The organism is Paraburkholderia sp. BL25I1N1, from assembly GCF_003002025.1.
Taxonomy (GTDB): domain Bacteria; phylum Pseudomonadota; class Gammaproteobacteria; order Burkholderiales; family Burkholderiaceae; genus Paraburkholderia.
Map to the genome: position 1 here is coordinate 346030 of NZ_PVZB01000001.1, position 114569 is coordinate 460598.

The window sequence follows — 114569 nt, forward strand, 5'->3', positions numbered from 1 at the left end:
GGCCGACCACGCCGATCAACGGCGTTCCGGCCGATGCATAAGCGCCGAGCAAAAAATCGCCTGCGGCCGCATGCGAGCCCTTCAGCATCGCGTCGTGACGGACCTTTGGCGAGCGCTTCCTCGTAACTCAGGCCGAACGAATCCGGATGCGCCCTCAGTCCACGCAAGCGAAGCTGGAAATAGTCGTCGCGGTCGTCGGAACCGAGTTGGCGTACGAGTACGGCGTTGTCGTTCAAGTGCATCTCTCCGCGTCGTTCTCGCGAGTGAATGGATAGGGCTTAACGCCGCAGTGTGCCTCGTCTTCTACCGTCAGGCTATGGTTGACGGGTCGCCTCGGCGCGCTGGCTCTCGCCGAATTCGCGCAGTGCGGTCGCAGTTTGCTGATCGGCTGGAAAGAACGCTTCGATGGCGAGTTCCGAGAGCGTGACGTCGACCGGTGTGCCGAACACCGTGGTCGTGCTGAAAAACGACAGCACGCCGATCGGCGTGCGCAGCCGCAGCGGGACCGCGATCTGGTTGACGGCGGCATTGTCGTGCTCGGGCGCTTGCGCGTCCGGCGGCGCCGGATAGGCGGCCAGTTCGTCGCGCAGCGCGCTCAGCGTGCTGTCGCCGCTCACCTCGATTTGCCGCTGCAACCGCGCCAGAATGTGCTCGCGCCAGGCGTGCCAATTGACGATCGACGCCGCGATGCCCTCCGGATGCAAGCTCAGGCGCAGCGCATTGACCGGCGGCTTCAGCAGTTCCGGGCTGGCGCCGGTCAGTAGAGGCGCGAGCGCGTTGTTCGCGGCAATGATGGTCCAGTGCCGGTCGATGGCGAGCGCCGGGTAGGGTTCGTGTCCCTTCAGCACCAACTCGACGGCCTCGCGCGCGGCGGCCAACTGCGGATCCGATAGCGGACGCTCGCGGAACAGCGGCGCATAACCGGCCGCGACCAGCAGTGCATTGCGCGCGCGTAGCGGTACGTCGAGCCGTTCGGCAAGATGCATGACCATTTCCCGGCTCGGCACCGCGCGACCCGATTCGACGAAGCTCAAGTGCCGGGTGGAAATATCGGCTTCAGTTGCGAGCAGCAACTGGCTCATTCTTCGCCGCTGGCGCCATTCACGCAGCAGATCGCCGACCGTGCGGCTGGCAGCCGATGCAGCCGATGCAGGCGACGGGGCGGCGGTTTGCGCAAGAGAGAGTGTGTTCATGCCACCGATGATAGCCAAACCGCGCTCGCCATCCATTACCTGAGAGGTAATGGAATACCCCGGAAACCACCCGGCGACGCCCTACGAACGTCCGGAAACGCGCCTGCCAGCGCAGCCAGTCCAACGCACTGACCGACCCCGCGAACACGGTTGAAACGCTAAGCGCGACTCAGGCCGCCGCCACGCCTTCCGGCACCACGTTGAGTTTGACGCCGAGCGCGCGCAGCAGCTTGAGCACCGTGTCGATACGCGGTTTGGATCCGGGCGCGAGTGTTTTGTAGAGGCTTTCGCGCCCGAGTCCGGCGTCTGCCGCAACCTTGGCGATACCGCGCGCTTTAGCGATGTCGGCGATGGCGGCGAGCAGCACGTCGGCGTCGCCGTCTTCAAGCGCCGCGTTGAGATACTCGGCAATCGCTTCTTCGCTATCGAGGTAGTCCGACGCGTCGAATCGTGCGGTTTTGATTTTGCTCATGACAGTTCCTTTCTGATTGCTGCCCACATTGCTTTGGCATGCTTGATATCGGCCGGCTGGGTGGACTTGGTGCCGCCACAGAGAAGCAGATACACCATGCGCCCTTCACGCGCGAAATAGACCCGATAGCCCGGCCCGCAGTCGATGCGCATCTCGGCTACACCGTCTTCGAGCAATTTCACGTCGCCGAAATGCCCGCGTTCCGCACGCCGGATTCGCACGAGTATCTTTGCCCTCGCTCGTAAATCCGCGAGCTGTGCAAGCCATGCGTCGAATTCCTCGGTGCGGTTAACCTCGTACACAGGTGGTGAACCGATCTGCTGAGCATTGTATCCTTGTGGATACGGTCTTGCAAGTGTGAAAACCATATTGAAAAGGGCCCCCGTGTTCGTGTTCGTCGAATACATCACATGCCGCGCGTCTGTTCCGCGCGGCCCCATTCGCTACACGAGGTTAGCGGCTGCCGCCCAAGCTGACGACTCGGCCGGATGGCCAATCCGATGGACAACGAAGCGCGCGCGAATGCTTACCTCCCACGTAATCGACGCAGCGCGCCCGACCCGTCAATCTTCACTCCGAGCCCGCCGCCTACAACGTGTCTGCCGAGCGTAGTGCTCAGTCCTGCCAATCAAGGAGTCTGGAGATGAACGCGCATACCGATCTGATCGACCGTTATTTCGACGCATGGAACGAAACCGATGGCGCGCGCCGTCGCGAGTTGATCGCCGCGACATGGAGCACCGATGCCGACTATCGCGACCCGCTGCTGTCGGGCACCGGCCACGACGGTATCGACGCGATGATCCGCGCGGTGCAGGAGCGCTTTCCGCATCACACGTTTCGCCGTACGGGCCAGATCGACGGCTTTGCCGACCGGCTGCGTTTCTCGTGGGAACTGGCCACGCCCGCGGGCGACGCGATCGTGAAGGGATCCGACTTCGGCGTGATTGATCCGCATGGACGCTTGCAGGCCGTCACCGGCTTCCTCGACCAGGTGCCCGACGGCGTCTGACCACCATTTTGTTACGGAGACGATCATGCACGAGCCCGCTGCCGCTACGGCTCCCCAATCGGCCATCACGTTAGCGCGCCTGTCGGGCGCCCTCGACTCGCTGTCCAGCGCGGTCGCCGGTTTCGCACTGCTCGCCGGAGCGCGCGTGTTCATGTTCATCGCGCTGCTGGGGTGGCGCGAGCCGGTGTTGGGCGGCGCGGGTCTCGTGCTGCTGGCGGTGGTCGGCTGGCTGCGGTGGCAGTGCGGTGGCGCAGCGACTCTGCCGGCCATACAGCGCGTTCGGCTTACCGCCCGCTCCGGCAAGGCGAGGTGCAGCCGCCACGCGCCACCTTCGAACAATGCCCGCGACGTTGCTTGCTACAATCGTCCGCTGGAATGCGATGCGTCGCGCGGACACGCTTTCGCCGAGCCGGGCGCCGGCTGCTTCGGCCCGACTCGAACGCGGCTGTGAGCCGCCCGTTTCGCGCGACCGGCTCGCTCCGCGCGACCCGATAACCCACGTCCAAACCTCGGCGGTCAGCCGCCGACCGGACTACAAGGAGACACCGTGCTGAAGAATCTGGACCCGCTGCTGAACGCCGACATCCTGCATGCGCTGCGCGCGATGGGCCATGGCGACGAACTCGTCATCTGCGACGCCAATTTCCCCGGCGACTCGGTGGCGCGCGAAAGCGTGCTGGGCAAGGCGCTGCGCCTCGACGGCGTGAACGCGCCGCGCGCGATTCGCGCGGTGCTGTCGGTGATGCCGCTGGACACGTTCATCGAGCATCCCGCGTCGCGCATGGAAGTGGTGGGCGAGCTGCACACGATTCCGGCCGTGCAGCGCGAGGCGCAGGCCGAGATCAACGCCGCGGAAGGGCGCGACGTGCCGTTCGCGTCGATCGAACGGTTTGCATTTTATGAACGCGCGCGTAAAGCGTATTGCGTGATCGCGACCGGTGAAGAGCGCGGCTATGGTTGCTTCGTCTTCACGAAGGGCGTTCTGCTCGCGCCCGACGCGCCTCAGTCGTAACCTTCGCCAACTCCATTGCGGCGCAAAGCCATGAGCGCAACGCCTCGGCCGCCGCACGCGAACCTCGCGCACGTGCTAATTTTCATCTGGCCGCTGGCGGCGGGTCGAACTGATCCGTCACGGCGCATTGCCCTACATCACCGTGACGGAAACCATGAGCTTCTCGATAGACACTCTCGATCATCTCGTTCTGAACGTTGCCGATGTGGAAGTCAGCGCGGCGTGGTACGCACGTATGCTCGGCATGCGGCGCACCGAGTTCGAGTCGCGCACCGGTACGCGGGTGGCAATGTTCTACGGCAATCAGAAGATCAATCTGCGTCCCGTGACCGCCGACACCGTCGCGTGGTTCACTAGCCGCGAGCCGGTGCCCGGCAGCGCGGACCTGTGCTTCATCACCACCACGAGCCCGGCCGAGGTCAAGGCGCATTGGCTTGCGCAAGGCGTCGAAATCGAAGCGGGTCCGGTGGAGCGCGACGGCGCGCGCGGCAAGATGACCTCGGTGTATTGCCGCGATCCGGACGGCAATCTGATCGAAGTCGCAACCTATCCTCAAGCATAAATACGGCGGTGATTCCGCCGTCGGCACTTGCCGTGGCCGCTACCGGGCGGCCCGCACGGACGCTCTTCCCATTCCCGGCATGCCGCGGGTTGCGTGCTGCTCATCCTTGTCCGTGCTAGGAAAAGGCGGGCAAACTCCCTATTGTCCGGTGCAAAGTGGGGAACTGCGGGCTGCTGGCCGGGTCTGCTGCTTATTCATTACTGGAGTCCCTCATGTCGCGTCCCGTCGATTCCGGCGTTATCCTCATCGCTCGTATTGCGCTTGCAGTGCTGTTCCTGTGGGGCGGTGTGATGAAACTGCTGGGCTATGCGGGCTTTGTCGGCTACCTGCATTCGAAGGGCGTGCCGTTCGTGCAGATCGCCGCGCCGATCGCAACGGCGGTCGAGGCACTCGGCGGTCTGTTGCTGATCCTCGGCTTCAAGGTGCGTCCGCTCGCGCTGATCATGGCGGTGTACACCGTGGCGACGGCGGTACTGGGCCACGATTTCTGGAATGTCACCGACGCCGCCTTGCAACGCGACATGGTCATTCATTTCTGGAAGAACATCGGCATTGCCGGCGGCTTCCTGCTGCTGTTCGTGACGGGCGCGGGACGTCTTAGCATCGACGGTGCGCGAGCGCCGCGCGGCGGACTCGGCCTTTGACGCGGCAGCTAAGGTAGTCTGTGCGGATCGCTTTCGATTTCGGCTGTAACCAAGGGAGCAAATAATGATTCAGAGTTTTGAGCAAACCATCGGCGGCAAGGTCACGCAATTGTGCGCGAGTCTTGGTGAAGGGCCTACGCCGCATCGGGTGATTATCAGCCTGGCTGATTCGGCGAAGACGCTGGTGGTTCTGGACGCGTCCGGCTTCATCAGCACGATCAAGGCCGAGATCGAGGAGCCGGAGAAACTGATCGCCGACGCTATCGCCAAAGCGCAGAACGAAGGGCTGATCGAGCGCGCCATCGACACCGGCACGATTCAGGAAGCGTCGCTGTAGGCCGGAACGCGGCGTCGCGAACTAGCCAGCAGGCGTCGAACCGCCGGTAACGACCCCCGCCATGCGCGAGCATCGCGGGGGTCGTTTTTTGCACACGATCCTGACGGGCGACACCCTCAGCGCGAGTCGCCGACCCGTTCGCGTCCTGCATGGCGATGCGCGGCGTCCGACGAGTGCGGCTGCGGGTGCACAAAGCAACTTAGCGCGCCGCCGATCACCAGCAAGCCCACCGACACGGCGGTCGCCGCTCGCATGCCCGAGACGATCTGCGAGGCGGCCGCGCCGCTCGCCAACGCCCCGAAAGCCGCCACGCCGACCGCGCCCCCTGCCTGCCGCGCCGTATTCAATACGGCGGACGCCGTGCCGGCGCGTGGCGCGTCCGTGGAGGCGAGCACGGCGGTGGTCATCGCGGGAACCGCCAGGCCCATGCCCGACGGAATCAGCAGGAACGGCAGCAGCAGGCCGATGAGCGGCGTGCCGGCATCGACGAAATGCAGCAGGCCATAGCCGAGCCCGGCGGTGATCGCGCCCGCGATCATCGGCACCCGCACGCCGAAGCGGCCGACCACCCAGCCGCTCGCCACATTCGACAGCAAAAAACCGCCCGTCAACGGCAGGAACGCGAGGCCCGCCTGCAACGGCGTATAGCCGCGCACGCGCTGCAAATACAGGCTCAGCACGAACACCATGCCGTAGTAAGTGAGATTCACGCAGATGCCGAACAGCACCGCCGCACTGAAGGAGCGCTTGCTGAATAGCGAGAGCGGCAGCATCGGCGCCGCGACGCGCGATTCCACCACGACAAAGGCGCTCGCCGCGAGCAGCGCGAGCACGAAGCCGCCGGCCACGAGCGGGTGGCCGAAACCTAGCGGCCGCCATTCGATCACGGCGGCGACGAACGCGGTCAGCGCGACGATGGCAAGACACTGGCCGCCCAGGTCGATGCCGCGCGGCTTCGTGTCCGAGGCGGGCGCCGCCGATGGCTGCGGGCCGCGACGCGTCGCGACTTCGGATCGTGGCACCCACAGCAAGGTCGCCAGGAAGCCGGCGGCGCAAATCGGCAGATTGACAAGAAAGATGCTGCGCCAGCCGAACGCCGCGATCAGCAGGCCGCCGGCCACCGGCCCCGCCGCGATCGCAATCGCGCCCGCCGCCGTCCACAGACCGACCGCGCGCGCCCGCAGTTTGGGATCGTGTCCGTACGCTCGATTGAGCAGCGCCAGCGAGTTCGGCAGCATGGCGGCGGCGCCGACGCCTTGCACCGCGCGCGCCGCAATCAGCATGGTCGCGCCGAGCGCAAAGCCGCAGGCGAGCGACGCGAGCGCGAACAGCACGATGCCGGCCGCGTACAGGCGCCGCGCCCCGAAACGGTCGCCGAGCGCGCCGGCGGACAGCATCAGCACGGCGAACGCGAGCGTGTAGGCGTCGACGACCCATTGCAGGTCCGCGACATTTGCATGCAGATCCGCGCCGATTCGCGGCAGCGCGATGTTGACGATGGTCACGTCGAGTTGCGTGACGACGAAGCCGACGCTGACCGTCGCGAGGACACGGCCGAGTGCGGACGAGTGGGGGGAATTCGGTGAGTTCATGCGCTACATCGTAGGTCCGATGCAGCGCACCATGTTTCGGCGCGGCGTGAAGTGTGGATGTCACGCGCCAGCGCAGGGCGTCGAACCCGATGATGCAAACAAAAACGGCGCACCGTTTGCGGCACGCCGTCGCTGCAAAGCACCAGCAGCCGATCAGTGTTTCTGCGGCGCATCCTTGATGAACAGCGTGGTCAGTGCCCCGAGAACGCAGATCGCGCCGACGTACATCGGAGCGGCCATGGGGTTCGACTTCATCATCAGCGACACGGCGACCGGCGTGAGCCCACCGAATATGGCGTACGCCACGTTGTACGAGAACGAAATGCCCGAGAAACGCACCACCGGCGGAAACGCCTTGACCATCACGAAAGGAATCGCGCCGATCACGCCGACGAACAGGCCCGCCACCGCGTACAGCGGCACCAGCGTGGAGGTGTCGACCGCGAGTTGCTGGAACATTACGTAGTACGCCACCGCCAGCGCCAGGCCGCCGATGAAAATCGTGCGCCCCGCGCCGATACGGCCGGCAATCGAGCCCGCCATGACGCAACCGATCGTCAGGCACAGCGTGGCCACGCAGTTCGCCAGCAACGCCGTGGCCGGCGCGATGTGGAACTGCTTTTGCAGCAGCGTCGGCGTCATCAGGATCACGACGACGATCGCGGCCGACAGCATCCACGTAAGCAGCATCGAGACGATCACGGCGCGGCCGTGGTCGCGCAGCACGGCCTTGAGCGGCACTTCCGCCGCAATCGCCTTGCGCTGCTTGAGTTCGGCGAACACCGGCGTTTCATGCAGCCAGCGGCGCAGATATACCGAAAACATGCCAAACACGCCACCGACCAGGAACGGGATGCGCCACGCGTACGCGGAGATTTCCGCCGGCGCAAAGTTGCGGTTCACTGCCGAGGCAATCAGCGAGCCCAGCAGAATGCCCGCGGTCAGGCCGGCCGTGAGCGTGCCGCACGCATAGCCGATGTGCCGCTGCGGCACATGCTCCGAGACGAACACCCAGGCGCCCGGCACTTCGCCGCCGACCGCCGCGCCTTGCATCACGCGGAACAGGAGCAGCAGGACCGGCGCCAGCACGCCGATGCTGGTGTAGGTGGGCAGCAGGCCCATCATCAGTGTCGGCACCGACATGAGCAGCACGCTCAGCGTGAACATGCGCTTGCGGCCGAACAGGTCGCCGAAATGCGCCATGATGATGCCGCCCAGCGGCCGCGCCAGATAGCCCGCGGCGAAGATGCCGAAGGTTTGCACCTGACGCAGCCAGTCCGGCATTGCCGCCGGGAAGAATAGCTGGCCGATCGCCGGCGCGAAAAATACGAAGATGATGAAGTCGTAGAACTCCAGCGCCCCGCCGAGGGCGGCGAGGCCGAGCGTCTTGTAATCGCTGCGCCCAAGAGGGCGTGGGGTGACAGCCTGCGCTCCACCCAGATTTGTCGCTTGCATTGCTTGTGTCATGTTTTGAATTGGGAGCCACACGTAGCGCGTGGAAATACGGCGGTCGTCGGGCGAGAAGTGTGGCAAGCGCTGGGTAGAGCACGGAACACCGGCGCGCCGGCCCGGGTAGGGCAAGCGCGTTGACGACTGGGGCCAGGCGGGATTTTACAGGATGAAAGCCGATCGCTTCGGGAAGTGCTTAATTAGATTGGGAAAAGTTCCGTGGGACGTGCTTTCTGGTCGCAATTGCGACGACGCTGCGCTGAGGACTTGTCACTAGAGAATGTAGGAATACGGAGCGCGCGCTGTCCGGCCAGATCGATTCATATGTAAATTAGGATTGCTCCTATGGGATGGAATGGGCCCGCCTCTGAGAATCGCGTCCGAGCCATCTTACGAGTCATCCCATGCGTATTGCCATTCTCCAGCGTGACCTGGTCATGCGTCAGTCGATCGAAAAGGTCCTGACGAGCACCGGTCATTCCTGCACGACCTTTGACGACGGCCTGAGCATGTCGAGAACGCTCGCGCGTTCCACGGTCGATCTGCTGGTGCTCGACTGGCAGGGCCTGCGCCTGTCCGGCGCCGAGGTTTTGCGCGCGGCGCGCGCGGTGGGCGGCGACCGTCTGCCGGTCATATTCGCATCGGCGGACACGGCGGAGGAGAACATCGTGCGCGCGTTCGTCGCTGGCGCGGACGACTATGTCGCGTTGCCGCTGCGCGCAGCCGAGTTTCGCGAGCGGGTCACGGCGCTGCTGCGGCGGGCGTATCCGGACCGGTTCAGTTCCGCCAGTTTCGATGCCGGTCCATACCACTTCGACACGCATCGTCAACTCGTCATGCTGCGCGGCCAGCCGGTCCAATTGTCCGGCACGCAGTACCGGCTCGCGTCGCTGTTCTTCTCCAACATCGGTCGCGTGCTGTCTCGCGATCACATCTTCGCAATGGTGTGGGGGCGCGAGTTCCGCGAATTCACCCGCACCATCGACAGTCACGTTTCGCGGCTGCGCCTCCTGCTCGAGATCGAGCCGCAGAACGAATTCCGGCTGCAACCGGTTTATAAAAGCGGCTACCGGCTGCTGCATCTGCGCCAGGGTGCGGCCGCCGTGGTCGATGCGGATATCGACGTCGAGAAACAGGCGGCCTGACGCCAGCCAGCCGCGCCGGATCAAATCTGCGGCAGCGCGGGCCGCGTTTCGATTGACTTGCGAATCAAGGCTTCGACGGCCTTGCGTTCGTCGCCGGCGAGCGGCAGACGGGGCGGGCGCACCGGCTCCGTGCCGAGTCCGACGATCGTTTCGGCAAGCTTGATGTTCTGCACCAGCTTCGCCGACACGTCGAGCGCGAGCAGCGGTGCAAACCAGCGGTAGATTGCGCGCGCTTCCTCCAGGCGTCCCGCCTTCAGCAACTTGTAGATCACCACCGTCTCACGCGGAAACGCGCACACGAGACCGGCCACCCAACCGTGCGCGCCCATCAGGATCGCTTCCATAGCGAGATTGTCGACGCCGCACAGAATCGCGAAACGGTCGCCGACGGCGTTGATCAGGTCGGTCACGCGCCGCACGTCGCCACATGATTCCTTGATCGCGACGATCTTCTTCTCGTCGGCGATTTCCGCGAACATGTCGGGCGTCATGTCGACGCCGTAGGCGAGCGGATTGTTGTAGATCATCAGCGGCAGGGCGCTCGCGTCGGCGACGCTGCGGAAGTGATGCAGCGTCTCGCGGCGGTCCGACAGGTAACGCAGCCCCGGCAGCACCATGTAACCGGCCGCGCCATGACGGCTGCCCGCTTCGGCCTGACGGCAGGCGTCGAGCGTGCTGTTTTCGGCGATCGTCAGCAGGACGGGCACGCGGCCGCGCGAAGCATCGACGGCGATGTCGAGCACTTGCAGCTTTTCATCCAGCGAGAGCGTCGACGCTTCGCCCAGCGATCCGCACACGATGATGCCATCCACACCGGCGTCGATCTGCGCCTCGATATTCTTGCCGGTCCATACGCGGTCTATGCTGAAATCCGCGTTGAATTTGGTGGTGACTGCGGGCAATACACCTTCCCAGATATGCGCCACGACTGCTCTCCTGACTGTTGATGTGTTCAGCGCAGTGTAAGCAGGGAAAATCCTGCCGTCTTGCGTGAATCGCGCGTGACGAATGACGATTTCAGCATAGTCGATCTGCATGGAACGTCACCGGATCAAGACGCATGGCTGAATTCGGGATGCAAAGGCGAGGCGCGTTGAAAGCGCGTAGCCGGCGTGATGCTGGGTGCGCCGAGCCTCGCCCGTTGTACGTCCCGCACACGTGCTCAAGCGCCGATAGCGAGATAGAGCAATGTCGCCACGGCATCGCGTAGTTATGCCGAAATCGTCACAATCCACGCGTAAGCACACCAAGACTCGCCCGGCCGCGGTTTCTAACATGAGCATCATGAAAACCTTGGACATCATCGACTCGCACACCGGCGGTGAACCGACCCGCCTCGTGGTGTCGGGCGGCCCGGATCTCGGCGGCGGCACACTGGCGCAACGGCTCGACGTGTTCCGTACGCAGTTCGACGACTGGCGCGCGGGCATCGTGACCGAACCGCGCGGCTCGGACGTCGTAGTGGGCGCGCTGCTCTGCGAGCCGGACGACCCTTCGTGTGCGGCCGGCGTGATCTTTTTCAACAACGTCGGCTATCTCGGCATGTGCGGGCACGGCACGATCGGTCTCGTCGTCTCGCTGGCGCACCTGGGGCGGATCGGGCCGGGGCGCCATCGGATCGAGACGCCGGTCGGCATCGTCGAAGCGACGCTCAATGCGGACGGCAGCGTCGCCGTGCGCAATGTGCCGGCGTATCGCTATCGCGCGTCCGTGCAGGTGGACGTGCCGGGTCATGGCGTGTTGACCGGCGACATCGGCTGGGGCGGCAACTGGTTCTTTCTCGTCGCCGACCACGGGCGCGCGTTGGAGGCGTCGCGGATCGGTGAATTGACCGCGTTCAGCGGCGCGATTCGCGACGCGCTGATCGCGCAGCACATCACCGGCGCCGATGGCGCGTTGATCGATCACATCGAACTCTTCGGACCCGGTTCGCGCGATGGCATCGACAGCCGCAGCTTCGTGCTTTGTCCCGGCAGTGCGTACGACCGCTCGCCGTGCGGCACCGGCACGAGCGCCAAGGTGGCCTGCCTCGCGGCCGACGGCAAACTGGCTGAAGGTGCGGTGTGGCGGCAGGAGAGCATCATCGGCAGCGTGTTCGAGGCGAGCTATCGCCATGCCGGCGACGGCGTTCACGTGGTCCCCACCATCACCGGCCACGCGTACGTCACGGCAGAGGCGCGCTTGTGCTTCGACGAGCGCGATCCGTTCGCTTGGGGCATCCGCACGGCATGACGGCGGACGCGCTGATCGTCGGGGCGGGCATTGTCGGCGCGGCGTGCGCGGCCGAACTTGCGGCGCTCGGCATGCGGGTCGAGGTGCTCGACGCGCAGGGCGTCGGCGGCGGCGCGACGGCGGCGGGCATGGGCCACATCGTCGTGATGAACGACTCGCCGGCCGAATTCGCGTTGAGCCGCTATTCACGAGACTTGTGGCTGGAACTCGCGCCGCAACTGCGTACGCGCGACGCGTTCGCGCGCTGCGGCACGCTCTGGGTCGCCGCCGACGAAGAAGAGTGGCAGGCCGCCCGCGCGATGCATGCCGCGTTCGAGGCTCAAGGCATTGCCGCACAATTGCTCGACGCGCCCGCCTTGCGGATTTGCGAGCCGGCGCTGGCGGCGTCGATGGGGGGCGGTTTGCGAATCGAGCACGACAGCATCGTCTATGCGCCGACCGTCGCCGAATGGCTGCTGACACGGTCGCCGGGCGCGGCGAATATCCATGTGCGTTTGGGTGCCGCGGTGGCGTCGGTCAGCGCGAGCGGCGTCGCGCTTGCGGATGGCGAGCGCGTTGGCGCGGCCCACGTCATCGTGGCCAATGGTTTGGGGGCGCGGCAATTGGTGGCGTCGCTGCCGTTGCAGCCGAAGAAGGGCCACCTGCTGATCACCGACCGCTATCCCGGACTGATCCGGCATCAACTGCTCGAACTCGGGTACATCAAGAGCGCGCATCATGCGCTCGGCACCTCGGTGGCGTTCAACGCGCAGCCGCGGCCCACGGGTCAATTGCTGATCGGCTCGTCGCGCCAGTTCGACACCACCGATCCCGCCGTCGAGATGCCCGTGCTCGCGCAGATGCTGCAGCGCGCCGCCTGCTATCTCCCGGCACTGCCAACGCTCAACGGCATTCGCGCATGGACCGGGTTTCGCGCGGCCTCGCCGGACGGCCTGCCGCTGATCGGTCCAGCCGGCGAATTCGCTCCCGGCGTCTGGCTTGCCACCGGCCACGAGGGTTTGGGCGTGACGACCTCGCTTGCCACCGCGAAGCTGCTTGCCGCGCAGATCGCAGGGACCGTAGCGCCAATTCCTGTCGAGCCTTATCTGCCCGTTCGTTTTGTCGAGAAGGTCATTCATGAGTAGTGCGAGCGCGGAAGCACGTGTGAGCTTGACGATCGACGGCAACCGTATCGACGTCGCGGCCGGCACGACTGTGGCCGCGGCGCTCGCGTTGGCGGGCGTGCGCGGCACGCGGACCTCGGTGAGCGGCCAGCCTCGCGCCGCACTGTGCGGCATGGGCGTATGCCAGGAGTGTCGGGTGACGATCGACGGCCGGCCGCATGCGCTGGCGTGTCAGACACTGTGCCGTGAAGGCCAGATCGTTCTCACCCGAAACGCGGCGGGCGCGCGATGAGATACCACTATGACATTGTCATCGTCGGCGCCGGACCCGCTGGTTTGAACGCCGCGTCCGCCGCTGCGCGCGCGGGCGCTACGGTTGCGCTACTCGACGACAATCCACGCGCGGGCGGCCAGATCTGGCGTCAAGGTCCGGGCCACGCGCCGCAGGCGCCGCTGCGCGACCTCCTCACTGCGATCAGCGGGCAAAGCGCCATCACGCACTGGCCGTCGACTCGCGTGATCGCGCCGCTGGGGCCACGCGGCTTGCTGCTCGAATCGGCGGAATGCGGCGGTGCGTGTGTCAGCTATGAGCGCCTGATTCTCGCGACCGGCGCACGTGAACGGCTTCTGCCGTTCGCCGGCTGGACCTTGCCCGGCGTGACCGGCGCTGGCGCACTGCAGGCGCTCATCAAAGGCGGCGTGCCGGTGCGTGGCGAGCGGATCGTGATCGCCGGCAGCGGACCTTTGCTGATCGCGGCGCTCGCGACCGCGCGTGCGGCCGGGGCTCGGGTGGTGGCGGTGGTGGAACAGGCTTCGGCGTTCGACGTCGCGCGTTTCGGCATCTCGCTGCTGGCCACGCCCGGCAAGTTGCGGCAAGCCGTCGGCCTGACGCGCGGCTTCGCGGGCCTGCATTACTGGACCAGCAGCATCGTGGAAGAGGCGCGAGGCGATGGCCGCGTCGAGCAAGTCACTATCCGGCGCGGCGGCGAAGCGAGGCGCGTCGTGCTCGACTGCGACCGCGTCGCCAGCGGTTATGGACTCGTGCCGAACATCACGCTGGCTCAGGCGCTCGGTTGCGCGATCAGCGAAGCGGGCGAGATCGTCGTCGACGACGATCAGCGCACGTCTGTCGAAGGCGTGCTGGCGGCGGGCGAGTGCACCGGCGTCGGCGGCGCGGAACTGGCCGGCGTGGAGGGCGAGATTGCCGGCCTCGCCGCAAGTGGCGCTGCCGAAGGCCGCGCCGCGCTCGACGCGCAACGCGAGCGCTGGCGCCGGTTCGGCCGCCGCGTCGAAACCGCCTTCGCCCTGTGGGACGCCGCGCGCACGCCGCCCGCCGACGCCACGCTGCTTTGCCGCTGCGAGGACGTGAGTATCGGTGAGGTGCGCACCTTCGCCAGTTGGCGCGAGGCCAAGCTGCACACCCGCTGCGGCATGGGCACTTGCCAGGGACGAATCTGCGGCACGGCGGCGAACCTGTACTTCGGCTGGCAGTCCGGCGCGCCGCGTCCGCCCTTCAGTCCGGCGCAAATCGGCACGTTGATGGCGGCCGCCGCGGAGCCGCCGCCGCTTGAATGACCCATTTGCCGGCACGCCGGCGGATATTGTCGGCGGCGGCGCGGCCCTATAATCGACCGCACGTCGCCCGACTGCCCCCTCAACGCACGGACCAACGGAACCCGCACGATGAACACGCTGGCTGATCCGCTCGAACCGGACGACGCAACGCTGTCCGGCATGCTGTCGCACTTCAGGCTGCTCGAGCCGGTGTTCGACGCGATGCCGGACGTCGTGTTCTTCGTCAAGGACGCCGAGGCGCGCTACGCGCTGGTCAACCGCACGCTCGCGTCGCGCTGCGGCTTCAAGGAAAAGTCCGCGCTGCTCGGCCGGACCGCCGAGGACGTGTTCCCGCGCCGCTTCGGACGCATCTACACGGCACAAGACAAGGCGGTCATCAACGTCGGCAACCAGATGATCGATCAACTGGAACTGCATCTGTATCCCGGCCGCCAGCCGGGCTGGTGTCTGACCTGCAAACAGCCGCTGCGCGATCCCGCCGGCAAGGTGGTCGGCCTCGCGGGCATTTCCCGCGATCTGAAAGCGGACGAAAGCAGCCATCCGGCCTACAGCCGCCTTGCCGCGGTCGTGCAGTCCATCCAGGAAAATTACGTCCAGCCTTTGAATCTGAAGCAGCTCGCGGCGATGGCGGATATGTCGGTCGCGCAACTGGAACGCTATTTTCACAAGGTGTTTCATCTGACGCCGCGTCAGGTGCTGCTGAAAACCCGGCTGGACGCGGCCACGGCGCTGCTGGTCTCGCACGACAAGGTCACCGACGTCGCCGCGCTATGCGGCTACACCGACCACAGCGCATTCACGCGGCAGTTCAAGGCAACCGTCGGCATCACGCCGACCGAATACCGCATGCTGTTGCACGGTACTTCGCGGAGCTGAAGCGCTGCACATGGCTCGTCGCAGGCACCATTACTACGTCTACGTCGTCGCGCTGGACGACAAGGTCTGGAACGAGGCGCGGTTTCGCCGTGCGAATCCGGACTACCGGTTCGACAAGCCTTGCGTATATGTGGGAATGACGGGACTGGACCCGGATCTGCGCTTCGACCGGCATAAGGCCGGCATTCAGGCCAATCGCTATGTGCGCGATTACGGCTTGCGGCTCGTGCCCGAACTCTATGAGGTGTTCAATCCCATGCCTTACCGCGGCGCCCAGGACATGGAAGTGGAATTGGCGATTGGACTGCGTGAAGCGGGGTACGGCGTGTGGCAGGCATAAGCCGGGTGACGCGGCTATGGTGTTCGTCGGTAGCTCTGAGCGGCGTTCGGCTGGACGAAAGGGCGTGGCCCTTCGCTGTACGCGCGTGTCTTCGAACTCGACTATGAGCGCGCGTTACTTCACGCCGAGGCCACGCAGCACGGCGTTGCCTTCGGGCGTCAAGCGGATACGCGAGGCGCCGGCGTCGCCGGAAATCGTTTCGATCAGACCGGCTTCGTGAAGCTGCGGAATCTCGGGTTTCGCGGACGCGTCGATCGGCGCGTGCAGCAACAGCAGCAGCGTCGCCAGCTCGTGGTGGCTCAACAGGCGGCGCAGGATGGTGGGCCGCTTGGCCGGCGCCGGTGCGTCGTTCGTGTCGTGATCAGGCTGGTTCATGGGTAGCACCTGTGCGGGTAAGTGTCGGGTGGATAATGCGGACGAAGTCTTAAACGATTCTTAAGAGACCATTGTCCTGTAACACCGTGACATGATGATTGCACCGGCCCATGTTACCGATTGTGACACTTACGCCGACAACCCCTACGGGGCGCAGGTTTTGCCCGCTGATTCGATCCACAGGTTGCTCACATGGCGCTTGCCCGCATAGAAACGGTAAGTTGTGGCGCCGTTGTCGCTGCGCACCTTGACGATATTCGAATCGCCGAAGTCGAGCATCTGGCCTTGCGGGATCGCGGTGGACTTGAACGCGGCGTCGTGGCTGGTGGCCAGCTGCGTCAGGCACGCGACCACGTCGTTGACTGAGCGCTGCGTGGTGGTGTCCGTGACGGGCTCGCCGGCATCCGGATTCTTCTGGAAGTACGCGCAAGCGCTGAGGAGCAGGGGAACTGACAGGACTACGGCAAACTTCTTCATATCTCTCCTGACGTTACGTTCGGCCGACACAGGCGCACGTGGCGGCGCTTCTGGCGCAACCGCGCGGCATCGGCCGCGAAATCAGGCGCCATTATATCGGTGCGGCGCGGCTCCCCCGCCGAGGACGCACGCGCCGTGCCCGCCAGGCCGGAACCGCCGGGCCTGAATTCGCTGCCTGATGCGCTCAAAGCCTACTTGCGCCGCTGCGCCTGCGCGGCGAGCCGCACGGCGGCATTGGCCGCGCCGTAGCCGTCGTAACCGCCGCGCCGCTCGACGATCTCCATGAAGAAGCGCTGGTCGAGCTGCTCCGTGTAAGCATGGAAAAACTCGCCGCCGCGCTCGTCGCGGTCGTACAGGATGTTATTGGCGCGCAGTGCGTCCAGCGTCTCGTCCGGCAGCGCGTAACGAGCGGCCAGATCCTCGTAGTAATTGCGCGGGATGCGCAGCACCGGCAAGCCGTCGGCGACGAACTCGGGAATCGCGCTGAAAATGTCGCTAGTGCTGAAGGCGACATGGTTCAGCCCCGAGCCGTGATAGGTGTGCAATGCCTCGGCCACCGCCGTGTGATGATCCACGGAGGCATTCAGCACGATACGCACCGAACCGTCGTGGCTGCGCAGCGCGCGGCTGCGCACGAGGCCGTACGGATCGGGCACCAGTACGCCAGGCTCGGCCTGGAAGCCCAAAGCAGTGCGCAGAAACAGCACCCACGTATCCAGCGAATTGGCCGGCACCGACAGGCACACATGGTCGATGCGGCTTAGCGGCCCCACTTCGCTCGGGCCGTTGATATCGGTGAGGACGAAATCGGCCTCGAATAAGGTGGGCTGGTCCGGGGTTTCGTCGACGAAATAGTTCAGGCTGCTGTCCGGCGCCTGCACGGCGGGCAGCACGCGCTCGTGCGGGCCGATTTGCCCGGAGAACGGCGCATAGCCGAAGCCGGCGGCGCGTTCGAACGCCTGATTGGCGTCGTCCACGCGAAATGCCGACGCGCACAGCGACAAGCCGTGCTGCTGGAAGAACGCGTTGGCGAACGAATCGAGCTCGGCGTTCAGCACGATCGAGGCCGCGCCGTGCTGATACAGCGTGACTTCCTTCGAACGATGCCGGCCCGCTTCGCGAAAGCGCAGCTTGCCGAGCCAGTCGACGAGTTGCGCGCGCGTGCCGTGGTCCACCGCGAACTCCAGGAACTGATAGCCGACGTGCGCGGGCGCCGCGGGCGAGCGGTACAGGTCGCCGACCGGCTGTTGCGTGCTTTCGAGCAGCGCGCGCGTCTGTTCCTCCAGAAAGAGTAGCGAGCGATGACCGTCGGCGGCCGTGATGGTGGTCGGCGCGGCACGAAAGCCGTCGTTGAAAATTTCCAGCGAAAGCGGCCCGCTGTAGCCGGTTTTGACGACCTGTGCCGTGAAATTGGCCAGATCGAAATCGCCCTGGCCCGGGAAGCAGCGGTAGTGGCGGCTCCATTCGAGCACGTCCATGGCGAGCTTCGGCGCGTCGGCGATCTGCACGAAGGCGATGCGCTCGCCTGGAATGTCGGCGATCGCGTCTGGCGTGTCGTTCAACGACAGCGTATGGAAGCTGTCGAGCACGAGCCCGAGATTGGGATGATTGACGGCGTTCACCAGCTTCCACGCGTGCCGGTAAGTCTTGACGTGCTTGCCCCACGCAAGCGCTTCATAGCCCGCGATCACGCCGGCCGCCTCCGCCGCGCGGGCCAGCGCGCCGAGCTGATCGATCATCAGCGCGTCGTCGCCGATGGTGTCGGGCGAAACGTTGCTGCACACCAGAATGCGGTCCGTGCCCAGTTCATGCATGACGTCGAACTTGCGCTTCGCGCGGTCGAGATTGCGCTCGAGGCGCTCGGGGCTGACACCGTCGAAATCGCGGAAGGGCTGAAACAGCATGATTGTCAGCCCGAGATCTTCGGCGATGCGCCGCACGTCGGCAGGCGAGCCGTCGAAATACAGCAAATCGTTCTCGAAGATCTCGACGCCTTCGAAGCCCGCCGCCTGGATCGCGGTCAGCTTCTCGACAAGGGTTCCGCTGATCGACACGGTGGCAATCGAACGTTGCATGAACGGCTCCTGCTAAAACAATCGAACGGCTGTTGAATTGTCGCGCAACCGGGCGCGACGCTCGCATGTCCGGCGGCGGCCATGCTGCAATGCGGAAAATGGACCAGTTCGTTACACGGCTCAGCAAAACGCAAGCCACAAACTCCCACACTAACCGAAGTCATCGGCAGTTTATACAAACTAACTAGATGGTACAAATTCGTAGAAACCCCAAATGACGGCGCCGCCCAATGCGCGCACACTTCGCTCACGTTGAAAAACCACGGCGATTGCCGTGGCTGGCTTGTTTGCCTTACCTGGCGGGAGTGGTTGTCATGAGTTTTGCGTCAGTACCGGTCCTCAATGGACCGAATCTCAATCTGCTCGGCACGCGCGAGCCGGCTATCTATGGCTCGGAAACGCTCGACGACGTCGCGAAACTTTGCCGCGATGCGGCAGAGCGCCTGAATCTGTCGATCGACTTCTGTCAGTCGAACGCCGAACATCAACTGATCGACTGGCTGCACGCGGCGCGAACCAAGGTCGACGGCATCGTGATCAATCCGGCGGCTTACACGCATACGTCGGTGGCCATCGCCGACGCGCTCACAGCCATCGAAAAGCCGGTCATCGAAGTGCATATTTCAAACGTGCATCGCCGCGAGGCGTTCCGGCATCACTCGTACGTGTCGGCCGTGGCGGACGCGATCATCATCGGTTGCGGCACGCAAGGCTATGTACTGGCTTTGGAGCGGATGGCGACCATTCTTAAGAATAGGGCGGCAAAATGAACGCACAAGCGAACGCACAAACCAGCTCACAGGCAACACCGCATTCCTATCTGGTCGGCCTGATCGGCGCGGGCATCGGCGGATCGCTGTCGCCGGCCATGCACGAGGAAGAGGGCAGCAAGCTCGGTCTGCACTATGTGTACCGCCGTATCGACCTTGAAGCGCTGAAACTCGACGTCGCCGCGCTGCCCGATTTGCTGACGGCGGCCGAACGCATGGGTTTCAACGGTCTGAACATCACGTACCCGTGCAAGCAGGCCGTCATTCCGCTGCTCGACGAACTCTCCGACGACGCGCGCGCCCTCGGCGCGGTCAACACGGTGCTGTTCAAGGACGGCAAACGCACCGGCCACAACACGGACTGGTCCGGTTTCGCGCGGGCGTTCCAGCGCGGTTTGCCGGACGTGTCGCTGGAACGCGTCGTGCAACTCGGCGCGGGCGGCGCCGGCGCGGCAGTCGCGCACGCCGCGCTGAACATGGGCGCGAAGTCGCTCACGCTATTCGACGTGGACGCCACGCGCGCCGCGTCGCTCGCCGACGAATTACAGAAGCGTTTTCCGGCCGCCACCGTCAGCGCCGGCAGTTCGCTCGCCGAATCGCTCGCGGCCGCCAACGGCCTGATTCACGCCACGCCCACGGGCATGGCGAAATTGCCCGGCTTGCCGCTGCCGGTTGAATTGCTGCACCGCGATCTATGGGTCGCGGACATCGTCTATTTCCCGATTCGCACCGCGCTGTTGCAAGCCGCCGAAGCCCTTGGCTGCCGCACGCTGAGCGGCGGCGGCATGGCGGTGTATCAAGCGGTCGACGCCATGCGCATTTTCACCGGTCTCGAGCCGGATGCTGAACGCGTGTACACCCATTTTCAGTCGTTGTTGCAACGCTAACCGGCAGCGTGTCGACCGGTAACAAGCAGATCGAGGAGACGACCACCCCATGCAGCAACCGATTCAATCCAGTCCCGCCGACGCCGCCGCGCCGCAAGGCGCCACCGTCAGCACTGCGCGCCGCTCGAAAGCCCGCTTTCAGATTCTGGCGCTGCTCGCGGTCGGGACCATGATCAATTATCTCGACCGCACGGTGCTCGGCATCGCGGCGCCGCAGTTGACCAAAGAACTCGGCATCAACGCCGCGCTGATGGGACTGCTGTTCTCAGTGTTCTCGTGGAGCTATGTGGCCGCGCAGATTCCGGGCGGCCTGTTCCTCGACCGCTTCGGCAGCAAGGTGACGTATTTCCTGTCGATGACCTTCTGGTCGCTGTGCACGCTCGCGCAAGGGCTGGTGCACGGCATCGGCGCGCTGTTCGTATTCCGCCTCGGCCTCGGCGTCTCGGAAGCGCCGTGCTTTCCGACCAATAGCCGCGTCGTTGCCACGTGGTTTCCGCAGAGCGAACGCGCGATGGCGACCGGCACGTACACGGTCGGCGAATATATCGGCCTCGCTTTCTTCAGCCCCTTCCTGTTCATGCTGATGGGCACGTTCGGCTGGCGCTCGCTGTTCTACGTGGTGGGCGGCGTGGGTCTCGTGTTCGGCGTGATCTGGTGGATGTTCTACCGCGAGCCGCGCGATCATCCGTCGGCGAATCAGGCGGAACTCGACTATATCGAAGCGGGCGGCGGTCTGACGCATCGGAAGAAGAACGCCGATGCAGCGGCCACCACGGGCGCGGCGGCACCGGCGGCACCGGCACAAAGCGGCTTTGAATGGCGCACCATCGGACGCCTGCTCAAGCATCGTCAACTGACCGGTATCTGCCTCGGCCAGTTCGCCGGCAACTCGACGCTGGTGTTCTTCCTCACCTGGTTCCCGACATATCTCGCCACCGAACGCCATATGGCGTGGCTCAAGATCGGCTTCTTCGCGATCATGCCGTTCATTGCCGCGTCGATCGGCGTGATGTTCGGCGGTCTCTTCTCCGACTGGCTGTTGCGCCGCGGCAAGTCGCCGAACGTGGCGCGCAAGCTGCCGATCATCGCCGGCCTGCTGCTCGCGTCCACCATCATTCTCGCCAACTATGTGGACAGCAACGTGGCGGTGATCGCGATCCTGTCGGTGGCGTTTTTCGCGCAGGGCATGGCCGCGCTGGGCTGGACGCTGGTGTCGGACATCGCGCCGGACGGCCTGCTCGGCGTCACCGGCGGCATCTTCAACTTCGCGGCAAACCTGGCCGGCATCGTGACGCCGCTGGTGGTGGGGTTCATCGTCGCGGCGACCGGCTCGTTCGTTGGTGCGCTGGTGTTCATCGGCGCGATCGCGCTGGTTGGGGCGCTGTCGTACATCTTCATCGTCGGCGATATCAAGCGGATCGTGCTGGCGGATTGAGCGCTTCAGCGCTGGACAAAAAAACGGGACGTGGCGAAAGCCGCGTCCCGTTTTTTACTTGAGGCCCGATTGCCTCAATCGTCCTTGCGCACGAACCGCAGCACGGCATCCACGATCATCGCGCGATGCCGCGCACGCAAACGCGGATGCGACGGATCGCGGCCGAACGCCGTGCCGAACGTATGGCGATTGCCGACACGATGAAAGCACAGCGAACTGATCAGTAAATGCAGATCGATCGGATCGATGTCGCTGCGGAACTGACCGGCCGCGATACCGCGCGAGAGCAGATCTTCGATCGTATGAATCACGGTGACGTTGCGGCCTTTGAACGTCTTGACCTGCTCGACGTATTTGGCGCCGTGAATATTTTCGATCGTGACGAGCCGCACGAAATCGCGCTGGCGGTCGTGATAGTCGAACGTAAACTCGACGAGCGCGCGCATGCCTTCGACCGGATCGAGTTCGCTGACGTGCAGATCCTGTTCGAGCGCGCGAATGTCCCCATACACTTTTTCCAGCACCGCCTGGTACAACCCTTCCTTGCTGCCGAAGTAGTAATACAGCATGCGCTTGGTGGTGTTCGTGCGCTCCGCGATCGCGTCGACGCGTGCGCCCGTCAGTCCCATCGCGGAGAACTCCTGGGTCGCGACATCGAGAATGTTGCGCTTCGTCTGTTCGGGATCGTACTTGCGCCGGGCGTCGGTACGCGGAGTGTCGGACGGGATGCCGTTGGTATCAGGCTCGGCAGCCTTGCTTCCCTTTTTCATTGTGTATTCGAGCGGCGATGACGGCGCATTCTAGCACGGTCAAATCGGCCTCCGGAGCGGGTCTCGGGCATGTGCGGGCGCGTTTCGGTGGACATCAAACCGCAGGGCGGCGGCGCGCGGCGAGTGCATCGCGTGTCTGCATGGCGGTGTAGGTCAGTTGCGCGGCCGCGAGGCCGAGCGCGCCGTAAGCGGGTGTCAGGCCAAACGACGCAAATGCCTCGGGCACCGGACGCTCACCGGCAATCGCCGCCGCCAGCAACTCGCCGGATACGGTGGTCGGCGCCATGCCGTGTCCACCGAAGCCGACCGCGTACCAGACGCCATCCGGACTGCGGCCGATTTGCGGCATCTTGTGCCGCGCGTAGCTCATCAGGCCGCCCCACGCGTACTCGATGCGCACGTCGCGCAACTGCGGATAGACCTTGAGCAGATCGCGCTGCAGCAGCCGCGCGATCACTTCAGGTGCGCGGTCGCGCACCGAGATGCGGCCGCCCCACAGAATCCGGGTGTCGGGCAGCGGCCGGTAATAGTCGAAGGCGAAGCGCGTATCGTAGATGGCGGCGCGCGTGTCGATCGCGTCTTGCAGACGCGCGCCGAGCGGTTCGGTCGCCATCACGTAGGTGGCGATCGGCAGTACCGCGCGTTCGACCAACGGATAGACGCGGCGCGCGTAGCCGCCGCCCGCCATCACCACGTGTTGCGCGTCGAGCGCGCCGTGCTGCGTGTGCACCACGAAGCCGGCGCCGTCGCGCTCGAGACGCACGACCGCCGAACCCTCGTGGATCCGCACGCCGGCATGCGCCGCTGCGTTAGCCACGCCAAGGACGTACTTCAACGGATGAAAGTGGAATGCGTTGCGCTCGAACAGACCGCCGTGATAACGGCGCGTTTTCAGTCGCGAAGCGAGCTGCTGCGCCGCAACCGGTTCCCACTCGACGCCGAACGAATCGCGCATCAGGCGCCGCTGCGTTTCCAGTCGAGCCGGTTCGTCGAACCAGTTGGCGAGGATCACGCCGGCGTCGGTCGCGTCGCAGTCAATGTGATAGCGCGCGATCCGTTTGCGCATCAGATCGACGGCGTCGGTGGTCAGCGTATAGAGTTCGCGGGCGCGTGCGGCGCCGAGGGTTTTGAGCAGATCGGCGCAATCGAGGCTATAGCCGCCGAACACGAACCCGCCGTTGCGGCCGGACGCGCCGAAACCCACTTGCCGCGCTTCGAGCACGGTGACGTCGGCAACGCCTCGTTCAGCGAGTCCTAACGCCGTGGACAGTCCCGCCAGCCCGCCGCCGATGACGCAGACATTGGCGCTACGCCGGCCGGCCAGCGGCGCATAAGCGGACGTACGGATGACAGTGGCTTCGTAAAAGCTTTGCATAGCGGCTAGGGTAGCGGCAATCGCGCTTGCGTCCAGCCGGCGCGCTGCCGCCGAGTGGAATCGCGCATGAAACAAGGGCCGGCATTCGCGTCGAGCGAATAGCGGCCCTGGCCTGTTGCAGACGAAACGTCTAGGATACCGGCAGCAACTTGCCGGTGAACACGACTGGACCGCTCGGCGCGTTGTGATCTGGCGAGCCGCCCGGCGCTTCGATCGACACGGCCAGCGCCGCGTAATTCTCCGGCTTCTGCTGGCCGGCCGTGACCTTGCCGTTCGCGCTGTCCGGCAGCATGCCGAGCGAGACCGGATGGCCGCTCGCCGGTATGCCCCATAGTTCCATCGCCCGGCCGGCGGGCAGGTCGACCTTGCCGAGCGGCTGCACCGTCATGGTCGAATGCGTTTCGTCCCACGCGACCAGCATGACCGGATGCGCGTCCTTGTTGTTCAGCACGGCGACATGCGACACGGCTGCTTCGGGTTGCTGAGCAACGATCGGCGCCGTGACGGGCGGCGTGGCGGACGGCAGCAGCGAGCGCACGGCGATCACCACGGCCACCGCGGCGAGGCCCGTGACGCCGAGCGCCCAGCCGCGCCAGAACGCCAGGTTCTCGAAGATGCTGCGCGACGGCCGCGCGGGTGTTTCCACCACCCTGCGCGGACGTGCCGCGTCGCGCGTGGCCGCAAGGCCAAGGCGTCGTTCGATGGCGTCCCAGACGGCGGCCGGCGGCATGCGCGGCTCGGCGAGTTCCGCCATCGGCGAGATGCGCCGCTGCCATTCGTCGACGGCTTTGCGGATCGTCGCGTCGTGGTCCGCGTAGCGTTCGAAGCGGCGCCGCGCGCTGCCGCGCAGCGTGCCGAGCACATATTCGGCGGCCAGCAGATCGACGAGTTGAGGATAGCGATGGAGATTCATCACTCGCCTCCCAGGCAGGTCTTCAGCTTGGCGAGGCCGCGCCGGATCCATGACTTGATGGTGCCGAGCGGCACGCTCAGCACTTCGGCGATCTCGCTATGGCTTTGATCGCGCAGATACGCGAGGGCGACCGCCTGGCGCTGCGCGGGTTCCAGCTGCTGCATGCAGCCGGCCAGCAAACGCGCCTGCAGGCTGACCGCGGTCAGCGCTTCGGGATCCGGGTCGCCGGTCGCCACGAGATCGTCCAACGCATCGCTCCATTCCGTTTCCTGCGTATTGACCCGCCGCAGATGATCGAGAGCACGGTTGCGGACGATCGCCGACATCCACGTCATGGGGGCGGACAATGCGCGGCGATAGTCGCCGGCAAAGCGCCAGATATTGACGAAGCTGTCCTGCAAAACTTCTTCGGCCCACTCGTGCTTGCTCAATATACGGAGCGCGAGGCCGAACAGTTTCGGGGCGGCGAGATCATACAGCTCGCGCAACGCCGCGCCATCTTGTTTGGCGACACGTTCGAGCAGCTCGGCGAGCGTTTCCGGCGTCAGTTCTCGAGGATTGGCGGTCATGGAGGGAGTCAGGGTGAGCTTGCGCGCCTATGTTACTCAACTTCTCCGCTAGCTTGTACGTGGTTTTTTTTCGGCGGCCTGCATCCGTTGGGACGGGGTTTGCGTATGTGGCTGCGGAGCGCGGCGTTGTGTGTGCTCGCGCCATTGCGAAATGACGCGCCGCGCTGCGCTTTCAGGCAGTCGGGGCGCGCGGGATGCGTGTGAGTGGGAGCAGGGCCGCTGCGGCGCGCTTTAACGACCCCAGCGCAGCACCAGGGGATCGAGCCGTCGCGCGACCTTCAACAGTCCTTCGCGCGTGGCCGGATGCATCTGCGGCAGCGGATGGCGCACCGCATCCGAGCGGATCACGCCGCCTTCCTTCATCAGCGCCTTGCACGAGGCGAGGCCGCCCTGGCGGTTCTCGTAATTGATCAGCGGCAGCCATTGCTGATAGTGCGCGGCGGCCGCCTCGGTGTCGCCGGCCGCATAGGCGTCGACGATCAAACGGATGCCGTCGGCGTAGCCGCCGCCCGTCATCGAACCGGTTGCGCCCGCATCCAGATCGGCCATCAGCGTGATGGCCTCCTCGCCGTCCCACGGACCCACGATTGCGTCGCCGCCCAGTTCGATCAGCTCGCGCAGCTTGTTCGCGGCCTGCGGCACTTCGATCTTGAAGTACGACACGTTGTCGATCTCGCGCGCCATGCGGGCGAGAAACGGCGCGGACAACGGGGTGCCGCTGACCGGCGCGTCCTGAATCATGATCGGGATATCAATCGCGTCGGACACCGTGCGGTAGAACTCGTAGATGCCACGTTCGCCGATGCGGATGGTCGCGCCGTGATACGGCGGCATGACCATCACCATCGCGGCACCCGCGGCCTGCGCGCTGCGGCTGCGTTCGGCGCACTGATATGAACTGAAGTGCGTGGTCGTGACGATCACCGGCACGCGGCCCGCGACGTGTTCGAGCACGACGTGCATGAGCGTGTTGCGCTCATCGTCGGAGAGCGCGAACTGTTCGGAGAAGTTCGCCAGAATGCATAGCCCGTTCGAACCCGCATCGATCATGAAGTCGATGCAGCGTTTCTGGCCTTCGAGGTCGAGCCGGCCGGCGTCGTCGAAGATGGTCGGGGCGACGGGGAACACGCCGCGCAATGCAGCAGGATGAGATGACTGGTTCATGGTTGTGCGTTTTCGTGGGTGTGGGAATGTCTCCACTGGCGACTATACGGCGTTGGGGCAGCGCGGGTATATTGAATTGTTTCCATCTTGTGATCGCTTTTGCGACTCACCCATGCTTGAACGCGATCCTTCATGAAAAACACCCTCAACGTCCTGCTTTCGAAGCTGCGCATGAAGCAACTCCAGTTGCTGATCGCACTCGACGACCTGAAGTCCCTGCACAAAGCCGCCGGCGCGATGTCCATGACGCAATCGGCCGCCAGCAAGGCCTTGCAGGAACTGGAGTCGATGCTCGACGCACCGCTCTTCGAGCGCTCGAAGAGCGGCATGATCCCGAACCAGCTCGGCCACTGCGTGATCCGCTACGCGCGGCTCATGACGACCGATCTCACCGCGCTCTGCCAGGACGTTGCCGAGATACGTTCCGGGCGCGGCGGGCGGCTTGCGATCGGCGCGATCATGGGCGCGATTCCGGAGTGCGTCGTGCCGGCGCTGAATCAACTGCATGCGGCCCAGCCGGATCTTTCCGTCGAAGTGGTGGAAGACACGAGCGCGCGCATGCTGCAGCAACTCGACGACGGCCGGCTCGATCTGGTGATCGGCCGCGCGGCGGTGGCGGCCGATCCGTCGAAATATCACTATCGTCCGCTAGGCGACGAGCCGCTCTCGGTGGTGGTCGGCTACGGTCATCCGCCGTTGCCGAAGAAAGAGGTGAAACTGCGCGATCTGGCCGGCCACCGTTGGGTGATGTATCCGTCGCATATGCCGCTGCACGCGCTGCTCGAACGTGAGATGGATCTGGCCGGTCTGCGGATGCCGGATAACCCGGTTTCCACGGCCTCGACGTTCGTGACGGTGGCGCTCCTGCAGAGCAGTCACGATCTGGTTTCGCTGTTGCCCACGGCAATCGCCGGCTTGTTCGTTCGGCAAAAAATGCTGCGCCTCGTGCCGGTGAAGCTCAAGTCGCCTTCGCAGACTTTTGGCATCGTGACGCGCAAGGGCGGTGTGCTGTCGCCGCCGGCGGAACAGTTCATCGATCTGCTGTGCGCGCTGCCGGTCGAACAGGCGCAGGGACGGTCGCCGGAACGCCCGGCGAGAAAGCAAAAAACCGCCTGAAGCGGCGATTTTTTCATCACAGGAAAGACGCTCAATATCGCATGGCAATTCACGCCGCGCCATGCTTCGCAAACGGGTGTTGTAGCCGCGACACTCTCGGGTAAATCCGAACGGATCGCGGGTTCGCGTTCCGCGCTACACTGCTTCGAAGGTGTGCCGGCCCTGAAGAAACCGGTGCCCGCTCGGGGAGAGCACCATGAATCGGCCGCTGATTCGGTTACCGTTTCGCGCAACGGGCACGACGTCTGTGCGCAAGTGGATCAAATGGGCGCTGGTAGCGGCATTTTTGCTTGCGCTGGCATTGGCGGCACGCTTTTGCCAGATCGAGATCGAAACCTCGCGATTGCAGGCGCACTATCTCTCCGAATTGACTCGCGACGTCGGTTTTTCCGTCGCGGACGGTCCCAGTCATTCCATCCGTTTTCCCCAAACCGACAAAGGCCCTTACGACAGCCGCCTGGGCTACGCGTTGCTGCCGTCCATCCAGCAGCGTCTGTTGCAACGCGGCTTTGAAATCACCACTCAGGCGCGCGACTCCGAGCGGATGCTGTCGCTGGCGGACAACGGCCTCTTTCTCCCGTACGAAGAAAAGGATCAGGCGGGCCTGCAACTCTTCGACGGCACCGGCGCGCCGCTTTTCGCCGCGCAGTTTCCCGGCCGCGTATACGACAGCTTCGACGCGATTCCGCCGCTGGTCGTGAATTCGCTGCTGTTTATCGAAGACCGCTATCTGCTCGATCCGAACCAGCCAAACCGCAATCCGGCTATCGACTGGGGCCGCTTTAGCCGCGCATTGGCCGATCAGGGCGTGCGCGTGTTCGATCACCATCAGTCGCAGCCCGGCGGCAGCACGCTCGCCACGCAGATCGAAAAATTCCGCCACTCGGCGGGCGGCCGCACGGCGACGCCGCCGGAGAAACTGCGGCAGATCGCGTCGGCTTCGGTGCGCGCCTATCTGAACGGCCCGCAAACCATGCCGGCGCGCCGGCAGATCGTGGTCCACTATCTCAACTCGGTGCCGCTGGCCGCGCAGCCGGGCATTGGCGAAATCAACGGTATCGGCGACGGTCTCGCCGCCTGGTATGGCCGCGATTTCAACGACGTCAACCGCATCCTCGCAGCGCCTTCGACCGAACAGAATCTGCCGGAGCAAGGCGTTGCGTTCAGGCAGGTGCTTTCGTTGATGATCGCGCAACGTGCACCGTCGTATTTCCTGCATCACGGCTACAAGGAACTCGAACGGCTGACCGACAGTTACTTGCGGCTGCTGGCGAACGGCGGCATCGTGTCGATCCCGTTGCGCGACGCCGCGCTCTCCGCGGTGGTCGATTTGCACCGCGCGCCCGCCAAAACGGCCAGTGCGGATTCCTTCGTGTCGCGCAAGGCGGTGACGTCGATGCGTTCGCATCTGCTCGCCGCGCTCGGCATACCGAGTTTTTACGAACTCGACCGCCTCGATCTGCAGGCGAACGGCACACTCAACAACACCGTTCAGCAAGCCGTGAGCGACCGGCTCGCCGCTGCCGCCACGCGCGACGGCGCGAAAGCGGCGGGTCTGGTCGGTTTCGAAATGCTGCGCGCGTCGGACGATCCGTCGAGAATCGCCTACAGCTTCACACTGTTCGAGCGGCGCGACGGCGCCAACCTCGTGCGCGTGCAAACCGACAGCGTCAACCAGCCGTTCGACATCAATTCCGGCGCGCGCCTGAATCTCGGTTCGACGGCGAAACTGCGTACCGTGGTGACGTATTTGCAGATCGTCTCCGACCTGCACAAGCGCTATGCACCGTTGAGCACGGCGCAACTGAAAGCCGTGAAGTACGATCCGAACGATCAACTCACGCGCTGGTCGCTCGACTACCTTGCGCACACCTCGGACCGTTCGCTGCAAGCCATGCTCGACGCGGCCGTTGAGCGCAAATACTCGGCTAGTCCCGGTGAAACGTTCTACACGGGCGGCGGCGCGCAGACCTTCAACAATTTCGAATCCGACGACAACAGCCGCATCCTGACCGTGCACCGCGCGTTCCAGCATTCGGTGAATCTGGTGTTCGTGCGGCTGATGCGCGACATCGTCCACTACGAAATGGTGCAGACCACCGGTCCGTCGGCGCAATGGCTGGCCGATCCTGAGATGCGCAAGATGTATCTGACGCGCTTCGCCGATCAGGAAAGCCGCGTGTACATGAATCGTTTCTACACGAAGTATCACGGTAAGACGCGCGATCAGGCGCTCGCACTGCTGCTGCTCGGCGTGCGCAAATCGCCGCCCAAGGTGGCGACGGTGTTGCGCAGCGTCGCGCCGGACGAGTCGAATGCGTGGTTCAACGCGCAAATGCGTGCGGCGCTGAAGAACACGCCGGCCGCCTCCGTGCTCGACGATGAAGACCTCGCGAACCTGTACGCCAAATACGCAATCGACCGCTTCAATCTGAACGATCGTGGCTATATCTCGAGCGTGCATCCGCTGGAACTGTGGACGCTCAACTATCTGCGCGAACATCCCGACGCCACGCTCGAACAGATCCAGAGCGCGAGCCGTGACGTGCGTCTGTCGACTTATTCGTGGCTCTTCAAGACGCGCTATCACGCGACGCAGGACCGCCGCATCAAACGGATGGTCGAACTGCGCGCTTACGATGCGATCGGCAAATCATGGCAGGCGCTCGGCTATCCGTTCGCGACGCTCACGCCTTCGTATGCCGCGGCAATCGGCGCGTCGGGCGACCGGCCGGCCGCGCTTGCACAACTGATCGGCGTGATCGCCAACAACGGCAACAAGGTGCCGACGGAAAGTCTCACGCAACTCGACTTCGCGAAAGACACGCCTTACGAAACGCACTTCAAGCGCGCGGCGGTTGCGCCGGAGCAGCAGTTGTCGCCGGAAATCGCGAGCACGGTGAAAGTGTTGCTGCGCGATGTGGTGACGGGCGGCACGGCGAGGCGTCTTGCGCAAGGCATGACGTTCCCCGATGGACAAACGTTGGAGGTCTACGGCAAGACCGGCACCGGCGATCAGCGCTTCAATGTGTTCGCCAAAGGCGCGCGGCTGATCGAGTCGCGCAAGGTGAACCGTAGCGCGACTTTCGTGTTCGCGATGGGCGACCGGTTCTACGGCACGTTGACCGCGTGGGTGCATGAACCGTATGCCGCGCATTACGAGTTCACCAGTGCGCTGTCCGTGCAATTGCTGAAGTCGTTGGCGCCGGTGTTGCAGCCATTGCTGAATGAGACGCCTGTGAAGACGGTTTCGGTTTCGAAGGTTGCCGCGCAATGAGCATCGGGCGCAGCGTGCCGGTGTTGCAGCCGTTGTTGAACGATCGGCTTGTGAAGACGGCTACGGTTGCGAAAGGTCGGTGCGCAATGACCATCGAGCGCAGCCTGCTGGTGCTGATGTCGATGAGCCGCACCGGCAGCGCCTAAAAAACCGTCTCCGCCGCCGGCTTCAGGAACAACTCATGCACCGGCGCGAAATGCGCATAGAGCGGCAGAATCGCGCCGCCCATCGCACGCGCGTCGGCGCCGATCGCGCCTTCCAGCAATTGCGGACGCACCATGCCTTCCCATTCGAAGCGATCGAGCACGCGTTCGGTGCGGCGAATGATTTCGCGCAACAGTTGCCGGTCGAGTTCGCCGTCGATCACGATCGCATCGAGATCGAGCAGGGCGGCCGCATTGGTCAGCGCAGTGGCGATCGCTGGGCATGCGCTGTCGAGCCATTGCTCGGTGTGCCGCCACAGTTCCGGCGACAACGCCCGATGATCGTGCGCCGCCGCGGCCGACGCGCCCGCATCGGTCAACAGCTTTTCGAGCACGAAGCCCGACGCCGCGTGCAGCAGCTGGCGCGCGGGTTTGCGCGTGCCGCCTTCACGCAGCGGAATCGAGCCGACCGCGCCCGCGTTGTCGTGCGGGCCGCCATGCAGACGGCCGTCGATTACAAGGCCGCCGCCGATAAACGTGCCGACGAACAGATACAGGAAATTGTGAATGCCGCGCCCCTGGCCCATCACGAGTTCGGCGGCGCATGCGGCCGTGGTGTCTTTGGCGAACTCGACGGGCAAGCCCGTCATCGTGGCGATGCGCGAGCGCAGATCGATCTCGTTCCATGCTTCCAGCGCGTCGGGCGGCGCGCCGAGAAAGTCACGCCAGCCGCCGAGCCACAAAGGCGCTGCGACGCCCACGCCGACCACCTGGCTGGCTCTCGCGCCGAGCGTCTGGTTCACGCGCGCCAGTTTATTTTCGAGCGCGGGAAACAGCGTGCGTGGATCGGGATACGCGTAATCGAAGACATCGCGGTGCACCACGTGGCCGGCAAAATCCATTGCCAGCACGTCGAGACTGCGGCGTCCCACCTTGACGCCGATGGTGTACGCGCCTTGCGCGCGCAACGCGATCGGCACCGACGGCTGCCCGATCCTGCCGCGCACGCGAGCCTGCTTTTCAAGCAGCCCGTCGTCGATGAGACGCTCGACGATCATCGACACCGTCTGCATCGAAAGACGCGTGAGGCGGCCGACGTCGGCTTTCGGCAGCGGCCCATGCAAGCGGATCGCCTGCAACACGATGCGCTCGTTGAACTGCCGCATGCCGACCTGATTCGAGCCGACCGTGCGTTTGAGGGGCGAACGGGTGCCGGTGGTTTCCATGGTAGGCGCCCGCTCAGCAGGATGCGCGCATCATGCAATCGCCTTGACGTCTGCTTCCTTTGCGCCGGTCATGATTGCCACCGCCTCCGACATGTGGATGTCCGCCCGGTTCACGAGCGCCGCGCGCCGGCCGAGTCGCTGAATATGAATGCGGTCCGCGATCTCGAACACGTGCGGCATGTTGTGGCTGATAAGGATCACCGGCAGGCCGCGATCACGCACGCGGCGGATCAGTTCCAGCACCATGTTGCCTTCCTTCACGCCGAGCGCGGCGGTCGGTTCGTCGAGAATCACCACGTGCCGCGCGAACGCCGCGCTGCGTGCCACGGCCACGCCCTGGCGCTGGCCGCCCGAGAGCGTTTCCACGGCCTGGCGCATCGAACGGATACCAATCTGCAGGTCCTTCATATGCGCGGTCGCTTCGTCCAGCATGCGGCGCTTGTCGATCATCTTGAAGATCGAGCCGCGCCAGCCGGGTTTCAGCAATTCGCGCGCAAGGAACAGGTTTTCGGCGATGCTCATGGCCGGCGCCACGGCGAGTTCCTGATACACCGTCTCGATGCCTTGCGCGCGGGCATCCAGCGGGCTGCGGAATTTGACCGGCTTGCCGTCGAGCAGAATCTCGCCTTCATCCGGCACCGTGGCGCCGGAAAGGGCCTTGATCAACGACGATTTTCCCGCGCCGTTATCGCCGATCACGGCCATGATCTCGCCGGGCAGCACTTCGAAATCGCAACCGTCGAGTGCGGTCACATTGCCGTAGCGTTTGATGAGTCCGCGCGCCTGCAGAACGGGCATCGCGGAAGAAGCGGAAATGGGGGTAGACATGACGGATTCCTCTGGCTGTTCAACCGCGACGATGGGAAAGTTTGTCGGCGGCCACCGCGAGAATCACCAGCATGCCGGTGATCAACACCTGGTAGACCGAAGAAACGCCGATCAGGGTCAAGCCATTGCGAAACACGCCGACGATCAACGCGCCGAGCAGCGTGCCGACAATCGAGCCGCGTCCGCCGAACAGGCTCGTGCCGCCGAGCACGACCGCGGTAATACTGTCGAGATTCTCGGTTTGTCCCGCCTGCGGATCGCCCACGCCCGTACGCGACACGGACAACAGCGCGGCGATGCCGTAGATCGCGCCCGCCAGCGAGTACACGGTCAGCAAGATTTTTTGCGACGAGAGGCCCATCAGCCGCGCGGCCTCGGGGTTATTGCCGAGCGCGTACAGATGCCGGCCCGGCACGGTGTCGCGCAACACGAACCACGTGGCCAGATACATCAGCAAGGTGAGCACGGTGCCGTACGTGACATCCGCGGGGCCGAGCTTGAATGTGTTGCCGAAGAACATGATCGCGTCCGGCAGGTTCGACACGCTCTCCGCGTTCGAATAGATCTGCGTGAGCGCGAAAGCGATATTCAACGTACCTAAGGTGACGATGAAGGCAGGCAGTTTGATGCGCGTGATCAACACACCGTTGAGCGCGCCGAACAGCGTGCTCGCGCCAACGCCGCACAGAATCGCGACGACCGGCGGTACGCCGAGCGTGACCGCGAATTTGGTCATGATGATCGAGCCGAACGCCATCACCATGCCGCACGAGAGGTCGATGCCGCCCGTCAGCACGATCAGCGTCTGGCCGATGGCGATGACCGCGACCACCATGGTTTGCTGCAGAATCAGCGAGAGGTTCTGGAACGACAGGAAGCGGTTGCTTTGTGAAATGAAGAAGCCGCACGCCAGTACCAGTGCGATGAGTGGCCCGACTTCGGCAAGCGATGGCATGCGCTCGGCGAACGAACGCGAATGGCCGGCGGGCGCGGAAGGAGTCGACATGATGAATAACCTCGATGCAGGAGCGCGGCGCTTTGGCCACGCGGCAAATGCGATGGCGGCCCGGCGAAGCGGGCCGCTGTTCAGTGCGTGTTACTTGTTGCCCCAACAGTTGTCGAGGCCGAACTTCGTGTCCTTGCTGTCGATGCCGGACATCGGTTTGTCGGTGATCAGCGTCACGCCGGTGTCCTGATAGCCGGAGACCTTCTTGCCGGTCTTCGCGTACTCGACGCCGGCCGTCACGCCGAGCGAGGCCATCTTCAGCGGATACTGCTGCGAGGTCGCGGCGATCGCGCCGGCCTTGACGTTGCGCACGCCTTCACAGCCGCCGTCGATCGAGACGATCATCACGCTCTTGTCCTTGCCCGCCGCCTTGAGTGCGCGGTAAGCGCCCGCTGCCGCCGGTTCGTTGATCGTGTAGACCACGTTGATGTCGGGCGACTTCTGCAAACAGTTTTCCATCGCCGTTTGGCCCTTGGCCTGATCGCCGCGCGTGTCCTGGCTGCACACCACGGAAGGATCGCCTTCCTTCACGCCGAAGCCTTCCAGGAAGCCGTTATGACGCAGCACGCCGACCGAGACGCCGGGCGCGAGATCGAGCGTGGCGATCTTCGCGGGCTTGCCGTTGAGCGCGGCTTTCGCGTATTTGCCGATCAGCACGCCGGCCTTGAAGTTGTCGGTGGCGAAGAGGGCGTCGGTGGCGTCTTGCGGATCGGTCGGTGTGTCGAGCGCGACCACCATCACACCGGCGGCGCGCGCTTTCTTGATGCTCGGCACGATCGCCTTGGTGTCGCTCGGCGTGATCAGAATCGCTTTCGCGCCGGCCGTCATCATGTTTTCGATGGCGGTGACCTGACTCGCGTTGTCGCCGTCGAACTTGCCGGCCGCGGTGACGAGCTTCGCGCCGTCTTTCGAGGCGGCCGCTTCGGCGCCCTGTTTCATCTTGACGAAGAACGGGTTGGTGTCGGTCTTGGTGATCAGGCCGACGACCGGCTGGTCAGCCGCCTGGCTCGCACTCGCACACCATACCGCCGATGCCGCGACGCACATCGACACGATTTTCCTGGCGACAGGAAGCCTGCGGGAATTCAGATTCATGGGACGCTCCTCCGGTTTTTGGCAACGACGTTGTGGTACTGGCGGTTGCCTGCGCGAACGCTGCGCGCTGACAACCTGGTTTGCGATCTGCTGCGCGATGACGGCGGTCCGAATCGACTTCGACCTGGGTCGATTTGTGCCGCCTAAATCACTCCAGTTGATTTAGTACAGCAGGCGCGCCGACTTGCGTCAAGGAAATCATTGGCATGGAACGATTGCGCGCGACACGCAGCAAGCTGGCTGAATGCCTTATGTGGCGGGGCTTCGGCGGAATGGTGCGATGCGAGATCGAGCGTTCGGGCTTCGGGAAAGTCCTGGCTCGAATGAAGGCGAATTGAAAGCTGAATGCGGTCTTCCCGACGCCAAATCGTTGGCGTCGCGAGGGTATTCAGCGAACCCTGAGGTGCGCGAATATCGCGGTTATCACGATGTCCATGACGAATCGGCCTAACGGCGCGGTGCGAGTGCTTGCCGCCTCGTTTCGAGTTGCGTGACGACGCGTTGCAAGGTCCGCTCGGCAGGGCCTGGCGTCGCGACGAACTTGCAGCCGATCACAAAACGCTGGTCGCCCTTCGCCGTGGTCACCTGTCGTGGCGCGACGATTTCCAGATCGAGTCGCAGCATGCCGAAGCTGCCGAGTTGCAGTGCGACGCCGCGCAGTACCGTGCCGCGTTCGAGCGAACCGAAGCGTTCGTCGGCGGTCTTTACGGCGATGCCGCCCAGCGAGAGATCCTGCAACTCCAGCCGGAACGAGCCGCCATCCGCATATTGGCCGCTTGCGATGTACGGGTCGAGCACGGGCGTTTGCACGCGGAAGAATTCGCGGCGTTGAATGTAGTAGATCAACGCAGGGAAGGGCGCTTCGAAAGCCGGCAAACCGTCGAACTGAGTCGGCGTGGCATCGAACGTCGTGAACTCGGTGCGAATGCCGCTGGGCAGGCTGCGGAACGTGAGTTGCCGGGCCGCGGGTAAGGCCTCGTTGTCATCGGCCGCGCTGCCGGCATCGAAGACAAAGCGCGCATTGCGCGAGTCGACATCGAGTATCTGCGTGACGATTTGCCGGCCACCGAACTCGATCGTGACGAAGTCCTGTCGGGCCATGAGTTGACGCAGACACACGGCGATTTGCAAAGGGTGGCGCTGCGCGAAGTTCGAGTCGGCGTGGAGGGTGTGTTCGGCGACGTCAGCGTCCAGCGAGAGATCGGCAATCATTCGAATATCCATGCGTGTTATGGCCTTGGCCCGGCCGGTTGGCGAGCGCGGACGGCCTCTGGGTCGTCGCGGTGCTCGGCCTTTCCCTGTTTAATTGCAGGGACCGTGCCAACTGCATGGATCGGTGGATGAATGCGCTGCGCTTGCGGCGGCGCCGCTTCTGGCGGGCGTTTGCGGGTACCGCGTGAGGAACACGGCGGGTGCGTAGCGAGGGTTCGCTACGTAACGTCCGCGATGCTGTTACGGCCACATCAGCGCGAACGCGGTACGCCCGTGGATGCGCGCACAACCAGTTCGGGCGGCGAGGCGATGCGCATCGGCACGCCGGCCGTTGGGCGACCCGCCTGTCCATACGACGACTCGATCAACTCACGTAACAGCGATACCGCGAGCCCGGCGACTTCGACCGTCGGCACGGCGACCGTCGTCAACGCGGGACGCGACTCGCGCGCGAGTTGAATGTCGGTGATGCCGATCACGGACAGGTCCGCCGGCACGTTCAGGCCGAGGTCGGCGGCGGCGTGCATCGCGCCGAGCGCGGGCAGGTCGTTGGTCACGAAGATCGCGGTGAGCTTCGGATCGCTTTCGAGCAGCGCGCGTGCCGCTTCGTAACCGCCCTGGATCGTATCCGCCGCATGTTTGACGCGACCTTTCGGTGCGCCGGCGGCGCGCAGCGCATCGACGAAACCTTCGTAACGGGCCGCATGAATGCCCGAGGCCTTGCTGCCGACAATCGCGCCGATCCGCCGATGGCCGAGTTCCAGCAAATGCGCGCCCGCCAGTTCACCCGCACGCCGGAAATCGACGGCGACGCACGGCAGGCCCGGCGGCTCGTTAGGCCGTTCCCACATGCAAAGCACGACCGGTGTGCCGCGCGCTTCGGTCGTATGAAGATCGGCGAAATCGAGGTTCGCGTTCGTCACGAGCACGCCTTCGGAGAGCGTGCCGGCGATCTGGTCGAGATACGCGCGGCCGGTGTGCGGATCTTCGTTCGTATTGCAGATGATCACGAAGTGGCCGCTCGTGCGCGCCGCGCGTTCCACGGCGAGCGCGAACTCCGGATAGAACGGATTGGCGATGCTCGACACCATCAATGCGAGCGTCGGCGCGCGACCTTCGGCGAGGGCGCGAGCGGCGAGATGCGGGCGGTAGCCGAGCGCTTCGACGGCTTCGAGCACGCGCTGTCGGGTGGTCGCGCCGACCCGGCCGCGATTGCGCAGCACGTTGGACACGGTGGCCGGAGTGACACCGGCATGACGCGCGACTTCGCTGAGTGTGGGCATGATATTTTCATTATTTGGGATGGCTGCCCGACATTTGCATCACGCGCCGAGGCGCGGCACCATCTGTCGCACAGACAAAACGAACTCGGAGACAGGCAAGGCGCAAAACGATCCCAAGCGATCGATTTTTTTCGGCCTTGCTGATTAAGCGCTTAATCTCCGACTTCGAGCCGATTAAATCACGGAGTCGATGCAATGGCGAGCATTTCGTTAAGAGGCGTGCAGAAGGCGTATGGCGACGGCGCGCCGGTGATCCGCGACGTGGATCTCGAGATCGGCGAGAACGAGTTCTGCGTGTTTCTCGGTCCGTCCGGTTGCGGCAAGTCCACCTTGCTGCGCATGATCGCCGGACTCGAAGACCTCACGGACGGCGACCTCTCGATCGGCGGCAAACTCATGAACGACGTGCCGGCCGCGCAACGCGGCGTGGCGATGGTGTTCCAGAGCTACGCGCTGTTTCCGCACATGAGCGTGTTCGAGAACATGGCGTTCGGCCTGAAGCTCGCTAAAACCCCGAAGGATGAAATCGACCGCAAGGTGCGCGAAGCCGCGCGCATCCTGCAACTGGAAGCGCTGCTCGAACGCAAGCCGAAGGCGTTGTCGGGCGGCCAGCGGCAGCGGGTGGCGATTGGCCGCGCGATCGTGCGCGAGCCCGGCGTGTTTCTGTTCGACGAGCCGCTGTCCAATCTCGACGCCACGCTGCGTGGTCAGACTCGCATCGAAATCGCGCGTCTGCACAAGCAGTTTGCCAAAGCCAGCGTGGTCTACGTGACGCACGACCAGATCGAGGCGATGACGCTCGCCGACAAGATCGTGCTGCTGCATGCCGGCAAGGACACCGAGCGCTACGGCAGCATCGCGCAGATCGGCGCGCCGCTCGAGTTGTACCACCGTCCGAAGAGCCGCTTCGTCGCGGGTTTCATCGGCTCGCCGCGCATGAATTTTCTGCCGGGAAGAGTGGCCTCGGTCGATGCGCAAGGCGTCAGCGTCACGCTCGATCACACGCATGAAACCATGCGGGTGCCGGTGAGCGGCGCGGGGCTGCAAACCTCGCAAGCGGTCACGCTCGGCGTGCGCCCTGAACACCTGGAATTCGTCGATCCGTCTTCCGTCGCACCGGACGACGCGGTGCTGACACGCACCGTATCGCTCGTCGAACAACTCGGCGAACACAGCTATGTCCACCTCGATCAGCCCGGCGGCGCCGCGCTGATCGCCAAAGCGCCGGGCAATACACGCCTCGTGCCCGGCGAGCGCGCGAGCTTGCGCGTGCCCCGTTCCGCCTGCCACTTATTTACCGAAGACGGCTTTGCCGCCGCTTCGCTGGAATCCGTCGAACACTACGCATAGAGGACATTCGGATGCGCCTTGGAGTCTGTTATTACCCGGAACACTGGCCGGAGTCGATGTGGGAAGACGACGCTCGCCGGATGAAAGCCCTCGGCATCGAACAGGTGCGGATCGCCGAATTTGCCTGGAGCCGGATCGAACCGACGCCGGGCGAATACGATTGGGGCTGGCTCGACCGTTCGATCGACGTGCTCGGCGCGGCCGGCCTGCAAGTGGTGATGTGCACGCCGACCGCGACGCCGCCCAAGTGGTTGATCGACCGCCATCCGGACATTCTGCCGGTCGGCGCCGATGGGCGCCCGCGTGCGTTCGGCTCGCGACGCCATTACGACTTCTCGTCGCCGTCGTATTTCGCCGCGTCGCAGAAAATTTGCACGGCGGTGGCCGAGCGGTACGGCAAGCATCCGGCTGTCGCCTACTGGCAAACCGATAATGAGTTCGGCTGCCACCACACGGTGGTCAGTTATTCGCCGGCGGCAGTGGGTCGCTTTCGCGAGTGGCTCAAAGCGCGCTATCACACCATCGACGCGTTGAACCGCGCATGGGGCACGGTGTTCTGGAGCATGGAGTACCGCAGCTTCGACGAGATCGACGCGCCGGTGGCGACCGTGACGGAAGCGCATCCTTCGCATCGCCTCGACTACCGGCGTTTCGCCTCCGACGAAGTGGCGCGCTATAACCGCATGCAGGTCGAGATCATCCGCGCGCATTCGCCGGGGCGGCCGGTTGCGCACAACTTCATGCAACTCTTCACCGAGTTCGATCACTACAAGGTCGCCGCCGATCTCGACGTGGCGACGTGGGACAGTTACCCGCTCGGCGCGCTCGAAGAGCAATGGTTCGCGCCGGAGGTGAAAGCGCGTTGGCTGCGTAGCGGGCACCCGGACTTCGCGTCGTTCAATCACGATGTTTATCGTGGCATGTCGAAGCTGCCGTTCTGGGTGATGGAGCAGCAGCCGGGTCCGGTGAACTGGGCGCTGTGGAATCCCGCGCCGTTGCCGGGCATGGTAAGGCTGTGGAGCTGGGAGGCGTTTGCGCATGGCGCGGGCTGCGTGTCGTATTTCCGCTGGCGTCAGGCGCCGTTCGCGCAGGAACAGATGCATGCGGGACTGAATACGCCGGACAACCGCCTGGACGTGGGCGGCAACGAAGCGTCGCAAGTTGCCGGCGAGATTCGCACGGTGCTCGCGGCGAATGCCGACGCCAATGCTACGGTTCGTTCGAAAGTCGCGCTCGTCTACGATTACGAGGCGAAGTGGCTGTTCGAGATTCATCCGCAGGGCGCGGATTTTCACTATCCGCGCTTCGCCTTCGAGTATTACTCGGCGCTGCGCGCGCTCGGGCTCGACGTGGATATCGTGCCGGTGGATGCGCCGCTCGACGGCTACAGCCTGATCGTCGTGCCGCCGTTGCCGGTCGTGCCCGAGGCGTTTGCGGAGCGTCTGGCGAGTTCGGGTGCGCAGGTCGTGCTCGGTCCTCGCACGGGTTCGAAGACTGAAGATCTGCAGATTCCCGCGAATCTGCCGCCCGGCGCGCTGACTTCGGTGTTGCCGTTGCGCGTGTGGCGTGTCGAATCGATGCGGCCGAACGTGACCGAAGCAGTGCGGCTCGTCGACGGCGAAGGGGCTGGCGGAGAAGACGGTTTCGCCCGTCACTGGCGTGATTTCATCGACACCGATGCGGCGCAAGCGCTCGACGTGCGCGCCCGGTTCGCGGACGGCCATCCCGCGTATGTACACGGCGGCGCGTTCCACTACCTGGCGAGTCTGTTCGACGACGCGTTCACGGCACGTCTGTTCACGCGCATCGCGAAGGAAGCGGGACTCGAAACGACGCCGCTCGGCGAAGGCGTGCGAGTGAGCCGCCGCGGCGCGCTGACCTACGTGTTCAACTACGGCGACGAAACGCACACGCTCACCGGCGTAGCCGACGACGCCTTCGTGTTCGGTTCGCACGCGATCGAACCGCAGGGCGTGGCCATCTATCGAACCCAATGACGGCCTGATGCACCGACGCAGTGTCCGATGAAATTCCACGCAGTAACGACAACGACGCAAAATCAAGGAATCAAGGAGACAGGCAACATGAAAATGAAACCACGCAAGATTCTGTTGGCACTCGCGCTGGCCGCCGCGGCGGTGGGGACGTCAGCGATCAGCACGGCGCAGGCCGGTACGCTTACCGCCAACATCGCGTTCAAGGGCGCGAGCCAGCGCGCGGTCTGGCAGTCGGTCATCGACGACTTCAAGAAGGCGCATCCCGGCATCGACGTGAAAGTGTCGTTCGTCGACGAAGAAGCGTACAAGGTGCAATTGCCCGGCTGGCTGACCACGGTCGCGCCCGACATCGTCAACTGGCATGATGGCGAACGCATGGCCTATTACGCGCAGCGCGGCCTGTTCGAAGACCTGAGCGGCGACTGGGCGAAGAACGGCTGGAACGACATGTATGCGTCGACCAAAGAGGCTTCGTCGTATAAGGGCAAGCAGTATGCCGCGCCGACCGTGTACTACTCGTGGGGCATGTTCTATCGCAAGGATCTGTTCCAGAAGGTCGGCATTAACGGCGAGCCGAAAACATGGGATCAGTTTCTCGAGGACTGCAAGAAGCTGAAGGCCGCCGGCATCGCGCCGATCGCCGTGGCGGGCCGTGACTCGTGGACGCTCGCAGGTTGGTTCGATTATCTGGACCTGCGTTTGAACGGTAACGCGTTCCATCAGAAGCTGATGGCGGGCGAGATTCCATACACCGATCCACGCGTGAAGAAGGTTTACACGACGTGGAAGCAATTGATCGATGCAGGCTATTTCATCGACAACTCGCTCTCCTACGATCTCGATTCGGTGCAGCCGTTCCTGTTCCAGGGCAAGGCCGCGATGATGCTGATGGGCACGTTCATCACCGCGGGTTTCCCGCCGAACGTGAAGCCGGAAATGGGCTACTTCCAGTTCCCGATCATCGACGCAAAGGTGCCGACTGCTGAAGACGGCCCGGTGGAATCGCTGCATATTCCGTCGAAGGCGAAGAACAAGGCGGATGCACATACGTTCCTCGCGTTCGTCGAGACGCCGGAAATCGGCGCGAAGCTGGCGACTGGACTCGGCTCGCTGTCGGCGAACAGCAAGTCGCCGGAACCGGAAGATCCGATCTCCAAGATCGGCTTCCAGATTCTTGCGAACACCAAGGGCGGCATCGCGCAGTTCTATGATCGCGACATGACCAAGGAAATGGCCGACGAAGGCATGAAGGGGATGCAGCAGTTCATCTCCGACCCCACGAAGCTAGACGACGTGCTTGCGCAACTTGAGCAGACGCGCAAGCGGATCTACAAGAAGTGAGCGGCGGCGGCCGTCAGGCCGCCTTCCGTTGCGTTGAGTTGCATATCGGATCGGAGTAAGTGCTTTGCATGGGACTGGAGTAACGCGCTAAAGCGCGAACTCCAGTCGACAGCTAAAGCGCCGACTCTGGTCGACAGGAGAACGATTGTGTCGCATTCCGTCACCCGCCACACTGTCGGCGGTCATGCTGAACCCGGCGGCCCGGGGTTGCCTGCGCCGGGCGGCGCCGTGCGCGGCGGCAAGCCGGCCAGTTCGCGGCGGCGCGGGCCGTCGCCCACCGCGCGCCGGCAGCGGCGCGCTGCTTTTCTGTTCCTCGCGCCGGCCTGCGTGATGGTGGCCATCTACGTGGTGTGGCCGATCCTCTCCACCATTCGCCTGAGCTTTTTCAACTGGGATGGGATGAGTGAGCCGTCTTTCGTCGGACTCGCGAACTACGTCGAGTTGTTTCATGCGCAGACGTTCTATACGGCGCTCAAGAACAACGTCATCTGGCTGCTGCTGTTCCTGCTCGCTCCACCGATGGGACTCGCCGTCGCGCTGTATCTGAATCAGGCGGTGGCCGGCATCCGTATCGTCAAATCGCTATTCTTCGCGCCGTTCGTGTTGTCGGGCGTGGTGGTCGGCTTGATCTTCTCGTGGTTTTACGACCCGACCTTCGGCCTGCTCGCGATGATTCTCGGCCACGGCGTGCCGGTGCTCGGCGACCCGCGCTATGCGACGTTCGGGATCGTGTTCGCGGCACTGTGGCCGCAAACCGCCTATTGCATGATTCTCTATCTGACCGGGCTGACCTCGCTGAACGCCGAGCAGATCGAGGCCGCGCGCATGGAAGGCGCGCGCGGCTGGTCGATGCTGTGGCATGTGATCCTGCCGCAACTGCGGCCCACCACGTTCATGGCGATCGTCGTGACGATTATCGGCGCGCTGCGCAGTTTCGATCTGATCTCGGTGATGACGAGCGGCGGTCCGTTCGAAAGCTCGACCGTGCTCGCGTATTACATGTACGACCAGGCGATCAAGTACTACCGCATCGGCTATTCGGCGGCGGTGGCGGTCGTGCTGTTCGCCATCATGCTGGTGTACATCGTCTATCACTTGCGGCGGATGCTGCGCGCCGAGCAATAAGGAGCCGACCATGTTTCCGATTCCCATCGACAAATGGAAGCCGGCCACTCGCCGCATCTACAAATTGACGCTGCCGGTCGCGCTGCTGATCTGGCTGCTGCCGATGATCGCCGTGCTCGTCACGTCCGTGCGTTCGACAGAAGAGCTGAGCGAGGGCAACTATTGGGGATGGCCGAAGCACTTCGCGATGTTTGATAACTATCGCGAGGCGCTGACCACGTCGCCGATGCTGCATTACTTCTGGAACAGCGTGTTGATCACGGTGCCTGCCGTGGTGGGCTCGATTGCGTTGGCGGCGATGGCCGGCTTCGCTCTGGCGATCTACCGGTTCCGTGGCAATTCGACTTTGTTCGCGACATTCGTGGCAGGGAATTTCGTGCCGGTCCAGGTGTTGATGATTCCAGTGCGGGATTTGTCGTTGCAACTCGGGCTTTTCAATACCGTCAGTGCGCTGATTCTGTTTCATGTGTCGTTTCAGACCGGGTTTTGCGCACTATTTCTGCGCAACTTCATCAAGCAGCTGCCGTTCGAACTGGTCGAGGCGGCGCGCATCGAGGGCGCGAATGAATGGACGGTGTTCTTCAGGATAGTGCTGCCGTTGATCCGGCCGGCGCTCGCCGCATTGGCGATTCTCGTGTTCACGTTCGTCTGGAACGACTACTTCTGGGCGCTGTGTCTGACTCAAGGTGACGATGCCGCGCCGATTACCGTGGGCGTGGCCGCGTTGAAAGGGCAGTGGACCACGGCATGGAATCTTGTCTCGGCGGGATCGATTCTCGCGGCATTGCCTTCGGTGGCGATGTTCTTTGCGATGCAGAAGCATTTTGTCGCCGGGTTGACGTTCGGGGCTACGAAGGGTTGACGTGGTTGTGTGTCGTGTTGAGAAGGGTTGCCCGCGAAAGCGGACTTTTTTTCGCAGTGGTCAGTTCAATTTCGCTTGGGATATCTGTGCAGTGGCATGCTCCGCGCGATACGCAAAATCGATCTTCGTTTGAGGATCGAGCGCCCACGAGCACGGCACGCTAGAGCAGCGTGGCGGGCAGCGAGCGATTACCTGATTAAAAGAGCTCTTCGAATCGCTCGGGAGTCTCCACGCCCCAGTTCAAGACTGCGCGTGCTTCGCCGCGTCTTCGATGACCGCTGCCACTTCCTTCGGCCGCGATTCATAGACCGAGTGGCTCGCGCCGGGGATCACCGTCGTGTGGCTATGCGCGCGTGCGTAGTACCAGCGTTCGAGATCAGGGTTGATGATCTTGTCGTCGGCCGCCACGATGCCCCAACTCGGCTTGGTCGTCCACGCAGCGACTGTCATCGGAGCAGAAAAGACTTTCGCGGCCGTCAAAATCTGCGAGTGCGATTCGAACTGCGCTTGCTTGAGCGGCAGATCGGCAGCGAAATCCTTCGGGAAATCCGCGGGATTCAGGTAAGTGTATTCGTCGCCGGTCTTCATGATCGTGCCCGGTTGCTTTGATGTATAGCTCGGCATACCCTTGCCCAGATCGCTTTCATCTTCGCCGACCGCCGGCGCGTGCGCGGCTACATACACCAAACCCACGACGTTCGGATGCACGCCGGCTTCGGTGATGACCGAGCCGCCGTAGCTGTGAGCGACGAGAATCGTCGGGCCGTTCTCCTGATCGAGCACGCGTTTCGTTGCGGCGACGTCGTCGTCGAGCGAGGTCAGCGGTTCCTGCACGATGGTGACGTGATAACCATCCTTGGTCAGTCTGTCATAGACCGGTTTCCAGCCGGAACCGTCCACCCATGCGCCGTGCACGAGAACAATATTGTGGACCGGCGCGTTTTGCGGCTTGGCGTCTTGTGCCATCGCGGCAGTCGAGGCGAAAAGGGCGGCAGACAACGACAACGCCGTAGCGACGAAGGGCAAAACTTTCATGACACACTCCGGTTTTAGGTAAGAAATTTTTCTCGAAAGATTATTTCGAATAGCTTGATAAAAGTAGGAATCCTGTGAATATGAAGGGCGAAACGGGATTCCCGATACGTGTCATTTAGCTGCCGAAGAAGACATTGCAGAAACTGACGGGACCGACGCAGCTGGAATCGGTCGACGCGTGCTTGCGCATACCGGACGAAGACCCGCCGTTCTGCGCCACGCCGCCATACGACGACTGCGTCGATTGCGGAGCGGTCTGCGCGGCGACCTTAGCTTCCGCAGCCTCAATGGCGGCCGGGTAATCGGCGTCATCCCCACGCGAAGGGTTGTAGCCAGCCTGTTCGAGGCGCACCAGATCGGCGCGCACTTCAGCGCGTGTAACGGGGCCGTTCGATTGCGCGAAGCTCAGAACAGGGGCGGCCAACGTGCCGACGGCGAGAGCGAAACAAACCAGAGCTTTTTTCATGATAAAAATTCCTTTAAATGCGATGAGTTGAGAGGCAACGATTGCCTGGAACGTATGCTGATTTAGCTGCCGAAGTACGGGGTGCAGAAACCTGCGGGGCCGACACACTGCTGCGTGTTCGTGTGCACATGTTCTTTCGCTGAGACTTGGGTCGCGAAACCTGCCGAAGCAAGAACGATCAGCGAGAGAATGACGGAAAGTTTGCTTTTCATCTGGATGCCTAACTAGTTAGAGATTAAAGATGCCTTGCGAATTGAGCGAAGCTACGTCTTTGCTTGTCCACCTACATGACCCGCTTGCAATGAGAGCCGCGTGTACATGCCCGTTTCGTCACTACCGTGCAGCGTTTGTTGCTGTCATGTAGGGGCGAACACATCGGGTTTCCGCTTATTCCGAATTTTTTCGCGATTGTGAAGAAAAATTTGAGTCTTACATTTTCATGAACGTTTAGCGCGCCGGCGGCTCGCGCCTCCGCCATGAAATGAAACAGCCGGTATCGCGCAAAGCCTTATCCAGTCAGGCTCCCAAACGTTTGCGCGATTAAGTCTGACGATTACATTTATTAAAGCTTTGCGTTTTGCATGTCGTTATCCAGTCAAATAATCAGGACCATCGGACATGCGCGAGGCTTCTGCACGGCAAGCGCTGACGAGGAAATCGCTCTTCGGGGGAATCATCTTGAATCACCAACGATCGCCATGGTCGCGCACAGCGGCTCCGGGTGAAGTCATCTATTCCGAAGGCTTCGCGGGCGACGCCGTCGTCTACGTCATTGCGGATGGCAAAGTCGAAATCTCCACCCAGTGCGACGAGAAGAAGGTGATTCTCGCGACGCTGGGTAAAGGTGAGTTTTTTGGCGAGGCGGCTTTGTTGCCGCCCGAACCACGAGCACACACCGCGAAAGCACTGAGCTTCTGCCAGTTGACCGTCATCGCGGCGAACGTGGTGGAGGCGGAACTCGAGCGTGTCTCGCCTTTGCTTCGCCATATCGTACGCACGCTGATCCGGCGGATAAAAAAGAAGGACGACGTCCTTGCCACCAATACGCACGCTGACTTTCTGCCGGGTGTCGTCTCCTATGCACACGTCCTTTCGCTGATGGCCGGCGGCGAGAACGCCGACAGGCTGGACGGCCGCATGCGTCGCGCGCAAGGCGAGGAATTCTCGGTACCGCTGCCCGACGTAATCAGAAAGTGTCATGCCATCGCCGGCCATTCGCGTCCGCATGTAATGGCCATGCTCAAGCGAATGGAGAAACTCAACCTCGTGTCGCTCGAACCCGGCCGGTCCGATCGCCCGAGCACCGCCTCGGCACGCTATTCCGCGCAGGACGGTGCAACGAGCCGGCAACTGGTCACGTTCGATCCCGTGCGAATCACCGAGCGTGCCCAACAGGTGGCGGACCACGATCTCGATCTCTCCATTAGCAGCGAACTGGAACTGATCGAACTGGACGACCTGGAAGCCTTGATCGGCGTCGAGAAGAAGGTGATTCTCAACAAACTCTCCCACGCGGAAATCGCGGAAGACCTTTTTGCGTTTCGCAAGACCAAGGTGCTGAATTACGTCGAGGAGAAAGGCATTAGCTATTTCTCGCGCCGCAATACCCGCGGTCTGAGCGACCTGAAGTCGCTCGACGATCTGGAGTTCGTCGACCAACGAACCTTGTTCGAAGCGGTGAGCGCGTTCGACACATACGACCTCGCAAAACTGCTTTCCGCCATGACGGGTCAACCGGTCGGCGAGCGGCTGCTTTCGGTAATGACCGAAGCGAGAAAGAAAGAAGTCTCGTGGGTCATGCGTCGCGAGATCAAGATCGATCCGCTCGAAGTCGCCGAGATCGAAGAACGCTTTCTCGAGATCGTGCGAACGATCAAAGCTCCGGCGGCCATGGCTGCGCCGCTTTCCAATCTGGACGCCTGACGCGCAGCACGCAAACGGCAGGCCGTATCGGCTTCGAGGTTCGAAGTCGCGGCCGGCCATTCGAGAGGACATATGGATCTGTTGACGCTATTTGGCGCGGTGTTCGGCGTGACGGCGATCGTCGCGGGTTTCTCGCTCGAGGGCGGCCACTTTACTTCGCTGTTTCAGTTGGAGGCATTCGTCATCGTTCTGGGCGGCACCTTCGGTGCAGTGATGATTCAGAACACCTGGGCGAGGTTCTTCGACGGCATCAAGCAACTGCGCCTTGCTTTCGTGAAAGCGCGGCAGGTCGATCGCGAGAGCCTGTCGGTTCTGCTCGAGTGGGGCGATCAGGCAAAGTTGAACGGCATGCTGGTGTTCGAGTCGATCGAGGCGGGCGGCATCAATCCGTTTGCCAAGCGAGGTCTGGAGTTGCTGGCAAACGGTGTTTCGACGGCCGTGCTGGAAGACGCCTTGCAACGGGAACTGGATGCGTATGAGCGCAATCACATGTTGGCCGCGCGGATCTGGCAACAGGCAGGCGGTTACGCGCCGACATTCGGTATTCTCGGTGCGGTGCTCGGTCTGATTCAGGTGACCGGCCATATGCTCGAGCCCGCGCAACTCGGGCAAGGTATCGCGGTGGCTTTCGTCGCGACGCTATACGGCCTTGCATTGGCGAATCTGGTCTTTCTGCCGTTGTATGGAAAGATCAGGGCGCAGGTGGACAGCGAATTGCGTTTCAGGCGCTTATATCTCGACGGCTTGCTCGCGATCTCGCGCAAGGAGTCGCCTCACACCATCGAGACGCGGCTCGCAGGTGATGTGCGGGAACGATCGGCCGAGTTGCTGGGCTAGTGTGCTTCGACGGCAATCACACATAATCTCGGGTGCAAACTTTTCGGATATGAACACCTACTCGGGTAACAAGCGCCTCATGGCGGACAAAACGGGCTACGACGCCGCCGATGAAGGCGAGGCGCAATCCGGGCGCTGGCTGATCTCTTACTCCGACCTCATCACCACATTGATGGTGTTGTTCCTCGCACTCTATGTGCTGCAGCTGGCCAAAACGAGAGAACTCGAAATCAAGGCCCTGGAGCGCCACGTGGTGACGGAAGCGGCGTCCGCCACGCCGGATGTTTCGAAGAAGCAACTCCTTTCTCTGCTGGAGCCGCTGCGGGACAACCGCCAGATTACGATTTCGAACGCGGCCCAGGGCGTGGAGATCGCCATCAATGCAAAAATTCTATTCAATTCTGGCGACGCGCGTTTATTGCCGGACTCATTCGACGTGTTGAATCAGATTGCCAGCGTGCTGCGCGAGCGATCGAAGAACAACATTCTCGTGGAAGGGCATACAGACAACGTGCCCATTTCCACGGCGAAATACGAATCGAATTGGGAGCTGTCTTCCGCGAGGGCCGGCGCGGTGGTTCGTTTTTTCGCGGACAAAGGCATCGAAGCGCACCGAATGGCAGCGATCGGCCGGGCCGACAATTTCCCGCTGATCATCGGCGATGACGCAGCGGCGCGCGCAGCGAATCGTCGCGTGACGATACTCGTCGAGTACTAGGTTGTCGCCTGCGCAGACCAAGCTGGCGCACGCCCGGCAGCATTAGGCTTCCATTTTCCATTCGCGCTAGAGTATCGACAGTAGCGTCGGCGCAATGACACGGATCCGACGCAAGAGAAAATTGTCGAGATCCCTTATGCCCGTCAACACTCCGCCTGATCCACTCGGCGCTGCATGCACTTCATTGGGCAGCTTTCTGCGCGATCGCCGCTCACGTTTGCAACCGGCACCGGATGCGCCGAGCCGGCGTCGCACGCCGGGTTTGCGGCGCGAAGAAGTGGCGGCGCGGGCTAACGTGAGCGTCGCGTGGTACACGTGGCTGGAGCAGGGGCGTGGCGGCCTGCCCTCGAACGAGGTGATTGAACGGCTCGTGCGTGCGTTGGAACTCGACGCGGCGGGCCGCGAGATGCTGTTCCTGCTCGCGCAACAGCGACCGCCGCCGCTTGGCCCATTCGCGCCGCAGCAGGTCACGCCGGCATTGCAGAGAGTACTCGATGGCATGCCGAGCAGTCCCGCCATCGTGAAGACGCCGACGTGGGACGTCGTGGCCTGGAACGCAGCCGCGGTCGCGGTGCTCGGCGACTACGCCGCGGTGCCGGCACGCGAGCGCAACGTGCTCAGACGTCTGTTCGGCGGGCCGGCCGTGCGTGAAAGCCAGCCGGATTGGGAGGAAAGCGCGCGTGCCGCGCTCGCCGTCTTTCGCATCGATATCGCGCGCATCGGCGGGTCGGCGGAAGCCGCGGCGCTTGTCGCCGAACTGCAGGCGAGCAGCGCGGACTTCCGCCGCTTATGGGCGGAGAACGACGTGCGCAGTCACTGGATTGGCATGAAGCGTCTGCGCCACTCGCAGGCCGGCCCGATCGCGCTCGAGTATTCGGCCTTCGCAGTGGATGGCGGCGAAGGTCTGAGCATGGTCGTCTTTGCGCCGGCCACGGCCGCGGACCTTCGCGCCGTGCAAGCGCTCATCGCGCGAACCACTCAAGCTGCGTGACGAACGATCGGGCATGTGTCGCGAAAGCGGCGAATTGCAATGCTGCGTATCGCCGGAATCCGCGGATACATTCCGATACGAACCCGCGCTTATCCTTGTTGCGCGAGCAGGGCTTGAATCTTCGCTTCCGTCTTCGCATAGTCGCCTTCGCCGAAATGCGTGTAGACAATGCGGCCCTGCTTGTCGAGCAGATAGAAAGCCGGCCAGTACTGATTGTTGTACGCGTTCCAGGTCGCGTATCGATTGTCCTGTGCGACCGGATAAGTGATGCCGAAGCGTTTGATGGCGGTTTTCACGTTGTCGGTATCGCGCTCGAACGGATACTCGGGCGTATGCACACCGATCACCGTCAACCCTTGGTCCTTGTATTTCTGATTCCAGCTTTTCACGTAAGGCAGCGTGTTGACGCAATTGCCGCAGGTGTAAGTCCAGAAATCGACTAGCACCACCTTGCCGCGCAGTTGCTGCAACGTGAGCGGATCGCTGTTGAGCCACTGCGAAATGCCGGTGAATTCGGGCGCCGCCGCGTTGGCTGCGAGGCCGGGCGCGACCGGTTCGGGCGACCCCGCGAAGGCGGCAATGCCGCTCGCGGCCGCGGCGGCGAGCGCGCTTGCGACGGCGAGCGTTTTGATCTTGGAGGCAGAGAGCATGGCAGTGTCCTTTCAGGAAGAGGCTAAAAACGGCAGTTCGCGTATCGGCCGCGAATGACCGTATTGAAGCGTCCACAGGTATCTGGCATGTGTCGCCCAAACCGCGCGGGTGCAATGTTGTGTATCTGTACGAGGTCCAGATACACTGCGACACAAATCCGCGTGCGAGCCAGGCTATAAAGCAGGCATTGCCAAAACACGGAGAGCACCATGAGCGCCGACCTGCTGCAAGGATCCTGCCATTGCGGGGCCGTCAAATTCGAAGTGCGTAGCCCGGTCACCCCGGCCGGCCGCTGCAACTGCAGCTTGTGCCGCCGCAAGGGCGCATTGATGACGCCGCCGTTCCCGGCAAGCGAGTTGAAGATCCTGAGCGGCGAAGATTCATTGACGCTCTACCAGTTCAACACGCGGGTGGCCCGGCACTATTTCTGCAAGCATTGCGGCATCTATCCGTTTCATCAGACGCGTAAAGACCCGCAGTTGTGGCGAGTCAACATCGGTTGCCTGGAAGGCGTCGATCCGTATAGTCTGGAAGCCGGAGTCGCGGACGGCGCGAGCCTCTCCGTGCTGGAGGACGCATGAAACGCCTGCTGGCTATCGCCGTCTTCCTGACCGGCGGCCTTGCCGCCGAACTGGCGCATCCGGTGCAGTGTTCATTGATGGTTGCGAGCCGGGTGCAATTGAAACGCCAAAAGAGATGATGCATTGATGGAAACCATCGATCACGTACTGATTGTCGACGACGACCGCGGCATCCGCGAATTGCTGGCCGGTTATCTCGAGAAGAACGGCATGCGCGTGTCGCTCGCGGCGAACGGGCGCCAGATGCGCGCGGCGCTGGAGCAGGGCGCGCCCGATCTGATCGTGCTGGATCTGATGATGCCCGGCGAGGACGGTCTGGTGCTGTGCCGCGAACTGCGCGCCGGCAAATTCCGTGCTGTGCCGGTACTGATGCTGACGGCGCGCAACGAAGAGGCGGACCGCATCGTCGGACTGGAAATGGGCGCGGACGACTATCTGCCCAAGCCTTTCGCCGTGCGCGAGTTGCTCGCGCGCATTCGAGCCGTGCTGCGGCGCGCGCGCATGCTGCCGCCCGGCATGCAGGTGACGGAATCGGCGCCGATGCTGGCGTTCGGCGACTGGCGCCTCGACACCACCGCGCGTCATCTGCTGGACGCCGAAGGCACCATGGTCGCGCTGAGCGGCGCCGAGTACCGCTTGCTGCGCGTGTTTCTCGATCATCCGCAGCGGGTGCTCACGCGCGATCAACTGCTCAATCTCACGCAGGGCCGCCAGGCCGATCAGTTCGACCGTTCGATCGATCTGATGGTGAGCCGTCTGCGTCAACGCTTGCGCGATGTCGCGCGCGAGCCGCGTTACATCAAGACGCTGCGCAGCGAGGGTTACGTGTTTTCCGCGGCGGTGACGGCCATCGGGGATCCACAATGAACCGCTGGTCCTGGCTGCACTGGCCGCGCACGCTGTTCGCGCGGCTCGCGCTGATTCTGTTCGTCGGCCTCGCGCTGGCGCAGACCTTGTCGTTCTGGCTCACGCTGACCGAGCGCGACCAGACCATGACCAACGTGATGATGGGTTACATCGAGCGCGAAGTGAGCAGCTCGGTGGCGTTGCTCGATCATCTGCCGCCGAACGAACGCGCGCAGTGGCTGCCACGGCTCGCGCGGCGCAGCTACGAGTTCATCCTGGGTCCGGGCATAGCCGGCAGCCCGATCGATGCGCATCTGTCCGAGCGTGTGGCGCAGTCCATCGCGGAGGGCATCGGCACGCGCTATCCGCTCACGGTGAACGCCGTTCCCGGCGACAAGGAACGCTTGCAGGTTCATCTGCAATTGAGCGACGGCACGCCGCTGACTATCGACATGCGCCCCATGTCGGGCGCGCCGTTGTCGCGCTGGCTGCCGCTCGTGCTGGCGTTGCAACTGGCGGTGCTCGTGGCGTGTTGCTGGCTGGCGGTGCGGCTCGCCACGCGTCCATTGCATCAGCTGGCGCTCGCGGCTGATACGCTCGGCCCGGACTTGAAGGCGGCGCGCCTGCCGGAGGACGGGCCGTCGGAAGTGTCGCGCGCCGCGCGCGCCTTCAACGCGATGCAGGATCGCATCGCCACCTATATGACCGAACGCATGCAGATTCTGGCGGCGATTTCGCACGACCTGCAAACGCCGATCACACGCATGCGCCTGCGCGTCGACGTGATGGACGACGACGCGCAGGGCGCGAAGCTGCGCCAGGATCTGCAGGAAATGGAAAGCCTGGTGAAGGAGGGCGTGACGTACGCGCGCACGCTGCACGGTGCGACTGAAGTGCCGTGCCGCGTGGATCCCGACGCGCTGCTCGACAGTCTCGTCTGCGATTATGTCGACGCCGGCCAGGCGGTCAGCCTGGAAGGGCGGCTCGGCGATTCGCTGGTGACGCGTCCGCAAGCCTTGCGCCGCATACTCGGCAACCTGGTGGACAACGCGCTGAAATTCAGCGGCGCGGCCGAGATCACGGCGGCCAGTTTGCCGAGCGGAGAGACGGCGATCGCCGTACTCGACCGCGGCCCCGGCATACCGGCGGAGTCGCTGGAAGCGGTGTTCGAGCCGTTCTACCGGCTCGAAGCGTCACGCAATCGCGATACCGGCGGCACGGGGCTGGGCCTCGCCATCGCGCGGCAACTGGCCATGGCAATGGAGGCGACCCTCACGCTGCACACCCGTTCCGGCGGCGGTCTGGAAGCGCGCTTGACGTTGAGGAACCTGCGCAACGCGTAGCGGCCGTCGCGAATCGCCAGGCGCCCGGCCTCAGCGGATCAGCGCCAGGTATTGATGCAGCGACTGAATCGCGGCCGCTCCTTCGCCGACCGCGGCGGCGACCCGCTTGACCGATCCGCTACGCACGTCGCCCACGGCGAAGATGCCGGGCCGGCTGGTCTCCAGATAATGCGGCGGGCGGTCCGACGACCACTGCGGCATTGCATCGGGACCGGTGAGCACGAAGCCGTGTTTGTCGAGCGCGACGCAATCACCTAGCCAGCCGGTGCTCGGCTGCGCGCCGAGAAACAGGAACACATGGCGGATCGGTTTCTCCTCGATGTGGCCTTGATTGTCCCACTTGATCGATTCGAGTTGCGTCTCGCCGTTCAGTTCGACGATCTGCGTGCGCACATGAACGCTGATGTTCGCCGCGGCTTCGATGCGTCGGATCAGATAGTTCGACATGCTCGCGCTGAGTCCGTCGCCGCGAATCACGATATGCACGTGACGCGCGAATCCCGACAGGAACACCGCGGCCTGCCCAGCCGAATTTCCCCCACCGACGATGATCAATTCCTGGTTGTTGCAGAACGCGGCTTCCATATAGGTCGCGCTGTAGTAGATGCCGCTTCCCTCGAATTCTTCGAGACGCGGCAGCAGCGGTTTCCGATAGCGCGCGCCGGTCGCTATAACAACCGCGCTGGCATAGACGTGTTCGCCGTAATTGAGGCGCAGGTGAAAGGGCGGCGCGTTCTCACATTCGATGCCAAGTACTTCGATGGGTACGCCGACTTCCGCGCCGAACTTGCGGCATTGAGACAAGCCACGGCCGGCGAGCGCTTGCCCTGAAATGCCGGTAGGGAATCCGAAGTAATTTTCTATTTTCGAACTGGTGCCGGCCTGGCCGCCTGGCGCCTTGGTGTCGACCACCGCCACTCTCAGCCCTTCGGACGCCGCGTACACCGCGGCCGCGAGGCCTCCCGGTCCCGCGCCGACCACGACCACGTCGAACCGCTCGCCGTTCAGCCGGTCGGGGCTCAGGCCGATCGCATCGGCCACCGCGCGGTTGGTCGGCTGCTTCAGCACGTTGCCTTGCCCGGTGACGATCACCGGTATGTCGGCTTCGGTCGCGTCGTAACGCTCGAGCAGCCCTTTGGCTTCCTCGTGCTCGACGATATCGAAGTAGGCGAAAGGCTGCGCGTTGCGGCTCAGGAAATGCCGCAGCACGAGCGTACTCCACGAAGCCGAACTGCCGATCACCAGCGTGCCGCCGTGCTGATCCTGAATGAACGCGACGCGCCGCAGGATATAGGCGCGCATGATCGTTTCGCTCAACTCCGCTTCGGCGACGACGAGCGCCCGCAGCGATTCCTCGTCGATCACGATCACTTCGCAATCGCTGGTGGCGCGTGCCGTCGCGACCGCGCCGCGGCCGGCGAGCGTTCCCACTTCGCCGGTGAAGCTGCCGGGGCCGTGCGTGCCGAGAACGTGGTGCTTGTCTCCAGCGCCTCGCGACGCTTCGATCGTGCCGGAGACGATGGTGAACATGGGAATGTGCCGTTCACCTTCAGTGAACAGAACGTCGCCTGCTTTCAGCCGCCGGCGTTCGCCATATCGTTCGAGCACCGCAAACTGCTTTTCATTGAGCCTTGGAAAAATCTGATGATGACGGCTGCCGCCCGCCACCAGGTCTTCGGGTCTGCTTGACGATTTATTGCCCATGGAGCGTTCCGAATGGAGGGCGCGTGTTGCGCGCCGGGGTGAACTCGCGGCCGGATGCCGCATTGGCGCGAACGGTCCGAATGATCGGAGAGGACGGCGGACCGTCTTGTCCGCAGAGATTGTGCGCCTGAGTTTAGTGGTCGGTAAAGTGCGAAAAATAGGGGTGTGCCGCTTGCCAGCGGGCAGCTGCTCTCCATTTACATGCACGCTGCATGGTTTAACCACTGGGCCCGGAACGTTTCTTCATACCAAACACCAAGCTTTCATATCTGGCGAGGTACATTGTCGAGGAACGATTGTTCGGGGAGCAACACTCATGATCAAGCATCGCGTCCTTGCCGCGCTTCTATGCGCGGCAACCTTCATGTTCGCGCCGCTCAGTTACGCGCAATACACCACCGACTGGCTGGGCAATACGTTCGGCACACTCGCCACGCATGTGGGCAACACCGCGCGTTCGCTGTGGGTCGCGCCCGAAGGCGTGATCTACACGGCTTCATTGTGGGACGAGAACGAGGGCGGCGTCGCGGTCTATCAGAACGGCCGGAGCCTCGGCTCGATCGGCACGCACGCCAACTTCCAGGGCAGCGCGATTACCGGCGATGCCACGTCGATCTTTGTAGCGTTGCAATACAACAGGTCGTTCGGCAGCGGCTCGGTGGGGCGCTACAACCGCGCCACGCAGACGCGCGACCTGATCATTCCCGTCAGCGTGTGGACGTCGATACCGCATGCCGATGTCATCACCGGACTCGCAACTGCGGGCTCATTGCTGTATGCCAGCGACTTCTTCGGCAATCGCGTACGTGTCTTCACGACCGACGGCGTCTGGCAGCAGGACATCAAGGTATCGAGCCCCGGCGCGTTGGCGCTGGATAGCGTCGGCAATCTGTGGGTCGCTCAGCAGAGCGCGGGCACGATCGTCGAATTCAGTCCGGCCGGCGCGCTGCTCAATACGATTCAGATGCCGGCGGCGTCGCGGCCGTCCGCGTTGTATTTCGATGCCGCGTCCGGGCAACTCATGGTCGGCGACCAGGGGCCGGACATGAACATCAAGCGCTATACGATCGCGGGCACGCCGACACTTGCCGGCACATTCGGCGTTCAGGGCGGCTATCTCGACACTACCAGCGGCATCAAAGGGCAGGTGGGCGACAAGCGCTTCACACGCGTGGCGGGCATCGGCAAGGACGCCGCCGGCAACCTGTATGTGCTGAACAATCCGTGGGGCGGCGGTTGGGACCTCGGCCGCAACGGCGCTACCGACCTTCACGCGTACGACAGCGCCGGCAACCTCGAATGGAAATTACAGTCGCTCAACTTCGAAGCGATCGCCGCGCCGGACCCATCGACGGACGCGGCCTACTTCTATAGCGGCACGCACATTTACACCGGCACGGCGGGCGGCACCTTCGTCGCGAACACGGTCGATCCGTTCACGTATCCGTCCGATCCGCGCCTGAACATGAACGACACGCAACGCGGCCAACACTTCGGCCAGCTCGTCACGGTCGGTGGCAACCGGATTCTGGTGGCGTCCGGACAGAACCCGGGCATCTTCAACTTTTTTCATTTCAACCCGGCGAGCGGCTACATAGCGATTCCGGACGCGTCGATTCCGGGGACGGCGTTCAATACGAACCTGCAGGTCACGGGCGGCTTTTGCATCGACAGCCGGGGCGATGTGTGGGCCGGGCTGGACCGGACCAATCACATCTATCACTATCCGCTAAGTGGCTTCGAGGGCAATGGCAAGCCGTCATGGGGACCGGCGGTTACGATTTCCATTCCGCAAAGCATCCGGCCGCTCACGCGCATCCTCTACCTTGCGGAGAGCGACACCATGATCCTCGCGCAGGGCATTGCCGGCAGCTGGGACTGGACCGCCATGCAGTCGCGTATCGAGGTCTATCACGGCTGGAGCGCGGGCAACACCACGCGGCCCGATCCGGTGATCACGCTCACCAGTGCCAATCCCAAGTCGATCACGGCGGCGGGCAATTATCTGTTCGTCGGCTACGTGCACACGGTGCCCAATATCGACGTTTTCAATCTCACCACCGGCCAGCTCGTTACCACGCTGATCAATTCGAGTCCCACGACCGTGGATGTCGGCAACGATGTCGATTCGATGTACGGCCTGCGCGCATATCTGAGGGCAGCGGGCGAGTATGTGATCACGAAAGACAACTACAACGGATCGAGCATCGTGGTGTATCGCTGGACGCCGTGACGGCCGTGCGCATGGGCATGGGCATGGCATGCCATGCCTATCGGATAAGATACGGCCCGCGCCGCAATTTTTCGAACACAGGGAGTGGTTTCAATGATTCAACCGGGCAACGTATTCAAGGACAACCTCGCGCAGATGCCGGGTATTGACGGAATCGCGCGTATCGATCTGGTGGACGGCAAGGGCGCCGTGGTGGCCAGCATCGAGAACAAGCCGGGCAAGCAGGGATCGCTCGCGGTGTACAACTATCTGCAGCAGACCTTCGGCGCGCTCGACGCCAAAGCGGCCGAGCATGGTCTCATCGTGTTCGCCGAGCACACGGCCGATGCGCGTCACCGTCCGGGCGCGCATCCCAACGTCGATATTCTGCTCGCGATTGCCGCGGGCGGAGAAGCCTTGCGGATCGATGTGATCGCCGCGGGCTGAAGTGGGTTGGGGATCATCGGTGCGGCGCTGCTGGACGAGCCGGTGCGCGCGGCCGTGCCGATCAGGCGACGCCGGCTGCATGCCGGCGTCGTCCATCAAGACACGCTCAGTTCAACCAGCCCTTGATCGCCTCCGACATCGTGGCGGTCGAAATGCCGTAGCGGTCGTGCAGTGTCGGCAACGCGCCGGCGTCGAGGAACGCATCGGGCAGTCCCACTTGCCGGAAATGACACGCCACGCCCGCGCGCATCAGTTCGGCCGCGACCGCTTCGCCCAGACCGCCGATCACCGTATGGTTCTCGGCGACCACCACGAGACGTCCGGAGCGCTTCGCTTCGCGCACGATCGTTTCCGTGTCGAGTGGCTTGATCGTCGGCACATGCAGCACGGCGACGCCGATCCGGTCGCTTTCCAATGCCTTCGCCACTTCGAGTGCGCGCATGGTCATGATGCCCGACGAGATGACCAGTACTTCGGCGCCGTCGCGCAGCAGCTTGGCTTTGCCGAGTTCGAAGGTGTAGTCGTATTCGTCGAGTACGGCCGGCACATTGCCGCGCAGCAGGCGGGCATAGACAGGACCCTTATGCGCGGCGATCGCGGGCACCATCTGCTCGATGTCGAGCGCGTCGCACGGGTCGATCACGGTCATGTTCGGCATGGCGCGCATTAAGGCGAGATCTTCCGCGGCCTGGTGGCTCGGACCGTAGCCGGTCGTCAGGCCCGGCAGCGCGCAGACGATCTTCACGTCGAGATTGTCTTCGGCGATCGTCTGATGCATGAAGTCGTACGCGCGGCGCGTGGCGAATACCGCATACGTAGTGACGAAAGGCTGCGCGCCTTCATGCGCGAATCCCGATGCCGCGCCCATCAGCAATTGCTCGGCCATGCCCATCTGGTAGAAACGCTCCGGAAACTCCTTCGCGAAGATGTGCAAGTCGGTGTATTTGCCGAGGTCCGCCGTCATGCCGATCACGTTCTGCTTTTGCCGCGCCAGTTCGACCAGCGCGTGGCCGAAGGGTGCGGACCGCGTGACCTGTCCTTCGCCCGCGATCGAGGCGATCATCGCGGAGGTCTTCAGGCGCGGTTTGCTCGCGGTTGCGTTGCTCATGCTTGTCTCCCTTCTTTGAGTGCTTCCAGCGCCAATTGCCATTCATCGGCATCGACGCGGATAAAGTGGTTCTTCTCGCGTTGTTCCAGGAACGGCACGCCGCAGCCCATGCGCGTGTCGGCGACGATGATGCGCGGCTGCGCCTCAGGATGCGCGCGCGCCGCATCGAACGCGGCCGCCACCGCGGCGATATCGTTGCCGTCCACGCGTTGCGTGAACCAGCCGAACGACTCGAGTTTTTCGACGAGCGGCTCGAACGCCATGATTTGCGTCGACGGGCCATCGGCCTGCTGGTTGTTCACGTCGACCACGGCGATCAGGTTGTCGAGCTTCCAGTGACTCGCGGACATCAAGCCTTCCCAGATCGCGCCTTCGTCAAGTTCGCCGTCGGAGAACAGCGTGTACACGAACGACTTCGATCCTTTGCGCTTCAATCCGAGGCAGCGGCCCACCGCGATCGTCAAGCCCTGGCCGAGCGAGCCGCCGGACATCTCCATGCCGGGCGTGTAGCTCGCCATGCCCGACATGGGCAGGCGGCTATCGTCGCTGCCGTAGGTTTCGAGTTCCTCGGCGGGCAGAATGCCGGCTTCGAAGAGCGCCGCATACAGCGCGATCGCGTAATGCCCGTTCGACAGCAGGAAGCGGTCGCGCTCTTCCCAATCGGGATCTTCCGGCCGGTAGCGCATCGCGCCGAAGTAAGCGACTGCGAGAACATCGGCGATGTCGAGCGCCTGACCGATATAACCCTGGCCCTGGACCTCACCCATCAACAATGCGTTTCTACGGATACGGTATGCGTGTTCGGCAAGGGTTGCCGTCGGCACGCGTTCTGGACTGTTCATGTTGTCTCCTGTGATCAGTCGTAAAGAGTAAGAAGGGTTCAGCGGTTCACGGACTTCGCGGGCACCAGAAACACGAGGCAGGCGCCGAACGTGACGGCCACCGAGATAAAGATCAGCCCGGCGGTCGATTTGCCTGTCAGGTCGTTGAGCCAGCCGACAATCGCCGGAGAAAAGAAGCCCGCAAGATTGGCGACGCAGTTCACCGCCGCGATCCCGGCTGCGGCCGACATGCCGCCGAGCAACGCGGTCGGCAACGACCAGAACTGTGAAGACGACGCGAGAATGCCGGCCGCGGCGATGCTCAGACAAACAATAGAGGCCGGCACACTGCCGATGGCCGGCAGCAGAATGAAGCCCGCTGCGGCGATCAGCATCGGAATCGCCAGATGCAGACGGCGTTCACGATGACGGTCCGCACTCATGCCGACCAGCGGCAGCGCGATGATGGCGCACAGATAAGGAATCGCGGTGAACACGCCGATCCAGAGCGGATCGGCCACACCCGATTTGCGGATGATGGTCGGCAGCCAGAACGTCAGGCCATACTGGCCGAGCACCACGCAGAAGTAGATGGCCGCCATCAGCCACAAACGGCGGTCGCCGATGAACGATTTGACCGAGACGTGGGCGATCTTATGCGCGTTGTCGCCGGCCACGTTGCGGGCGAGCAGCGTCTTTTCGGAGTCCGTCAGCCACTTCGCTTTCGTGATGCCGTCGTCGAGATAGAGCAGGATTGCGACGCCGAGCACGAGCGAAGGCACGGCTTCCAGCAGGAACAACCACTTCCAGCCGGCCATGTTCATCGCGCCTTGCAGCGAGTGCATGATCCAGCCCGACAGCGGGCCGCCGATAATGCCGGCCAGCGGAATCGCCATGAAGAACAGCGACAGCGCTTTGGCGCGGCGCGCAGCGGGAAACCAGTAAGTCAGGTAGAGAATCACACCGGGTGCGAAGCCCGCTTCCGCGACGCCGAGCAGAAAGCGCAGTACATAGAAGGTTGTAGGCGACTTCACGAAGATGAACGAAGCGGAGATCACCGCCCACGTCAGCATGATTCGTGCAAGCCACTTGCGCGCGCCGACACGATGCAGCACCAGGTTGCTGGGCACCTCGAAGAGGAAATAGCCGAGAAAGAAAATTCCCGCGCCCATGCCATACACAGTTTCGCTGAAGCGCAGATCGTTGAGCATCTGCAGCTTCGCGAAGCCGACGTTGACGCGGTCGAGATAAGCGCCGAGATAACACAGCATCAGGAATGGGATCAGGCGACGACTGACTTTCGCGTAGGTCTTCGACTCGAAGCTTGTCGAGTCCGCTTGCGGCAGCACGTCGGCGGCAAGGGATGCCGCGGGGTATTTCGGTTTCATGTGCGTCTCCTTCCATGGCTCCGGGTTGGCCCGGATGCCGGTCATGTTGCCGCTCCTCGCGAGCAGCAACGCGTCGCTATCAATCAATGAATCAGCATGCCGCCGTTCACGTCGAGGGTGATGCCCGTGAGATAGGTCGACAGATCGCTGACGAGGAACAGGCACGCGTTCGCCACGTCGCTCGCGTTGCCGAGCCGGCCGAGCGGGATGCCCTTGATGATGTCGACGCGCATCTCCGCGGTCAGCTTGTCGCCGGTGATATCGGTTTGAATCAGGCCGGGCGTGATCGAGTTCACGCGAATGCTGTCGCCGCCGAATTCGCGGGCCATCGCGCGCGAGAGACCGAGCACGCCGGCTTTGGCCGCGCTGTAGTGCGGGCCGCCGAAGATGCCGCCGCCGCGTTGCGCGGAGACCGACGACATGCACACGATGCTGCCGCCTTTCTGCTCTTTCATGGCCGGCAGCACGGCTTGCGACATGTAGAGCGTGCCGCGCAGATTGACGTCGACGACGGCGTTGAAGCCTTCGGCGGTGATGTCCAGCGTGCGCACCGGCTGCGTGATGCCGGCGTTGTTGATGAGGCCGTCGATGCGGCCGTAGCGCTCGAGTGTCGCTTTGGCGGCCGAGACGCACGCGTCTTTGTCGGTGACGTCGCAGGCGAGGCCGAGATGCGCGTCGCCGAGATCGGCGGCGGCGCGCTTCGCGTCTTCTTCGCGCAGATCGAGTATGACGATGCGGGCGCCCTGAGCGGCGAGTGCCTGAGCGGTTGCCTTGCCGATTCCGCGCGGTGAGGCGGCGCCGGTCACGATGACGACTTTGTTCTCCAACAGCATGATTGTCTCCTGAGTGTTGATGTGATGGCCGAAGTGTCTACTGCGCGGCCTGTCGCATCAACGACGTACTGCTCAACTATGTTTGAGAAATTTTCAGGTGACGTGCTGCTTTAAACGCAGATGCCGCATGGTGCGACGCCGCATCTGGAATGTCTTGCGAGCGCGGTGCAGGAAAACCCTGGCAAGGATCGAAGCCGCTCTCAGGCTTTGCGCTCCATGCGCCCGACCTCGCGCTCGATCCACGCGATAAAGCGCGTGACGCGCGGCAGTTCGGCGTTTTGCGGCGGATAGACCAGATGATGCGCGCCGACCTCCACGGCGTGCGTGTCGTCGAAGACCGGCACGAGCGCGCCTTCCTTGATCCGAACCGAGGCGAGCATCACGCTTTCGAGCGCGATGCCGAGGCCGAGCGCGGCCGTTTCGAGCGACATGTACGAGCGATCGAAAGAGAAGTCGAAGGTCTTATGGGCGGCCGACACGCCGGTGCGTCCGAACCACTGCTTCCACTGCACAAGCGGCGTCTCCGAGTAGATCAGCCGATGTTGCAGCAGATCTTCGGGCGTCTCGACCGGATTGTTCGCCAGATATTGCGGCGACGCGAGCGGCGCGATGAACTCGCCGCGCAGCGTTCTGACTTCGAGGTCGCGCCAGTTCGCGTAGCCGTGGCGCAGATCGATGTCGTAATAACCGCTGGTAAACGAGACGTCCTCATATGAGCAGGCGAGATTCAACTGGATATCGCCATTGGCCTCCTGGAACGAAGCAAGCCGCGGCAGGAGCCACATGAGCCCGAAGCTGGGACTCGAATGCACGCGCAGGATATCGACGTCGGTGCGGCTCGATGCGCGCTCAGTGGCGCGGCTCAGATCGGCCAGCGACCCCGTCACGTCGGACAGATAACGCTCGCCGGTCGGCGTGAGGACGAGCCCACGGCCGGAGCGATAGAAGAGCGGCTGGCCGATTACCGACTCCAGGTTGCTGATCTGATGACTGACCGCCGATGCGGTCAGCCCGAGCTCTTCCGAGGCCCGGTTGACGCTTTTTGTTCTGGCCACGCTCTCGAACGCGACGATGGCCTTGACCGGTGGAATGCGCATAGTGGAATTTTTTTCAGATGCAGTTGAATGAAACCGCCTTGTTCGCACGCCATTCGCACTGCCATTCTGTCGACAAGCCGCGCAGCCAGGGATGCATGGGGTCCTCTCGGTACTAACCCGGCAGTTTCACTGCCGCCAGGCGGCTAAATCATAAACATAGGTTGCGCAGTGCAACAACTGTGCAGGAGACGGTAATGGATTATCCGACTTTCCCGGTGAGCGCGCGATCAGCACACGCTCACACGCAGCGCTCTCGTCCTGTTCGCTTCCATATCGAGTAAAGACATTTCGCCGGTTAGCGCCTATGCGGCGTACCGGCGACTGTCGTACTACGCATTCGCAAAACATGCGCGATGCGCGGAAAACGCGAAAGGAGAAAGGACATGGCTGAGCAGCGTTACTTGTTGACGGCGCGCGCGATCGTCAAGAGCTTCGGACCGACCAGCGTATTGAAGGGCTTCGATATTTCGATCGCCCCAGGTGAAGTGCATGCTTTCCTGGGTGGCAACGGCGCGGGCAAGTCGACGCTGATCAAGATCATCTCCGGTCAGTTCGAGCGCGACGGCGGCACGCTCGAATTCGACGGGCAAGCAATCGGTGCATCCGTCGGCGGGCATATCGCCGCCGGCACCATCGCGGTCGTCAATCAGGAACTTGCGTTGCTGCCGCATCTGTCGGTGGCCGAGAACATCGCGATGCCGCGGCTGCGGCGCGGCGCCGCGAAATATAGCGAACGCGCGTCGATGGACATTGCGGTCGAAGCGCTGTCGCTGATCGATCCGCAGTTCGCGCGTGAATCGTCGGGCCGGCTGGTCGGCGATCTGACCTTGCACGAGCGCCAACTGGTGGAGATCGCGCGCGCCCTCGGTTCGGGCGCGAAGCTGTTGCTGCTCGACGAGCCGACCGCCAATCTGACCGCTGCGGAAACCATCCGGCTCTTCGCGGTACTACGGCGTCTCATTGCCGATACGGGACTCGCGGTGCTGTTCGTTTCGCACCGCATGCGCGAGATTCGCCAGATCGCCGATGTCTGCACGATCATCCGCGACGGCAAGACGGCCGTCGATCGCGTCGCGCTCGATGCGATCACGGATCGCGAGATCATCGAATGCATGGGACAGAGCGTTGTCGTCGATGACGCGGCCGCGCGCGTCGCGCAGTCGGCGGAGTTGGGGCAGGCACACCCGGCAGGGGAGCAGGACATGGGTGACGGCGGCGGTCGCATTCACGCGGGCGCATTGCGGATCGAACGCGACGGTGTGGCGATCGAAGTGCCGGCCGGCGCGATTGTCGGCCTCGCCGGAGCACCGGTGGGTCCGTCTTCGTTGATCGATGCGCTGACCGGTATCGCGCCCGCCGGCTCATGGGCTATTACACGCGCCGGCGCTCGTGTCAGCTATTCGCATCCGTCGGCGGGCGCGCGCGACGGCGTCGGCTTCGTCTCGGGCGACCGCTCGAACAAGGGCGTGCTCGCCACGTTGCCGATCGTCGACAACCTCGTCGCGGCAGCGCGCGTCGTCAACCGGCGCAGTGTCGTGAAGCGCGAGGAAATCGAGCAGAGCACGCGGTTGCTGGACGCCCTGAAGATTCGCGCCGGCTCGCTGTGGGACTTGCCGGCCACACTCAGCGGCGGCACGCAGCAGAAACTGCTGATCGCCCGTTGGCTATTGCTGCGGCCGAGGCTGCTGGTGCTCGAAGAGCCGACCCGCGGCGTCGACATCCGCACGAAGCGCGAAATCTACGCGCTGATTCGCAAGATGGCGCAGCAGGGTACGACGATCGTCTGGTGGTCGACCGAATATATCGAACTGGTCGAACTGTGCGACACCGTGCTCGCATTCGATCTGGACGGCAAGCCCACCGAAGTCCTGCGTCACGCCGACGTCAACGAAACACAACTCGCGGCCGCAACGGGTATGGCCGCCTAACGTCGGTTAGCGCCGCCGCGCGCCAAAACATCATTAATCTGGAGACAACCATGAAATCAGCCACTCATCCCATCGCGGAGGCGCAGCCGAAGCGCAGCAGTGCGGGACGCCGTTTGCTGTCGGCCTACCGCACCGAAATCGCGATTGCCATTGCGATCATCGTGATCGAACTCGCGGTGGGCACGATCGTGCCGGCGGCGCTGTCGGGCGGCAATATTTCCAACGTGACGCAGGCGGCCGCGCCGCTCGTCATCATGGCATTCGGCGTGTTGCTCGTGATCATTACCGGCGGCATCGATCTGTCCGTCGGTTCGGTGTTTTCGTTGACGGGCATGGTGACCGGCCTCGCCATGGCGCATGGCTATGGCGCGGTGGCGAGCAGTGTCGCCGGACTCGCGGTCGGCGTCGGCATCGGCGCGCTCAACGGTGCGCTCGTGACCTTCGTCGGACTCGCGCCGTTCGTCGTGACGCTCAGCACGTATGCGATTGCCGGCAGCCTCTCGTTCATCGTAACCGACGGCCACTCGCTGCCGATCTCCAACCCCGACTACTGGCTGCTCGATTCAGGAACGCTGATTCCCGGCCTGCCGAACTATGCGCTGTGGTGCGTGCTGCTGCTCGTCGCGATCGAATTCTGTCTGCGCAAGGTGGTGGCGGGCCGCTGGCTGTATGCGATCGGCAGCAGCAGTTCGTCGGCGCGCGTGATCGGGATTCCGGTCAACCGCGTGCGTCTCGGCGCATATGTGCTCTCGGGTTTGCTGGCTTCGTTCGCGAGCATCGTCAGCGTGTCGTACATCAGCAATGCCGAGGCCACCGCGGGATCGAGCCTGATGCTGCAGGCCATCGCGGCCGTGGTGATCGGCGGCGCGAGCCTGTTCGGCGGGACCGGTTCGGCCATCGGCGCACTGCTCGGCGCGCTGATGATCACGATCATTCAGAACGGCGCGAATCTGATCGGCGTGAACAGTTTCTGGCAAGGCACCGTGACCGGTGTCGTCATTCTCATCGCGGTTCTCGTGGATCGCGTTACCAAAGCTCGGCGTTGAGCACGGGTTCGCAAAAACTATCTGGAAGGAGACACATCATGAACAAGCGCACATTCAGGTCGGCCGGCGCATGCACGAGGCAGCCGGTTGCGCGGATCGCAATGGCGTCGATCGTCGCACTCGCCGCGGCATTCGCGTCGCAGATGGCGGTCGCGGCGGACAAGCAGACAGTTGCGTATATCGCGCCGTCGCTGGATATTTCGTACTGGCAGTGGGTCGCGTACGGCGTCAAGCAACGGGCGCAAGAACTCGGCATGGACTATGTCGAGTTCACTTCGGAGAATTCGCCGGCCAAGCAGATGGACAACGTGCGCACGGCCATGACGCGCGGCGTCAACGCGATCGTGATCGGGCCGGTCAGTTCGACCAGCACGCCGCCCGTGCTGCGTCTTCTGAAGTCGAAGTCGGTGCCGGTCGCCTTCACGGGCATCGGGCCGCAGGCGGGGCAGACGGACTATACGTCGGCCGTCACGGCGAATAACTACGATACGGGCAAGGCTCAGGGCGCATACGTTTGCAAACTCGCGAAGGATCGCGGCAGCAACAAGGTGGCGATGCTGTCGCTGCCGCAGGATCGCGAGAATGCGCAGAAGTACATGAAGGGCGCGCAGGAGTCGTTCAAGGCCGATGGCTGCGAACTCGTGCAGGTGCTCGAGACGCACGGGCTCACGGTCAACGAAGCGGTGCAGCAGGCCAACGACGTACTGACCGCTCACCCCGATGTCAAAGCCATCTACGGCATGTACGACGAAGCCGCGACGGGCGCCGCCAAGGCGCTGCAAACGCGCGGTGCGGTCGGCAAGGTGGCGGTCGTCACGGCCGACGGCAGCCCGACGACAATCAAGCTGCTGCGCGACGGCGCGATCCAGGGCATCTTTTTGCAGGAGGCGGTCGGGCAAGGGATCGACGCGACCACGCAGGTGTTCAACGCGCTGAATCATAAGCCGACGACGCAGGAATTCGCGTTGAAGGAGCCGCTCGTGACGAAGGAAACGATCGATCAGCCGGATGCGCAGGCCACGGTGAAGCGTGTCTATCCGCCGTCCGCGGGCAAGTACTGAGAAAACGGTGTTGACCTGATTGCGCGGCCGTTCATTTAGTGGTGTTTCGACGCGAGCGCCGCGCGTCGTATAACTTCAAAGGAGGCGCTGTGGACAATCTGCCTATCATCGACCCGCATCATCATCTGTACGATCTGAAGACCGGCAACTACCCTTGGCTGCAAGGGCCGATGCTCGACCGCGTGTTCGGCGACTATTCGGCCATTCGCAAGGACTACCTGATCGATGACTTTCTCGCCGATATCAAGAATCAGAATGTGGTGAAGACGGTTCATCTGCAGGTCGAATACGATCACAACGATCCGGTGGCCGAAACGCGATGGCTTCAGAGCGTCGCGGACAAGCACGGCTATCCGCACGGCATTGTCGGTTTTGCCGATCTGTCTTCGCCGAACGCGCAGGCTGTGATCGAAGAGCACTGCCAGTACAAGAACGTGCGGGGCATTCGCCAATGCCTGAATTTCCATCGCGATCCGGTGAAGACGTTTATCGACAGTCCGCATTTGATGAGCGATCCGCAATGGCGGCGCGGCTATGCGCTGCTCAAGGAGCACGATTTGTCGTTCGATCTGCAACTCTATTACACGCAGATGGAAGAGGCGCTCGCCCTAGCGCGCGATTTCCCCGGTACGCCGATGGTGCTCAACCACACCGGCATGCCGGTCGACCGTAAGCCCGAAGAGATCGAGGCATGGAAAAAGAGCATGACCTCGCTCGCTTCGGCGGACAACGTTTTCTGCAAGATATCCGGTCTGGGTATGGGCGACTGGAAGTGGACGGTGGACAGCATCTGTCCGTTCGTCCTGCACGCAATCGAAGCATTCGGCGTGAAGCGCTGCATGTTCGCGAGCAACTTTCCGGTCGACAAGCTGTTCAGCAGCTATGACGATGTGTTCAACGCCTTCAAGGAGATTACGCGGGAGTTCGCGGCGGACGAGCGGGCGGCGCTGTTTCATGACAACGCGGAGCGGGTGTACAGGCTGTGAGGGCTATCCGCCGCGCGTATGGCGCCCAGCACTTCGACAATGCCGGCGCGGCTCGCTGATGGAGATCGCGTGCGTGGCGATACAGCAAACGTGAGGGGAGTATCGACGCGCTGACGCGGAGCGCGCTTTTGCCCGCGCGATCACGCGCCCGAACCTGCCGGATATCCTTTCGACCGGCCGAATGCCGGTTGTTCGCGAGTCGCGCGGTTGAGCAGCATGGGGATCTCGTCCAGACGCAGCAGCGTGAGCGCTCCGCCATACACGAGCCCCGTATCGACATTGATGACGTTGCCGCGAACCATGGGCTCCCGCACCGGCGTATGCCCGACGATCACCGCGGCCACGCCGTCGATGCGGCTGCCCGGGTCTAGCCATCCTGGTGCAAATCGTTGGCACAGTTGCGCGAAGGCCCGGCGCATCGAAATAAAACCTGCTGTCTTGCCAGCGATCCAGCGGGAGCGATCCCAGATCACCTTGCGCCGCACGGGTCCGTTGCGGTCCTCCTGTTCCAGCGCCTGCACCATCTTCGGCCACGATTGCGTGGGGACGTTGGCGTGCACGATGCCGACCAGGCCGTCGTCGGTTTCGATTTCGATCGCGTAGGGAAGGGCCGCCATATACGTCACGATGTCGTCCAGCGCCGCTTTGTCGTAGACCATATCGAACAGCCACTCGCCGCCGGTGGATCGAATCGACGCGTTCTTGCCGCCGTAGCGATGCCAACGAACGATCGTGTCCTCGTGATTGCCACGCACCGATTGAATGCGATACCGGTCCACGAATTCGAGCACGGCCGGCGATTCGATGCCCCGGTCCACCAGATCACCGACGGCAAACAGTCTGTCGCGCGACGGGTCGTAGCGGCGCAGCTCCAGCTCTTTCGCAAGCCGGCTGAAACAGCCGTGCAGATCGCCTACGACGAAGTCGCGACCGGCCGTGTTCTTTTTGAAGCGTCGCACGGGTATGAAAGTCTGCTGCATGTTTTCACCGCAATCAGTTGACGTGAAATGACGGAAGACTTCTGTATGGTTGCTGCGTGACGCCCGGACGGTATTGACATCGAAGTGTCTTCGTCGGTTAGGCATGGCGCGCGCAGTGTCGCCGCCGTCACACAGTGTTGACCGCCAATTGAGTGCTTTCAGTGTCGATTTGTAACGAGGTGTTTGAACCTGAATGCCGTCCCCATCGCCCCGATCGAGCGAGGGGTGCAGACGGAGCGGCGACATCGTCGCATTGATCCCGTGGCATAGGCAGTGTCTTTTACGCTCGGTTACAAGTGGCGTATCAAAGGCCACAACGTATCGGCAGGTTTTTTCGACGGTCGTCGCCGGCGCACCGACTTATGTGGCCCGGCTCGCATTGCTGAACGAAACCGGACATATCCGCGTTCGTTGCAATCCGGGCCGTATTGGCGCGTGAGATGAGCGATGTTTTTTCGGTGCGCTCGCGAAACCGCGATGCCGAGTCGGGCCTAAATCGCTCTGACAGGCCCGACTGACAAGGCGCCGCAGGTCGCCCGGAAGCAATCGAAGCCCGTTTTGGGGCGCCCCAAAACGGTTGCCGCCTGCGTCGACCCCGATTGGTTTGGCGAGACGCGAGAACGACGGGGCGATCCACCGTCAATCGCGCAATGCGCGCTACCCCACATAGTGAGGTGGGCGGACATCGCTTTTCGCGGCCGTGCCGCCGGGTCGTTCCTCGGCCACCCGTCTCACGCTTGCAACATCCCGGACGGGCTCAGTAAAACCTACTTTTGTCGGCTCAATGCCAGCATCTTTGACCGAAGTATTTGTCGAACCATTGCCCGCCAATGGTCCTACGGTTTTCCGCCCTGCAGAAATAATGCGCGAAGCACGGCAAGCGGGTTCCGCTCCTTCGCTTTCCAGTGTCTCAAATCCGAACCATCGCGCGCTGCGAAATCCCTGCCGCACCTTCCGCTGAAGTGTCGATCGTTGCCCAGCAAGGCTTTGAGGCCTGTTGGCATAGCCGTTGCAAATAGAGAGTCACAAGACGAAAAAACATGTTGCAGACGGAAAGCAGCAACAGAACTCCGGCAGCAACAAAAGTCTTCGTAAATCGCGTTCGGGGCGGTCCACGCGTTTTGCGGGGTGCGGCGGGGCCAGCGAAAACGGAAGTCGATAAACAACGACACGGCGATGGATACGGGGTTATTCAGCCTCTCGTGATCGTGACGAAGTAAAGCGCTGGCCTCGCCACTTTTTCCGTCCTCGTGACGGGCATGAACGCCGCTCCGGCGCACCTGTTTTCAGGCGGCTGCAGACGGCATAAACCGAAGTCAACTTTCACTCTACGGGGGTTAGCATGAAGAACACGATCAAGAAGTTTTTGCGCGAAGAAGACGGTGTGGCGGCGATCGAATACGGCCTGCTGGCCGGCTTGATCGCAGTGGCGATCATTGCGACGGTGACGACGATGGGCGCGAACCTGAGGGCCGTGTTCACGACCATTTCGAACAAGCTGGCCACCGCCGCGGCCTGACGCACCGCGCTGCATCAGGTGCAAAAGCCGATCGCCCGCCCTGGCTCGACGGTCCTTCGAGACAGGGTAGCGACGGCCCCGCCCTTAAAAGAAACGACTCCAGTAAAGAACGGCAATTTGATCCTCGAAACGGAGCAGGCAATGAACGGGGTTCCTTTTCCGGTTGGACCGTGCGTGATGACGCTGGTACTCATCGCCGCGCTGTGGGATATGCAAACGCGCCGGATTCCTAACTGGTTGGTGGCGGCGGGACTGCTTGTGGCGATACCGGTGCAATGGTTCACACACGGTGTCGTCGACGGAATGCAGTTGTGGTTGGGCGGCATGCTGACCGGTGGCGTGATTTTCCTGCCGGGCTACGCGATGCGGCTGCTGGGCGCAGGCGACGTGAAGCTGATGGCGGCGATCGGCGCTTTCTGCGGCGCTTACGGCGCACTCGAAATTGGTTTGGCGGCCTGTGTGATCGGTGCGATCGGGTCGCTCGCAATATGGTTCCGGCGTCGCCAGATGCGCGCCGGACTGCACGGGGCGGCAGCATTGCTGATCAGCTGCGCGACGCCGGGCAACGGCGCGCTGCGCAGGTCGGGCAGCGTGGCTGAAAGCAGTGCGACGGGGACCATGCCTTACGGCATTGCGATAGCAATAGGCAGCGCATGCGTGTTGTTCGCCAGCGTGTGACGCGTGCCGGGGCAGGGCAAAAATCAGGGGTTAAAAATGAAAAACGCGCGCGCTGTAACGATGCTGCTGATCGCGACGCTGGCGGGCCTCACCGCGGTGGTGTTCGCCTCGCGCTGGATGGTCTCGCAGTCGTCGAATGCGACGACCAAGGTCGTGGTGGCGGCAGCCGATATCAATCTTGGTCAACGGATCGGCCCGGACTACCTCAAGCTCACCGACTGGCCGTCCAATAGCGTGCCGCCCGGCTCGTACACCGACATCCAGAAACTCGACGGCCGCGTACTGAAGGAAAGCCTGCTGCGCGGCGAACCGATTCTCGATGCGAAGCTCACGCCGGTCGGCACGCTCGGCGGCCTCTCGGCGGTGATCGGCGAAGGCAAGCGCGCCATCACGGTGCGCGTGAACGACGTGATCGGCGTGGCGGGCTTCGCACTGCCGGGCAATTACGTCGACATCATCGTCAACACGCAAAAGGATGCCCGCGATCCAGGCACCCAGCGTGATCAGAACATCTCGAAGATCGTGCTCGAAAAGATTCTCGTGCTGGCCGTCGCCCAGGAAGTGGGCCGCGACGAAACCAAGCCGAAGGTGGTCGACGCGGTGACGCTCGAAGTGTCGCCGGAACAGGCGGAGAAGATCGACCTCGCACGCAGCATCGGCACGCTGTCGCTAGTGTTGCGTAACCAGATCGATCCAAAGGCGATCGACACCGCCGGCGCCACCAAGGCCAGCCTGCTGCAAACGCCGGTCGCCGTGGTGCCCGCACCCGAACCGAAGCCGGTCCATATCGTGCGCAAAGTGGCGGCGCGCGCGCCGGCCAACTGTGTGCGGGTACTCGACGGCGCCGACGTAAGACAAGAATGCTTTTGACAGGCTCGAGCCTGCAGGCCGTGACCGATGCGTGACCGACGTTCAGAGCGGCACGCACAAAAATGCGGCACATAACGGGGGTAGGACATGAACGCCAGAACCACTCAGCGCGCTAGCGCGCCGCGGCAGCCGCTCGGCCCGCGCGAAGCGAATTCGCGCCTGCCGCGGGGCCGCACCCGGATCGCCGAAGCCTGCACATGTGTACTGCTGGGCATGTATCTGACGATGCTGCCGGTGGCGCAAGCGGCCGGCCAGAACGCCGCAGCGGGTGTGCCCGGGTTGCCGGACGTGCCGCTCACGGTGGCGTCGAACGGTTCGGTGCATCTGACCATCGCCGCGAGCGGCATGGGCGCGGGTGCTTCGTCCGGCGGGGCGCAGCAGGGCGCCCGTGGTCCGAACTGCAGCGGCCCGGTCGCCGAACACAGCTCGGTGACGATCCCGGTCGGCAAATCCACGATGGTCGATGTGCGTGAACCGGTGAAGAGCCGCAGCGTCGGCAATCCGGCGATCGTGCAGGCCATGCTCGTGTCTCCGCAAACACTGTATCTGCTCGGCTCCGATGTGGGCACCACCAACATGATCGTGCAAGGCCGCAGCGGCTCCTGCACGATCATCGACGTGAGCGTCGGCGCGGATCCGGGCGGTCTGCAACAAACCCTCGCCGCGCTGATGCCCGAGGAAACCGGTATTCAGGTGAAGGCCGCCGCCGACACGCTGGTGCTGACCGGCACGGTCTCCGACGCGGTCAAGGCCGAACGCGTGCTCGAACTGGCGCGCGCCTTCGTGGCCCGTCCGACCACCGCCTTGCAAGCCGCCGCGCCGATGGGCAGCGGCCCGTTGCCGGTCGGCGCCGCACCGCGCGCGATGGGTATGCCGGCACCGACGCTCGGCGGCGCGGGCGGCGAACGCATCATCAACATGATGCACGTGGCCGCGCCACAGCAGGTCATGCTCGAAGTGAAGGTGGCCGAAGTCTCGAAGACGCTGATCGACCAGCTCGGCGTGGCGGCCAATATCAACGGCGGGATCGGCAGCTGGAGCTTCGGCTTGCTGGCCGATTATCTGTCGGGCGGGCTGAGCGCGTTGACCGCATCGAAAGCGAACAATGCGCCGCTCAGGGCCGCGATCGATGCGCAAAAAACCGATCAGCTTGTGAAGATTCTCGCCGAGCCGAACCTGATGGCAATCAGCGGCCAGGAAGCGAGCTTCCTCGCGGGCGGCAAGGTCTATATTCCGGTGCCGCAAAGCAACGGCGCGAACGGCACGACCATCGTGCTACAGGAAGAACAGTACGGTGTCGGCCTGACCTTCACGCCGACCGTGCTCGAAGGCGGCCGCATCAACCTGAAGGTGTCGCCGGAGGTGTCCGAGCTGTCGTCTACTGGCGTGGTCGTCAGCGCCGGCAACTCGAACAACCAGACCATCCTGCCGCTGATCACCACGCGGCGCGCCTCCACCACGCTGCAGGTGTTCGACGGTCAAAGTTTCGCGATCGGCGGCTTGCTGAAGAGCAACATCACCGGTTCCATCAAAGGCTTGCCAGGCGCCGCGGAATTGCCGGTGCTCGGCGCGCTGTTCCGCAGCACGAGCTACGAACAGGACAAGACCGAACTGGTGTTCGTCGTGACGCCGCGCCTCGCCAAACCGCTGCCGCAGCACTATCCGTTGCCAACCGACGGTTTCGGCGACGCCAGCGAAGCGAACGTGTACCTGACCGGCCACATGGAAGGCACGAAGCGCGCCGCGCCGGCCGCGGGAGCCTCTGCGCCAGTCGGGGCGCCGGCAACCGCGCCTGCACCCGCGCCGGTTCCCGCACCCGCTCCCAGCGCGGCTGCCGCTGTGGCCGTGATACCGGCCACGCCGGAAACCAGCGGCTCACACGCCTCGCAGTAATGCGCGGCCTACCGGAGATCGACATGACAAGCACCAAGACACTGATCCGCACGGCACTGTGCGCCGGCTTGAGCGCCACGCTCGCCGGCTGCCTGAGTTCGACGCCGCACTGGGACGCGACGTTCGGCGACTCGATCAACCAGATCAAGGAAATGCAAACGCTCAACCCGAACGCCTCGGCGAACACCGATCCGGTTGCGGGAATCGACGGCACGGCTGCGGCCGCGGCGCAGAAGAGCTACGCCAAATCCTTCACGGCGCCGCCCCCGCCCACCAATTCCTTGACGATCGGCGTCGGCTCATCGATTTCGTACTGAAGCGGCACAACCAGGCGGCTCGCCGTAGAGCCAGCGGAGACTTACCATGATCGACACCCTTCTGATTTCGTCCAGCGCCGAGCGCGCGCCGCACATCGCGGCGCGGCTTGAGGCAAGCGGCATCGCGTTTCGTCTGCGTACGCTGCACGGTACGGCAAAGCAGTTGCGCGTGCACGCCGCGGCGATCAGGAGCGCCGATCTGCTGATCGTCGACGACGCCGATCTGACGCCGCGCGATCTGAACGGTGTCGAAGAAGTGCTGTCGCTCCTGCCGAATTTGCATTGCATGCTGATCACGCCGGCGCCGTCGACCACACTGCTGATGGCGGCGATGCGTGTCGGCGTGCGGCATGTGCTCTCCTGGCCGCTGAACGACGCCGAGATCGCCGAGGCGCTCGCTCACGTCTCGGCAAAGAAGCACGCCGGTGTGCGCCGCGACGGCCGTGTGGTGTCGTTCACCTCCTGCAAGGGCGGCAGCGGCACGACACTGATCGCCGTGAATCTCGCCTACGCGCTGGCCGCCTTGCGCGACAAACGCGTGCTGCTGATCGACCTGAACCAGCAATTCGCCGACGCGAGCCTGCTGGTCGCCGACAAAGCGCCGCCCGCCACGCTCGCGGATCTGTGCTCGCAGATCGACCGGCTCGACGCCGCCTTCTTCGAATCTTGCGTGATGCATGTGCACGCGAATCTCGACGTGCTGGCCGGCGCGGGCGATCCGGTCAAGTCGGGCGAACTGCGCGCCGCGCATCTGGAACGGATTCTCACGCTGGTGCGCGAGCAATACGACGCGGTGCTGATCGACGTCGGCCAGAACATCAATCCGCTCGCGATCCACGCGCTCGATCACAGCGACTCGATCTGCATGGTGGTGCGGCAAAACATTCTGTACCTGCATGCGGGCCGCCGCATGCTCGACATTTTCAAGGAGCTCGCCTATCCGGCGAGCAAGGTGAAAGTGATCGTCAATCAGTACGACAAGAACGCGCGCATCAACCTGTCCACGCTCGAAGAAACGTTCGGCGCAAAGGTCGCGCATCACTTGCCGCGCGACGAAAAGCAGGCCACCGAGGCGCTGAACCACGGCGTGCCGCTCGTGACCGGCGCGAAGGGTGGCGCGCTCGCCCAGGGCATCTCGCAACTGGCGGCGTTGCTGTGGCCATTGCCGGTCGCCGAGCGCAAGAGCGTGCTCGGGCGTCTGTTCCAAAGCCGGCCGAATTCGCCACCGCAGCTCAAGCCCGGACACTGAGCCGCCTGAATTCGTTCAGGGTAGCTTGCCATCGAAAAGAATGCGGAGAGCACCATGTCATTGCGCGAACAGTTGATGATCCAGAGCGGCACGATGCCGTTCGACGGCGCCAGTCCCGCAGCGGCCGCGGTCGGCGCGGCCACGGAAAGCCTGGCCGCGCGGCGCGCCTATCAGCAACTCAAGATGAACATTCATCAGGCGATCATCGACCGGGTGGAGCTCGACAAGCTGCAACGCCTGTCGCCCGAGCAGATCAAGCGCGAGCTGGCGCAACTGGTGGAACGGATCGTCGACGAAGACAAGATTCCGATGAACGAACTCGAGCGCCGCCGTCTTGCTCAGGACGTGCACGACGAAATGGTCGGCCTCGGCCCGCTCGAACCGCTGCTCAACGACCCGACCATTTCCGACATTCTGGTCAACACGTCGCAGCACGTGTACGTGGAACGGCGCGGGCGCCTCGAACACACCGACGTGACCTTCTACGACGACGCGCATCTGATGAAGATCATCGAACGCATCGTCTCGCGCGTGGGCCGCCGGATCGACGAATCCACGCCGATGGTCGATGCGCGCCTGCCGGACGGCTCGCGCGTCAACGCGATCATTCCGCCGTCGGCGATCGACGGACCGCTGGTGTCGATTCGCCGTTTCGCGGTAAATCCGCTTACCGTGACCGACATGGTGAACAACCAGAGTTTCACGCCCGCGATGGCGCAACTGCTCGAAGCGCTGATCAAGTCGAAGCTGAACGTACTGATTTCGGGCGGAACCGGCAGCGGTAAAACCACGCTGCTCAATCTGCTTTCCGGCTTCATTCCCGAGGACGAACGGGTCGTGACAATTGAAGACGCGGCCGAATTGCAGATGCGCCAGCAACACGTGCTGCGCCTCGAAACGCGGCCGCCGAATATCGAAGGCAAGGGCGAAATCTCGCAACGCTCGCTGGTGCGCAACGCGCTGCGGATGCGCCCCGACCGCATCGTACTCGGCGAAGTGCGCGGCGCCGAAGCGCTCGACATGCTGCACGCCATGAACACCGGCCACGAAGGTTCGATGGCGACGCTGCACGCGAACACGCCGCGCGACGCGCTCACGCGGCTGGAGAACATGGTCGGCATGGCGGGTCTGACGATGCCGATCAAGGCGATCCGCCAGCAGATCGCGTCGGCCATCACGGTAGTGGTGCAGGCTTCGCGCCTCACCGACGGACGCCGCAAGCTGATGAGCATCTCCGAAGTCACCGGCATGGAAGGCGACATCATCAACATGCAGGAGATCTTCGCGTTCAAGCGCACCGGTGTCGACGAGAACGGCATGATCAAAGGCTATTTCTGCGCGAGCGGCGTGCGGCCGAAATTTTGCGAGCGGCTGGCGGGCTTCGGCATCGTGCTGCCGGACCAGATGTTCGATCCGGCACGGCGTTTCGAAGTATGAACGCATCGCGTTTGAGGAGGGGGACATGAACACGTCGTTTATCGGCTTTGCGGTGCTCGCGTTTCTCGCGGTCGTGCTGGCCATCGAGGCTGTTTATCTGCTCTGGAGCAGCCATCGCGGCAAGGACGTCAAGCGCATGGACGAGCGCATTCGCGCGCTCTCCGCCGGCGGCAACGTGAGCAGCCAACAGCTCTCGATCCTCAAGCAGCGCATGCTGAGCGAGTCCCCGTTCGTCACGCAGCTACTGCTGCGCATACCGCGCGTGCACACGCTCGACCGGCAGTTGCAACAGTCCGGGCTGAAATGGTCGGTGGCGCGCTTCGTTACCTACACGCTGCTGTGCGCGGTGCTGGGCGGCTTGGGCGGGTTTGTGCTGCAATTTCCCGCGCCGGTTATGGGCGTGTTCGCCGTGGTGGCGAGCCTGCTGCCTACGCTGATTCTTCGCCGCAAGCGCACCAAACGCGTGCTGCAACTCGAACGCCAGTTGCCCGATGCGGCTGATCTGATCGCCCGCGCGCTGCGCGCCGGCCACTCCTTTCCGGCCGCGCTCGGCATGGTCGGCGAAGAACTGCCCGAGCCGCTCGGCGGCGAATTCGCGCTGGTGTTCGACGAGATCAACTACGGCGTGTCGATGAACGACGCGCTCCTGAACATGGTGAGCCGCGTGCCAGTGGAAGATCTGCGCTACTTCGTGATCGCCGTGCTGATCCAGCGCGAGGCGGGCGGCAATCTGGCGGAGATTCTCGGCTCTATCGCCGGCATCATTCGTGAGCGGCTGAAGCTGCTCGGCAAGGTACGCGTGCTGTCGGCGGAAGGACGCCTGTCGGCCTGGGTGCTCGGCGTGTTGCCATTCGCGATTCTTGGGCTGCTGTCGGTCCTCAATCCCGGCTACATCAGCGTGTTCTGGACAGACCCGGCCGGCGTGCAGCTCGCCGGCGTGGCGATGACGATGATGGTGTTCGGCATCTTGTGGATGCGCAAAGTCGTGCGCATTCATATCTAGACCACCGCTTTCGACACGAGGAGCGCGGGCCTGGCCCGCAGACCATGAAAATAGAACAGATCGTGCTGCTGGGGGTGATGTTTCTGATCGTGTTCGGCGCGGCGCTGAAGGCCATGGCTCTGCTGCGCCCTGATCCGGTGCAGCGGCGCATCGAGGAATTCGGGCAGCCGGGCGTCGCCAGCGAGGTCGAGGCGGGCACGCAGAAAAACTGGATCGAGACGGTCACGAAGGTGTCCGAGCGGGTCGCCAAACTGTCCTTGCCAAAGGACGATTGGGACAAGTCGGCGCTACGACTGCGCTTTGCGAACGCGGGTATCCGCACACCGTCCGCGCCAGCACTCTATTTCGCTGCCAAGACGGTCCTCGCGCTCGCACTGCCGGCCCTTGCACTGATTCTGTTCGGCAACGCCTTCGAAGCCGGTCAGCGCATCTATCTGCTGCTGACGGTGCTGGCCGCGTCGGCGCTCGGCTTTTATCTGCCAAATCTGGTGATGACGCGCCGCGTCGAAAGCCGTCAGCGCAAGCTGTTCGAAGATATGCCCGACGCGCTCGATCTCATGACCGTTTGCGTGGAAGCGGGCCTCGGCCTCGACGCAGCGATGATGCGCGTCACCCAGGAAATCGGCGTGAAGAGCCACACGCTAAAAGACGAATTCGACATGGTGCTGCTGGAACTGCGTGCCGGCTCGGGCCGCGACAAGGCGTTGCGCAACCTGTCGCTGCGCACCGGCGTGGAAGACATCGACACGCTTGCCGCGATGCTGATTCAGGCTGACCGCTTCGGCACCAGCGTGGGCGACTCGCTCCGTGTTTATACCGACAACCTGCGCACGAAACGACGCTTGCGCGCGGAAGAGCAGGCTGCGAAGATCGCCTTGAAGCTGCTGTTCCCGCTGATGTTTTTTATTTTTCCGACGCTGCTGGCCGTGCTTGTCGGTCCGTCGGCAATCCAGGTCATGCGTCAGCTGTTTCCGGCCATTAACGGCATCGCGGGCGGTTGAACGTCAGGCATTCACCGGGGAATCACATGTTCGCTTCCAGCCTGTTTCCTGATCTGATGAATCATGCGGGCCTCTGGCTGCGCGCGTATGCGCTCGGCCTGGTAATGATGGCGGCGGGCGCGGCGCTGGAACGGCGCTGGCCCGCCGCGATGCTGCAATCGCGCGCAGGGCAGCGTTTCAACGTGGCCTACGCGGGGATATACCTGGCGATCGCCGAAGCGATGAGGCCGCTGACGGCGGCGGCGAGCATCGCGATTGTGAATGCGCTCGGCGGCGGCATGGTAGTTCTGAACTCGCACGGGTTCGGCGCGGTGGCCTCGTTCGTGATCGTGCTGTTGACCATCGACGTGCTTGAATACGCGTTTCACCGCCTGCAGCACGCATGGCCCGTGCTGTGGAAGCTGCATTCGCTGCACCATAGCGCGGTCGAGTTCAATGTCACGGTCACGTGGCGGCACCACTGGGTCGAATCGCTCATCAAGGGCTGTCTGCTGTATCCGCTCGTCGGCGTGCTGTTCAAGGTCGAACCATGGATTGTCGGTTTGACTTCGGTCGTGTTCATGTTCGGCAATTACTTCGCTCATCTGAACCTGCGCGTGGACCTGGGCCGATACATTACCTGGATCAACAATCCGCAATATCACCGCCTGCATCATTCGAACCGCACGGAGCATTTCGACCATAACTTCACGCAACTGCTGCCGCTGTGGGATCACCTGTTCGACACGCAGTGGGTGCCGGCCAGAGAAGAGTGGCCGGCCACCGGTCTCGACGACGGCGCGCAACCGCGTTCGCTGCTGGAAGCGTTCTGCTGGCCGCTGCGCCTGCGCGCCGAACGCGGCGCGGGGGTCGGTGGCGGCAAGCCGGTGCTGGTGCTGGACAAGGAAACGAAATGAAAGCCGCTCGCCGCAACACCGCCGTTCGCGCGGAAGCTCGTGCAGGAGCTCGCTTAGGCAGGCGCGACCTCACACGCAAGCAGCGCGGCGCCGCCACGATCGAGTTCGCGCTGGTCGCGCCGCTGCTGTTTCTGCTGCTGTGCATCGCCATGGATCTCGGCGTCGCACTGTGGGTCAATCTGACCATGCAATACGCGGTGCGGGAAGGCGCGCGTTATTCCGTAACGGGGCAGACCAACCTCGACCCGAACGCGACCAACCAGCAACGTTATCTGGCCGTCGTGCAGGAGATCAGGGACAGTTCAATGGGTCTCTATTCGCTCGTCTCGCCGAGTTACGTGATCACGATCAATGGCGCGACCCAGACCTACAACACGCAGACGAATTATAGCACCGGCATGTTCGGCAAGCCCGGCGACATCGTGGTGCTGCAGATCAACTGCATCTGGCCGCTTCTCACGCCGCTAGTCAAGCCGTTCTTCGCCAACGGCAATTTCAGTTTCAGCGTCGCGGCGACGATGCGCAACGAGGGCTTCTGACATGCGCACACGTTCCTTGCGAAGCCGCCGCGCGTCCAAAGGCATCGTCAGTGTTGAAATGGCATTGTTGCTGCCGATGCTGGTGGCACTCGCGCTGCCGGCGTACGACATTGCGCGCAACGTTCAAGCGCAGATGATTTTGATCAACGTGAGCCGCGAGGGCGCGAGCCTGTCCTCGCGAGCGTCGCTCACGTTTCCGATGCAGACCATTATGTCCTCGCTCACGTCGACCACGCCACCGCTGAACATGACCGCGAACGGCATGATCTACATCACCGAGATCATGGGCAATAACAACTGCGACAGCAGCGGTAACAATTGCACGGGCGTGGTGGTCGCGCAATATCGCTGGAACGGCGGCAACTACTACCCGGCAAGCCGGCTATGGAACTGCGGCAACGCCGGCACGCGCTGGGCGACGGACGGCACCGGCGGTTGCAGCGGCATTCCGGCGGCGGGGAAATTGTCGCCGGTGGTGAACCTGCTGCAAGGCAAGCTCTCCGACGGGCAGATCGCGTACGTGGTGGAGGCGTTCTATTTGCAGACGCCGCTCATCGGTTCGCTGGATTTGGGCGGCGGCTTCACCACACCCGCGCTCTCCCCGAATCTTTACGCAATGACGGTGTTCTGAGCCGGCGAAAAAAGCCGAGCCAAATAAAAAATGCAGTACCGGGGGTAGTAATGACAACAGCAGCAAAAAGAACGGTGGCATTGAGAAGACGGCAGAGGGGATCGGTCAGCATCATTGTGGCGGTGTCGCTGATCGCGTTGTTAGGCATCCTCGGTCTCGCGGTGGATTCCGGTCTCGGCTACATGATCAAGGCGCGCCTCGACGCCGCCACCGACGGCGCGGTGATCGCGGCCGGCGAGGCCGTCACGCGCGGCAGCAACCAGACGGAGCAGACCAATAACGCACAGCAGGCGGCAACGGCCTTTTTCGCGGCGAACTATCCGGCAGGTTTTCTCGGCTCCAGCGTGACCGCGGGTACGCCGTCGATCGTGTTCAACGCCGGCACCGTGACCATCGGCATGACGGCGCAAGCGAGCGTGCCGGTTACTTTCACGAAGGTACTTGGATTCAATGTGCTGAACGTGAGTTCGTCCTCGCAGGCGATTCGCAAGACGTTGGATATGGCGTTCGTGATCGATACCACGGGCTCGCTGAATTCTTCCGGCGTGCCGGCGGCGGTACGCTCGAATGCGGTGGCCTTCCTCAATAATTTCGATATCACCAACGACCGTGTGGCGCTGATGCACTTCGCCTATGGCAGCGTGGTCGATGTGCCGTTCAAAGGCAATGCGCGCGGTTTCGATCGCGCGACCATGACTGCCGACATCAAAAAATATTCGTTCAACGGCAGCACCAATTCGGCCGAAGCGATCTGGAACGCGCGCAATCAGTTGAATACGGTGATCACGCAGCCGTCCAGTTTGCGGGTGATCGTGTTCTTCTCGGACGGCGCGCCGAACAGTTTCTCTTCGTTCTTCACGACCAATCAGAGCGGCTGCAACAACAACGCCGGCACGATCGCGAGCCCTGACAGCGCGGGCACGATGTCCGGGCTGTACGACATGAATTCGCTCAACCAGACGCTCGGTTCGCCGTGCTACCAGAGCAACGCGACCAAGCTCGTGACGGCCATGCCGAAGTGGTACAACGCGCACGACAAGAACGAACAGGTCTTCCCGATCTGGCCCGTGAGCGCGCCGCGCGCCGTGCCGAACGGCGACATTACGTATGTGAACGTCAACCGCGCGTCGCGCAATCTGCTCGAAGCGATGGCCGCGGCGGCGCGCGCCGAAGGCACTTACGTGTTCACGCTCGGGTACGGACCCGAACTGGTGCAGCCCGCCGGCCCAGACAACGAACTCGGCCAGGATGTTCTCAAGTGCATGGCCAACACAGCCGATTCGCTATCGCGCTGCTACAACCCGAAACAGCCGGTCGGCGTGTACTGCTACGCCGCGACACCGGCCGATCTGAAGCCGTGCTTTTCGCAACTGGCTTCGCAAATCCTGCGTATTTCCAAGTGAGCGCGCCATGATACCGACGACACCTCTCCAAGACCTGCCACTCGCCGTGAGTACCGAAGGCGCCACCCTGACCAGTGCCATGTCCACGGAGCCGGGCAATGCCGGCGGCTTGCGCGAGGCGCTGGTGGAAGTCGCCGCGCGCGCGGGCGCGGCGACCATGCTGAGCCTGTTCGCGTATGCCGCGATCACGCAATGGCGCGCGGCGCCCTCGCGGATCACGCTGTTATTTCTGGTGGTTTCCGCATGTTTCACGGTCGGCTTGTCGCTCGTGACGCGGGTGCCGATGAAACGCGATTGGCGGCCGTTCGCTTTCACGTGCGCGATGGGCGGCACGTACTATTTCCTCGCCGTGCGTCTCGCGCCCGGCGTGCAACTCGTGCCTGAGGCTGTGGGTGCCACGCTGCAACTGCTGGGGATATGCTGGCAACTGTTCGCCAAGGTGTCGCTGCGCCGCTCGTTCGGCATCTTGCCCGCCAATCGCGGCGTCGTATCGCGCGGTGCCTATCGCTTCATTCGGCATCCGATGTACCTAGGTTACTTCATCACCGACATCGGCTTTCTGCTGGTGAACTTCGGTCTGCAAAACCTGCTGGTTTACGGGTGCCAGTTCGCGTTGCAAGTGGGGCGCATCGTGCGCGAGGAGCGGCTTCTCTCTGCGGACGAAGGCTATCGGACCTACAAAGGCCGCGTGCGTTATCGCGTGATTCCGGGCATTTTTTAGGGCCGCGGTCCTTGCGCCTGGCCCTCCCATGGCCGGCGCAAGTCCGTTATCCACGTGAGCTTGGCCTAAGCAAGCCGCGCCCCGCGCACCGCCTTGCCGCCAACCACACAAACGACCAGCGTCGCCATGACAAGCACGCACAACGCAACGCGCAAACCGAGCAGGCCCGCGCCGAATCCGATCAATGGCGGCCCGACCAGAAAGCCCGCATAACCGAAGGTGGCGGCCATCGACACGCCGGTCGCCGGCGTGAGCGTCGAGCGACCCGCCGCACTAAAAATCACCGGGACGATATTTGCTAGGCCGACGCCCACCATCGCGAAGCCGACGCAAGCAGTGAAGACCGTCGGCCAGCTCAGCACGAGCGCCAGCCCGGCCACCGCGATCAAACCGCCGAGCGCAACGACCTTGCTAGACCCGAAACGGCGTACGGACACATCGCCGACGATGCGGCACGCGGCCATCGAAAACGCGAACGCGGAATAGCCGATCGCGGCGACGCTCGCTTCGCGGTTCAGCGCCGAGCGCAAATAGACGGCACTCCAGTCGGCGACCGCGCCTTCCACCAGCATGCAAAGGAACGCGAGCAACGCGAGCTTCATCACGGCGGATGAGGGCCATGCCAGGCCGCTTGGCGCGGCAGCCGTCCTCGGACCGAGATCACGCAATGCAAGCACCGCGGCACCGACGATCAGGGCCGCGATAAACGCGGCCGGTATCAGCAGGCCGCCGATCACCCCGACACCGCTCTTCTGCAATACCGCACCCATGGCGGCGCCGAGCAGGCCGCCCGCGCTCCAGGCCGCATGAAACGACGACATGATGGGCGCGTGCCACTGCGTTTCGATCGTGCTGGCGTGGCCGTTCATGGAGACATCGAGCGCGCCGTTCGCCGCGCCCAGCAGAAACAGCACGACGCCCAGCGCAATCATGCCTGGCGCGAAGGCCGGCAGCGGCAGCGTGATGACGAACGCCGCGCCGAGCAAGGCGGTGGCGCGGCCGCTGCCGAAGCGCGGCGCCAGTTGCCCCGCCAGCGGCATCGCAATGATCGCGCCGAGCGCGAAAGCGAACAGCGCAATGCCGAGCGAGGCGTCGCCAAGCGCGAGGCTTTCCTTGATGCGCGGGACTTCGACGGCCCATGCGCCGATCCCGAAGCCGTTGGCGAGAAACACGCCGACGGTCGCGGCGCGTTCCTTGACCGGTTTGATCTGGGGCATAGCGGACGATGTCATGAGCGCGCCACCATGACGTTGTCGCAGACGGCTTCGAGACTGGCGAGGCGCGCCGCGGGCAGGTCGGCTTCGACGAACAGGTAGTCGACGGCGGAAGCGGGGGCCACCGAGAACGGCGCCGCAGTCATCAGCTTTTCCGAGGTCATGGCGATGGCGATCTGGCCGCTTGCCTTGATCATCGCCCGCTTCAGTTCCGCATCTTCGGCGTCGAAGGCGGCGACGCCTTCGTCCGGATCGAGCGCGCAAGCGCCGAGGAAACAGAGGTCGGCGCGGATCTGCTGGATCTGCAGCAAGGCGGTCGCGCCGAGCGAGCCCGCCGCACCGCGCGCGATCCGTCCGCCGACCAGTATCACCTCGAACCCCGGACGGTTCAGCAGGCGCGCGGCAGCCTCGGGCGAATTTGTCACGACGGTCAGCTCCGCGTCGTCGGGCAGCGCCTCGGCAATCGCGACATTGGTCGACCCCGCGTCCAGAAGAACGATCTGCTTCGCGCGGACGATCGACACCGCCGCGGCGGCGAGACAGGCCTTGCGATCCACAGCCTCGCCCATGCGCACCGACGCGGGTTTGTCGGCCGGTGAGATCAGCAGGGCGCCGCCGTAGACGCGCTTGCAATGGCCCTGCTCGGCGAGATCGCGCAAATGGCGGCGCACCGTGTGTTCGGAGGTCTGGAGTTCAGCGGCGAGCGCCGACGCCAGCACGCGCCCGTGCGTTCGCAGCCGTTCGAGAATCAGCTGTTCGCGTTGCTCGGGCAACAGCCCGTCGATGGCTTCCTGTCGCGTTCGTTGCATGTCTTCACCCCGCTCGGTCTACGAAACGATCATAATCGAGCAAAATATATCGTAAACGAGCGCGGTGCGCAACTGGCTACGAAGACCATGGTCCACGCTGGTTTTCAAGGGACATGCGCAGTCGAGCGCAGAGCCGCGCCGCTTCCATCTCAGGGTGCAGCGTCACGACGGCGGGGTGGTTGCCGTCATGGCGTCGCCGCGCGCCGCGCCGCACGGCCGAAGATCGCCCAATCCGCGAGCCACACCGCGAGCAGCGTGGCGCCCATCAACGGGAACACGATGCCGAGCAGGACGAGGCCGAGTTTCCAGCCGCGCATCGGCGGCGCGGCACGTTCGCGCGAGGGTGCGCCGAGCGAGCGCTGCGGCCGTCGCTTCCACCACATGACGCAGCCAGTGACGGCCATCGCCGCCAATCCTAAAGAAATCGCGGCGCAGAGAATCTGGTTGGCGACGCCGAAATAACGCCCCATATGCAGCGACGTGCCGTACGACACGGCTTTCGACACCGCGCCGTAATCGCTATAGCGGATGTCCTTCAGAATCGCGCCGCTGTATTGGTCGATGTACAGCGTGCGTTCGTCTTTCGGATCGTCCGGAAAGTACGAGATGGTGTAGACGCCGGTCGCGGAAGCCGGCAGCACGATGTTGTAGCCGTCCGTCACGCCGAGCGAGGCAGCCAATGCGACGACGCGTCCGAGCGGCAGCGGACGCACGGCGTTTGCCTCGTCGGCCGAGGAGAGAGAGTGGGAGTCCGGCACGCGTGTGTTGCCGACGGCCCAGGGCGTGAGCGGCAGAGGCAGGTCGTCCGTCACCATGCCGGGCATCGAGTCCATGCCGGCGGCGTGGGCGCCGTGGCCGTTGTGCTCATCGTGAGCTTTGTTTTCCGCGCGCGTCTCCGTTGCGGCAGGCCGCGCGCCGCTCTTCGCTGGCAGCGCAGAGCGCAACGGCAAACCGACCCACGATCCCGGCGGCGCACCGAGATTCGCGGCGGTCGCGAGCGCCTTGAACTGCTTGCCCCACGAACCCGTCCACGGCAGCCCCGTCAGCACGAACGCTAACGCGCCGAGCGCGAGCCAGATGCCCATCACGGCATGGACGTTCTTCCACAGCGCGCGTCCCTTCAGCGCGAAGCGCGGCAACAGCGCCGCACGTGCCGTGGTTTTCTCGCGCGGCCACCACAGCGCGACGCCGGTGCCGATCATCACGAGCGTCCAGCATGCGGCCAGTTCCATCAGCAGCTCGCCGGGTTTGCCGAGCTGCAGCTTGCGATGAAGCATCCGGTCCACTTGCATGAAGCGGCGTTCGACGCTCAGCGTGCCCAGCACCGCGCCGGTATAGGGGTTCACATACACGCTCTGCTTATCGCCGTCCGCGAGACGGAAGACGAATTCGGCGCTTCGCTCCGGTGCGCTCGCGACGAGCGCGGTCAGCGCGACCGCGTTCGCCGGCAGTGCCGAGCGCGCCCTTGCCAGCAGTACGTCTTCGGGCAATCTTGGGAGCGCTTGCGGCGCGACGGTCAGGCGCCCCGGATACAGCAGCGGCTCGATTTGCGGCTGGAAGCAGTACAGCGTGCCGGTGATCGCCAGTACGACCAGAAACGGCATCACGAAGAGGCCCGCATAGAAATGCCAGCGCCAGAGCGTGCGATAGCCTGGATGGACGACGGTAGTCGCCGGCGTGGCGCGCCGGGTGTCGATGCCAGTGGTGGTGGACATGAAATCCTCCTGAAGCAGAGATGAATCGATCAGTTCGAGTAACGTGCATGCGTAAGCGGCGGCTTCAGCGCGCTCACATGCGCAGCTTTGCTTCCACATAGAACGTGCGGCCGGGATACGGGTGATAGACGAAGTAGCGCGCATCGAACAGGTTGTCGACGCCGATGCCGATTTCACTCAGCCTGGTCGGCTTGTAGGTGAATTTCGCGTCGGCCACCGTGTACGAACTGGTGCCGCCGAACACGTCCGGATTCGTGTCGGTGTTGGTGAGCGTGTTGTACTGACGGCCCGAATAACGCGCGGCGAGTGTGAGCGCCGCGCGTTCGTCGAAGTGATACGTCGCGGCAAGATCCGCGCGCCACAGCGGGATCCGGTAAAAGTACTTGCCGACCGTGGCCGGGTTCTGCGCGTTGGCGATGATCTTCGACTGTGTGTAGGCCACGCTTGCCAGCAGGTCCAGGCCGCGCACCAGCACGTTCTCTCCCGAATAGCTTGTTTCGACGCCGCGCGAGCGGACCTTGCCGATGTTCTGAAAGTTCGTCACGTTCGGAATCACGGTCGTATCGGTCTGGCTGAAGATCGTGTTCTTTACGTCGTCCTGAAACAGCGAGAAGCGGAATACACCGTTCCAGTGCGCCCATTCGGCGGTCAGTTCCTTCGAGAGATCGTCTTCGGGCTTCAGGTTCGGATTGTTGTTGACGATCGCGGAGCCGTTGATCTGCCCTTGAAACAGCTCGCTCACCGTCGGAAACCGATAGGCGCGGCCGATGGACGCGCGCAAGGTCAGATCGTCGGTGACGTCGAACGACAAGGAGGCTTTCGGCGAAAAGTGCTGCTGGCTCACGTCGCTATACGGCAGCGTCGTGCCGGCTAGCGACTGCGAACCGCCATAGGCCTGCCAGTCTTCGTACCGCACGCCGTAGACGAGCTTCCAGCGCGGCAGAAAGCGCCAGGCGTCCTGCGCGTAGAGCGCCTGAGTCTGCGTCTTGCCGGCGAACGCATTGGCGAACGAGGTGGCTGCGCCGTCGCGCCAGTTCAGCGTGTTGTAGCTTTCGTTGTCGACGAAGTAGTTGTCGTAGTGATAACCGAAGCTCAGCGCGTGGTTCGCGAGTCCGGCCTGATTCGTCGTGGGCGTATAGGTGCTGCGCAGATCGAGCGTTTTCCAGCCGGCGCCGTCGCCGAAGATCACCGTGCCCGGACCGTTGTCCGGCGCGCCGGAATTCGCGGTGCGCGCCACGCTGTTGCCGACGTCGTAGTACGAAGCGATCGCTTCGCCGTTCCAGCCGGTCGCATTGCGCGTTTTCAGCGACACGCCATAGAGCCAGTTCTCGCTATGGCCGAGACTCGGCGCGAATGCCGCGGCGGGAATCGTGTATTCGTAGCCGTCGATCGCGACCTTGCCGCTGTACACCGCGTTGCCGTTCGCATCGCGCAGAAAGCTCGAGGTCTGGCTGTTGTAGGTCTGATGCCAATAGCCGAGCGTGAAGCCGGCCTGCAGTGTCGGCGTGAAGTCGTACTGCATCTTCAGCTTGAACTGGTCCTGCACCGTGTGTTCGATGCCTTCACCGTTCACGCCGAGCACTGCCGTCGGCGTGTTGGTCTGGTTGTTGTAGAAGTACGCGCCGGTGACCGGCGTGTCGCCGGCTTTGGCGGGTGTGCCGGATTTGGCGAGTGTGGCGAATTGCAGCGGCTGGCTGGTGTTTTCCAGGTGATTCACACCGAGCAGAAACGAGAACTTGCCGATGCGGTTGCCGAGCGTCGCGCTGGCTTCGCTGCCGTTGAAATTCTGGTTCACGCCGAACAGGCTGAAGTGCTGGGTGAAGGCCTTGACGTCGGCGGTCGCTTCGAACTGTTTCGGCATGCGCGTGCTGATGAGCACGGTCGCGCCGAGCGAGTTGCCTGGATAGAGCACGGAAAACGGCCCGTAGATCACATCGACCTGCTGGATCTCGTCGGGAAACACCATCGACCAGCGCGGCGGAAACGAGTAGCTGTTGCCGAGCAGATTGCTGAGCAGCAGACCGTCCGCATAGACGAGACCGCGCGCGCTTTGCGTGTTGCTGGTGCCGCGCACGGCGATGATCGAATTCAGATCGCCGATAAAGCGCTTGCGCACGGCGAGGTTCGGCATGTACTTCAGGACGTCTTCGGTGTTGACGACGTTCCAGTTCTCGAACTGCTCGCGGGTGACGGTTTCGACCGAGGCCGGCAGGTTGGGATCGACGGCACGCGGCGCGGCGGCGGCATTCGCGCTGACGCTGATGGCGGGCAGCGCGGCGTCGGCGCTCGCGCTCTGCGCATGAGCGGACGAGGCGATGAAGGCCGGCACGAACGCCGGCACGATGGCAGGCAGACAGGCGGACAAAAACGGCCGGGGCAGCGGTTGAAGCGAGACGCAGCGTGCGCCACGGCGGGCGCAAAAGGGCAGTCTTCGCAGGGCGAAGTTGAACATGAGCGTTTCCTCGATGCATGGAACAAACGATCGCGCGCCCCCTCGACGGGTGCGACGACTGCGCGATCAGGACCGATGGCGATCAGGAAACGACGGGTGGGGCTCGAGGACGGCCGGACGGAAAGGCGCCGAGCGGCGTGAAGCGGGTGGAAAGCGCGGGCGGCGCGGTGTCGGCAAGCGTGAGGGCGGCCGGCGGCTCGGCCGCGGCGACCGTCGGCATGGCGACGTGGTGCTGAAGCAGATGACAGTAGCCGCACGCGCCGAACGCGTCGTCATGGCTCAAACGGACCGGCGCCGGGGCGGCCTGGGTCGTCACGCTCGCCGCGCCGACCACGCTGAAATCGCGCGGCTGCAACGCCGAACAGAGCGCCGCGATGGGCTCGTGCGCACGGTTCGACATCAACATCTGACTCACGACCGGCGCGAACACGACGAGCCACATGGCGAACAGGCCAAGCCATGCGGTCATGTGAATGCGAGAGCGTGGATTCATGATGTTGGGCGTAAAGACGCGGGCGATTCTAACATCGCCGCGCGGACTTTTCGCCCGTGATCCTCGTTATAGCGTGGGATTAGAAGGCCGAAAACCGCTCATTTCGTCGCGTTACAGGCGCGCCGATTCACGTAAGCTGCGTGGTATTTGTTCCGCTTTCGCGGCCGCACCGAGACTTCGGCACGCCAATCCAGCAGCCGGATCAGGACGCGGCACATGCGATCGACCCGGCCGGCTTATCGCCGGCTCCAGTGACCACGACTCATGAACCACACGCAGCTCGCAACCTCGATCGACGATATCAACCAGCAGGCCGTCTCGTTGTTCTCGGCCGGACAATTCGTCGAGGCTTTGTCGATGGTGACGCCATTCGTCGACGGCGATGCGCTGTCGGACGACGCCCTTGCCGACGCATTGAATATCGCCGGGGCCTGTTCGTTCGCCTTGCAGCGTCCCTGGGAGGCGGAAAGCTATTGGCGCCGCTGTCTGCAACGCAATCCGGGCTATGCCGAGGTGTACGGCAGTCTCGGCATGCTGCTCAAGTCGCTCGGGCGTCTGTCCGCCGCCAAGGCGATGTACCGGCAACTGGTCGCGCTGCGGCCCGGCGACGCGGACGCCCGCAATCATCTCGGCGCCGTGCTCTACGGGCTCGGCTACAAGGAGCAAGCGGAGGCGTCGTATCGCGAGGCGCTGGCGCTTCGCCCCAACTACCCCGAAGCCCACTACAACCGCGGCATCGTATTGCACGAACTGCGCCGCCTGCCGGAAGCGGAAGCGGCATTCCGCGAGGCGCTGCGGGGGCTGCCGGCTCACGCCGAAGCCCATAACAATCTGGGCAACGTGCTGATGGAGTTGGGCCGCTTCGCCGAAGCGGACGTTGCCTATCGCGAGGCGCTGACTATCCGGCCACAGTATCCGGAGGCGCTCAACAACCTGGGCGGCGTGCTGAAGGTCACTTTCCGTCTCGCCGAAGCCGAACTGGCTTTTCGCCTTGCCCTTGCCATTCGTCCGGATTACGCGGAAGCCCTCCTGAATCTCGGCACCGTGCTCGCCGATCTCGAACGTCTGCCCGAAGCCGAGGCTGCCTATCGCGACGCCATCGCACAACGTCTCGGCTACGCCGAAGCGCACTACAACCTCGGCGTGGCGCTGTGCAAAATGGAGCGTCTTTGGGAAGCCGAACTGGCTTACCGCGAGGCGATTCGCCTGCGGCCCGATCTCGTTCATGCGCACAACAACCTGGGCTGCGCGCTTCGCCGGCTCGACCGACTGCCGGAGGCTGTCGAGGCTTTCGAGCAGGCGCTCGGCCTGCGTCCCGATCTGGCGGAAGCGCACTACAACCTCGGCGCAGCGCGGGCGCAACTCATGCAATGGCCCGAGGCCGAGAGCGCTTATCGCCGCGCGCTTGCTTTACGCGCCGATTACGGCGACGCGAAATTCGGCCTGGCCGTGTTGCTGCTCGGCATGGGCCGCTTCGAAGAGGGTTGGCGTCTTTACGAATGTCGCTACGAGCAGGCCGGTTTCGTCCATCACAAGACTAGGTCGATGCTGAGCTGCCCGCAGTGGCAAGGCGGCACGCTCGCCGGCAAGTCGCTGCTGGTATGGCAGGAAGACGGCCTCGGCGACATGATCCAGTTCAGCCGCTATTTCGCCTTGCTGAAGGCGCAGGGCACCTCGCATATCGCCTTTGCGTGCGCACCGTCGTTGCACCGGCTGATGGCAAGCGTCGACGGCGTGGATGCCGTGCTCGATCACGATACCGCTCGCGCACAGGCGTCCACTTACGACTGCTGGACGAGCCTGCTGAGCGCGCCGCTGCATCTGCGCACGAGCGTGGACACGATTCCGCGCGCCGTGCGTCTCACGGCCGAGCCGGCGCTGGTCGAGCATTGGCGCCCCGTGCTGGACGCGCTGCCTTCCGGCCGCAAGATCGGCCTGGTATGGAGAGGCAACGCGAACCATCATAACGATATGAACCGCTCCATACCCTCGCTCGCTGTGCTGGCGCCGCTCTGGAGCGTGCCGGGCGTGAGCTTCGTGAGTCTGCAAAAAGGATGGGGCGAAGACGAGGCGCGCCATCCACCCGCCGGTCAACCGCTGCTGGACCTCGGCTCGCGCGTGACGGATTTCGCGGACAGCGCTGCGATCGTCGCGCAACTCGACCTGGTGATTTGCGTGGACACGTCCACCGCGCATCTGGCCGCATCGCTCGGCACGCCGTGCTGGGTGATGCTGCCGGAAAAAGATATCGACTGGCGCTGGCTGCACGATCGCAGCGATTCGCCGTGGTATCCCCACACGCTGCGCCTGTTTCGCCGCGCGCCGGGCGAGGACTGGTCGATGCCGGTCGAGCGGGTGCGTCAGGCGTGCGTCGAACGATTCGGCGCGACGGACCGCGCGCTTACCTGATTTGCGTGCCGCGCTTGCGGGCCGATTGCGTCGACGTGTGAAAGCGGTCCTCGATCGTTTCGATCGCCTGGCCGAGGAACTGCAGGAACATGCTCATCGCGACGGTGCTCGTCAGATCCGAGCGTTGATACAGACAACTGAACGATTGGGCGCCGGCATCGGCGAGCGGGGTCCATGCCAGCTTACGCTCGGCCACGTCTTCCGCGACGTTCTCCGCGATCAGAAATCCGATGCCGACACCGTCCGCCACGAGCCGGCGCACCATCGAGACCGAACTGGTTTCCACCAGAGGACGGGCCTTGCGTCTTTCGCGATGATCGATCTGGTCCACCATAGCGCGTAATTCGGTATCCGGCGTCATCAGGATGAGCGGGTAGTCGAGGCATTCGCGCAGGCGTGGACGTTTCTGAAGCTTCGTGAGCGGATGCCCCGGCGGTGTGACCAAGCCCAGATACTGCGCGAACGCGCGCACTTCCACGACGCCTGGCGGCGGTTTGCGGCGCAGGCCGTAGCCGATGTCGGCCTCGCCGGTCTCCACCCATTTCAGGATGCTTTCGCCGTTGCCCGAACGCACGCTGTAGGTCACGCCGGGATAGCGCTCCATCGCGGCCTGAATTGCGTCGGGCACCAATTGCTCGGCCGACGACGGCGACACCGCCAGATTGACATGTCCGCGCCGCAGCGAGCGCAGGTCTTCCACCTGCGTCATGGCGTTGTCGAAATCGCGCTGGTCGCGCCGCACCGCCGCAATGATGATCTCGCCGGCGGTGAAGGGCGACGGGTTCGGCGAGATTGTCGCAGCCTCTATTGTCGGGTAATTGCCGCTGACTGTGTCACGGCGAGGCTTCATATATCGCGTTGATCCTATCGCCGTTTCTATTACATCCAAGGTAATTGCCGACCCTCACCCCCAAGCCTAATCTTCGTTGGTCGCGCGGTTCATCCCGAACCGCGTTCACTATCAAGGACGCATCATGTCGACGTTTCAGGTTCACACCATCGACTCCGCGCCGGAGCAATCCAAACCGATATTGCAACAACTCCATGAGACCTTTGGCTTCATCCCCAACATCGCGGGAGCCATGGCCGAGTCGCCCGTGCTGATCGGTGCGTTCATCAATCTGTTTCAGAAAGTCCATTCGGGCACGTTCACCGAAGCACAGATCCAGACGCTGTTGCTGACGAACGCCGTCACCAACGCATGCACTTGGGCAGTCGCGTTTCACACGGCATTAGCGCTGAACGAGGGACTCACACCCGCCGATGTCGAAGCGCTTCGCGCTGGCCGCACGCCTGCTGACCCCAAGCATGCCGCGCTTGCCACGTTGACGAAAAATGCGATCCTGAAACGCGGCCATCTCGACGAGCGCGACGTGAGCGCATTTCTCGAAGCCGGTTTCCGTCGCGATCAGGTGCTCGAAGTACTCGCGGTGGCGGCAGCCTCGACCATCACGAACTACGTGGGCAGCATCACGCAACCGCCGTTGGAAGCGCAGTTTCAGGTCCACGCCTGGACGGCTTGATTCCCGTGAGGGAAGGCGCGCTCACCGCTAGCGAGTATCCTGACCGACGAGGTTCGCCGAGCGGCGCTCGCCGAACCTCTTACCGGTAACATCTTGCGGACAGGAACACACGATGAATCCTGCGAACCCATCCAAAAAAGCGCCACCGAACGATCTCGGCGTCTTGTTGCGTCACTGGCGAGACGTGCGCGGGATCAGCCAGTTGGACCTGTCGTTCAATGCCGGCATCTCGCAGCGTCATATCAGCTTCATCGAAAGCGGACGCAGCGTGCCCAGCCGTCAGATGCTGATGGATATCGCGCAGGCGCTCGACATCCCGCTGCGCGAACGTAACACCCTGCTGCTGGCAGCAGGCTACGCGCCAATGTATGCCGACGCCGCATGGAATGCGCAAGAAATGCATAGCGTCACGAATGCGCTCGGACGCATGCTGCGTCAGCATGAACCGTTTCCAGCGCTCGTCATGGACCGCTACTGGAATGTGCTGATGACAAACGATGCGGCGCCACGTTTTTTCAATTGCTTTATCGACATGGCGGCGCGCAAGGGGCCGCGCAACATGCTGCATCTGGTGTTCGATCCGGAAGGTATGCGCCCATTCGTGGCCGACTGGCAGACCGTGGCGGATAGTTTGGTTCAGCGCGTCTACCGCGAGTCGGTGGGGCGCGTGATCGACGATCGGACGCGCGAGTTGCTCGATGCGTTGCGTGCCTACCCGGATGGGAAAAAGAACAGGGCGCCGGGGCATCCCGAGTTGGCGACCGAAACCGCCTCGGCGGCGGCCATGCCGGTGATCCCGATCGGTTTCGTCAAAAACGGCCACGTCATGAAGTATTTCTCGATGGTCTCGACCGTGGGCACGCCGCAGACGATCGCGGCGCAAGAGTTGCGCCTCGAATGCATGTTCCCCGCGGACGACGAAACCGAGGCGCGTCATCTGGAGATGCTCGACGCGGCGGCGCAGTTGCAGCGCTAGATCAATCGGCAAGCCGCGGCCGTAGCAGCCGCCGTTGAACCACAGCGCCGCGTCGAAGTTTTAAAACTTATGCCGCACGCCGATGCTGACAATCGCCTGCGATTGCGTCGCCGACGAGTGCCCATTGCCCTTGTCGCTAACCGATGCAGTCGCCGCGACCGGATGGCCGAGCGCATCCAGCGTGCCGCCCGACGCGTGCTGGTAACCACCCATCAGATAGACAGTCGAACGCTTGGACAGCGCATACTGCGCGCCGAGTGTCACGTTGTGATATTGCGCGCGCTCATCCACGCCATCCACTTCGCCGCCACGCGTGTAGCTGTAACCTGCGAACAGTTGCACGGCGGGACGGATCGTCCATTGCCCGAACACGCCGGCGATGTTGAACGTCGCGTGACCCTTGAACAGCGAGTCTGCACCGGAGCGATACTGCACGTTGCTGTAATTGACACCGACGATCGCCGGCCCGAAGTCGTACGTCGCGCCCGTCGCGATGATCTGTTGCGATTGCGCGCTGGCGTAGCCCTCGTTGATCGATGAATTGAACAGGCCGTCGTCCGTGCCGCTCCATTTGCCGTAGGTCGTGTCCTGCGTGCCGGTCTTGCTGTTGTCGGAGCGTTCGTAGCCGACGCCCACGTGCAGCGGGCCGTTGCCGTAGGTGGCGCCCACGCTCCAGGTGTTCTGCTGCTTCAGGCTGCCGGGCTGGCCGCCGAAACCGTACAGCGCGCCGAACGTGAAGCCTGCATAGTTCGCGCTCGTGTACTTGATCGAGTTGTTGACGCGCGCGGTCTGATCCAGATCGTCGATATCGCCCGGATGCGCGCCGTAGCCGCCGACCATCGCGACCGGGGCGACTGGCGAAACGAAGTCGTTCAGCGAGGTGTACTGGCGGCCGAGCGTAATCGTGCCGTACTGCTTGCTGCCGATGCCCACGTACGCCTGACGCCCGAACAGGCCGCCGTTCTGGCCGGTCTTGCCGTTCGTGATGTCGAAGCCGTCCTCGAGCTGGAACAACGCGTTCCAGCCGCCGCCCAGGTCCTCCTGACCCTTGATGCCCCAGCGGCTGCCGGAGAGATTGCCGCTCGTCACGGCGACGTTCGAATGGCCGCTATAGTTGCCGGCCGTGCCGGTGCGCTCGTTGCTGCGATACGAAATGCCCGCATCGACGATGCCGTACAGCACGACGGAACTCTGCGCGGACGCAATGCCGGCGAACGTCATCAAGAGGGGTGCGGCAATCCATTGGTTCTTCATCGTAGTCATAGCCTGGTTGGAACTTCTATCTCAAGTCGCCTGAATGGCGATCTTTCTTTTTTCCGCGCACGCGGAAGCCCGCTCCTGAATGACGGAGCGGACTGCATGAAGCGGGTATGCGTAGCGGCGCTTGCCATATCTGTGACGCGTCCCTCGCGCGGGACGCGTCACGCGAGGCCACGTGCGATCAGTGAGCCAGGGCGGCGCCTGGCGGCATGTCGGGCGCGCGCACCGTGACGGTCTTGCGGACGTGGGCGACGTCCGTCGCGCTGACCGTTGAACCGCGGTTGCCCCAACTGTTGCGCACGAAGTTGGTCACATCCGCGACTTCCTGATCGTTCAGACGCCAGCCGAAGGCCGGCATCGTGAACGAGGAGGGCGCGGTCTTCGTACCTTCGAGCATGCTGCCGGTGAGCAGCACGTGAATCAGCGAGGTGGCGTCCTTGCCCTGCACGACCGGATTGCCGCCCAGCGCCGGAAACACGCGGTTGTAGCCGCGACCGTCGCTGCGGTGGCAGGCCGTGCAGTTGTCGCGATAGACGGCCGCGCCCGGCGCGGTGGCGTCGCCCATGCGCAGCGCGCGCGCTGCGGTGTCGTCGTACGCGTACGGCGTTTCCCGCGGATCGGTCGATGGCAGCGTCTTCAGATAACGCGCAATCGCAGTGAGATCGGCGTCGCTCATGTGCTGCATGCTGTGCTGCACGACGTCCGTCATGCCGCCGAAGGCCGCGCTGTGCTGCGTGCGTCCGGTCTTCAGGAATTGCACGAGATCGGCTTCGCTCCACGCGCCGATGCCGGTGCGCGGATTGCCGCGCAGGCTCGACGGAATCCAGCCGTCGATCGCCGCGCCGCCCGCGAGAAACGCCGGGCCGTCGAGGTCGCTCAGCGCGCGTTCCTGCATCGTCGCCGCGCGCGGTGTGTGGCACGCGCCGCAATGGCCGAGGCCTTGAACCAGGTACGCGCCACGCGCGATCACCGGATCGGCGTAACGCTTCGCGTCGAACGAAACCGGCTCGGGCGAGAACAGGTGACGCCAGATGCCGAGCGGCCAGCGCATCGACAGCGGCCAGACGATGTCGACCGGTTTGTTCTTCTGGTTCACCGGCGCGACGCCTTGCGTGAAGTACGCATACAGCGCGTGCATGTCGTCCTGACTCAGGCGCGCATACGATGGGAACGGCATGGCCGGATACAGCGTGTCGCCGTTCGGCTTCACGCCCGCGCGCACCGCGCGATCGAACTGCGCGAAGGTCCACGCGCCGATGCCGGTGTTGCGCTCCGGCGTGATATTGGTCGAGTAGATCGCGCCGATCGGCGTGTCGAACTTCAACCCGCCGGCGAAAGGCTTGCCTGAGGGCGCCGAATGACACGCGATGCAATCGCCGGCCCGCGCGAGATATTCGCCGTGCGCGATCAGCGTTGCGTCGTTCTGGCTTTGTGGCGCTGCCGCGTGTGCGGCAAGTGTGCTCATGCCCAGCACAGCCGCCGCGCCCGCGCGTTTGAGCGCCCGCGCGAGGCGTTTGTTATGGATGTTCTTCGTCATACGCTCACCAGCGGCCCGGGGTTCTTCAGATACTGCGTGCGGATCGCGCGCGCCGACCAGTAAGCCAACGCCGCGACGAGGCCGGTCGGGTTGTAGCCGATGCCCTGCGGAAACGCCGAGGCGCCCATCACGAACACGTTGTGCACGTCCCAGCTTTGCAGGTAGCGGTTCAGCACGCTTGTCTTCGGATCGGTGCCCATCACCGCGCCGCCCACCAGGTGAGTGGTCTGATAGCGGCGCGAGTCGAAGTGCGCGCCGAATTCGCGTGTGTAGACGTTGATCGACTTCGGGCCCATCTGCTGCGCGATCTTGTGCATCTGGCCGGTCACGTAGCGCGCCATCTTGATGTCGTTGTCCTTCCAGTCGAAGGTCATGCGCAACAGCGGCTGGCCGTACGAATCGCGATAGGTCGGATCGAGGTCGAGGAACACGTCGCGGTACGACATGTTGCTGCCGTGCGCATCCATCGAAATGGTGTGCGCGTAGTGGTCTTTCACCGACTTCTTCCAGTCGGCGCCCCAGTTCGGCGTGCCGGCCGGCGTGGCGATGCCGCTGACCGGCTTGGTGCCGGCCTGATTGACCCACAACGGCGAGCCGCCGACGAAACCGAGCGGACCGTGATCGAAGTTGTCGGCATTGAAGTCGTCCACCGCGACGCCGTTGCCGCCCGCGCCGATGAACGGATTGGTGAAGGTGTCTTTATCGAAGAACGCGGTGATGGTCGAAAGGTTCTGGTACGCAAAATTGCGGCCGACCACACCTTCGCCCGAGATCGGGTCATAGGGCTTGCCGATGCCCGACAGCAGAAGCAGATGAACGTTGTGATACTGGAACGCCGCGACGATCACGAGATCGGCCGGCTGAAACACTTCGTTGCCCGCCGGATCGACATACGTCACGCCCTTGGCGCGCTTTTTCGTGTCGTCGAGTTCGACGCGCAGCACGTGGCAGCGCGAGCGCAATTCGAAGTTCGGCAACGGCTTCAGGGCGGGCAGAATGTTGAGATTCGGTGAGGCTTTCGAATACATGTAGCACGCGTAGCCGCTGCAGAATCCGCAGAAATTGCACGGACCCATCTGCACGCCGTATGGGTTGGTGTACGGCCCCGACGTATTCGCCGACGGCAAACGGTACGGATTCAGTCCGAGTTCGCGCGCGGCCTTGCCGAAGCGCTCCGCCGAATAGGTGTTCAGTTGCGCGGCGAGCGGAAAGTTGTCGCTGCGCGGCGCTTCGTAAATGTTGCCGTCGCCGACCACCTTGCCGTTGACCTTGTATGCCTGGCCCGAGGTGCCGAACACTTTCTCCGCGAAGTCGAAATGCGGTTCGAGTTCGTCGTAGCTGACGCCGTAATCCTGAATCGTCATGCCTTCGGGAATGAAGCGCTTGCCGTAGCGCTCCTCGTAGTGGCTCTTCAGGCGCAGTTCTTCCGGCGTGATGCGAAAATGCACGCCCGACCAGTGCAGCCCCGCGCCGCCGACGCCTTCGCCCGGCAGGAACGCAGCCAACTGACGATACGGCAGAGCGGTATCGTTCGGCGCATGACGGATCGAGACCGTGGTTTTCGAAAGATCGAGAAAGAGCTTCTTGCGGACGTTGTAGGTCAGTTCATCGATGGTGTTGGGATACGCGCCGTCCGGATAGGTGTCGCGATATTCGCCGCGTTCGAGCGCGACCACTTTGAGGCCGGCTTCGGTCAGTTCCTTCGCGAGAATCGCACCGGTCCAGCCGAAGCCGACGATCACCGCGTCAACGTGCGGTTTGGTTTGAGTAGACATCAGGTGCGCTTTCCTTCGATCGACACGGGGCCATACGGATAAGCCGCGCCGTTCTGATTGACGAAGTCCATGAAATCGGCGCGCGCGCCGGGGAAGCCGATCATCTTCCAGCCGCCCATGTCGCGGTTGCCGCCGTGGATCGGATCGCAGAAGTAGCCTTCGCGCGTGTTTTGCAGCAGTTGTCCGAAGAACACCGCGGCCGGCACGTTCTCCAGATCGACCTTGTCTTTCTCGAGCGCGCCGAGCACGGTGTCGCGCGTGGCGGCGTCGAGAGCGTCGAAGGGATGCGCGAAGGTTTTCGTGCAGTAGGCGTTGACCGCCGCGATGCCGAGGCGGTACAGATCGCGCGGCACGAGCTTCAACTGGTAGCCGAGTTCGGGCGCGCCCTGCGTGAACGGCCCCTGCATGTACCAGAGCGCGCCATGTGCGTACGGCGTATCCATCTGCCGGTCGATGAATTCGGGCACGCCGGCTTCAACGGCGCCGGGGCCTTCGCTGTCCGACGGAATCAGACGGTCGACCGCGGCGTGGATGAACGCCCATTCCTTCGCGTCGAAGAAATGCGGCTTGTAGTCCGCGCCGGACGCGCGGCCCGCGTTCGCGCTTTCGCCCGAACCCGGCACGGAGGCCGTCGTGGCTTGCTTGACCTCGCAACCGGCGAGCGTGCCGGCCGGGACCAGAGCGATAGCCGTACGTAAAAAGCCACGGCGAGAGCTGATAGGGGATGAGGGCATATTGTTCTAGTCACCAGATTGGAGCGCGCGATTGCGTTCCGGCATTCATGGGATTGCCGGCGGGATGATAAATGGAACCGGTTCCAAAGTCTTTTAGCTTTTTTACAATAGCTTGTTTCGCGGAGCGATGAAATGCCGAGATTTTGCAAAAATCCGTTTTAGATCAAAGGTATTCTAGGCGTAAGACGACGCGGCAGCGAGGGCGCCAGGCGTATCAGGGCTGATGTGAAAAAGCGACGGCGTCGCGGGCGTGACCCGAGCGGCGGGCGATCAGCGCGGGTCCGTGCGCCAAGCGCTGCTCCAACTGGCCGCGGCCGGCATGGCCGAGATGCGGCCGCGGCATGGCGCGGTGGTCGCGAAGATCAGCCTGCACAGACTGATCGAGATGTTCGAGGTGATGGCCGAACTGGAGGCGATGTGCAGCCGCCTCGCCGCGCGGCGTGCTCGCCGCCCGCGCAACACGGCGAGTTCTTTTACCTCACAGGTAATCGACGCGCGTCATGCCCAAGTCGACCATGAGCGGCATGCAAGTTTTCGATCCGCATCCACTCATGACCAGGAGCCACGCCATGACCGCCTACGCGATTGCTCATCTGCACGACGTCGAACTGGGCGACGAGATCGTCGAATACCTCAATTGCATCGACGGCACGCTCGCGCCGTTCTGCGGCCATTTCATCGTGCATGGCGCACGCCCCGAGATACTCGAAGGCGAATGGCGCGGCGATCTGATCGCGATCGCGTTCCCCGATCTCGCCGCCGCGCGCGCCTGGTACGCGTCGGACGCGTATCGGCGCATCCTGCCGCTGCGCACGCGGCATGCGCGCGGGCCGGTGATCCTGATCGACGGCGTGGACCAGCGGCACAAAGCGACCGACATCCTGCGATGAACGCGGCGGCATCAGCGCGTGAACGTGCCAGGACCTTCCGCGTTGTAGTACGCGAGCGTCATCCGATTGCTGAGGAACGACACCTTGGAGATCGTCCCCGGCGCGGCGTTTTCGTAGCGTAGGCAGCAACGAAGCAAATCGAAAGCCACGTGCGCGAATGGCAGGCATTCTGGTCCGGAGAAGGGCGTTACACTGGCCCATCTTTTTTACCAGAGTCCCTTCATGCCGATGCCGGGTTTGCTGTCGGGTCCTTCAGCGTCACCGTGCATGAAGCATCAACAATGGAAAACCTTCTCAAGAAACTCGACCTCACCTCGCTGCGCCTGTTCGTCGCCGTCTGCCAGGAGCGCAATATCGCGCGCGCGGCGGAGCGCGAGTTCATCGCATCGTCCGCGGTGAGCCGGCGCATCGCCGAGATCGAGGCGGTGATCGGCTTGCCGGTGATCCAGCGGCAGTCGCGCGGCATCACCGTGACGCCGGTCGGCGAGACCGTGCTGCGCTACGCGCTGGCGATCATCGGCAATATCGAGCAGATGAGCGCGGAGCTGTCGCGTTTCTCGTCGGGTGCGAAAGGGCGCGTGCGGGTGGTGGCGAATCTGTCCTCCATCGTGCAGTTTTTGCCGGAAGATGTGGCCGCGTTCGGGCGCGCGTTTCCGGAGGTGTCGATCGAACTGGAGGAGGAAAATAGCGCCGACGTGCTGCGGATTGTCGGTGAGCACGCGGCGGACTTCGGCATCTGCAATTCGGTGGCGGGCAGCGAGGCGTTCGAGCAGGTGCCGTATCGGCAGGATCGGCTGGCGGTGCTGGTGCCGGGCGGCCATCGGCTCGCCGGCGCGTTGCGGGTGAGCTTCGACGACCTGCTCGATGACAGCTTCGTCGGACTGCGCAGCGAGAGCGCGCTGACGCAACTGCTCACGCAGCAGGCAGCCCGCGCGGGGCGGCAACTCGATGTGAAGATTCGCGTCAGCAGTCTCGACGCGCTTTGCCGGATGGTGCATGCCGGGCTCGGCATCGCGGTCGTGCCTGAACAGGTCGGGCTGCTCTATCTGAATGCACTCGACGTGAGCCTACTGTCTTTGAGCGATGCCTGGGCGGTGCGCCACCTCATCATGATCTTCAAGTCACGCGATCAGTTGAGCGCGAGCGCGGCGGCGCTGGTCGGGTTTCTCGGCAAGGGCGGTTGACGCGAGCCACGGCGGGCGGATCGGCAGAGGCGTGTCTGCGCTGGTGGCCGGCTGTCTTATCCGGTGGCGACGCGCCGATGCCCGGACAACCGTGTCGAGCACGATCGTGCCCATCATCGCCAAACGAGAGGTCTGCGTTGCCGCACCGACACTTCGGCATTGCCCACGCGCGCCGTATAGTGGGCGCAAGGAGAATGCCCATGAGCGACACGATTCGTCTGGACGGCCGCGTGCTGTACCTGTCCCAAGACCCCGCGGTGATCGAGGCGCAACTCGCCGGCGAGAACTTCACGCGCGCCACGGCCGGTCCGCTGCGCGACAACGTCTCCACCGACGAGATCACGCCGGTCACCGTCATGCTCACCTACGACGAGCGCCTCGGCCAGTATCCGTACGTCGGCTTCAAGGCCGGCGAGCGCATGCCGATCGGCCGCGATGCGGTGAAGCACGGCGGCTTCCAGGTGACGGTGGCGGGCAAGCGCTACGGCAAGGGATCGTCGCGCGAATCGAGTCCGTTGGCGGAACTCTCGGCCGGCATCCGGTTGATCGTCGCGGAAAGCTTCGAGCGGATCTATCAGCAAAACTGCGACAACATCGGCATTCTCACCACCACTGACTTTGCCGTGCTCGATCGTTTGAGCGCGGGTGAAGCGGTGCCGATCGACGAATTCCTCAAGGGACGCGACGCGCTCACGCAGCAGATCATTCGCAGCGGCGGCTTGCTCGCATATAGCAAGTTCGCCGACTGGCCGGCGCCGCGCACAAGCGATAGCGCTGACGCTGACGCGGCGCAGGCCGAGGAGCCGAAGACGCTGGTCGAGAAAATCATCGAGCGCCATCTGCACCCGGCCAGCGCGGGCGCGCGGCGCGGCGACGGCGTGTTCATCGCCGCGGACTGGCGCTTCAGCCACGATTACTTCACCGGCATGTGCGCGCATCTGATGCATCGCGCGTTCGGCAAGCCGGCGCCGCTGCATGCGCCGGATCACATCATCGCGTTCCAGGATCATCTGGTGCTGGCATCGCAGAGCATTCCGCACGTGCGCGACGGTCTGCTGCCGGGCGTCGCCAATCTGATGGAAGGGCATACGTCTTTCTCGCGTGACTATCCGGTGCGCTCGCACGGTGCGCTCGACAGCATGCCGGGCTCCGAAGGCATCTGTCACGCGTTGATGGCCGAGCAATACGCATTGCCGGGGCAAGTGGCGTGCGGCACCGATTCGCACACGCCGCATTCGGGTGCGCTCGGCTGCCTCGCGTTCGGTGCGGGCGCAACGGAAATCGCCAATAGCTGGGTGACGGGCTATGTGCGCTGCAAAGTGCCGGAGACTTTGCGCATTGAAATCAGCGGTCACTTGCGCGATGGAGTGACCGCAAAGGACGTGGTGCTGCATCTGCTGAAAATGGATGCGATCCGCTCGGGTGACGCGATCGGCCTCGTGTTCGAATATGGCGGTGCAGCCGTGCGCGCGATGTCGATCGACGAGCGTGCGACCTTGACCAACATGGTCGCGGAACTGGGCGGCTTCACCGGCATCGTCGAACCGGATGAGCGCACGGTGGCGTTTCTCAAAGAACGGCGCGGTGTCGATTTCACCCTTGAAAACTGGATGAAAAGCGATGCGGGCGCCACCTATCGCGACACCATCCGTATCGACGCAGGCGCGATCGAACCGATGCTCGCGCGTCCTGGCGACCCCGGCAACGGCGTGCCGGCGCCGCGACTGGAACAGGACGTCGCCATCGATATCGCTTACGGTGGCTCGTGCACGGCGGGCAAACGCGAAGACTTCGATTTCTATCACGAGGTGCTGCATTGGGGCGTCGAGCACGGTCTTGGCGTGCCCGAGGGGACGCGTCTCTACTTGCAGTTCGGCACCATGGCAGTGCGCGCGTATTGCGAGGAGCGCGGTTACTTGCCGGTTTTCGAGCGCGCGGGCGTGACGCTCGTCATGCCGGGCTGCGGGTCGTGCGCGAATTGCGGGCCGGGCCAATCGGCCGAGGCGAACGAAGTGACGATCAGCGCGATCAACCGCAATTTCCCGGGCCGTTCGGGGCCGGGCAATGTGTGGCTCGCGAGTCCGTACACGGTGGCGGCGAGCGCGCTGGCCGGAAAAATCACCACCTTCGAACAATTGAAGCGCGCACGCGGCTAGAATGCTGGCCGGACCTTGGGCCCGGCATCGCGGTGCGCGTGACGCGCGAAAGTACAAGAGGCCGGCGAGACCGGTCCAGCGAACCCTATCGTTTCGCGAGTATCACCAGGAGACATACAACATGGCATCCCCCGATCACGCCGGCTCTGTCGCGAAGAAAAGCGGCGACGCGGCGCATTCCGATAACACGGCCAAGCGCGCCGCCGTGGCCGCGCCGCTCGACGCCGGCAGCATTTCCGCGCGCCTCGACCGGCTGCCCGCCACGCGCTCCGTCTGGAAGCTGGTGGTGTTGCTGAGCCTCGGCTTCTTCTTCGAACTCTACGATCTGCTGTACTCCGGGTATGTCGCGCCAGGCCTCGTCAAAAGCGGTCTGCTGAGCGCGACCACGCACGGCCTGTTCGGCTCGACCGGTGTCGCGAGTTTCATCGCGGCGTTGTTTAGCGGCCTTTTTATCGGCACGATCGCGTGCGGCTTTCTGGCGGATCGCTTCGGACGCCGCGCCGTGTTCACGTATTCGCTGCTCTGGTATACGGTGGCCAATATCGTGATGGCATTCCAGGAAACGGCTACCGGATTGAATTTCTGGCGCTTCGTGGCAGGGATAGGCATCGGCGTCGAACTGGTGACGATCGGTACGTACATCTCCGAACTGGTGCCCAAGCAGATTCGCGGCCGCGCGTTCGCATGCGAGCAGGCGGTCGGCTTTACGGCTGTGCCGGTGGTGGCGTTCCTGTCGTATCTGCTGGTGCCGCGCACATTGCTCGGCCTGGACGGCTGGCGCTGGGTCGTGCTGATCGGCGCACATGGCGCGCTGTTCGTGTGGTGGATTCGTCGCGCGTTGCCGGAAAGCCCGCGTTGGCTCGCACAGCAAGGACGCCTTGCCGAAGCGGACCGCGTGATGACGGCGCTCGAAGCGAAAGTGCGCCGCGAATACGGCCGCGAGTTGCCGCCGCCCGCGCCGCCGGTGCCGGTCGCGCCCCGCGGCAGCTTCCGCGATATGTGGGTGCCGCCGTATCGCAGCCGCACGCTGATGATGACGATCTTCAATATCTTCCAGACCGTGGGCTTCTACGGCTTTGCGAACTGGGTGCCCACGCTGCTGATCAAGCAGGGCATTACGATCACCACGAGCCTGATGTATTCGAGCGTGATCGCTTTGGCGGCGCCCGTCGGTCCGCTCATCGGACTTTTCATCGGCGACCGCTTCGAGCGCAAGACCGTGATCGTGGTGATGGCGGGGGTGAACATCGTTTGCGGCCTGTGGTTCAGTCAGGCTGCGGGCGCCGTGTTGCTGGTCAGTCTCGGTGTGTGTCTGACGCTCGCAGGCAACATCATTTCATACAGCTACCACGCGTATCAGACTGAGCTTTTTCCGACCAGCATTCGGGCGCGCGCGGTGGGATTCGTCTATTCGTGGAGCCGTTTTTCGGCGATCTTCACAGCCTTTCTGATTGCCGCTGTGTTGAAGCAGTTCGGTACGACCGGGGTTTTCGTCTTTATCGCTGGAGCGATGCTGATCGTCATGCTGGCGATCGGGTTGATGGGACCGCGCACGAAGGGTATCGAGCTGGAAAAAATATCCCGGTAGACAACTTCACCGCCGTGAAAATCGACGTCTTTTACACCCGATCACGGCGTCCAGCGATAAACGGCGATGCTGGAGCCCTTGACGTTGTTCTTCGTGACCACGTACTCGCCGGTCGATCGAAGGTAGGCCTTGACGCTATACATCGCATCGATCGCGCTGCTGGCGTCGACGGTACGGCTGCTGGTGTTCACGAGCGTTGCGTCGAGGTTACCTGTGGCGAGATTGAAGGCGTCGATGTCCGGCAAAGCGGGCCCGCTGCCGAACCAGTAGCCGACGAAAAGATAGCGGCCGGCCGCGTCGATCGACTTGGCGCCGGCGTGGGCGAGGTTGATCACCGGATTGGGCGTGGTGGTATTGCCCGCGCTCCAGCCGTGATACACCTCGATCCGCGTGCCGATCCCCGTCCAGTCCGTACTCCCGACAACACCCTGTCCGAGGATCATCGTGTCGCTGTCCGCGAGGTAGAGAATGCGCGTCAGCGGCTGGATGCTCGCGGGAATGCGGACGGGGATGCCAGGTCCCCACGATGGTTTGCCGCTGGCGTCGAGTCCGGTCAGCGGGTAGTGATAGATGTAGCCTGTCTTGTCCAGACCGGCCCACACGCCGCCCTTGCTGTCGATGCAGAACCCGTCCCTGACCAGTGCGGTGGTTTTGAACGCCGCACCCGGAAGCGTGGCGTCCGGTATGGCGATATAGCCATTCGCGGCATTGAAGTGGAAGAAGTAGTAGACATCGGGATTCTGGCCGGACGCCACGAGGATCCGGTTGGCGCCGACCGTGGCAAGGTGAGCGAAGTGCTCGTCGCGTGAAGTATCGTTGATGTCGATGCGCGGGTCCGACGGATAGGCGAACGGATCGACGGTGTTCGCGACAAAGGCGCCGCCGGCGCTGCCGCTGTAGATGTTGGTGCCGCCATAGAACATGGTGCCGTCCGTGAGCGGGTCGGGTACGGCGTCGCCTTCGAGGTTGAGGGACCGCAGCGTCCACTGCAGATTGCCGGCGCTGCTATACGCATGAATGTCGGTGCCGCCGTTGCGGCCGAGGTCCCAGCTTCCGCCCCACGGGTTGTTGAGCACATAGAGGTTGCCCGCGGTGTCCTTGCCGATGCCGGCGACGCGGGTGAAGCGCTTCGCGCCGACCTGGCCTTTGATGCCCGTCGTGGTATCGAGATACCCGCCCTGAACGCCGAACGTTCCGGCCAGTGTCGGCGTACCCGAGAGCGTGTAGCGCTTGATGTTCATGTCGGGCCCTTCGTCGCCCACCATGAGCTGTCCCGACGACGCATCGAAATAGAGCGCCGACGGCTGCGATCCGGCGGGCATCTGGATGGTATTCAGCAGCGCCCCGCCTGAACTGAACTCGACGATCGTGCCCGCACTTTTCTGCGCGATCCAGATGTTGCCCGCGCCATCCACCGCGAGCGCGCCTGGGGCAGGGACGTTGATGTCCCGCTGCCAGACGCCGTCGGTGGTGAAGATTCGCACGCGATTGCCGTCGATGTCGCTCGCATAAAGCAGCGAGCCCGCCGTGGCGAGGCCGGTGATGACGTCGACCCGCGGCTGGTTCTTCAACGCGCTGACCTGAATGAAAAGATCGCGAGCCCCGGTGGCGCGGTTGTATCGTCCCACCGCGCCGCTTCCGTACGACGCGCTGTACTGGAGCGCCACGAAAATCGACTTGGCATTACCGGTGATGGCGCTGCCCTGAAATTCGCCATGAGCGCCGATGGAGCCAGCGCTGCGGTGGTTCTGATAGATCGCGACGCCGCCTTCGTACTCGTCCCACATGGAGGCCGTATAGAGGACGCCTTCGGGCGCGACCCACATGGAGCGCGCGGCGTTACCGACGTGGGCGGCGAGAGTGCCATACGTGTTCGCCAGCCAGTCGGTGGTGTTTTGCGCCTGACTGGCCGGCGCAATCGCGGCGATCATCGCGGCGAGGAGCGCAGCATGAATTCGTTTTCTTGCGACCATGACTGATGCTCTCCTGAGCGTAGCGATGATTGATATGAATCGTCGGCTGAGCTTGTTTCCTGAAATGCGTGATGGGTAAAAGCTATTTCGAGCCGGTCTCGTGCACGCTGTATTGCATCCAGCGTACCGTCGGCAAGTGGCAGGAGAATGACTCGTTTAACTCAATACGAATAACGGGTAATTTGCGCATCCTCATTTCTAGGTCAAATTGCGGATGGACTCAAGCGTTTCGTGCGGCTCGATGTGTTCGTTACGGTCGACTACTTTGCTCGCATACATCGCCTGCGCCGCGAGTCATTCCTTACCCGATGCCCGCCCTTGAACGCTCAGCAGATGCTCGCGCATGCAACGGGCCGCTGTTTCTCCATCACGCGCTTTCATCGCATTGACGACAGCCTGATGTTGCTGGGCGAAATACTGCCGGGTCTCCTGGGCCACCGTCTTTTCGCGTACGTCCGGTTTGACGCGCATGCTGTTGATGACTTCCATCAGCGCAATGAGTGCGGGATTGCGGGTGGCCTGGCCGATCAGCAGGTGAAAGCGATGATCCCATTGCTGCCACTCTTCGTCGTTCTTCGCGGCTGCGTTTTTGCGCGCACACTTTTCCAGTTCCAGCAGATCGTCCCGACTGGCTTTGGCGGCGGCGAGTTCCGCGAGTGCGGGTTCGAACAGCAGCCGCATTTCGGCGATATCTGCCGGACTCGTTCCCGCGCGCAGTCCACGCAGCGTGGGGCCGAACTTCAGCGGCCGCGCGCCCAGATAGGTGCCGCGCCCGACACCGCGCCACACCCGGCCCGATGCCTCCAGTGAAGCCAGTACCGAGCGCAGTTCCCTTCGGCTGACGCCAAGGTCTTCGGCCAGCTTTCTTTCGGGCGGCAGCGCGTCGCCGTCCTTGAGTTGATGGGCGGCGATATAGCCGAGCAAAGCTTCCAATACTGTCTGTTCCATTTTTGCTTGAACCAATGTTTATTGGTTCCAAAGATAGCAGAATGGAGGCGGCGTGGCGCGCAGGTTCCCGAAAATATTTTGACTCAGTATATTGCGTGTAGATTTCGGGTTAGCATCACGTGAAATTGATTGGGATCGAGCAGCATCTTTGTCGCTTGTTCAACGTGTACCTATAGAGATTGGTTCGGGCGCCAGTTGCCCGCGATCGCAAAGGAGCAGCGCATGTCGTTCACCACCCGCCCGGAACTGATCGGCACATTCGGCATGGTCGCTTCCACGCATTGGCTGGCCAGCGCGTCGGCCATGGCCGTGCTCGAGAAAGGCGGTAACGCGTTCGATGCCGCCGCCGCCGCCGGTTTTGTTTTGCAGATCGTCGAACCGCATCTGAACGGTCCGGGCGGCGAATTGCCGGTGGTGTTCTACAGCGCGCGCGAAGACCGCGTGCGCGTGCTGTGCGGGCAGGGCGTGACGCCCGCGAGCATGACTATCGAGCGCATGCGCAAGTTGGGGCTGGAAGTCGTGCCGGGTACGGGACTGCTGCCGGCCGTCGTGCCCGGCGCATTCGGCGGGTGGATGGCCATGTTGCGCGATTACGGCCAGTTGCCGCTCGAAGATGTGCTGAGTTACGCGATCGGTTACGCGGAAAACGGCTACCCGGTGCTGCCGCGCATGACCTCATCGATCCTCGCCATCAAGGATTTCTTCCGGACCGAATGGACGACTTCAGCCGAGCAATGGCTGCGCGACGGCGACGCACCGATGCCGAATCAGCTATTCGCCAATCCGGCCATTGCGAACACGTATAAGCGTATTCTGCGCGAAGCGAATACCCGGCGTGACCGCAGCGAACAGTGCGAACGCGCCCGCGAGGTTTTTTATCACGGCTTCGTGGCTGATGCCATCGACCAGTATTTTGGTTCGACGGCCGTGCTCGACACGTCGGGTCAGCGCAATCGCGGCCTGCTCGATGCCGGCGACCTCGCGCGCTGGGAACCGTCCTACGAAGACCCCGTTTCGTACGACTATGGCGAGCTCCGTGTGCACAAGACCGGCCCATGGGGCCAGGGGCCGATGTTCCTGCAGCAGCTCGCACTGCTCAAGGGATTCGATCTCGCGGCCATGGACCCGATGGGACCGGATTTCGTGCATACGATCATCGAATGCTCGAAGCTCGCGTTCGCCGACCGCGAGGTGTTCTACGGCGACCCTGCGTTCGCGCACGTGCCCATGGACGTGCTGCTGAGCGACGCCTATAACGACGAACGTCGTCGGCTGGTGGACCCGCGCCGGGCGTCGCTCGAATTTCGTCCCGGCACGCTCGGCGACAGCGAGCGGCGCGCCGCGCGCATCATGGCGCTGGCGGGCAAGGAACAGTTCGGCGGCTTCGGCCAGGGTGAGCCGACCTTCGCGCCGTTGCCCGAACTGCGAGGCGATACGGTTCATCTCGATGTCGTCGACCGCTGGGGCAACATGGTGTCGGCCACGCCGTCGGGCGGCTGGCTGCAGGCGTCGCCGGCGGTGCCCGGCCTCGGCTTCAACGTGACCACGCGTGCGCAAATGTTCTGGATGGAGGAGGGCTTGCCCTCGTCGCTCGGGCCGCGGCGCCGTCCGCGCACCACGCTTTCGCCGACGCTGGTCACCCGCGCGGGCAAGCCCTATGCGGCGTTCGGCACGCCGGGCGGCGATCAGCAGGATCAATGGTCGATCCAGCTCTTCCTCAAACATGTGCACGCCGGCATGAATTTTCAGGCAGCCGCGGATTCGCCGTCGTTCCAGACTGCGCATTTTCCGAGTTCGTTTTATCCGCGCGCCATGCATCTGGGCAAGATGTCCGCCGAATCCCGCTTTCCGGAAAGCACCCTTGCCGAATTACGCGCGCGTGGCCACGACCTGACAGTGGCCGAACCGTGGTCGCTCGGGCGCGTCTGCGCGGTCGGAATCAGAAACGGTCTGATGCGTGGCGCAGCGACGCCTCGTCAGATGCAGGCCTACGCAGTCGGGCGATAACCTCGGCATGGCGGAGATCGTGTCCATTCCTTCAGGGAGAAAGTTAACGTGTCTGCCGTAGCCGCTCGTCTTGAAAGACTTCCGTTGTCGGGCTTTCACCGCAAACTCCTGCTCATCGGTGGCTTGGGGTATCTGTTCGATGGACTCGATTCATCGTCGCTCGCGTTTCTGCTGCCGGTCGTGAGCAAGCTATGGCACCTGAGCAGCGCCGAAACCGGGCTCGTCGCGAGCAGCACCTATATCGGGTACTTCTTCGGCGCCTTCCTGTCAGGTGTGTTCGCCGATCTGATAGGCCGTCGTCGCATCATGATGACGGCGCTGGCCATCTACTGTGTCGCGTCGCTCGCGAGTGCTGCCGCGACGGACTGGCACACATTCTTCGCGCTGCGCATCGTCGCGGGATTTGGTTCCGGCGCGGAGACGGTGGTGATCGCGCCATTCCTCGCGGAATTCGTGCCGCGTCGCTACAGAGGCATGTTTTGCGGGGCGCTGGTCGGCTTCATGTCGTTCGGCTATCTGAGTTCGTCCATACTCGGCTTCGTCGTGGTGCGAAACTATGCCGACGGCTGGCGCTACCTGGCCGTGGTGACGTCGTTACCTGTCGTCATGCTGCTCTGGTGGCGCAGAACGCTGCCTGAGTCGCCGCGATGGCTCGAAAGCCAGGGCCGGACGGACGAAGCAAACCGGATCGTGAACACGATCGAGTCATGGTTTGCCGGCAGAGGCATTCGTCTTCCGCCGGTCGGCTCCGTTGGCGTGCTTCCCGCGTCGGCGCGTGCAAGCGGCAGCGCGTTGCAGAACGTGCTCACGTTATGGTCGCCGCGACTGGCGCGCACTACGGCGGTCAGCTGGCTGATGTGGTTCTCGGTTGCATTCGCGTATTACTCGTTCTTCTCCTGGATACCGAGCCTGCTTCTCAAGGAAGGGCTCACCATGACGAAGAGCTTCGGCTATTCCATCGCGATCTATGGGGCGCAGATTCCGGGCTATTTTTCGGCCGCCTGGCTCAATGAACGGATCGGGCGCAAGGCGGTGGTCGCGTCGTATATGTTGCTGGGCGGCATAGCGGCCATCGCGCTTGCGTTCTCTCACACCGGTATCGCGATCATGGTCGCGGGCATCTGCCTGTCGTTCTTCATGAATGGTGCGTTTGCAGGCGTGTATGCGTACACCCCGGAAGTATTCCCGACCGCGGTGCGCACGACCGGCACCGGCTCGTCATCATCGTTTGGCCGCATCGGCTCGGTGAGCGCGCCCATTCTGGTCGGCCTCGTCTATCCCACGCTCGGCTTCCTGGGCGTATTCGCGATGACCACGACGGTTCTGCTCATCGGCGCATGCGTGGTGTTCTTCCTGGGTATCGAGACTCGCAACCGCTCGCTCGAAGACATCGAGGCCGAGGAATTCGGTCGCACGCAAGATGTTCGAGGCCCGCTCAGTTCCACTGAACTACACGGCTGAATGCCGTCATCCGCCAACCTTCCCATACAGACCATGCAAGGCATCCAGATCGAAACTGCGCAGCTAGATCCGCAAGCGCTGGACATGTCGAACCTTGAACAACTCGCGAGGGCCATGCGGATCAAGGGTCAGCCGATGGCGATTTTCCGTGCGGTTCACGACGTGGCGGCAAGCGCAATCGGCTTCAGCCTGTTCACGATCATGTCCTACGATGCGCAAAACCAGGAGGTGGAGCGCGTCTACACGAACATGCCCGACGTCTATCCGGTTGGCGGGCGCAAGAAAAAGCACGGCACGCCGTGGGCCAAACAGATCCTGCTCGATCTCAAGCCCTTTCGCGCGGAAACCGCACAGGGCATTCGCGAAGCGTTCGACGATCACACCGTAATGACCGGCATGGGCCTCGGATCGATACTGAACATTCCGATTGCGTACGACGGCGTGTGCATCGGCACGATGAACCTGACGCATCGGGAGAGGTGGTACACAACGCGGCATGAAGAGTTGGGATTACTGATCGGTTCCTTCCTGGCTCCCGCTCTTATTACTCGCCATACGCTATCCACCGGCAGTTTGACTCCGCTCTGACATGACCACTACCCAACGTGTTGCGACAGCGTCGCCGGCGAGCCAGACTTCGGTGTCGCAAGGCCGCTGGCTGCTTGTTTTCATCCTCGGTTATCTCGCGCTCATGGCCGATGGCGCGGACGTCATGATGTACGGCCTCACGCTGACGCGTATCAAGGACGACTTCGGACTGAGCAATGTCCAGGCCGGCGCGTTGGGCAGCCTGACGTTGCTAGGCATGGCAGTCGGCGGGATTCTCGGCGGCTGGGCGAGCGATCGCATCGGGCGGGTGAGGGTGGTGGTCTGGGCGTTGGCGCTCTTTTCGCTCGGCGCGGGGCTGCTCGGACTTACGCACAGCTTTGTGGAGTTCGCGGTCGTCCGCTTTATCGGTTCGTTGGGCATCGGCTCCATGGTGCTGGTCACGACGCTCGTTGCCGAATACGTGCCCACGGAACGGCGCTCACTGATTCTGGGAGCCTTGCAGACCGGCATTTCGGCCGGTTATATCGTGGTCATTGCGCTGAGCAGCTGGATTTTGCCGCACTACGGCTGGCGCACGCTGTACTACGTGTCGGCCATACCCGTGGTGTTTGCGTTGGCGATCAAGTTCGCGGTGCCCGAGCCGGCTAGCTGGAGGGCGAGCCAGGCCATCGAGCGCACGAGCCAGCGCCGCTGGCGCGACAGCCGCTACCACGTGATTTTCAGCAATCGACAGACGCGAACCCTGTTTATCCTGTGGACGTTGGCCTCGGTTTTCATTCTTTCCGGGTTCTACGGCCTGAATAACTGGCTGCCAACGTACCTCGAAAAGGAACTGCATATCAAGTTCAGCTCACTGGCCGGGTACATGATCGGGACCTACGTCGTCGCGTTTATCGGCAAGATCTTCGCCGGCTGGCTAGGCGACCGCTGGAGCCGGCGTGGTGTGTATGTCCTCGGCTGCGTGGGCGCCGCGCTTTTTCTGCCGGTGATCATCTTCTGGCACACGCGGGAGAACATTGCCGTTCTCATGCTTTTCTTCGGGTTCCTGTACGGCGTACCACTGGGCATGATCGGCACGTTCATGTCCGAGAGTTTCGCCACTTCCATCCGCGGCACTGCGGTGGGCGGCTCCTATAACCTGGGGCGCTTCTGCTCGGGCGCGGCGCCTATCGTCATCGGTTTTCTGGCCACGCAGTTTTCCATCGGTATGGGTTTCCTCGTGGTGGGCGCGGTGTTCTTCCTGAGCGGCGTGACCGCGCTGTTTATCCCGGACCGCTTGTACGACACGGACCGGCCATCCACGCCGTGAGTCGAAGCGGGCGCGCAGCGCGCTTTCTACGTCTCCTGATGAAACAGCGGCAACACCTCATCGGCGAGTTCGTTGACGATCTCAGCGACGGGACGCTCCGACGACAGATTGAACGTCACATGGTGCGTCCCCTCCGCGCGTAGCGCTTTGAGTATGTCGATCAACGCGAGCCGGCCGGTCCGGTAGCCGAGCGTCACGGCCTGAGCCGGCTCATGCGGATCGCTGCTGAGTTC

At 63.4% G+C, this 114569-nt stretch carries 108 protein-coding genes (2 of these 108 only partly in view); 63 read left to right on the plus strand and 45 right to left on the minus strand.

Going from position 1 to position 114569, the window contains the following annotated elements; all coding sequences use genetic code 11:
• From B0G73_RS01535 to B0G73_RS01550, 4 genes are all read right to left on the minus strand, one after another.
• Window positions 1–88 carry the start of a GNAT family N-acetyltransferase gene (locus tag B0G73_RS01535; RefSeq protein WP_374956992.1) on the minus strand. It extends 290 nt beyond the left edge of the window, so the window shows 88 of its 378 coding nt (coding positions 1–88); the start codon lies at window positions 86–88; its stop codon lies off the left edge, out of view.
• A 226-nt stretch (window positions 89–314) separates the two neighbouring features.
• Entirely contained in the window at window positions 315–1229 is a 915-nt protein-coding gene (locus tag B0G73_RS01540; RefSeq protein ID WP_106277236.1) for a helix-turn-helix domain-containing protein, read from the minus strand.
• A gap of 133 nt (window positions 1230–1362) precedes the next feature.
• Window positions 1363–1665 (minus strand): addiction module antidote protein, encoded by a 303-nt coding sequence (locus B0G73_RS01545; protein ID WP_106277238.1) that lies wholly within the window; start codon window positions 1663–1665, stop codon window positions 1363–1365.
• Window positions 1662–2072: a type II toxin-antitoxin system RelE/ParE family toxin gene (locus B0G73_RS01550; protein ID WP_374956993.1), complete on the minus strand. Its 411-nt coding sequence runs from the start codon at window positions 2070–2072 to the stop codon at window positions 1662–1664. Before B0G73_RS01550 ends, B0G73_RS01545 begins: the two co-directional genes overlap by 4 nt.
• Before the next feature lie 236 nt (window positions 2073–2308).
• Here B0G73_RS01550 and B0G73_RS01555 point away from each other — a divergent pair, with 236 nt between their 5' ends.
• From B0G73_RS01555 to B0G73_RS01580, 6 genes are all read left to right on the plus strand, one after another.
• Window positions 2309–2677 (plus strand): nuclear transport factor 2 family protein, encoded by a 369-nt coding sequence (locus B0G73_RS01555; RefSeq protein WP_106277239.1) that lies wholly within the window; start codon window positions 2309–2311, stop codon window positions 2675–2677.
• A 25-nt stretch (window positions 2678–2702) separates the two neighbouring features.
• Complete coding sequence (locus B0G73_RS01560; protein WP_106277241.1) at window positions 2703–3128, plus strand: hypothetical protein; 426 nt, start codon at window positions 2703–2705, stop codon at window positions 3126–3128.
• 96 nt (window positions 3129–3224) lie between these two features.
• Complete coding sequence (locus B0G73_RS01565) at window positions 3225–3689, plus strand: RbsD/FucU family protein (RefSeq protein ID WP_106277243.1); 465 nt, start codon at window positions 3225–3227, stop codon at window positions 3687–3689.
• A gap of 154 nt (window positions 3690–3843) precedes the next feature.
• On the plus strand, window positions 3844–4251 hold the full coding sequence (locus B0G73_RS01570) for a VOC family protein (protein ID WP_106277696.1): 408 nt from the start codon (window positions 3844–3846) through the stop codon (window positions 4249–4251).
• A gap of 212 nt (window positions 4252–4463) precedes the next feature.
• Entirely contained in the window at window positions 4464–4895 is a 432-nt protein-coding gene (locus tag B0G73_RS01575) for a DoxX family protein (RefSeq protein ID WP_106277245.1), read from the plus strand.
• A 64-nt stretch (window positions 4896–4959) separates the two neighbouring features.
• Complete coding sequence (locus B0G73_RS01580; protein WP_106277247.1) at window positions 4960–5232, plus strand: hypothetical protein; 273 nt, start codon at window positions 4960–4962, stop codon at window positions 5230–5232.
• A gap of 116 nt (window positions 5233–5348) precedes the next feature.
• On the opposite strand, the gene B0G73_RS01585 is transcribed toward B0G73_RS01580, so the two are convergent.
• On the minus strand, window positions 5349–6824 hold the full coding sequence (locus tag B0G73_RS01585) for an MFS transporter (RefSeq protein WP_106277249.1): 1476 nt from the start codon (window positions 6822–6824) through the stop codon (window positions 5349–5351).
• A 153-nt stretch (window positions 6825–6977) separates the two neighbouring features.
• On the minus strand, window positions 6978–8279 hold the full coding sequence (locus tag B0G73_RS01590) for an MFS transporter (protein ID WP_106277251.1): 1302 nt from the start codon (window positions 8277–8279) through the stop codon (window positions 6978–6980).
• 398 nt (window positions 8280–8677) lie between these two features.
• Between B0G73_RS01590 and B0G73_RS01595 the strand changes: the two genes are divergently transcribed.
• Window positions 8678–9418 (plus strand): response regulator transcription factor, encoded by a 741-nt coding sequence (locus B0G73_RS01595; RefSeq protein WP_106277253.1) that lies wholly within the window; start codon window positions 8678–8680, stop codon window positions 9416–9418.
• Window positions 9419–9438: 20 nt separating this feature from the next.
• Here the strand turns inward: B0G73_RS01595 and B0G73_RS01600 are convergent, their stop codons facing one another.
• On the minus strand, window positions 9439–10344 hold the full coding sequence (locus B0G73_RS01600; protein WP_106277255.1) for a dihydrodipicolinate synthase family protein: 906 nt from the start codon (window positions 10342–10344) through the stop codon (window positions 9439–9441).
• A gap of 349 nt (window positions 10345–10693) precedes the next feature.
• Between B0G73_RS01600 and B0G73_RS01605 the strand changes: the two genes are divergently transcribed.
• From B0G73_RS01605 to B0G73_RS01630, 6 genes are all read left to right on the plus strand, one after another.
• Window positions 10694–11650: a 4-hydroxyproline epimerase gene (locus B0G73_RS01605; RefSeq protein ID WP_106277257.1), complete on the plus strand. Its 957-nt coding sequence runs from the start codon at window positions 10694–10696 to the stop codon at window positions 11648–11650.
• Window positions 11647–12774: an FAD-binding oxidoreductase gene (locus B0G73_RS01610; RefSeq protein WP_106277259.1), complete on the plus strand. Its 1128-nt coding sequence runs from the start codon at window positions 11647–11649 to the stop codon at window positions 12772–12774. The genes B0G73_RS01605 and B0G73_RS01610 overlap by 4 nt, the downstream gene beginning before the upstream one ends.
• The gene (locus B0G73_RS01615; protein WP_106277261.1) at window positions 12767–13045 is read left to right on the plus strand and encodes a 2Fe-2S iron-sulfur cluster-binding protein; all 279 of its coding nucleotides are present in this window, start codon (window positions 12767–12769) and stop codon (window positions 13043–13045) included. Before B0G73_RS01610 ends, B0G73_RS01615 begins: the two co-directional genes overlap by 8 nt.
• Window positions 13042–14328, plus strand: coding sequence for an FAD-dependent oxidoreductase (locus B0G73_RS01620; protein WP_106277263.1), 1287 nt, complete (start codon window positions 13042–13044; stop codon window positions 14326–14328). Before B0G73_RS01615 ends, B0G73_RS01620 begins: the two co-directional genes overlap by 4 nt.
• Before the next feature lie 108 nt (window positions 14329–14436).
• On the plus strand, window positions 14437–15204 hold the full coding sequence (locus tag B0G73_RS01625; protein ID WP_106277265.1) for an AraC family transcriptional regulator: 768 nt from the start codon (window positions 14437–14439) through the stop codon (window positions 15202–15204).
• Between the two features lie 10 nt (window positions 15205–15214).
• Window positions 15215–15544 carry a hypothetical protein gene (locus B0G73_RS01630; RefSeq protein ID WP_106277267.1) on the plus strand — a complete coding sequence of 110 codons (330 nt, stop codon included), beginning with the start codon at window positions 15215–15217 and terminating at the stop codon, window positions 15542–15544.
• 114 nt (window positions 15545–15658) lie between these two features.
• Here the strand turns inward: B0G73_RS01630 and B0G73_RS01635 are convergent, their stop codons facing one another.
• The 3 genes from B0G73_RS01635 to B0G73_RS01645 form a co-directional block, all read right to left on the minus strand.
• Entirely contained in the window at window positions 15659–15919 is a 261-nt protein-coding gene (locus B0G73_RS01635) for a hypothetical protein (protein WP_106277269.1), read from the minus strand.
• A gap of 144 nt (window positions 15920–16063) precedes the next feature.
• Window positions 16064–16396, minus strand: a complete 333-nt coding sequence (locus B0G73_RS01640; RefSeq protein WP_106277271.1) for a hypothetical protein — start codon at window positions 16394–16396, stop codon at window positions 16064–16066.
• 191 nt (window positions 16397–16587) lie between these two features.
• Window positions 16588–18471, minus strand: a complete 1884-nt coding sequence (locus B0G73_RS01645; RefSeq protein ID WP_106277273.1) for a bifunctional sugar phosphate isomerase/epimerase/4-hydroxyphenylpyruvate dioxygenase family protein — start codon at window positions 18469–18471, stop codon at window positions 16588–16590.
• A gap of 314 nt (window positions 18472–18785) precedes the next feature.
• On the opposite strand from B0G73_RS01645, the gene aroQ reads away from it, so the two are divergent.
• Genes aroQ through B0G73_RS01660 form a run of 3 tightly spaced genes read left to right on the plus strand, consistent with a single transcriptional unit; the run spans window position 18786 to window position 21563 of the window.
• Entirely contained in the window at window positions 18786–19241 is a 456-nt protein-coding gene (gene aroQ, locus B0G73_RS01650) for a type II 3-dehydroquinate dehydratase (RefSeq protein ID WP_106277274.1), read from the plus strand.
• On the plus strand, window positions 19238–20128 hold the full coding sequence (locus B0G73_RS01655) for a shikimate dehydrogenase (RefSeq protein WP_106277276.1): 891 nt from the start codon (window positions 19238–19240) through the stop codon (window positions 20126–20128). The genes aroQ and B0G73_RS01655 overlap by 4 nt, the downstream gene beginning before the upstream one ends.
• A gap of 49 nt (window positions 20129–20177) precedes the next feature.
• A complete protein-coding gene (locus B0G73_RS01660) occupies window positions 20178–21563 on the plus strand; it encodes an MFS transporter (RefSeq protein ID WP_106277278.1) in 1386 nt (461 codons plus the stop codon).
• 74 nt (window positions 21564–21637) lie between these two features.
• Here the strand turns inward: B0G73_RS01660 and B0G73_RS01665 are convergent, their stop codons facing one another.
• The 5 genes from B0G73_RS01665 to B0G73_RS01685 form a co-directional block, all read right to left on the minus strand.
• Window positions 21638–22333, minus strand: a complete 696-nt coding sequence (locus tag B0G73_RS01665; RefSeq protein ID WP_106277280.1) for a TetR family transcriptional regulator — start codon at window positions 22331–22333, stop codon at window positions 21638–21640.
• Window positions 22334–22427: 94 nt separating this feature from the next.
• The gene (locus tag B0G73_RS01670; RefSeq protein WP_106277282.1) at window positions 22428–23708 is read right to left on the minus strand and encodes an FAD-binding oxidoreductase; all 1281 of its coding nucleotides are present in this window, start codon (window positions 23706–23708) and stop codon (window positions 22428–22430) included.
• 130 nt (window positions 23709–23838) lie between these two features.
• A complete protein-coding gene (locus B0G73_RS01675) occupies window positions 23839–24621 on the minus strand; it encodes an anti-sigma factor domain-containing protein (RefSeq protein ID WP_106277284.1) in 783 nt (260 codons plus the stop codon).
• Window positions 24621–25190 (minus strand): RNA polymerase sigma factor, encoded by a 570-nt coding sequence (locus tag B0G73_RS01680; protein ID WP_106277286.1) that lies wholly within the window; start codon window positions 25188–25190, stop codon window positions 24621–24623. Before B0G73_RS01680 ends, B0G73_RS01675 begins: the two co-directional genes overlap by 1 nt.
• Window positions 25191–25421: 231 nt before the next feature.
• Window positions 25422–26354, minus strand: coding sequence for a dihydrodipicolinate synthase family protein (locus tag B0G73_RS01685; RefSeq protein ID WP_106277288.1), 933 nt, complete (start codon window positions 26352–26354; stop codon window positions 25422–25424).
• Window positions 26355–26486: 132 nt separating this feature from the next.
• On the opposite strand from B0G73_RS01685, the gene B0G73_RS01690 reads away from it, so the two are divergent.
• The 3 genes from B0G73_RS01690 (at window position 26487) to B0G73_RS40345 (ending at window position 30893) form a co-directional block, all read left to right on the plus strand.
• The gene (locus B0G73_RS01690; protein ID WP_106277290.1) at window positions 26487–27470 is read left to right on the plus strand and encodes a LysR family transcriptional regulator; all 984 of its coding nucleotides are present in this window, start codon (window positions 26487–26489) and stop codon (window positions 27468–27470) included.
• A 196-nt stretch (window positions 27471–27666) separates the two neighbouring features.
• Complete coding sequence (locus B0G73_RS01695; RefSeq protein WP_106277292.1) at window positions 27667–30747, plus strand: transglycosylase domain-containing protein; 3081 nt, start codon at window positions 27667–27669, stop codon at window positions 30745–30747.
• The gene (locus tag B0G73_RS40345; RefSeq protein ID WP_181196474.1) at window positions 30744–30893 is read left to right on the plus strand and encodes a hypothetical protein; all 150 of its coding nucleotides are present in this window, start codon (window positions 30744–30746) and stop codon (window positions 30891–30893) included. The genes B0G73_RS01695 and B0G73_RS40345 overlap by 4 nt, the downstream gene beginning before the upstream one ends.
• Here B0G73_RS40345 and B0G73_RS01700 read toward each other — a convergent pair.
• The 6 genes from B0G73_RS01700 to B0G73_RS01725 all read right to left on the minus strand — a co-directional run bounded on the left by B0G73_RS01700 (window position 30890) and on the right by B0G73_RS01725 (window position 37540).
• The gene (locus B0G73_RS01700; RefSeq protein ID WP_106277294.1) at window positions 30890–32116 is read right to left on the minus strand and encodes an ROK family transcriptional regulator; all 1227 of its coding nucleotides are present in this window, start codon (window positions 32114–32116) and stop codon (window positions 30890–30892) included. The two genes, B0G73_RS40345 and B0G73_RS01700, sit on opposite strands and share 4 nt — an antisense overlap.
• 30 nt (window positions 32117–32146) lie before the next feature.
• Window positions 32147–32944 carry an ATP-binding cassette domain-containing protein gene (locus tag B0G73_RS01705; protein ID WP_106277296.1) on the minus strand — a complete coding sequence of 266 codons (798 nt, stop codon included), beginning with the start codon at window positions 32942–32944 and terminating at the stop codon, window positions 32147–32149.
• Between the two features lie 19 nt (window positions 32945–32963).
• A complete protein-coding gene (locus B0G73_RS01710; protein ID WP_106277298.1) occupies window positions 32964–33950 on the minus strand; it encodes an ABC transporter permease in 987 nt (328 codons plus the stop codon).
• A 90-nt stretch (window positions 33951–34040) separates the two neighbouring features.
• The gene (locus tag B0G73_RS01715) at window positions 34041–35045 is read right to left on the minus strand and encodes a sugar ABC transporter substrate-binding protein (RefSeq protein ID WP_106277300.1); all 1005 of its coding nucleotides are present in this window, start codon (window positions 35043–35045) and stop codon (window positions 34041–34043) included.
• 447 nt (window positions 35046–35492) lie between these two features.
• The gene (locus B0G73_RS01720) at window positions 35493–36269 is read right to left on the minus strand and encodes a flagellar brake protein (RefSeq protein ID WP_258193142.1); all 777 of its coding nucleotides are present in this window, start codon (window positions 36267–36269) and stop codon (window positions 35493–35495) included.
• Window positions 36270–36508: 239 nt separating this feature from the next.
• Window positions 36509–37540, minus strand: a complete 1032-nt coding sequence (locus tag B0G73_RS01725; protein ID WP_106277303.1) for a LacI family DNA-binding transcriptional regulator — start codon at window positions 37538–37540, stop codon at window positions 36509–36511.
• A 195-nt stretch (window positions 37541–37735) separates the two neighbouring features.
• Here B0G73_RS01725 and B0G73_RS01730 point away from each other — a divergent pair, with 195 nt between their 5' ends.
• From B0G73_RS01730 to B0G73_RS01750, 5 genes are all read left to right on the plus strand, one after another.
• Window positions 37736–38890: an ABC transporter ATP-binding protein gene (locus tag B0G73_RS01730; protein ID WP_106277305.1), complete on the plus strand. Its 1155-nt coding sequence runs from the start codon at window positions 37736–37738 to the stop codon at window positions 38888–38890.
• Window positions 38891–38901: 11 nt separating this feature from the next.
• Entirely contained in the window at window positions 38902–40887 is a 1986-nt protein-coding gene (locus tag B0G73_RS01735) for a beta-galactosidase (RefSeq protein ID WP_106277307.1), read from the plus strand.
• A gap of 87 nt (window positions 40888–40974) precedes the next feature.
• A complete protein-coding gene (locus B0G73_RS01740) occupies window positions 40975–42228 on the plus strand; it encodes an ABC transporter substrate-binding protein (RefSeq protein WP_106277309.1) in 1254 nt (417 codons plus the stop codon).
• Window positions 42229–42375: 147 nt separating this feature from the next.
• The gene (locus B0G73_RS01745) at window positions 42376–43353 is read left to right on the plus strand and encodes a carbohydrate ABC transporter permease (RefSeq protein ID WP_106277311.1); all 978 of its coding nucleotides are present in this window, start codon (window positions 42376–42378) and stop codon (window positions 43351–43353) included.
• A gap of 10 nt (window positions 43354–43363) precedes the next feature.
• Window positions 43364–44215, plus strand: a complete 852-nt coding sequence (locus tag B0G73_RS01750; RefSeq protein ID WP_106277313.1) for a carbohydrate ABC transporter permease — start codon at window positions 43364–43366, stop codon at window positions 44213–44215.
• Between the two features lie 240 nt (window positions 44216–44455).
• Here the strand turns inward: B0G73_RS01750 and B0G73_RS01755 are convergent, their stop codons facing one another.
• The 3 genes from B0G73_RS01755 to B0G73_RS40350 form a co-directional block, all read right to left on the minus strand.
• A complete protein-coding gene (locus B0G73_RS01755; RefSeq protein ID WP_106277315.1) occupies window positions 44456–45250 on the minus strand; it encodes an alpha/beta hydrolase in 795 nt (264 codons plus the stop codon).
• 115 nt (window positions 45251–45365) lie between these two features.
• On the minus strand, window positions 45366–45716 hold the full coding sequence (locus B0G73_RS01760; protein ID WP_106277316.1) for a DUF4148 domain-containing protein: 351 nt from the start codon (window positions 45714–45716) through the stop codon (window positions 45366–45368).
• Window positions 45717–45778: 62 nt separating this feature from the next.
• Window positions 45779–45928 (minus strand): hypothetical protein, encoded by a 150-nt coding sequence (locus tag B0G73_RS40350; RefSeq protein WP_181196475.1) that lies wholly within the window; start codon window positions 45926–45928, stop codon window positions 45779–45781.
• 466 nt (window positions 45929–46394) lie between these two features.
• Between B0G73_RS40350 and B0G73_RS01765 the strand changes: the two genes are divergently transcribed.
• The 4 genes from B0G73_RS01765 to B0G73_RS01780 all read left to right on the plus strand — a co-directional run bounded on the left by B0G73_RS01765 (window position 46395) and on the right by B0G73_RS01780 (window position 50185).
• Window positions 46395–47639 (plus strand): Crp/Fnr family transcriptional regulator, encoded by a 1245-nt coding sequence (locus B0G73_RS01765; RefSeq protein WP_106277698.1) that lies wholly within the window; start codon window positions 46395–46397, stop codon window positions 47637–47639.
• Between the two features lie 72 nt (window positions 47640–47711).
• The gene (locus tag B0G73_RS01770) at window positions 47712–48476 is read left to right on the plus strand and encodes a flagellar motor protein (protein WP_012426485.1); all 765 of its coding nucleotides are present in this window, start codon (window positions 47712–47714) and stop codon (window positions 48474–48476) included.
• Window positions 48477–48525: 49 nt separating this feature from the next.
• The gene (locus tag B0G73_RS01775; RefSeq protein ID WP_106277318.1) at window positions 48526–49194 is read left to right on the plus strand and encodes an OmpA family protein; all 669 of its coding nucleotides are present in this window, start codon (window positions 48526–48528) and stop codon (window positions 49192–49194) included.
• 136 nt (window positions 49195–49330) lie between these two features.
• Window positions 49331–50185, plus strand: coding sequence for a helix-turn-helix transcriptional regulator (locus tag B0G73_RS01780; RefSeq protein ID WP_106277320.1), 855 nt, complete (start codon window positions 49331–49333; stop codon window positions 50183–50185).
• An 89-nt stretch (window positions 50186–50274) separates the two neighbouring features.
• On the opposite strand, the gene B0G73_RS01785 is transcribed toward B0G73_RS01780, so the two are convergent.
• Window positions 50275–50835 carry a thioredoxin family protein gene (locus B0G73_RS01785; protein WP_106277322.1) on the minus strand — a complete coding sequence of 187 codons (561 nt, stop codon included), beginning with the start codon at window positions 50833–50835 and terminating at the stop codon, window positions 50275–50277.
• 210 nt (window positions 50836–51045) lie between these two features.
• Here B0G73_RS01785 and B0G73_RS01790 point away from each other — a divergent pair, with 210 nt between their 5' ends.
• Genes B0G73_RS01790 through B0G73_RS01800 form a run of 4 tightly spaced genes read left to right on the plus strand, consistent with a single transcriptional unit; the run spans window position 51046 to window position 53606 of the window.
• Window positions 51046–51417: a GFA family protein gene (locus B0G73_RS01790; RefSeq protein ID WP_106277324.1), complete on the plus strand. Its 372-nt coding sequence runs from the start codon at window positions 51046–51048 to the stop codon at window positions 51415–51417.
• Complete coding sequence (locus B0G73_RS41035; RefSeq protein WP_258193143.1) at window positions 51414–51536, plus strand: hypothetical protein; 123 nt, start codon at window positions 51414–51416, stop codon at window positions 51534–51536. Before B0G73_RS01790 ends, B0G73_RS41035 begins: the two co-directional genes overlap by 4 nt.
• Window positions 51537–51543: 7 nt before the next feature.
• On the plus strand, window positions 51544–52284 hold the full coding sequence (locus B0G73_RS01795) for a response regulator (RefSeq protein ID WP_012426490.1): 741 nt from the start codon (window positions 51544–51546) through the stop codon (window positions 52282–52284).
• Window positions 52281–53606, plus strand: coding sequence for a HAMP domain-containing sensor histidine kinase (locus B0G73_RS01800; RefSeq protein WP_106277326.1), 1326 nt, complete (start codon window positions 52281–52283; stop codon window positions 53604–53606). The genes B0G73_RS01795 and B0G73_RS01800 overlap by 4 nt, the downstream gene beginning before the upstream one ends.
• Before the next feature lie 30 nt (window positions 53607–53636).
• Here the strand turns inward: B0G73_RS01800 and B0G73_RS01805 are convergent, their stop codons facing one another.
• Window positions 53637–55310 carry a cyclic nucleotide-binding domain-containing thioredoxin-disulfide reductase gene (locus tag B0G73_RS01805; protein WP_106277328.1) on the minus strand — a complete coding sequence of 558 codons (1674 nt, stop codon included), beginning with the start codon at window positions 55308–55310 and terminating at the stop codon, window positions 53637–53639.
• 316 nt (window positions 55311–55626) lie between these two features.
• Between B0G73_RS01805 and B0G73_RS01810 the strand changes: the two genes are divergently transcribed.
• Entirely contained in the window at window positions 55627–57543 is a 1917-nt protein-coding gene (locus B0G73_RS01810; RefSeq protein ID WP_106277329.1) for an SMP-30/gluconolactonase/LRE family protein, read from the plus strand.
• A 93-nt stretch (window positions 57544–57636) separates the two neighbouring features.
• Window positions 57637–57969 carry a DUF2322 family protein gene (locus B0G73_RS01815; RefSeq protein WP_106277331.1) on the plus strand — a complete coding sequence of 111 codons (333 nt, stop codon included), beginning with the start codon at window positions 57637–57639 and terminating at the stop codon, window positions 57967–57969.
• 106 nt (window positions 57970–58075) lie between these two features.
• Here B0G73_RS01815 and B0G73_RS01820 read toward each other — a convergent pair whose 3' ends face one another.
• From B0G73_RS01820 to B0G73_RS01840, 5 genes are all read right to left on the minus strand, one after another.
• Complete coding sequence (locus B0G73_RS01820; protein WP_106277333.1) at window positions 58076–59077, minus strand: transketolase family protein; 1002 nt, start codon at window positions 59075–59077, stop codon at window positions 58076–58078.
• Window positions 59074–59919 carry a transketolase gene (locus tag B0G73_RS01825; protein ID WP_106277335.1) on the minus strand — a complete coding sequence of 282 codons (846 nt, stop codon included), beginning with the start codon at window positions 59917–59919 and terminating at the stop codon, window positions 59074–59076. The genes B0G73_RS01820 and B0G73_RS01825 overlap by 4 nt, the downstream gene beginning before the upstream one ends.
• Before the next feature lie 38 nt (window positions 59920–59957).
• The gene (locus B0G73_RS01830) at window positions 59958–61286 is read right to left on the minus strand and encodes an MFS transporter (protein ID WP_106277700.1); all 1329 of its coding nucleotides are present in this window, start codon (window positions 61284–61286) and stop codon (window positions 59958–59960) included.
• Window positions 61287–61369: 83 nt separating this feature from the next.
• Entirely contained in the window at window positions 61370–62119 is a 750-nt protein-coding gene (locus tag B0G73_RS01835) for an SDR family NAD(P)-dependent oxidoreductase (RefSeq protein WP_106277337.1), read from the minus strand.
• Window positions 62120–62319: 200 nt separating this feature from the next.
• Entirely contained in the window at window positions 62320–63216 is an 897-nt protein-coding gene (locus B0G73_RS01840; RefSeq protein ID WP_106277339.1) for a LysR substrate-binding domain-containing protein, read from the minus strand.
• A gap of 383 nt (window positions 63217–63599) precedes the next feature.
• Between B0G73_RS01840 and B0G73_RS01845 the strand changes: the two genes are divergently transcribed.
• From B0G73_RS01845 to B0G73_RS01860, 4 genes are all read left to right on the plus strand, one after another.
• A complete protein-coding gene (locus tag B0G73_RS01845) occupies window positions 63600–65144 on the plus strand; it encodes an ATP-binding cassette domain-containing protein (RefSeq protein ID WP_106277341.1) in 1545 nt (514 codons plus the stop codon).
• A gap of 50 nt (window positions 65145–65194) precedes the next feature.
• Window positions 65195–66190 carry an ABC transporter permease gene (locus B0G73_RS01850; RefSeq protein WP_106277342.1) on the plus strand — a complete coding sequence of 332 codons (996 nt, stop codon included), beginning with the start codon at window positions 65195–65197 and terminating at the stop codon, window positions 66188–66190.
• Between the two features lie 38 nt (window positions 66191–66228).
• Complete coding sequence (locus B0G73_RS01855) at window positions 66229–67251, plus strand: substrate-binding domain-containing protein (protein WP_258193144.1); 1023 nt, start codon at window positions 66229–66231, stop codon at window positions 67249–67251.
• 89 nt (window positions 67252–67340) lie between these two features.
• Window positions 67341–68237 (plus strand): amidohydrolase, encoded by an 897-nt coding sequence (locus tag B0G73_RS01860; protein WP_106277344.1) that lies wholly within the window; start codon window positions 67341–67343, stop codon window positions 68235–68237.
• Window positions 68238–68377: 140 nt separating this feature from the next.
• On the opposite strand, the gene B0G73_RS01865 is transcribed toward B0G73_RS01860, so the two are convergent.
• Entirely contained in the window at window positions 68378–69463 is a 1086-nt protein-coding gene (locus tag B0G73_RS01865) for a metallophosphoesterase (RefSeq protein ID WP_106277346.1), read from the minus strand.
• A 1096-nt stretch (window positions 69464–70559) separates the two neighbouring features.
• Here B0G73_RS01865 and B0G73_RS01870 point away from each other — a divergent pair.
• The 14 genes from B0G73_RS01870 to B0G73_RS01935 all read left to right on the plus strand — a co-directional run bounded on the left by B0G73_RS01870 (window position 70560) and on the right by B0G73_RS01935 (window position 83374).
• Window positions 70560–70736 (plus strand): Flp family type IVb pilin, encoded by a 177-nt coding sequence (locus B0G73_RS01870; protein WP_106277348.1) that lies wholly within the window; start codon window positions 70560–70562, stop codon window positions 70734–70736.
• Between the two features lie 141 nt (window positions 70737–70877).
• Complete coding sequence (locus B0G73_RS01875) at window positions 70878–71414, plus strand: prepilin peptidase (RefSeq protein ID WP_106277350.1); 537 nt, start codon at window positions 70878–70880, stop codon at window positions 71412–71414.
• 36 nt (window positions 71415–71450) lie between these two features.
• A complete protein-coding gene (gene cpaB, locus B0G73_RS01880; protein ID WP_106277352.1) occupies window positions 71451–72284 on the plus strand; it encodes a Flp pilus assembly protein CpaB in 834 nt (277 codons plus the stop codon).
• A gap of 87 nt (window positions 72285–72371) precedes the next feature.
• On the plus strand, window positions 72372–74177 hold the full coding sequence (locus B0G73_RS01885) for a type II and III secretion system protein family protein (RefSeq protein WP_106277354.1): 1806 nt from the start codon (window positions 72372–72374) through the stop codon (window positions 74175–74177).
• A 23-nt stretch (window positions 74178–74200) separates the two neighbouring features.
• A complete protein-coding gene (locus B0G73_RS01890) occupies window positions 74201–74494 on the plus strand; it encodes a hypothetical protein (protein WP_106277703.1) in 294 nt (97 codons plus the stop codon).
• A 46-nt stretch (window positions 74495–74540) separates the two neighbouring features.
• Entirely contained in the window at window positions 74541–75743 is a 1203-nt protein-coding gene (locus B0G73_RS01895; RefSeq protein WP_106277356.1) for an AAA family ATPase, read from the plus strand.
• A gap of 54 nt (window positions 75744–75797) precedes the next feature.
• A complete protein-coding gene (locus B0G73_RS01900; protein WP_106277358.1) occupies window positions 75798–77180 on the plus strand; it encodes a CpaF family protein in 1383 nt (460 codons plus the stop codon).
• Between the two features lie 25 nt (window positions 77181–77205).
• Entirely contained in the window at window positions 77206–78183 is a 978-nt protein-coding gene (locus B0G73_RS01905; RefSeq protein WP_106277359.1) for a type II secretion system F family protein, read from the plus strand.
• A gap of 44 nt (window positions 78184–78227) precedes the next feature.
• Window positions 78228–79184 carry a type II secretion system F family protein gene (locus B0G73_RS01910; protein ID WP_106277361.1) on the plus strand — a complete coding sequence of 319 codons (957 nt, stop codon included), beginning with the start codon at window positions 78228–78230 and terminating at the stop codon, window positions 79182–79184.
• Between the two features lie 26 nt (window positions 79185–79210).
• Entirely contained in the window at window positions 79211–80080 is an 870-nt protein-coding gene (locus tag B0G73_RS01915) for a sterol desaturase family protein (protein ID WP_106277363.1), read from the plus strand.
• Window positions 80077–80619 carry a TadE/TadG family type IV pilus assembly protein gene (locus B0G73_RS01920; protein WP_106277365.1) on the plus strand — a complete coding sequence of 181 codons (543 nt, stop codon included), beginning with the start codon at window positions 80077–80079 and terminating at the stop codon, window positions 80617–80619. Before B0G73_RS01915 ends, B0G73_RS01920 begins: the two co-directional genes overlap by 4 nt.
• A 1-nt stretch (window position 80620) precedes the next feature.
• Window positions 80621–81250, plus strand: a complete 630-nt coding sequence (locus B0G73_RS01925; RefSeq protein WP_106277367.1) for a TadE/TadG family type IV pilus assembly protein — start codon at window positions 80621–80623, stop codon at window positions 81248–81250.
• Window positions 81251–81324: 74 nt separating this feature from the next.
• Window positions 81325–82653, plus strand: a complete 1329-nt coding sequence (locus B0G73_RS01930) for a vWA domain-containing protein (RefSeq protein ID WP_258193145.1) — start codon at window positions 81325–81327, stop codon at window positions 82651–82653.
• Between the two features lie 7 nt (window positions 82654–82660).
• Window positions 82661–83374 carry an isoprenylcysteine carboxylmethyltransferase family protein gene (locus B0G73_RS01935; RefSeq protein ID WP_106277371.1) on the plus strand — a complete coding sequence of 238 codons (714 nt, stop codon included), beginning with the start codon at window positions 82661–82663 and terminating at the stop codon, window positions 83372–83374.
• Between the two features lie 65 nt (window positions 83375–83439).
• Here the strand turns inward: B0G73_RS01935 and B0G73_RS01940 are convergent, their stop codons facing one another.
• The 5 genes from B0G73_RS01940 to B0G73_RS01960 all read right to left on the minus strand — a co-directional run bounded on the left by B0G73_RS01940 (window position 83440) and on the right by B0G73_RS01960 (window position 90057).
• Window positions 83440–84606: an MFS transporter gene (locus B0G73_RS01940; protein ID WP_258193146.1), complete on the minus strand. Its 1167-nt coding sequence runs from the start codon at window positions 84604–84606 to the stop codon at window positions 83440–83442.
• Window positions 84603–85397, minus strand: a complete 795-nt coding sequence (locus B0G73_RS01945; protein ID WP_106277372.1) for a DeoR/GlpR family DNA-binding transcription regulator — start codon at window positions 85395–85397, stop codon at window positions 84603–84605. Before B0G73_RS01945 ends, B0G73_RS01940 begins: the two co-directional genes overlap by 4 nt.
• Window positions 85398–85582: 185 nt before the next feature.
• Complete coding sequence (locus tag B0G73_RS01950; RefSeq protein ID WP_106277707.1) at window positions 85583–87112, minus strand: PepSY domain-containing protein; 1530 nt, start codon at window positions 87110–87112, stop codon at window positions 85583–85585.
• Window positions 87113–87185: 73 nt separating this feature from the next.
• Window positions 87186–89564: a TonB-dependent receptor gene (locus tag B0G73_RS01955; RefSeq protein WP_106277374.1), complete on the minus strand. Its 2379-nt coding sequence runs from the start codon at window positions 89562–89564 to the stop codon at window positions 87186–87188.
• Between the two features lie 82 nt (window positions 89565–89646).
• The gene (locus B0G73_RS01960) at window positions 89647–90057 is read right to left on the minus strand and encodes a DUF2946 domain-containing protein (RefSeq protein ID WP_106277376.1); all 411 of its coding nucleotides are present in this window, start codon (window positions 90055–90057) and stop codon (window positions 89647–89649) included.
• Window positions 90058–90321: 264 nt separating this feature from the next.
• Between B0G73_RS01960 and B0G73_RS01965 the strand changes: the two genes are divergently transcribed.
• The gene (locus tag B0G73_RS01965; protein ID WP_106277377.1) at window positions 90322–92466 is read left to right on the plus strand and encodes a tetratricopeptide repeat protein; all 2145 of its coding nucleotides are present in this window, start codon (window positions 90322–90324) and stop codon (window positions 92464–92466) included.
• Here B0G73_RS01965 and B0G73_RS01970 read toward each other — a convergent pair.
• Window positions 92459–93316 (minus strand): substrate-binding domain-containing protein, encoded by an 858-nt coding sequence (locus B0G73_RS01970; RefSeq protein ID WP_258193147.1) that lies wholly within the window; start codon window positions 93314–93316, stop codon window positions 92459–92461. The two genes, B0G73_RS01965 and B0G73_RS01970, sit on opposite strands and share 8 nt — an antisense overlap.
• A 124-nt stretch (window positions 93317–93440) precedes the next feature.
• Here B0G73_RS01970 and B0G73_RS01975 point away from each other — a divergent pair, with 124 nt between their 5' ends.
• Window positions 93441–93989: a carboxymuconolactone decarboxylase family protein gene (locus tag B0G73_RS01975; RefSeq protein WP_106277379.1), complete on the plus strand. Its 549-nt coding sequence runs from the start codon at window positions 93441–93443 to the stop codon at window positions 93987–93989.
• Window positions 93990–94101: 112 nt separating this feature from the next.
• Complete coding sequence (locus B0G73_RS01980) at window positions 94102–94965, plus strand: helix-turn-helix domain-containing protein (RefSeq protein ID WP_106277381.1); 864 nt, start codon at window positions 94102–94104, stop codon at window positions 94963–94965.
• A 60-nt stretch (window positions 94966–95025) separates the two neighbouring features.
• Here the strand turns inward: B0G73_RS01980 and B0G73_RS01985 are convergent, their stop codons facing one another.
• The 4 genes from B0G73_RS01985 to B0G73_RS02000 all read right to left on the minus strand — a co-directional run bounded on the left by B0G73_RS01985 (window position 95026) and on the right by B0G73_RS02000 (window position 100271).
• A complete protein-coding gene (locus B0G73_RS01985) occupies window positions 95026–96219 on the minus strand; it encodes a porin (RefSeq protein ID WP_106277382.1) in 1194 nt (397 codons plus the stop codon).
• 187 nt (window positions 96220–96406) lie between these two features.
• Window positions 96407–97762 carry a cytochrome c gene (locus B0G73_RS01990; RefSeq protein ID WP_106277384.1) on the minus strand — a complete coding sequence of 452 codons (1356 nt, stop codon included), beginning with the start codon at window positions 97760–97762 and terminating at the stop codon, window positions 96407–96409.
• Window positions 97759–99537 (minus strand): GMC family oxidoreductase, encoded by a 1779-nt coding sequence (locus B0G73_RS01995; protein ID WP_106277386.1) that lies wholly within the window; start codon window positions 99535–99537, stop codon window positions 97759–97761. Before B0G73_RS01995 ends, B0G73_RS01990 begins: the two co-directional genes overlap by 4 nt.
• On the minus strand, window positions 99537–100271 hold the full coding sequence (locus B0G73_RS02000) for a gluconate 2-dehydrogenase subunit 3 family protein (RefSeq protein ID WP_106277387.1): 735 nt from the start codon (window positions 100269–100271) through the stop codon (window positions 99537–99539). Before B0G73_RS02000 ends, B0G73_RS01995 begins: the two co-directional genes overlap by 1 nt.
• Window positions 100272–100840: 569 nt before the next feature.
• Between B0G73_RS02000 and B0G73_RS02010 the strand changes: the two genes are divergently transcribed.
• The 4 genes from B0G73_RS02010 to B0G73_RS02025 all read left to right on the plus strand — a co-directional run bounded on the left by B0G73_RS02010 (window position 100841) and on the right by B0G73_RS02025 (window position 106089).
• Complete coding sequence (locus tag B0G73_RS02010; RefSeq protein WP_106277709.1) at window positions 100841–101161, plus strand: DUF1330 domain-containing protein; 321 nt, start codon at window positions 100841–100843, stop codon at window positions 101159–101161.
• A 281-nt stretch (window positions 101162–101442) separates the two neighbouring features.
• Complete coding sequence (locus B0G73_RS02015) at window positions 101443–102345, plus strand: LysR family transcriptional regulator (RefSeq protein WP_106277389.1); 903 nt, start codon at window positions 101443–101445, stop codon at window positions 102343–102345.
• A 200-nt stretch (window positions 102346–102545) separates the two neighbouring features.
• Window positions 102546–104501 carry an aconitase family protein gene (locus B0G73_RS02020; RefSeq protein ID WP_106277391.1) on the plus strand — a complete coding sequence of 652 codons (1956 nt, stop codon included), beginning with the start codon at window positions 102546–102548 and terminating at the stop codon, window positions 104499–104501.
• Between the two features lie 121 nt (window positions 104502–104622).
• The gene (locus B0G73_RS02025; RefSeq protein WP_106277393.1) at window positions 104623–106089 is read left to right on the plus strand and encodes an MFS transporter; all 1467 of its coding nucleotides are present in this window, start codon (window positions 104623–104625) and stop codon (window positions 106087–106089) included.
• Between the two features lie 41 nt (window positions 106090–106130).
• Here the strand turns inward: B0G73_RS02025 and B0G73_RS02030 are convergent, their stop codons facing one another.
• Together B0G73_RS02030 and B0G73_RS02035 are read right to left on the minus strand one after the other, a co-directional pair.
• Window positions 106131–108062 carry an SMP-30/gluconolactonase/LRE family protein gene (locus B0G73_RS02030; protein WP_106277395.1) on the minus strand — a complete coding sequence of 644 codons (1932 nt, stop codon included), beginning with the start codon at window positions 108060–108062 and terminating at the stop codon, window positions 106131–106133.
• A gap of 294 nt (window positions 108063–108356) precedes the next feature.
• On the minus strand, window positions 108357–109010 hold the full coding sequence (locus tag B0G73_RS02035) for a FadR/GntR family transcriptional regulator (RefSeq protein ID WP_106277397.1): 654 nt from the start codon (window positions 109008–109010) through the stop codon (window positions 108357–108359).
• A 222-nt stretch (window positions 109011–109232) separates the two neighbouring features.
• On the opposite strand from B0G73_RS02035, the gene B0G73_RS02040 reads away from it, so the two are divergent.
• Genes B0G73_RS02040 through B0G73_RS02055 form a run of 4 tightly spaced genes read left to right on the plus strand, consistent with a single transcriptional unit; the run spans window position 109233 to window position 114336 of the window.
• On the plus strand, window positions 109233–111017 hold the full coding sequence (locus tag B0G73_RS02040; protein WP_106277399.1) for a gamma-glutamyltransferase family protein: 1785 nt from the start codon (window positions 109233–109235) through the stop codon (window positions 111015–111017).
• Window positions 111018–111065: 48 nt separating this feature from the next.
• Window positions 111066–112478: an MFS transporter gene (locus B0G73_RS02045; RefSeq protein WP_106277401.1), complete on the plus strand. Its 1413-nt coding sequence runs from the start codon at window positions 111066–111068 to the stop codon at window positions 112476–112478.
• Between the two features lie 33 nt (window positions 112479–112511).
• On the plus strand, window positions 112512–113066 hold the full coding sequence (locus B0G73_RS02050) for a GAF domain-containing protein (protein ID WP_181196476.1): 555 nt from the start codon (window positions 112512–112514) through the stop codon (window positions 113064–113066).
• Between the two features lies 1 nt (window position 113067).
• Window positions 113068–114336: an MFS transporter gene (locus B0G73_RS02055; protein WP_106277403.1), complete on the plus strand. Its 1269-nt coding sequence runs from the start codon at window positions 113068–113070 to the stop codon at window positions 114334–114336.
• Window positions 114337–114362: 26 nt separating this feature from the next.
• On the opposite strand, the gene B0G73_RS02060 is transcribed toward B0G73_RS02055, so the two are convergent.
• A protein-coding gene (locus B0G73_RS02060) for an LLM class oxidoreductase (RefSeq protein WP_106277405.1) crosses the window boundary here: on the minus strand, window positions 114363–114569 show its 3' end. Its footprint extends 774 nt past the window's final position; only the last 207 of its 981 coding nucleotides appear in the window; the start codon falls outside the window, past its right edge; it ends in the stop codon at window positions 114363–114365.

Coding starts and splice junctions, on each gene's coding strand:
- B0G73_RS01620 (WP_106277263.1), top strand. CDS start 13,042: ATGAGATACCACTATGACATTGTCATCGTCGGCGCCGGACCCGCTGGT.
- B0G73_RS01730 (WP_106277305.1), top strand. CDS start 37,736: ATGGCGAGCATTTCGTTAAGAGGCGTGCAGAAGGCGTATGGCGACGGC.
- B0G73_RS01740 (WP_106277309.1), top strand. CDS start 40,975: ATGAAAATGAAACCACGCAAGATTCTGTTGGCACTCGCGCTGGCCGCC.
- B0G73_RS01640 (WP_106277271.1), bottom strand. CDS start 16,396: ATGAAGAAGTTTGCCGTAGTCCTGTCAGTTCCCCTGCTCCTCAGCGCT.
- B0G73_RS01605 (WP_106277257.1), top strand. CDS start 10,694: ATGAGCATCATGAAAACCTTGGACATCATCGACTCGCACACCGGCGGT.
- B0G73_RS02010 (WP_106277709.1), top strand. CDS start 100,841: ATGACCGCCTACGCGATTGCTCATCTGCACGACGTCGAACTGGGCGAC.
- B0G73_RS01915 (WP_106277363.1), top strand. CDS start 79,211: ATGTTCGCTTCCAGCCTGTTTCCTGATCTGATGAATCATGCGGGCCTC.
- B0G73_RS01675 (WP_106277284.1), bottom strand. CDS start 24,621: ATGAATCTCCATCGCTATCCTCAACTCGTCGATCTGCTGGCCGCCGAA.
- B0G73_RS01700 (WP_106277294.1), bottom strand. CDS start 32,116: ATGGAAACCACCGGCACCCGTTCGCCCCTCAAACGCACGGTCGGCTCG.
- B0G73_RS01905 (WP_106277359.1), top strand. CDS start 77,206: ATGAACACGTCGTTTATCGGCTTTGCGGTGCTCGCGTTTCTCGCGGTC.
- B0G73_RS01685 (WP_106277288.1), bottom strand. CDS start 26,354: ATGAACCAGTCATCTCATCCTGCTGCATTGCGCGGCGTGTTCCCCGTC.
- B0G73_RS01705 (WP_106277296.1), bottom strand. CDS start 32,944: ATGTCTACCCCCATTTCCGCTTCTTCCGCGATGCCCGTTCTGCAGGCG.
- B0G73_RS01825 (WP_106277335.1), bottom strand. CDS start 59,919: ATGAACAGTCCAGAACGCGTGCCGACGGCAACCCTTGCCGAACACGCA.
- B0G73_RS02040 (WP_106277399.1), top strand. CDS start 109,233: ATGTCGTTCACCACCCGCCCGGAACTGATCGGCACATTCGGCATGGTC.
- B0G73_RS01850 (WP_106277342.1), top strand. CDS start 65,195: ATGAAATCAGCCACTCATCCCATCGCGGAGGCGCAGCCGAAGCGCAGC.
- B0G73_RS01570 (WP_106277696.1), top strand. CDS start 3,844: ATGAGCTTCTCGATAGACACTCTCGATCATCTCGTTCTGAACGTTGCC.
- B0G73_RS41035 (WP_258193143.1), top strand. CDS start 51,414: ATGAAACGCCTGCTGGCTATCGCCGTCTTCCTGACCGGCGGCCTTGCC.
- B0G73_RS02030 (WP_106277395.1), bottom strand. CDS start 108,062: ATGGTCGCAAGAAAACGAATTCATGCTGCGCTCCTCGCCGCGATGATC.
- B0G73_RS01655 (WP_106277276.1), top strand. CDS start 19,238: ATGAACGCACAAGCGAACGCACAAACCAGCTCACAGGCAACACCGCAT.
- B0G73_RS01845 (WP_106277341.1), top strand. CDS start 63,600: ATGGCTGAGCAGCGTTACTTGTTGACGGCGCGCGCGATCGTCAAGAGC.
- B0G73_RS01945 (WP_106277372.1), bottom strand. CDS start 85,397: ATGCAACGAACGCGACAGGAAGCCATCGACGGGCTGTTGCCCGAGCAA.
- B0G73_RS01840 (WP_106277339.1), bottom strand. CDS start 63,216: ATGCGCATTCCACCGGTCAAGGCCATCGTCGCGTTCGAGAGCGTGGCC.
- B0G73_RS01820 (WP_106277333.1), bottom strand. CDS start 59,077: ATGAGCAACGCAACCGCGAGCAAACCGCGCCTGAAGACCTCCGCGATG.
- B0G73_RS01940 (WP_258193146.1), bottom strand. CDS start 84,606: ATGACATCGTCCGCTATGCCCCAGATCAAACCGGTCAAGGAACGCGCC.
- B0G73_RS01750 (WP_106277313.1), top strand. CDS start 43,364: ATGTTTCCGATTCCCATCGACAAATGGAAGCCGGCCACTCGCCGCATC.
- B0G73_RS01785 (WP_106277322.1), bottom strand. CDS start 50,835: ATGCTCTCTGCCTCCAAGATCAAAACGCTCGCCGTCGCAAGCGCGCTC.
- B0G73_RS01680 (WP_106277286.1), bottom strand. CDS start 25,190: ATGACCGCCAATCCTCGAGAACTGACGCCGGAAACGCTCGCCGAGCTG.
- B0G73_RS01980 (WP_106277381.1), top strand. CDS start 94,102: ATGAATCCTGCGAACCCATCCAAAAAAGCGCCACCGAACGATCTCGGC.
- B0G73_RS01920 (WP_106277365.1), top strand. CDS start 80,077: ATGAAAGCCGCTCGCCGCAACACCGCCGTTCGCGCGGAAGCTCGTGCA.
- B0G73_RS01580 (WP_106277247.1), top strand. CDS start 4,960: ATGATTCAGAGTTTTGAGCAAACCATCGGCGGCAAGGTCACGCAATTG.
- B0G73_RS01960 (WP_106277376.1), bottom strand. CDS start 90,057: ATGAATCCACGCTCTCGCATTCACATGACCGCATGGCTTGGCCTGTTC.
- B0G73_RS01545 (WP_106277238.1), bottom strand. CDS start 1,665: ATGAGCAAAATCAAAACCGCACGATTCGACGCGTCGGACTACCTCGAT.
- B0G73_RS01540 (WP_106277236.1), bottom strand. CDS start 1,229: ATGGATGGCGAGCGCGGTTTGGCTATCATCGGTGGCATGAACACACTC.
- B0G73_RS01775 (WP_106277318.1), top strand. CDS start 48,526: ATGAACACCTACTCGGGTAACAAGCGCCTCATGGCGGACAAAACGGGC.
- B0G73_RS02055 (WP_106277403.1), top strand. CDS start 113,068: ATGACCACTACCCAACGTGTTGCGACAGCGTCGCCGGCGAGCCAGACT.
- B0G73_RS01575 (WP_106277245.1), top strand. CDS start 4,464: ATGTCGCGTCCCGTCGATTCCGGCGTTATCCTCATCGCTCGTATTGCG.
- B0G73_RS01665 (WP_106277280.1), bottom strand. CDS start 22,333: ATGAAAAAGGGAAGCAAGGCTGCCGAGCCTGATACCAACGGCATCCCG.
- B0G73_RS01560 (WP_106277241.1), top strand. CDS start 2,703: ATGCACGAGCCCGCTGCCGCTACGGCTCCCCAATCGGCCATCACGTTA.
- B0G73_RS01550 (WP_374956993.1), bottom strand. CDS start 2,072: ATGTATTCGACGAACACGAACACGGGGGCCCTTTTCAATATGGTTTTC.
- B0G73_RS02020 (WP_106277391.1), top strand. CDS start 102,546: ATGAGCGACACGATTCGTCTGGACGGCCGCGTGCTGTACCTGTCCCAA.
- B0G73_RS01965 (WP_106277377.1), top strand. CDS start 90,322: ATGAACCACACGCAGCTCGCAACCTCGATCGACGATATCAACCAGCAG.
- B0G73_RS01615 (WP_106277261.1), top strand. CDS start 12,767: ATGAGTAGTGCGAGCGCGGAAGCACGTGTGAGCTTGACGATCGACGGC.
- B0G73_RS01660 (WP_106277278.1), top strand. CDS start 20,178: ATGCAGCAACCGATTCAATCCAGTCCCGCCGACGCCGCCGCGCCGCAA.
- B0G73_RS01625 (WP_106277265.1), top strand. CDS start 14,437: ATGAACACGCTGGCTGATCCGCTCGAACCGGACGACGCAACGCTGTCC.
- B0G73_RS01815 (WP_106277331.1), top strand. CDS start 57,637: ATGATTCAACCGGGCAACGTATTCAAGGACAACCTCGCGCAGATGCCG.
- B0G73_RS01720 (WP_258193142.1), bottom strand. CDS start 36,269: ATGGATATTCGAATGATTGCCGATCTCTCGCTGGACGCTGACGTCGCC.
- B0G73_RS01925 (WP_106277367.1), top strand. CDS start 80,621: ATGCGCACACGTTCCTTGCGAAGCCGCCGCGCGTCCAAAGGCATCGTC.
- aroQ (WP_106277274.1), top strand. CDS start 18,786: ATGAGTTTTGCGTCAGTACCGGTCCTCAATGGACCGAATCTCAATCTG.
- B0G73_RS01970 (WP_258193147.1), bottom strand. CDS start 93,316: ATGAAGCCTCGCCGTGACACAGTCAGCGGCAATTACCCGACAATAGAG.
- B0G73_RS01690 (WP_106277290.1), top strand. CDS start 26,487: ATGAAAAACACCCTCAACGTCCTGCTTTCGAAGCTGCGCATGAAGCAA.
- B0G73_RS01835 (WP_106277337.1), bottom strand. CDS start 62,119: ATGCTGTTGGAGAACAAAGTCGTCATCGTGACCGGCGCCGCCTCACCG.
- B0G73_RS01735 (WP_106277307.1), top strand. CDS start 38,902: ATGCGCCTTGGAGTCTGTTATTACCCGGAACACTGGCCGGAGTCGATG.
- B0G73_RS01725 (WP_106277303.1), bottom strand. CDS start 37,540: ATGCCCACACTCAGCGAAGTCGCGCGTCATGCCGGTGTCACTCCGGCC.
- B0G73_RS01715 (WP_106277300.1), bottom strand. CDS start 35,045: ATGAATCTGAATTCCCGCAGGCTTCCTGTCGCCAGGAAAATCGTGTCG.
- B0G73_RS01890 (WP_106277703.1), top strand. CDS start 74,201: ATGACAAGCACCAAGACACTGATCCGCACGGCACTGTGCGCCGGCTTG.
- B0G73_RS01610 (WP_106277259.1), top strand. CDS start 11,647: ATGACGGCGGACGCGCTGATCGTCGGGGCGGGCATTGTCGGCGCGGCG.
- B0G73_RS01975 (WP_106277379.1), top strand. CDS start 93,441: ATGTCGACGTTTCAGGTTCACACCATCGACTCCGCGCCGGAGCAATCC.
- B0G73_RS01635 (WP_106277269.1), bottom strand. CDS start 15,919: ATGAACCAGCCTGATCACGACACGAACGACGCACCGGCGCCGGCCAAG.
- B0G73_RS02015 (WP_106277389.1), top strand. CDS start 101,443: ATGGAAAACCTTCTCAAGAAACTCGACCTCACCTCGCTGCGCCTGTTC.
- B0G73_RS01645 (WP_106277273.1), bottom strand. CDS start 18,471: ATGCAACGTTCGATTGCCACCGTGTCGATCAGCGGAACCCTTGTCGAG.
- B0G73_RS01595 (WP_106277253.1), top strand. CDS start 8,678: ATGCGTATTGCCATTCTCCAGCGTGACCTGGTCATGCGTCAGTCGATC.
- B0G73_RS02000 (WP_106277387.1), bottom strand. CDS start 100,271: ATGCCCTCATCCCCTATCAGCTCTCGCCGTGGCTTTTTACGTACGGCT.
- B0G73_RS02035 (WP_106277397.1), bottom strand. CDS start 109,010: ATGGAACAGACAGTATTGGAAGCTTTGCTCGGCTATATCGCCGCCCAT.
- B0G73_RS01585 (WP_106277249.1), bottom strand. CDS start 6,824: ATGAACTCACCGAATTCCCCCCACTCGTCCGCACTCGGCCGTGTCCTC.
- B0G73_RS01875 (WP_106277350.1), top strand. CDS start 70,878: ATGAACGGGGTTCCTTTTCCGGTTGGACCGTGCGTGATGACGCTGGTA.
- B0G73_RS01985 (WP_106277382.1), bottom strand. CDS start 96,219: ATGAAGAACCAATGGATTGCCGCACCCCTCTTGATGACGTTCGCCGGC.
- B0G73_RS01710 (WP_106277298.1), bottom strand. CDS start 33,950: ATGTCGACTCCTTCCGCGCCCGCCGGCCATTCGCGTTCGTTCGCCGAG.
- B0G73_RS01955 (WP_106277374.1), bottom strand. CDS start 89,564: ATGTTCAACTTCGCCCTGCGAAGACTGCCCTTTTGCGCCCGCCGTGGC.
- B0G73_RS01935 (WP_106277371.1), top strand. CDS start 82,661: ATGATACCGACGACACCTCTCCAAGACCTGCCACTCGCCGTGAGTACC.
- B0G73_RS02025 (WP_106277393.1), top strand. CDS start 104,623: ATGGCATCCCCCGATCACGCCGGCTCTGTCGCGAAGAAAAGCGGCGAC.
- B0G73_RS01885 (WP_106277354.1), top strand. CDS start 72,372: ATGAACGCCAGAACCACTCAGCGCGCTAGCGCGCCGCGGCAGCCGCTC.
- B0G73_RS01805 (WP_106277328.1), bottom strand. CDS start 55,310: ATGGGCAATAAATCGTCAAGCAGACCCGAAGACCTGGTGGCGGGCGGC.
- B0G73_RS01670 (WP_106277282.1), bottom strand. CDS start 23,708: ATGCAAAGCTTTTACGAAGCCACTGTCATCCGTACGTCCGCTTATGCG.
- B0G73_RS01895 (WP_106277356.1), top strand. CDS start 74,541: ATGATCGACACCCTTCTGATTTCGTCCAGCGCCGAGCGCGCGCCGCAC.
- B0G73_RS01780 (WP_106277320.1), top strand. CDS start 49,331: ATGCCCGTCAACACTCCGCCTGATCCACTCGGCGCTGCATGCACTTCA.
- B0G73_RS01855 (WP_258193144.1), top strand. CDS start 66,229: ATGAACAAGCGCACATTCAGGTCGGCCGGCGCATGCACGAGGCAGCCG.
- B0G73_RS01865 (WP_106277346.1), bottom strand. CDS start 69,463: ATGTCGCCGCTCCGTCTGCACCCCTCGCTCGATCGGGGCGATGGGGAC.
- B0G73_RS01770 (WP_012426485.1), top strand. CDS start 47,712: ATGGATCTGTTGACGCTATTTGGCGCGGTGTTCGGCGTGACGGCGATC.
- B0G73_RS01950 (WP_106277707.1), bottom strand. CDS start 87,112: ATGTCCACCACCACTGGCATCGACACCCGGCGCGCCACGCCGGCGACT.
- B0G73_RS01995 (WP_106277386.1), bottom strand. CDS start 99,537: ATGTCTACTCAAACCAAACCGCACGTTGACGCGGTGATCGTCGGCTTC.
- B0G73_RS01630 (WP_106277267.1), top strand. CDS start 15,215: ATGGCTCGTCGCAGGCACCATTACTACGTCTACGTCGTCGCGCTGGAC.
- B0G73_RS01555 (WP_106277239.1), top strand. CDS start 2,309: ATGAACGCGCATACCGATCTGATCGACCGTTATTTCGACGCATGGAAC.
- B0G73_RS01790 (WP_106277324.1), top strand. CDS start 51,046: ATGAGCGCCGACCTGCTGCAAGGATCCTGCCATTGCGGGGCCGTCAAA.
- B0G73_RS01990 (WP_106277384.1), bottom strand. CDS start 97,762: ATGACGAAGAACATCCATAACAAACGCCTCGCGCGGGCGCTCAAACGC.
- B0G73_RS02050 (WP_181196476.1), top strand. CDS start 112,512: ATGCAAGGCATCCAGATCGAAACTGCGCAGCTAGATCCGCAAGCGCTG.
- B0G73_RS40350 (WP_181196475.1), bottom strand. CDS start 45,928: ATGAAAAGCAAACTTTCCGTCATTCTCTCGCTGATCGTTCTTGCTTCG.
- B0G73_RS01810 (WP_106277329.1), top strand. CDS start 55,627: ATGATCAAGCATCGCGTCCTTGCCGCGCTTCTATGCGCGGCAACCTTC.
- B0G73_RS40345 (WP_181196474.1), top strand. CDS start 30,744: ATGAGCATCGGGCGCAGCGTGCCGGTGTTGCAGCCGTTGTTGAACGAT.
- B0G73_RS01795 (WP_012426490.1), top strand. CDS start 51,544: ATGGAAACCATCGATCACGTACTGATTGTCGACGACGACCGCGGCATC.
- B0G73_RS01900 (WP_106277358.1), top strand. CDS start 75,798: ATGTCATTGCGCGAACAGTTGATGATCCAGAGCGGCACGATGCCGTTC.
- B0G73_RS01755 (WP_106277315.1), bottom strand. CDS start 45,250: ATGAAAGTTTTGCCCTTCGTCGCTACGGCGTTGTCGTTGTCTGCCGCC.
- B0G73_RS01695 (WP_106277292.1), top strand. CDS start 27,667: ATGAATCGGCCGCTGATTCGGTTACCGTTTCGCGCAACGGGCACGACG.
- B0G73_RS01830 (WP_106277700.1), bottom strand. CDS start 61,286: ATGAAACCGAAATACCCCGCGGCATCCCTTGCCGCCGACGTGCTGCCG.
- B0G73_RS01800 (WP_106277326.1), top strand. CDS start 52,281: ATGAACCGCTGGTCCTGGCTGCACTGGCCGCGCACGCTGTTCGCGCGG.
- B0G73_RS01910 (WP_106277361.1), top strand. CDS start 78,228: ATGAAAATAGAACAGATCGTGCTGCTGGGGGTGATGTTTCTGATCGTG.
- B0G73_RS01760 (WP_106277316.1), bottom strand. CDS start 45,716: ATGAAAAAAGCTCTGGTTTGTTTCGCTCTCGCCGTCGGCACGTTGGCC.
- B0G73_RS01590 (WP_106277251.1), bottom strand. CDS start 8,279: ATGCAAGCGACAAATCTGGGTGGAGCGCAGGCTGTCACCCCACGCCCT.
- B0G73_RS01870 (WP_106277348.1), top strand. CDS start 70,560: ATGAAGAACACGATCAAGAAGTTTTTGCGCGAAGAAGACGGTGTGGCG.
- cpaB (WP_106277352.1), top strand. CDS start 71,451: ATGAAAAACGCGCGCGCTGTAACGATGCTGCTGATCGCGACGCTGGCG.